General features: G+C 53.2%; 78 protein-coding genes and 5 tRNA genes. 63 read left to right on the forward strand and 20 right to left on the reverse strand.

Annotated elements, in window-relative coordinates; genetic code table 11:
- Positions 1-125 precede the first annotated feature (125 nt).
- Positions 126-201, forward strand: a tRNA-Trp gene (locus OGV52_RS01645).
- Positions 202-301: 100 nt separating this feature from the next.
- Here OGV52_RS01645 and hdfR read toward each other — a convergent pair.
- Positions 302-1147 (reverse strand): HTH-type transcriptional regulator HdfR, encoded by an 846-nt coding sequence (gene hdfR, locus OGV52_RS01650; protein ID WP_094761725.1) that lies wholly within the window; start codon positions 1145-1147, stop codon positions 302-304.
- A 106-nt stretch (positions 1148-1253) separates the two neighbouring features.
- On the opposite strand from hdfR, the gene maoP reads away from it, so the two are divergent.
- Positions 1254-1592 (forward strand): macrodomain Ori organization protein MaoP, encoded by a 339-nt coding sequence (maoP, locus tag OGV52_RS01655; protein WP_003018025.1) that lies wholly within the window; start codon positions 1254-1256, stop codon positions 1590-1592.
- A 25-nt stretch (positions 1593-1617) separates the two neighbouring features.
- Here maoP and OGV52_RS01660 read toward each other — a convergent pair whose 3' ends face one another.
- Complete coding sequence (locus OGV52_RS01660; RefSeq protein ID WP_287107980.1) at positions 1618-3138, reverse strand: YifB family Mg chelatase-like AAA ATPase; 1521 nt, start codon at positions 3136-3138, stop codon at positions 1618-1620.
- Positions 3139-3491: 353 nt separating this feature from the next.
- On the opposite strand from OGV52_RS01660, the gene ilvL reads away from it, so the two are divergent.
- From ilvL to ilvA, 6 genes are all read left to right on the forward strand, one after another.
- Positions 3492-3590, forward strand: a complete 99-nt coding sequence (ilvL, locus tag OGV52_RS01665) for an ilv operon leader peptide (protein WP_001311244.1) — start codon at positions 3492-3494, stop codon at positions 3588-3590.
- A gap of 139 nt (positions 3591-3729) precedes the next feature.
- Positions 3730-5376 (forward strand): acetolactate synthase 2 catalytic subunit, encoded by a 1647-nt coding sequence (gene ilvG / locus OGV52_RS01670; RefSeq protein WP_287107982.1) that lies wholly within the window; start codon positions 3730-3732, stop codon positions 5374-5376.
- Complete coding sequence (gene ilvM, locus OGV52_RS01675; RefSeq protein WP_003018017.1) at positions 5373-5636, forward strand: acetolactate synthase 2 small subunit; 264 nt, start codon at positions 5373-5375, stop codon at positions 5634-5636. Before ilvG ends, ilvM begins: the two co-directional genes overlap by 4 nt.
- 17 nt (positions 5637-5653) lie before the next feature.
- The gene (locus OGV52_RS01680; protein WP_003829030.1) at positions 5654-6583 is read left to right on the forward strand and encodes a branched-chain amino acid transaminase; all 930 of its coding nucleotides are present in this window, start codon (positions 5654-5656) and stop codon (positions 6581-6583) included.
- Between the two features lie 156 nt (positions 6584-6739).
- Positions 6740-8590: a dihydroxy-acid dehydratase gene (ilvD, locus tag OGV52_RS01685; protein WP_049282710.1), complete on the forward strand. Its 1851-nt coding sequence runs from the start codon at positions 6740-6742 to the stop codon at positions 8588-8590.
- A 5-nt stretch (positions 8591-8595) separates the two neighbouring features.
- Positions 8596-10140 (forward strand): threonine ammonia-lyase, biosynthetic, encoded by a 1545-nt coding sequence (gene ilvA, locus OGV52_RS01690; protein WP_016157833.1) that lies wholly within the window; start codon positions 8596-8598, stop codon positions 10138-10140.
- A gap of 63 nt (positions 10141-10203) precedes the next feature.
- On the opposite strand, the gene fabV is transcribed toward ilvA, so the two are convergent.
- Together fabV and ilvY are read right to left on the reverse strand one after the other, a co-directional pair.
- Positions 10204-11397 carry an enoyl-ACP reductase FabV gene (fabV, locus tag OGV52_RS01695; RefSeq protein ID WP_016155101.1) on the reverse strand — a complete coding sequence of 398 codons (1194 nt, stop codon included), beginning with the start codon at positions 11395-11397 and terminating at the stop codon, positions 10204-10206.
- A 175-nt stretch (positions 11398-11572) separates the two neighbouring features.
- A complete protein-coding gene (gene ilvY, locus OGV52_RS01700) occupies positions 11573-12475 on the reverse strand; it encodes an HTH-type transcriptional activator IlvY (RefSeq protein ID WP_016155102.1) in 903 nt (300 codons plus the stop codon).
- Between the two features lie 152 nt (positions 12476-12627).
- On the opposite strand from ilvY, the gene ilvC reads away from it, so the two are divergent.
- Complete coding sequence (gene ilvC, locus OGV52_RS01705; RefSeq protein WP_016157835.1) at positions 12628-14103, forward strand: ketol-acid reductoisomerase; 1476 nt, start codon at positions 12628-12630, stop codon at positions 14101-14103.
- Between the two features lie 54 nt (positions 14104-14157).
- On the opposite strand, the gene ppiC is transcribed toward ilvC, so the two are convergent.
- A complete protein-coding gene (gene ppiC / locus OGV52_RS01710; protein WP_016155104.1) occupies positions 14158-14439 on the reverse strand; it encodes a peptidylprolyl isomerase PpiC in 282 nt (93 codons plus the stop codon).
- Positions 14440-14584: 145 nt separating this feature from the next.
- Here ppiC and rep point away from each other — a divergent pair, with 145 nt between their 5' ends.
- Positions 14585-16606, forward strand: coding sequence for a DNA helicase Rep (rep, locus tag OGV52_RS01715; RefSeq protein ID WP_016157836.1), 2022 nt, complete (start codon positions 14585-14587; stop codon positions 16604-16606).
- A gap of 47 nt (positions 16607-16653) precedes the next feature.
- Here rep and gppA read toward each other — a convergent pair whose 3' ends face one another.
- Together gppA and rhlB are read right to left on the reverse strand one after the other, a co-directional pair.
- On the reverse strand, positions 16654-18138 hold the full coding sequence (gppA, locus tag OGV52_RS01720; RefSeq protein WP_181636113.1) for a guanosine-5'-triphosphate,3'-diphosphate diphosphatase: 1485 nt from the start codon (positions 18136-18138) through the stop codon (positions 16654-16656).
- An 8-nt stretch (positions 18139-18146) separates the two neighbouring features.
- Complete coding sequence (gene rhlB / locus OGV52_RS01725; protein WP_003829013.1) at positions 18147-19415, reverse strand: ATP-dependent RNA helicase RhlB; 1269 nt, start codon at positions 19413-19415, stop codon at positions 18147-18149.
- A gap of 143 nt (positions 19416-19558) precedes the next feature.
- On the opposite strand from rhlB, the gene trxA reads away from it, so the two are divergent.
- The 20 genes from trxA (at position 19559) to OGV52_RS01825 (ending at position 36729) form a co-directional block, all read left to right on the forward strand.
- Complete coding sequence (gene trxA / locus OGV52_RS01730; protein WP_001280776.1) at positions 19559-19888, forward strand: thioredoxin TrxA; 330 nt, start codon at positions 19559-19561, stop codon at positions 19886-19888.
- Between the two features lie 130 nt (positions 19889-20018).
- Positions 20019-20138 carry a rho operon leader peptide gene (locus OGV52_RS01735; RefSeq protein WP_049259789.1) on the forward strand — a complete coding sequence of 40 codons (120 nt, stop codon included), beginning with the start codon at positions 20019-20021 and terminating at the stop codon, positions 20136-20138.
- Between the two features lie 87 nt (positions 20139-20225).
- Positions 20226-21485, forward strand: a complete 1260-nt coding sequence (gene rho, locus OGV52_RS01740; protein WP_002437993.1) for a transcription termination factor Rho — start codon at positions 20226-20228, stop codon at positions 21483-21485.
- A gap of 249 nt (positions 21486-21734) precedes the next feature.
- The gene (wecA, locus tag OGV52_RS01745) at positions 21735-22838 is read left to right on the forward strand and encodes a UDP-N-acetylglucosamine--undecaprenyl-phosphate N-acetylglucosaminephosphotransferase (RefSeq protein ID WP_103767357.1); all 1104 of its coding nucleotides are present in this window, start codon (positions 21735-21737) and stop codon (positions 22836-22838) included.
- A gap of 12 nt (positions 22839-22850) precedes the next feature.
- Entirely contained in the window at positions 22851-23897 is a 1047-nt protein-coding gene (gene wzzE, locus OGV52_RS01750) for an ECA polysaccharide chain length modulation protein (protein WP_047499574.1), read from the forward strand.
- Between the two features lie 55 nt (positions 23898-23952).
- Positions 23953-25083, forward strand: a complete 1131-nt coding sequence (gene wecB, locus OGV52_RS01755; RefSeq protein WP_047499573.1) for a non-hydrolyzing UDP-N-acetylglucosamine 2-epimerase — start codon at positions 23953-23955, stop codon at positions 25081-25083.
- Entirely contained in the window at positions 25080-26342 is a 1263-nt protein-coding gene (gene wecC, locus OGV52_RS01760; protein ID WP_287107986.1) for a UDP-N-acetyl-D-mannosamine dehydrogenase, read from the forward strand. Before wecB ends, wecC begins: the two co-directional genes overlap by 4 nt.
- On the forward strand, positions 26342-27409 hold the full coding sequence (gene rffG / locus OGV52_RS01765) for a dTDP-glucose 4,6-dehydratase (RefSeq protein WP_287107988.1): 1068 nt from the start codon (positions 26342-26344) through the stop codon (positions 27407-27409). The genes wecC and rffG overlap by 1 nt, the downstream gene beginning before the upstream one ends.
- 28 nt (positions 27410-27437) lie before the next feature.
- On the forward strand, positions 27438-28319 hold the full coding sequence (rfbA, locus tag OGV52_RS01770) for a glucose-1-phosphate thymidylyltransferase RfbA (protein ID WP_075849018.1): 882 nt from the start codon (positions 27438-27440) through the stop codon (positions 28317-28319).
- Positions 28297-28974: a dTDP-4-amino-4,6-dideoxy-D-galactose acyltransferase gene (rffC, locus tag OGV52_RS01775; RefSeq protein WP_141876194.1), complete on the forward strand. Its 678-nt coding sequence runs from the start codon at positions 28297-28299 to the stop codon at positions 28972-28974. Before rfbA ends, rffC begins: the two co-directional genes overlap by 23 nt.
- Positions 28975-28978: 4 nt before the next feature.
- Positions 28979-30109, forward strand: coding sequence for a dTDP-4-amino-4,6-dideoxygalactose transaminase (gene rffA, locus OGV52_RS01780; protein ID WP_047499570.1), 1131 nt, complete (start codon positions 28979-28981; stop codon positions 30107-30109).
- Between the two features lies 1 nt (position 30110).
- Positions 30111-31361 carry a lipid III flippase WzxE gene (wzxE, locus tag OGV52_RS01785; RefSeq protein WP_287107990.1) on the forward strand — a complete coding sequence of 417 codons (1251 nt, stop codon included), beginning with the start codon at positions 30111-30113 and terminating at the stop codon, positions 31359-31361.
- A complete protein-coding gene (locus OGV52_RS01790; protein WP_287107992.1) occupies positions 31358-32437 on the forward strand; it encodes a TDP-N-acetylfucosamine:lipid II N-acetylfucosaminyltransferase in 1080 nt (359 codons plus the stop codon). The genes wzxE and OGV52_RS01790 overlap by 4 nt, the downstream gene beginning before the upstream one ends.
- Positions 32434-33789, forward strand: a complete 1356-nt coding sequence (gene wzyE, locus OGV52_RS01795) for an ECA oligosaccharide polymerase (protein WP_094761733.1) — start codon at positions 32434-32436, stop codon at positions 33787-33789. Before OGV52_RS01790 ends, wzyE begins: the two co-directional genes overlap by 4 nt.
- Positions 33789-34529: a lipopolysaccharide N-acetylmannosaminouronosyltransferase gene (gene wecG, locus OGV52_RS01800; protein WP_153689858.1), complete on the forward strand. Its 741-nt coding sequence runs from the start codon at positions 33789-33791 to the stop codon at positions 34527-34529. The genes wzyE and wecG overlap by 1 nt, the downstream gene beginning before the upstream one ends.
- A gap of 278 nt (positions 34530-34807) precedes the next feature.
- Positions 34808-36193: a bifunctional threonine/serine APC transporter ThrP gene (gene thrP / locus OGV52_RS01805; RefSeq protein ID WP_016155119.1), complete on the forward strand. Its 1386-nt coding sequence runs from the start codon at positions 34808-34810 to the stop codon at positions 36191-36193.
- 102 nt (positions 36194-36295) lie between these two features.
- A tRNA-Arg gene (locus OGV52_RS01810) sits at positions 36296-36372 on the forward strand.
- Positions 36373-36429: 57 nt separating this feature from the next.
- A tRNA-His gene (locus OGV52_RS01815) sits at positions 36430-36505 on the forward strand.
- A 20-nt stretch (positions 36506-36525) separates the two neighbouring features.
- Positions 36526-36611: transfer RNA gene (locus tag OGV52_RS01820), tRNA-Leu, on the forward strand.
- A gap of 41 nt (positions 36612-36652) precedes the next feature.
- A tRNA-Pro gene (locus OGV52_RS01825) sits at positions 36653-36729 on the forward strand.
- Positions 36730-37188: 459 nt separating this feature from the next.
- Here OGV52_RS01825 and hemY read toward each other — a convergent pair.
- Genes hemY through hemC form a run of 4 tightly spaced genes read right to left on the reverse strand, consistent with a single transcriptional unit; the run spans position 37189 to position 41266 of the window.
- Positions 37189-38388, reverse strand: a complete 1200-nt coding sequence (hemY, locus tag OGV52_RS01830) for a protoheme IX biogenesis protein HemY (RefSeq protein ID WP_047499566.1) — start codon at positions 38386-38388, stop codon at positions 37189-37191.
- A 2-nt stretch (positions 38389-38390) separates the two neighbouring features.
- Entirely contained in the window at positions 38391-39566 is a 1176-nt protein-coding gene (hemX, locus tag OGV52_RS01835; RefSeq protein WP_019078439.1) for a uroporphyrinogen-III C-methyltransferase, read from the reverse strand.
- A 21-nt stretch (positions 39567-39587) separates the two neighbouring features.
- Complete coding sequence (hemD, locus tag OGV52_RS01840; protein WP_287107993.1) at positions 39588-40328, reverse strand: uroporphyrinogen-III synthase; 741 nt, start codon at positions 40326-40328, stop codon at positions 39588-39590.
- Positions 40325-41266, reverse strand: coding sequence for a hydroxymethylbilane synthase (gene hemC / locus OGV52_RS01845; RefSeq protein ID WP_141876191.1), 942 nt, complete (start codon positions 41264-41266; stop codon positions 40325-40327). The genes hemD and hemC overlap by 4 nt, the downstream gene beginning before the upstream one ends.
- Positions 41267-41661: 395 nt before the next feature.
- On the opposite strand from hemC, the gene cyaA reads away from it, so the two are divergent.
- On the forward strand, positions 41662-44208 hold the full coding sequence (gene cyaA / locus OGV52_RS01850) for a class I adenylate cyclase (protein ID WP_200108591.1): 2547 nt from the start codon (positions 41662-41664) through the stop codon (positions 44206-44208).
- A 40-nt stretch (positions 44209-44248) separates the two neighbouring features.
- Here cyaA and cyaY read toward each other — a convergent pair whose 3' ends face one another.
- Entirely contained in the window at positions 44249-44569 is a 321-nt protein-coding gene (gene cyaY, locus OGV52_RS01855) for an iron donor protein CyaY (protein ID WP_003828967.1), read from the reverse strand.
- A 138-nt stretch (positions 44570-44707) separates the two neighbouring features.
- On the opposite strand from cyaY, the gene lptM reads away from it, so the two are divergent.
- The 8 genes from lptM to corA all read left to right on the forward strand — a co-directional run bounded on the left by lptM (position 44708) and on the right by corA (position 51781).
- Positions 44708-44911, forward strand: a complete 204-nt coding sequence (gene lptM / locus OGV52_RS01860; RefSeq protein WP_200108579.1) for an LPS translocon maturation chaperone LptM — start codon at positions 44708-44710, stop codon at positions 44909-44911.
- A gap of 48 nt (positions 44912-44959) precedes the next feature.
- Positions 44960-45784, forward strand: a complete 825-nt coding sequence (gene dapF / locus OGV52_RS01865) for a diaminopimelate epimerase (protein ID WP_016155126.1) — start codon at positions 44960-44962, stop codon at positions 45782-45784.
- Positions 45781-46488 (forward strand): DUF484 domain-containing protein, encoded by a 708-nt coding sequence (locus OGV52_RS01870; RefSeq protein ID WP_094761734.1) that lies wholly within the window; start codon positions 45781-45783, stop codon positions 46486-46488. The genes dapF and OGV52_RS01870 overlap by 4 nt, the downstream gene beginning before the upstream one ends.
- Complete coding sequence (xerC, locus tag OGV52_RS01875) at positions 46485-47387, forward strand: tyrosine recombinase XerC (protein ID WP_046274891.1); 903 nt, start codon at positions 46485-46487, stop codon at positions 47385-47387. The genes OGV52_RS01870 and xerC overlap by 4 nt, the downstream gene beginning before the upstream one ends.
- Entirely contained in the window at positions 47387-48103 is a 717-nt protein-coding gene (yigB, locus tag OGV52_RS01880) for a 5-amino-6-(5-phospho-D-ribitylamino)uracil phosphatase YigB (protein WP_016155129.1), read from the forward strand. The genes xerC and yigB overlap by 1 nt, the downstream gene beginning before the upstream one ends.
- A gap of 88 nt (positions 48104-48191) precedes the next feature.
- Entirely contained in the window at positions 48192-50354 is a 2163-nt protein-coding gene (gene uvrD, locus OGV52_RS01885; RefSeq protein WP_049281623.1) for a DNA helicase II, read from the forward strand.
- Positions 50355-50619: 265 nt separating this feature from the next.
- Positions 50620-50676, forward strand: a complete 57-nt coding sequence (ysgD, locus tag OGV52_RS01890) for a YsgD/CorL family protein (RefSeq protein WP_212723238.1) — start codon at positions 50620-50622, stop codon at positions 50674-50676.
- Positions 50677-50830: 154 nt separating this feature from the next.
- The gene (gene corA, locus OGV52_RS01895) at positions 50831-51781 is read left to right on the forward strand and encodes a magnesium/cobalt transporter CorA (RefSeq protein ID WP_003017920.1); all 951 of its coding nucleotides are present in this window, start codon (positions 50831-50833) and stop codon (positions 51779-51781) included.
- 41 nt (positions 51782-51822) lie between these two features.
- Here corA and rarD read toward each other — a convergent pair whose 3' ends face one another.
- Positions 51823-52716: an EamA family transporter RarD gene (rarD, locus tag OGV52_RS01900; RefSeq protein ID WP_016155131.1), complete on the reverse strand. Its 894-nt coding sequence runs from the start codon at positions 52714-52716 to the stop codon at positions 51823-51825.
- Positions 52717-52767: 51 nt separating this feature from the next.
- The gene (gene yigI, locus OGV52_RS01905; RefSeq protein ID WP_047499562.1) at positions 52768-53235 is read right to left on the reverse strand and encodes an acyl-CoA thioesterase YigI; all 468 of its coding nucleotides are present in this window, start codon (positions 53233-53235) and stop codon (positions 52768-52770) included.
- A 165-nt stretch (positions 53236-53400) separates the two neighbouring features.
- Here yigI and pldA point away from each other — a divergent pair, with 165 nt between their 5' ends.
- The 3 genes from pldA to rhtC all read left to right on the forward strand — a co-directional run bounded on the left by pldA (position 53401) and on the right by rhtC (position 56873).
- A complete protein-coding gene (gene pldA / locus OGV52_RS01910) occupies positions 53401-54270 on the forward strand; it encodes a phospholipase A (RefSeq protein ID WP_016157849.1) in 870 nt (289 codons plus the stop codon).
- Between the two features lie 88 nt (positions 54271-54358).
- On the forward strand, positions 54359-56188 hold the full coding sequence (gene recQ / locus OGV52_RS01915; RefSeq protein ID WP_019078429.1) for an ATP-dependent DNA helicase RecQ: 1830 nt from the start codon (positions 54359-54361) through the stop codon (positions 56186-56188).
- 64 nt (positions 56189-56252) lie between these two features.
- Positions 56253-56873: a threonine export protein RhtC gene (rhtC, locus tag OGV52_RS01920; protein WP_016155134.1), complete on the forward strand. Its 621-nt coding sequence runs from the start codon at positions 56253-56255 to the stop codon at positions 56871-56873.
- A gap of 44 nt (positions 56874-56917) precedes the next feature.
- Here the strand turns inward: rhtC and rhtB are convergent, their stop codons facing one another.
- Positions 56918-57538, reverse strand: coding sequence for a homoserine/homoserine lactone efflux protein (rhtB, locus tag OGV52_RS01925; RefSeq protein ID WP_003828938.1), 621 nt, complete (start codon positions 57536-57538; stop codon positions 56918-56920).
- A 110-nt stretch (positions 57539-57648) separates the two neighbouring features.
- Between rhtB and pldB the strand changes: the two genes are divergently transcribed.
- From pldB to OGV52_RS01940, 3 genes are all read left to right on the forward strand, one after another.
- Positions 57649-58665, forward strand: coding sequence for a lysophospholipase L2 (gene pldB / locus OGV52_RS01930; RefSeq protein ID WP_003017911.1), 1017 nt, complete (start codon positions 57649-57651; stop codon positions 58663-58665).
- Between the two features lie 15 nt (positions 58666-58680).
- The gene (gene yigL / locus OGV52_RS01935; RefSeq protein ID WP_008787091.1) at positions 58681-59481 is read left to right on the forward strand and encodes a sugar/pyridoxal phosphate phosphatase YigL; all 801 of its coding nucleotides are present in this window, start codon (positions 58681-58683) and stop codon (positions 59479-59481) included.
- A gap of 80 nt (positions 59482-59561) precedes the next feature.
- Complete coding sequence (locus tag OGV52_RS01940; RefSeq protein ID WP_279273264.1) at positions 59562-60461, forward strand: carboxylate/amino acid/amine transporter; 900 nt, start codon at positions 59562-59564, stop codon at positions 60459-60461.
- On the opposite strand, the gene metR is transcribed toward OGV52_RS01940, so the two are convergent.
- A complete protein-coding gene (gene metR / locus OGV52_RS01945) occupies positions 60349-61302 on the reverse strand; it encodes an HTH-type transcriptional regulator MetR (RefSeq protein WP_003017908.1) in 954 nt (317 codons plus the stop codon). The two genes, OGV52_RS01940 and metR, sit on opposite strands and share 113 nt — an antisense overlap.
- A gap of 234 nt (positions 61303-61536) precedes the next feature.
- Here metR and metE point away from each other — a divergent pair, with 234 nt between their 5' ends.
- A complete protein-coding gene (gene metE, locus OGV52_RS01950; RefSeq protein ID WP_047499558.1) occupies positions 61537-63798 on the forward strand; it encodes a 5-methyltetrahydropteroyltriglutamate--homocysteine S-methyltransferase in 2262 nt (753 codons plus the stop codon).
- Between the two features lie 102 nt (positions 63799-63900).
- On the opposite strand, the gene OGV52_RS01955 is transcribed toward metE, so the two are convergent.
- Positions 63901-64707, reverse strand: coding sequence for a dienelactone hydrolase family protein (locus tag OGV52_RS01955; RefSeq protein WP_016155137.1), 807 nt, complete (start codon positions 64705-64707; stop codon positions 63901-63903).
- A 265-nt stretch (positions 64708-64972) separates the two neighbouring features.
- Here OGV52_RS01955 and udp point away from each other — a divergent pair, with 265 nt between their 5' ends.
- The 9 genes from udp (at position 64973) to tatD (ending at position 72914) form a co-directional block, all read left to right on the forward strand.
- On the forward strand, positions 64973-65734 hold the full coding sequence (gene udp, locus OGV52_RS01960) for a uridine phosphorylase (protein ID WP_006686084.1): 762 nt from the start codon (positions 64973-64975) through the stop codon (positions 65732-65734).
- A gap of 140 nt (positions 65735-65874) precedes the next feature.
- Positions 65875-67305 (forward strand): DNA recombination protein RmuC, encoded by a 1431-nt coding sequence (gene rmuC / locus OGV52_RS01965; protein WP_019078423.1) that lies wholly within the window; start codon positions 65875-65877, stop codon positions 67303-67305.
- 94 nt (positions 67306-67399) lie between these two features.
- The gene (gene ubiE, locus OGV52_RS01970; protein ID WP_003017897.1) at positions 67400-68155 is read left to right on the forward strand and encodes a bifunctional demethylmenaquinone methyltransferase/2-methoxy-6-polyprenyl-1,4-benzoquinol methylase UbiE; all 756 of its coding nucleotides are present in this window, start codon (positions 67400-67402) and stop codon (positions 68153-68155) included.
- A gap of 13 nt (positions 68156-68168) precedes the next feature.
- Positions 68169-68774 carry a ubiquinone biosynthesis protein UbiJ gene (gene ubiJ, locus OGV52_RS01975; RefSeq protein ID WP_287107995.1) on the forward strand — a complete coding sequence of 202 codons (606 nt, stop codon included), beginning with the start codon at positions 68169-68171 and terminating at the stop codon, positions 68772-68774.
- A complete protein-coding gene (ubiB, locus tag OGV52_RS01980) occupies positions 68771-70411 on the forward strand; it encodes a ubiquinone biosynthesis regulatory protein kinase UbiB (protein WP_016155140.1) in 1641 nt (546 codons plus the stop codon). Before ubiJ ends, ubiB begins: the two co-directional genes overlap by 4 nt.
- 78 nt (positions 70412-70489) lie before the next feature.
- Positions 70490-70744, forward strand: a complete 255-nt coding sequence (gene tatA, locus OGV52_RS01985; RefSeq protein ID WP_003017888.1) for a Sec-independent protein translocase subunit TatA — start codon at positions 70490-70492, stop codon at positions 70742-70744.
- Between the two features lie 3 nt (positions 70745-70747).
- Positions 70748-71296 carry a Sec-independent protein translocase protein TatB gene (gene tatB, locus OGV52_RS01990; protein ID WP_287107996.1) on the forward strand — a complete coding sequence of 183 codons (549 nt, stop codon included), beginning with the start codon at positions 70748-70750 and terminating at the stop codon, positions 71294-71296.
- 2 nt (positions 71297-71298) lie between these two features.
- On the forward strand, positions 71299-72090 hold the full coding sequence (tatC, locus tag OGV52_RS01995; RefSeq protein WP_016155142.1) for a Sec-independent protein translocase subunit TatC: 792 nt from the start codon (positions 71299-71301) through the stop codon (positions 72088-72090).
- A gap of 41 nt (positions 72091-72131) precedes the next feature.
- Positions 72132-72914: a 3'-5' ssDNA/RNA exonuclease TatD gene (gene tatD / locus OGV52_RS02000; RefSeq protein ID WP_141876187.1), complete on the forward strand. Its 783-nt coding sequence runs from the start codon at positions 72132-72134 to the stop codon at positions 72912-72914.
- 5 nt (positions 72915-72919) lie between these two features.
- On the opposite strand, the gene rfaH is transcribed toward tatD, so the two are convergent.
- Positions 72920-73408: a transcription/translation regulatory transformer protein RfaH gene (gene rfaH, locus OGV52_RS02005; RefSeq protein WP_047358740.1), complete on the reverse strand. Its 489-nt coding sequence runs from the start codon at positions 73406-73408 to the stop codon at positions 72920-72922.
- Between the two features lie 204 nt (positions 73409-73612).
- On the opposite strand from rfaH, the gene ubiD reads away from it, so the two are divergent.
- From ubiD to OGV52_RS02025, 4 genes are all read left to right on the forward strand, one after another.
- On the forward strand, positions 73613-75106 hold the full coding sequence (gene ubiD, locus OGV52_RS02010) for a 4-hydroxy-3-polyprenylbenzoate decarboxylase (RefSeq protein WP_016155145.1): 1494 nt from the start codon (positions 73613-73615) through the stop codon (positions 75104-75106).
- 40 nt (positions 75107-75146) lie between these two features.
- Positions 75147-75848, forward strand: a complete 702-nt coding sequence (fre, locus tag OGV52_RS02015) for an NAD(P)H-flavin reductase (protein WP_003828903.1) — start codon at positions 75147-75149, stop codon at positions 75846-75848.
- A 232-nt stretch (positions 75849-76080) separates the two neighbouring features.
- Positions 76081-76995, forward strand: a complete 915-nt coding sequence (locus tag OGV52_RS02020) for an ROK family protein (protein ID WP_200052416.1) — start codon at positions 76081-76083, stop codon at positions 76993-76995.
- A 7-nt stretch (positions 76996-77002) separates the two neighbouring features.
- Positions 77003-77983 carry a LacI family DNA-binding transcriptional regulator gene (locus OGV52_RS02025; protein ID WP_019078421.1) on the forward strand — a complete coding sequence of 327 codons (981 nt, stop codon included), beginning with the start codon at positions 77003-77005 and terminating at the stop codon, positions 77981-77983.
- 213 nt (positions 77984-78196) lie between these two features.
- Here the strand turns inward: OGV52_RS02025 and fadA are convergent, their stop codons facing one another.
- Positions 78197-79360, reverse strand: a complete 1164-nt coding sequence (fadA, locus tag OGV52_RS02030) for an acetyl-CoA C-acyltransferase FadA (protein ID WP_016155148.1) — start codon at positions 79358-79360, stop codon at positions 78197-78199.
- A gap of 9 nt (positions 79361-79369) precedes the next feature.
- Positions 79370-81559, reverse strand: a complete 2190-nt coding sequence (gene fadB, locus OGV52_RS02035; RefSeq protein WP_200052417.1) for a fatty acid oxidation complex subunit alpha FadB — start codon at positions 81557-81559, stop codon at positions 79370-79372.
- 189 nt (positions 81560-81748) lie between these two features.
- On the opposite strand from fadB, the gene pepQ reads away from it, so the two are divergent.
- The 4 genes from pepQ to hemG are packed head-to-tail and all read left to right on the forward strand — an operon-like array spanning position 81749 to position 85741.
- Positions 81749-83080: a Xaa-Pro dipeptidase gene (pepQ, locus tag OGV52_RS02040; RefSeq protein ID WP_016155150.1), complete on the forward strand. Its 1332-nt coding sequence runs from the start codon at positions 81749-81751 to the stop codon at positions 83078-83080.
- A complete protein-coding gene (locus OGV52_RS02045) occupies positions 83080-83694 on the forward strand; it encodes an IMPACT family protein (RefSeq protein ID WP_047499555.1) in 615 nt (204 codons plus the stop codon). Before pepQ ends, OGV52_RS02045 begins: the two co-directional genes overlap by 1 nt.
- Before the next feature lie 38 nt (positions 83695-83732).
- Positions 83733-85184, forward strand: a complete 1452-nt coding sequence (trkH, locus tag OGV52_RS02050; protein WP_003017848.1) for a Trk system potassium transporter TrkH — start codon at positions 83733-83735, stop codon at positions 85182-85184.
- An 11-nt stretch (positions 85185-85195) separates the two neighbouring features.
- Positions 85196-85741 carry a menaquinone-dependent protoporphyrinogen IX dehydrogenase gene (gene hemG / locus OGV52_RS02055; protein ID WP_016155152.1) on the forward strand — a complete coding sequence of 182 codons (546 nt, stop codon included), beginning with the start codon at positions 85196-85198 and terminating at the stop codon, positions 85739-85741.
- Positions 85742-85841: the final 100 nt, after the last annotated feature.

Raw genomic sequence — 85841 nt, forward strand, 5'->3', positions numbered from 1 at the left:
CGGTAGTTCAGTTGGTTAGAATACCTGCCTGTCACGCAGGGGGTCGCGGGTTCGAGTCCCGTCCGTTCCGCCACTTATTAGAAAATTAAGCCTGCTACCAAGCAGGCTTAATGATAAGAAAATTTAGGGGCGTAGCTCAGTTGGTAGAGCACCGGTCTCCAAAACCGGGTGTCGCGAGTTCGAGTCTCTCCGCCCCTGCCAGAAATAATCCTTAGCATTTTTGCTAAGGATTTTTTTTTACCTGCAATTTGAATCGTGCCTTCCTGCTGTTTTACTCCCGGCATCCTTGCCTATATTTTCTTTAATTTTCCAGAATATTCGTTCTTAGCAGATCGCAAATTAGTCCATTTTTATCGCTGTTTTGCAGCCAAACTGCATATAAAGGACGTGAAAGCGTTGTACTGTCGGTAACCGTATGGAGATCGCTTTTGGTTTTGGCCCAGTTGACGGGAAGCCAGCTAAAGCCCTTAATCACTGAAAGTTGCTGCCTGGCCAATTCTGCCGAACTGGTGGTGAGTACCGGCACTTCATCTCCCGCTATTAGTCCCGCTTCGTGTTGTTGAAAATCGGGTCCCCATTCCAGGCGTAAATAATTCAGCTCATCTTTGGTTTGCGACGGAGAGCTGCAATAGAGCGCCAGCGTGAAATATCCCAACAGTTGGCTGCTAAATTCGTCCATTTTGGGTGTTTCGGTAGTAATCAGTAGATCAAGCTGTCGTTCATGAAGCTGTTTTACTAACGATTGGCGTTGAGCGATCCTCGCTTCAAACTGCAGGCTGGATTGTGGCTCCTGAGATTGATACAAACGCTTCAACCAGTCATTAAGCATGCATTCCCAGAGAGATGCGCTGGCACCGATAGAAAACTCGTTATGCCGCGAGGTATTCGCGACTTCCTTACGTGCTGCCTGCCACGTATTCATCAACGTTTCGGCGTAAGGCAATAATTTTTCACCTGCAGCGGTTAAACGGATATTGTTTCTGTGTCGGGTGAACAGGTTTACACCCAATTGATTTTCCAGTTGTCTGATCCGGAAACTAACCGCTGATTGGGTCAGGTAGAGTGCTTCAGCAGCCCTGCCAAAGTGGCGTGTCCGGCTAACTTCCAGGAAAGTTTTTAACAATTCCGTATCCACAACTCGCTCCATAAAATTATTTGTCGTTATGATTTAAATCTTTTGTTTGACGCTCTGTCAAGCGTAACTAATACTCCGCGCCATAAATAGCTCGGCCAAAGAATTAGGAGCGTGCAGGATGGCGGAAAGCTTTACGACGACTAATCGATATTTCGATAATAAATATTATCCCCGCGGATTCTCCCGTCATGGTGATTTCACCATTAAAGAAGCACAACTGCTTGAGCGTCACGGTTATGCTTTCAACGAGCTGGATCTGGGCAAGCGTGAGCCGGTAACTGAAGAAGAAAAACTGTTTGTTGCGGTATGCCGTGGTGAACGTGAGCCGGTTACCGAAGCTGAACGTGTGTGGTCTAAATACATGACGCGTATTAAGCGTCCAAAACGCTTCCACACCTTATCGGGTGGGAAACCTCAGGTGGAAGGCGCAGAAGACTACACCGAATCTGATGATTAATAAAAAAAGGGCGAAAGCCCTTTTTTTATGTCAGTAGTTTCTGCAGATGAATGAGTAACCTGTCTATCGCTCGGTACCCAACGGCCTCCTGTAAATGCTGGCGAGAGATGTGATCACATTGTTCGATATCCGCAATCGTTCGAGCGACCTTAATCAGGCGCAGCCAGGCGCGGATAGACAATCCGAGATGCGCGAGCGTTTCTTCAAGCCACTGTGCATCGTCGCTACGCAGTAGGCAGTATTTATGGATATCCTGACTGTCCAGATGTGCGTTTAACTTATTTTGCCGCTGATACTGACGCTCTCGCGCTGCCATAACACGTTGCTTCACCGTTGCGCTATTTTCCCCTTTCATCGCGCTCTGGCTGAGTATACCGGGCGGCGGTAAGGGAATTTCGAGGGAGAGGTCGAAGCGGTCAAGAAATGGACCTGACAATCGATTTAGGTAGCGCAGCGTCTGTTCTGGGGTACAGCGGTTATGGTTTCCCTGATAATGGCCCGTCGGGCTTGGATTCATCGCAGCTATGAGTTGAAAGCGTGCGGGATAGGTTATTTTTGCTCTGGTGCGAGATAGATGGATCTGCCCGGACTCGATGGGTTCGCGCAGTGCATCCAGCGTACGCCGCTCAAACTCGGGTAGTTCATCCAGAAACAGTATGCCGTTGTGCGCCAAAGAGATCTCTCCTGGCGCAGGAATAGAGCCTCCACCGACCATGGCGGTTAATGAAGCACTGTGATGTGGCGAGCGAAAAGGGCGTTGCTTCCACTGTTTTTGTATCGTGTCGGAATGGATCAGACTGAGTATCGCGGCACTTTCCAGCGCTTCATCGTTGCTAAGTGGAGGGAGCAGCCCTCTGAGTCGACTGGCTAGCATAGTCTTTCCCGTACCCGGCGGGCCGATGAGCAAGAGGTTGTGGCCGCCTGCTGCGGTAAGCTCCAGCCCGCGTTTACCCTGTTCCTGGCCGATAACATCGCTCAGATCATCAGCTAATGCGTTAGGCGTAAAATCTGCGGATGATGGCCTGTCTAAATCATGCTTACCTTCGAGAAATGCGCATACGGTCTGCAGGTGATCGGCGATCAGGCACCCTTCGCCGTGTATCAGTCCAACTTCAGCGGCATTCTCTTTTGCGACAATAATTCGCCTGCCTGCACGAATGGCCTCGGTTGCGCTTGATATCGCGCCGGGAACGCCGCGTAGCGCGCCTGTAAGCGCTAATTCACCTACCAGCTCGTAGGTGTCGAGATTGTTGGATGTAAGCTGCTCAGAAGCGGCCAGAAGCGCAACAGCGATAGGTAAATCATATCGCCCCCCTTCTTTCGGGAGATCGGCCGGAGCGAGGTTTATAGTTATCTTCTTTGCCGGGAATTCATAACCGCTATTAATAATCGCACTGCGTACCCGATCGCGAGCCTCTTTCACCGTCGTTTCGGGCAGCCCCACCATGGTTAAACCAGGCAGGCCGTTGCTGATATGTACCTCGATGGTAATGGCTGGCGCATTCACGCCTAGTGCGGCGCGTGTGTGAACAATCGATAGTGACATAATTCCTCCTGATAAAAGTATTATGTCGCAATACATCGCGGCAAGATTTCACATAATTACGGTTTTTAGATGCTGATTCCCGTATTTTTGCGCAACGTATAATTGCTTGCATTAAGCCTGGAATGACGCCCGCAAATGCTTTTGAATGGTGTTTGTATTGGGGATCGGGTTACTGAGGATCGCCTGAAGCGTGAAATATTTTCATTTTTGATTTTTTTGTATAAAAAACAACGGTATTTATCTAAACTGTTAACGACGTCAGAAAAACGAATAAAAAAATATCTTGTGTCATTTGCAAATTCTATGGTAACTCTTTAGGTATTCCTTCGAACAAGATGCAAGAAAATACAAAAATGACAGCCCTTCTACGAGTGATTAGCCTGGTCGTGATTAGCGTGGTGGTGATTATTATCCCACCGTGCGGGGCTGCACTTGGACGAGGAAAGGCTTAGAAAACAAGCCTTAACGAACTAAGACCCCCGCACCGAAAGGTCCGGGGGTTTTTTTTGACCTTAAAAACATACACGAGGAGCAGAAAGTGAACGGTAGCATAAAATTCTGTTTCTCAAGATTTACGGCGGGGATGTAACTATGAATGGGGCACAGTGGGTGGTACATGCGTTGCGTGCACAAGGGGTTCAAACCGTCTTTGGTTATCCTGGTGGCGCAATTATGCCGGTTTACGATGCGTTGTATGACGGCGGCGTAGAGCACCTGTTGTGCCGACACGAGCAGGGTGCGGCAATGGCGGCGATTGGCTATGCCCGTGCGACCGGTAAAACCGGCGTTTGTATCGCTACCTCCGGCCCTGGCGCAACCAACCTGATCACGGGCCTTGCCGATGCGCTGTTAGATTCTGTTCCAGTGGTGGCGATCACCGGTCAGGTGGCATCACCTTTCATCGGAACGGATGCGTTCCAGGAAGTGGACGTGCTGGGGATGTCTCTGTCCTGCACCAAACACAGCTTCCTGGTACAGTCACTCGAAGAGCTGCCGCGTATCATGGCTGAGGCTTTCGCCGTGGCGAATTCCGGTCGTCCGGGTCCGGTTCTGGTTGATATCCCGAAAGACATCCAATTAGCCAGCGGTACGCTGGAGCCATATTTTACGACCGTCGAAAACGTAGAGACGTTTCCGCACGCTGACGTTGAGCAGGCTCGTAAAATGCTGGCGCAGGCGCAAAAGCCCATCCTGTACGTAGGTGGTGGCGTAGGTATGGCGCAGGCTGTCCCGGCCCTGCGTGAATTTATCGCGATAACCCAAATGCCGGTCGTCTGCACGCTGAAAGGTCTGGGCGCAGTAGATGCTGACTACCCGTACTATTTGGGCATGTTGGGAATGCACGGTACTAAAGCCGCGAATTTCGCGGTGCAAGAGTGCGATTTACTGATTGCGGTTGGCGCACGTTTTGATGACCGGGTGACTGGAAAGCTGAATACCTTCGCACCGAACGCCAGCGTAATCCACATGGATATCGACCCGGCGGAAATGAACAAACTGCGCCAGGCACACGTAGCGCTGCAGGGGGATTTAAATTCTCTTCTGCCAGCATTACAGCAATTGATGAAGATTGACGAATGGCGTCAGCACAGCGCTGAACTGCGCGCAGAACATACCTGGCGCTACGACCATCCGGGGGAAGCTATCTATGCGCCACTGTTGTTAAAGCAGTTATCCGATCGCAAACCTGCGGATAGCGTAGTGACAACGGATGTGGGCCAGCATCAGATGTGGTCGGCACAGCATATGACCTACACTCGCCCTGAAAATTTCATCACGTCGAGCGGTCTGGGGACGATGGGCTTTGGCCTGCCAGCAGCGGTTGGCGCGCAGGTTGCTCGCCCGAATGATACGGTAATCTGTATCTCCGGTGACGGTTCCTTCATGATGAATGTACAGGAATTGGGCACCGTAAAACGCAAGCAGTTGCCGCTGAAGATAGTTTTACTCGACAACCAGCGGTTAGGCATGGTGCGACAATGGCAGCAGCTGTTTTTCCAGGAACGTTATAGCGAAACCACCCTTACCGATAACCCCGATTTCCTCATGTTGGCCAGAGCCTTCGGCATTCCTGGTCAACACATCACCCGTAAAGACCAGGTTGAAGCGGCACTCGACACCATGCTGAACAGCGAGGGGCCATACTTGCTTCATGTCTCAATCGACGAACTTGAGAATGTCTGGCCTCTGGTGCCACCTGGCGCCAGTAACTCAGAAATGCTGGAGAAATTATCATGATGCAACATCAGGTCGCCGTTGAGGCTCGTTTCAATCCGGAAACGTTAGAACGTGTTTTACGCGTGGTACGCCATCGTGGTTTTCAGGTGTGCTCCATGAATATGGAAGCCGCCAGCGATGCGCAGAATATAAATATCGAATTGACCGTTGCCAGCCCCCGGTCGGTCGACTTACTGTTTAGTCAGTTAAGTAAACTGGTAGATGTTGCACATGTTGCTATCTGCCAGAGCACAACCACATCACAACAAATCCGCGCCTGAGCGCAAAAGGAAGAAAAATGACGACGAAAAAAGCTGATTACATTTGGTCTAATGGCGAGATGATTCGTTGGGAAGACGCGAAGGTCCACGTGATGTCCCACGCGCTGCACTACGGTACTTCTGTATTTGAAGGGATCCGTTGCTACGATTCTCACAAAGGGCCGGTAGTGTTCCGTCATCGCGAACATATGCAGCGTCTGCGTGATTCAGCCAAGATCTATCGTTTTCCCGTTTCTCAGAGCGTTGATGAGCTGATGGAAGCTTGCCGTGAGGTGATTCGTAAAAACAACCTGACCAGCGCCTATATCCGTCCGCTGGTGTTTGTTGGCGACGTAGGGATGGGCGTTAACCCGCCTGCGGGATACACCACTGATGTGATAATCGCCGCGTTCCCATGGGGGGCTTACCTCGGTGCTGAAGCGCTGGAGCAGGGGATCGACGCGATGGTTTCTTCCTGGAACCGCGTTGCGCCAAACACGATTCCTACCGCTGCTAAAGCAGGTGGTAACTATCTGTCTTCGCTGCTGGTGGGTAGTGAAGCGCGTCGTCATGGCTACCAGGAAGGCATTGCGCTGGATGTGAATGGCTACATCTCCGAAGGCGCGGGCGAAAACCTGTTTGAAGTAAAAGACGGCATTCTGTTTACCCCGCCGTTTACCTCTTCCGCGCTGCCGGGTATCACCCGTGACGCGATCATTAAGCTGGCGAAAGATCTCGATATCGAAGTGCGTGAGCAGGTGTTGTCTCGTGAATCGCTGTACCTGGCCGACGAAGTATTCATGTCCGGTACCGCGGCCGAAATCACCCCAGTACGCAGCGTCGATGGTATTCAGGTGGGCGAAGGCCGCTGCGGTCCGGTCACCAAACGCATCCAGCAGGCCTTCTTTGGCCTCTTCACCGGTGAAACGGAAGATAAATACGGCTGGTTGGATTCAGTAAACCAATAACAAAATTAATATTTCCCCAAAATAGTTCACGTTGCAGGAAGACGGCAACGCAGCGAGCCCCAGGAGCTTACTTTAGTAGGTGACTGGGGGGAGCGAGGCAGCCCTCAGCTGCGGCGTGAAATATGCAGGGGAAAGACAGACGGGAGTTAATCAAGCATGCCTAAGTATCGTTCTGCTACCACCACCCACGGCCGCAATATGGCGGGTGCCCGCGCACTGTGGCGCGCCACCGGGATGACCGATGATGACTTCGGTAAACCGATTATCGCTGTGGTGAACTCCTTTACCCAGTTTGTGCCGGGCCACGTCCACCTGCGCGATCTCGGTAAGCTGGTTGCCGAACAAATCGAAGCCTCAGGCGGCGTGGCGAAAGAGTTCAACACCATCGCCGTGGATGATGGTATCGCCATGGGTCATGGCGGCATGCTTTATTCACTGCCGTCGCGTGAGCTGATCGCCGATTCAGTGGAATATATGGTTAACGCCCACTGCGCCGATGCGATGGTCTGCATCTCTAACTGCGATAAAATCACCCCCGGGATGTTAATGGCCTCTCTGCGGCTGAATATTCCGGTGATCTTTGTTTCCGGCGGCCCAATGGAAGCCGGGAAAACCAAGCTCTCTGACCAAATCATCAAGCTTGATCTGGTTGATGCGATGATTCAGGGCGCAGACCCGAAAGTCTCCGACTCGCAGAGCGAGCAGGTTGAACGTTCGGCCTGTCCGACCTGCGGCTCATGCTCCGGGATGTTCACCGCCAACTCGATGAACTGCCTGACCGAAGCGCTGGGTCTGTCGCAGCCGGGTAACGGTTCGCTGTTGGCGACTCACGCCGACCGTAAAGAGCTGTTCCTCAACGCAGGTAAACGCATCGTTGAGCTGACCAAACGCTACTACGAGCAGGATGACGCTTCAGCCCTGCCGCGCAACATTGCCAGCAAGGCGGCGTTTGAGAACGCCATGACGCTGGATATCGCGATGGGCGGTTCCACCAACACCGTTCTGCACTTGCTGGCGGCTGCGCAGGAAGCGGAAATCGACTTCACCATGAGTGATATTGATAAGTTGTCCCGCAAAGTCCCGCAACTGTGTAAAGTTGCGCCGAGTACGCAGAAATACCATATGGAAGACGTGCACCGCGCGGGCGGCGTACTGGGCATTTTAGGCGAGCTGGATCGCGCCGGGCTTCTGAACCGCGACGTGAAAAACGTGCTGGGACTGACTCTGCCGCAAACGCTCGATAGTTATGACGTTATGCTGACCAAAGACGACGCGGTGAAAAAAATGTTCCGCGCAGGTCCGGCTGGCATCCGTACCACCCAGGCGTTCTCACAGGATTGTCGTTGGGACACCCTGGATGATGACCGCGCAGAAGGTTGCATTCGCTCGTTGGAACATGCTTACAGCAAAGACGGCGGCCTGGCAGTCTTGTACGGTAACTTCGCGGAAAATGGCTGTATCGTAAAAACCGCTGGTGTGGATGACAGCATCCTGAAATTCACCGGCCCGGCAAAAGTGTATGAAAGCCAGGACGATGCGGTTGAAGCTATCCTCGGCGGTAAAGTGGTTGCCGGCGACGTGGTGGTGATTCGCTACGAAGGGCCGAAGGGCGGGCCAGGCATGCAGGAAATGCTCTACCCAACCACCTTCCTGAAATCGATGGGTCTCGGTAAGGCCTGCGCGCTGATTACCGACGGTCGTTTCTCTGGCGGTACTTCGGGGCTTTCCATTGGTCACGTTTCTCCTGAAGCGGCCAGCGGCGGTAATATCGCAATTATCGAAGATGGCGACTTGATTGCTATCGATATCCCGAATCGTGGCATTCAACTGCAACTGAGCGATGCGGAAATCGCTGCGCGCCGTGAAGCGCAAGAAGCTCGTGGTGACAAAGCCTGGACGCCAAAAGATCGTCAGCGTCAGGTCTCCTTTGCGCTGCGCGCTTACGCCAGCCTGGCAACCAGCGCCGACAAAGGTGCGGTGCGCGATAAGTCGAAACTAGGGGGATAATGACCATGGCGGATTCTCAACCCCTCTCCGGCGCTCCAGAAGGCGCCGAGTATCTCAGAGCAGTGCTGCGTGCGCCGGTATACGAAGCGGCGCAGGTCACACCGCTACAAAAAATGGAAAAACTCTCTTCGCGCCTCGACAACGTGATCCTGGTGAAGCGCGAAGACCGTCAACCCGTTCACAGCTTCAAGCTGCGCGGTGCCTATGCCATGATGGCCGGTCTGACCGAAGAGCAAAAAGCGCATGGCGTAATCACCGCATCGGCAGGTAATCATGCTCAGGGTGTAGCTTTCTCTTCTGCGCGATTAGGCGTGAAGGCACTGATTGTCATGCCTACGGCTACCGCCGATATCAAAGTCGATGCCGTTCGCGGTTTCGGTGGTGAAGTACTGCTACACGGCGCGAATTTTGATGAAGCCAAAGCCAAAGCGATTGAGCTGTCGCAGCAGCAGGGTTTTACCTGGGTTCCTCCGTTCGACCATCCGATGGTGATTGCCGGGCAGGGCACGCTGGCACTGGAGTTATTGCAGCAGGATGCCCACCTTGATCGTGTATTCGTGCCGGTGGGCGGTGGCGGATTAGCGGCAGGCGTGGCGGTGCTGATCAAGCAGTTGATGCCGCAGATCAAAGTGATTGCCGTTGAAGCTGAAGACTCAGCCTGCCTGAAAGCGGCGCTGGATGCCGGTCAACCGGTCGATCTTCCGCGTGTTGGCCTCTTTGCTGAAGGCGTGGCGGTGAAACGTATCGGCGACGAAACCTTCCGTTTGTGCCAGGAGTATCTCGACGACATCATCACTGTCGATAGCGACGCTATCTGCGCGGCAATGAAAGATCTGTTCGAGGATGTGCGCGCGGTGGCTGAACCATCCGGTGCGCTGGCGCTGGCGGGGATGAAAAAGTACATTGCCCAGCACAATATTCGCGGCGAACGTCTGGCGCATATCCTTTCCGGCGCTAACGTTAACTTCCATGGCCTGCGCTACGTTTCCGAACGTTGCGAGCTGGGCGAACAGCGCGAAGCGTTGCTGGCAGTAACTATTCCGGAAGAAAAGGGTAGCTTCCTGAAGTTTTGCCAGCTGTTGGGAGGACGCTCGGTTACCGAGTTTAACTACCGATTTGCTGATGCGAAAGACGCCTGTATTTTTGTTGGCGTCCGTCTGAGCCGTGGGCTGGAAGAGCGTAAGGAAATCCTCCAGTTGCTTAATGAGGGCGGCTACAGCGTAGTGGATTTGTCCGACGACGAAATGGCGAAGCTGCACGTGCGCTACATGGTCGGTGGGCGCCCGTCGAAACCCTTGCAGGAGCGGCTGTACAGCTTCGAATTCCCGGAATCTCCGGGGGCGTTGCTCAAATTCCTGCATACCCTGGGGACGCACTGGAATATTTCGTTGTTCCACTATCGTAGTCACGGAACCGATTATGGTCGCGTACTGGCGGCGTTTGAGTTGGGTGAGCACGAGCCTGATTTCGAAACGCGACTGAACGAACTGGGTTATGACTGTCATGATGAAACGCATAACCCGGCGTTCAGGTTCTTCCTGGCGGGTTAGCGGTAGCCATTAAAAAAGGGTTCATGTAAAAACATGAACCCTTTTTGCAACTGTATCAGCAGATTACAGCGTGATGACTTCGAATTCGACTTCGGTGTTTACATCCGCATCGTAATCCACTTCGTCGAGACCAAAACCGAACAGATTCAGGAATTCCTGCTTGTATCCTGCATAGTCCGTTTTTTGCGCCAGGTTTTCGGTGGTGATCAGCGGCCACAGATCGCGGCATGCCTGCTGAATGTCTTCACGCAGTTCCCAGTCATCCATACGGATACGCTGGTTGTCATCAAGCGCCACTTTATCGCCGTACAGGCTGGTGGTCATCAGACGGTTGATCTGCTCGATGCAGCCTTCATGAATGCCCTGTTCTTTCATCAGCTTGAAGACCATGGAGATGTACAGCGGCATCACCGGAATCGCAGAAGAGGCCTGCGTGATAACGGATTTCAGTACAGCAACGTTAGCGGAACCGTTCAGCGGAGCCAGTTGATTACGCAGCGCGCCTGCCGCGCGGTCGAGATCTTCTTTTGCTTTGCCCAGCGCGCCGTGCCAGTAGATTGGCCAGGTAAGGTCAGTACCGATGTAGGAGTAGGCAACGGTTTTCACGCCGTCAGCCAGCACGCCTGCTTCGCTCAGCGCGCCCATCCACAGTTCCCAGTCTTCGCCGCCCATAACGGTGACGGTGTTCTGAACTTCTTCTTCGGTTGCCGGCTCAATGCTGGCGGTTATGATCTGATCTTTGTTGGTATCGATCGCTTTAGAGGTATAAACCTCACCGATTGGCTTCAGCGCAGAACGGACGATTTCACCGGTTTTCGGCATTTTACGTACCGGAGATGCCAGTGAGTAAACCACCAGGTCAATCTGACCCAGGTCTTCTTTGATCAGTTTGATAACTTCGTCGCGACACTCGTCGGAGAACGCGTCGCCGTTGATGCTTTTGGAATACAGACCTTCACGTTTTGCGGCCTCATCGAAGGCTGCAGAGTTATACCAGCCCGCGGAACCTGGCTTGGTTTCCGTGCCCGGTTTTTCGAAAAATACGCCGATAGTGGCGGCTCCGCTGCCAAACGCGGCGGAAATTCTGGAAGCAAGGCCGTAACCGGTGGAAGCACCGATGACCAGCACGCGGGAAGGACCGTTAGCGATTTTCCCGTTTTTCTTCACATAATCGATCTGTTTTTCCACATTGACTTTGCAGCCAGTCGGATGGGTCGTTGTACAGATGAATCCACGAATTTTTGGTTTGATTATCATAATGATGGCTAATTAAGTTTGTATTTTCGCTGTCAAGTGCGCAATGACACCGTCTGTTCTGGCTTGCTAAACGTGATGGTTAACAAGCCCCCCACATCTATTATGGCACGGGACATTATACAGAAAAGGAGCGCCAATACTGAATCTACCACTGATTTTAGGCCTGACGCTGGTACTACTCGGCGGATTTGCGCTCCAGAACAATCTTCCAGAACGCGTCTATGAGCGGCTCATGCAGCCGTTTTTTCGGCGCGCAGACGCCCAGCTCGAACGGTGTTTTTTCGTCGCTGCGTTCTAAAATCATCACGCGATTCCGTACCGGCTCCGGGCTGTTTTCCAGTACCACTTCCGGCAGCAGCGCCACACCGCAGCCCAGCGCCACCATCGAGACCATCGCTTCGTGCCCCCCCACGGTGGCGTAAATCGATGGGTTGCTGATTTTGTGACGGCGGAACCACAGCTCGATGCGGCGGCGTACCGGCCCCTGGTCGGCCATGATAAACGGCACCGTCGACCAGTCCGGCTTATCGACCGAAACCTGATTCCGTACCGGGCAAGGCAATGCTGGTGCGATCAACACTACCGTTAAATTTTCCAGCATCGAGAATGCTACTGCGCCGGGCAGCGTCTCCGGCTTACCCGCTATTGCCAGATCGGCCTCTCCGGTGACCACTTTGTCCATTGCGTCAGCGGCATCGCCGGTGGTGAGCTTAATTTCAACCGAGGGGTGCTCGGCGCGAAAGCGGTCGAGAATTGGCGGCAGGTGGCTGTAGGCGGCGGTAACCGAGCAGAAGATATGCAGCTCACCCGACAGCGACGGTCCCTGCTGATCGAGGGTGTGGCGCAATTGTTGATACTGCAACAGCGTCTGCTGGGCAAACACTCGCAGCTCTTCGCCTGCTTCGGTCAGCGTGACCGTACGGTTATCGCGCACAAACAGCGCCTGGCCGAGATCTTCTTCCAGCCGTTGGATCTGGCGTGAGAGTGTGGAGGGGCTGACGTGCATTGCCCGCGCACTGCGGCCAAAGTGGCGGCTTTCCGCCAGATGCAGGAACATTTTCAGATCGCGTAAATCCACGGACGAGCCTCCGATTTTCTACGTTGCAGATATTGCAATGTGATGTTGTGAATATATCAATTTCCGCAATAAATTTCCTGTTGTAATGTGGGTTCATTCTCGCTGAAACGCGAACCGAACAATAAGACAGTACAACATCACGAGGTATCACCATGGCTAACTACTTTAATACACTGAACCTGCGCCAGCAGCTGGCGCAGCTGGGCAAATGTCGCTTTATGGGGCGCGACGAATTCGCCGATGGCGCAAGCTACCTTCAGGGTAAAAAAGTGGTCATCGTCGGGTGCGGTGCTCAGGGGCTGAACCAAGGCCTGAACATGCGCGACTCCGGTCTGGATATCTCCTACGCCCTGCGTAAAGAAGCGATTGCTGAGAAGCGCGCTTCCTGGCGCAAAGCGACCGAAAATGGCTTCAAAGTAGGTACCTACGAAGAGCTGATCCCGCAGGCTGATCTGGTGGTTAACCTGACCCCGGACAAACAGCACTCCGACGTTGTACGTTCCGTACAGCCGCTGATGAAAGACGGCGCGGCGCTGGGCTACTCCCACGGTTTCAACATCGTCGAAGTGGGCGAGCAGATCCGTAAAGATATCACTGTGGTGATGGTTGCGCCGAAGTGTCCGGGTACCGAAGTGCGTGAAGAGTACAAACGTGGTTTTGGTGTTCCAACCCTGATCGCCGTTCACCCGGAAAACGATCCGAAAGGCGAAGGCATGGCGATTGCCAAAGCATGGGCTGCGGCCACTGGCGGTCACCGTGCAGGCGTGCTGGAATCGTCCTTCGTTGCGGAAGTGAAATCTGACCTGATGGGCGAGCAGACAATCCTGTGCGGTATGCTGCAGGCTGGCTCTCTGCTGTGCTTCGACAAGCTGGTGGAAGAGGGTACTGACCCGGCTTACGCCGAAAAACTGATTCAGTTCGGCTGGGAAACCATCACCGAAGCGCTGAAGCAGGGCGGTATCACCCTGATGATGGATCGTCTGTCTAACCCAGCGAAACTGCGTGCTTATGCGCTGTCCGAACAGCTGAAAGAGATCATGGCGCCGCTGTTCCAGAAACACATGGATGACATCATCTCCGGCGAATTCTCTTCAGGCATGATGGCTGACTGGGCCAACGACGATAAGAAACTGCTGACCTGGCGTGAAGAGACCGGCAAAACCGCGTTCGAAACTGCGCCGCAGTTTGAAGGTAAAATTGGCGAGCAGGAGTACTTCGATAAAGGCGTGCTGATGATCGCGATGGTGAAGGCTGGCGTTGAGCTGGCGTTTGAAACCATGGTGGATTCCGGCATCATCGAAGAGTCTGCTTACTACGAATCACTGCACGAACTGCCGCTGATCGCGAACACCATCGCCCGTAAGCGCTTGTACGAAATGAACGTAGTCATTTCCGATACTGCAGAATACGGTAACTACCTGTTCTCTTACGCGTGCGTACCGCTGCTGAAAGAGTTCATGACCACCCTGCAAACCGGAGATCTGGGCAAAGCGATTGCCGAAGGTGCGGTAGACAACGCGCAGCTGCGCGACGTAAACGATGCTATTCGCGGCCATGCTATCGAGAAAGTGGGCCAGAAACTGCGTGGCTATATGACGGATATGAAACGTATTGCTGTAGCTGGCTAAGAGGCTGCAATTCGGCAAAAAAAAGCCCGGTGGTTGAACACACCGGGCTTTTTATTAGTTACGGTACAGCACTTTGATGATGTGATAACCGAACTGAGTGTGCAGTGGGCCGGTTGGCTCCAGCACCGGGCAGGAGAACACCACTTTATCAAACGCCGGAACCATCTGGCCCTGACGGAATTCGCCTAAATCGCCGCCGCGTTTGCCCGACGGGCAGATAGAGTGTTTCTTCGCCAGTTTACCAAAATCGGCGCCATTTTTGATTTGTTCCAGAAGATCGAGAGCCAGTTTCTCTTCTTTAACAAGGATATGCACTGCTGATGCTGTTTTTGCCATGGTTTGTGCTCTGAGTTGAGTGATAAATCAGGGCGCAATAGTAGCATGTAATCCGTGGTCTTCGGCGATGGGCTATGACCGATCCCCCTGGCGTCACTTTCTGCTACAATCCACATCCCCGTGTTTACAGATTGAGCAATCCTCTATGCGTTTGAACCCCGGACAACAACAAGCCGTCGAATTCGTCACCGGACCTTGCCTGGTGCTGGCGGGAGCGGGTTCCGGTAAGACGCGTGTTATCACAAACAAAATCGCACATCTGATCCGTGAATGTGGCTATCAGGCACGACATATTGCGGCAGTAACCTTTACCAATAAGGCTGCGCGTGAGATGAAAGAGCGTGTGGCGCAAACGTTGGGTCGTAAAGAAGCGCGCGGGTTGATGATCTCTACTTTCCACACTCTGGGACTGGATGTCATTAAGCGTGAATACGCCGCGCTAGGGATGAAGTCGAACTTCTCGTTGTTTGATGATACTGACCAGGTGGCCCTGCTTAAGGAATTGACCGAAGGGCTAATTGAAGACGATAAGCTTATCCTTCAACAATTGATTTCAACGATCTCCAACTGGAAAAACGATCTGATGACCCCAGCGCAGGCGGCAGCCAGTGCAAAGGGTGAACGCGATCGTATTTTTGCCCACTGCTATGGTCTGTATGACGCGCATATGAAGGCGTGTAACGTCCTCGATTTTGACGATCTGATCCTGCTCCCCACGCTGCTGTTGCAGCGCAATGAAGAAGTACGTGAGCGTTGGCAAAACCGAATCCGCTACCTGCTGGTGGATGAATATCAGGATACCAACACCAGCCAGTACGAGTTGGTGAAGTTGCTGGTGGGGAAACGCGCGCGCTTTACCGTCGTGGGTGATGACGATCAGTCGATCTACTCCTGGCGCGGGGCACGTCCGCAGAACCTGGTACTGTTAAGCAAAGATTTTCCGGCGCTGCAGGTGGTGAAGCTGGAGCAAAACTATCGCTCATCAGGGCGTATCCTGAAGGCGGCGAACATCCTTATTGCTAACAACCCACACGTCTTTGAAAAACGGCTCTTTTCTGAGCTGGGCTACGGCGCTGAGCTGAAGGTGTTGAGTGCGAATAATGAAGAGCACGAAGCAGAACGCGTGACCGGGGAACTGATTGCCCATCACTTTGTGAACAAGACGCAGTATAAAGACTACGCCATCCTGTACCGCGGTAATCATCAGTCGCGAGTGTTCGAAAAGTTTCTGATGCAGAACCGCATCCCATACAAAATTTCCGGCGGGACGTCGTTCTTCTCGCGTCCGGAGATTAAAGATCTGCTGGCCTATCTGCGCGTGCTCAGCAACCCGGATGATGACAGTGCATTTTTGCGCATCGTAAATACGCCAAAGCGTGAAATCGGTCCGGCCACGCTGCAAAAGCTGGGGGAATGGGCGATGACGCGTAATAAAAGCCTGTTTACCGCTAGCTTTGATATGGGACTTAGCCAGACGCTAACCGGGCGCGGATATGATTCTCTGACCCGCTTTACGCACTGGCTGGGTGAAATTCAACGTCTGGCGGAGCGCGAGCCGGTTGCCGCCGTACGCGATCTGATCCACGGCATTGATTACGAATCCTGGCTGTATGAAACCTCGCCGAGCCCGAAAGCGGCCGAAATGCGTATGAAAAACGTCAACACGCTGTTCAGCTGGATGACGGAGATGCTGGAAGGTAGTGAGCTGGAAGAGCCAATGACCCTGACTCAGGTCGTTACCCGCTTTACCCTGCGCGACATGATGGAGCGCGGAGAGAGCGAAGAAGAGTTGGATCAGGTGCAGTTGATGACGCTGCATGCTTCAAAAGGACTGGAGTTCCCGTACGTATTTATGGTGGGAATGGAAGAAGGATTTTTGCCACACCAGAGCAGCATCGATGAAGACAACATCGACGAAGAGCGTCGTCTGGCTTACGTCGGGATTACGCGTGCGCAGAAAGAACTTATCTTCACGCTGTGTAAAGAGCGCCGCCAGTACGGTGAACTGGTTCGACCGGAACCGAGCCGTTTCCTGTTGGAACTACCACAAGATGACGTTATCTGGGAACAGGAGCGTAAAGTGGTGAGTGCCGAGGAGCGGATGCAAAAAGGGCAGGCCAGCATTGCTAACATTCGGGCAATGATGGCGAAAGCCAAAGAGAAATAGGTATTTTGGAGGCCGGATAAGCGTAAGCGCTATCCGGCAGCCAGCATCTAATGCACTTCCAGTGGCCAGTGGACATAGCTTTGCCACTGTATTTCCTGATCGATTAACTCGGTACCTAATGGATGATGTTCCAGCCAGCCTTCCGGTAGCGTTAACGTCAGATTCTCATCCTGAGCTTGCAGGGTGATATGTGGCACTAAATCGTCGCGACGGCGAGCGGCGAAAATGATCGCCAGGCGTAGCAAACGGCAAAGGTGCTCCGCAATGCGTGGTGGCACAGCGTTTTGCTGGTGGAGTGAAGAGAGATCGACCGGATTAGTTTGGTTGAGCAACAGCGTGGCTAACAGTTTTTTCTGCGCGGGAGTAAAGCCCGGGAGATCGAGATTACGTACCAGCCAGGCGGCATGCAGTGGCGCCTGCTTATATTCTACGCTCAGTCCTATTTCATGCAACTGACAGGCACTTTGCAGCAGTTCACGACAAATGGCTTCAAGATGCCACTCATCTTTCACCTGTTCGAGTAAATGTACAGCCAATTGCGTGACGCGATTCGCCTGATCGGTGTCGACCATAAATCGACGCTGAATATTACGCAGCGTACGGCTGCGAATGTCCTGATCAACCGGCAAGTGCAGCATGCCGTAGACCAGACCTTCGCGTAGTGCGCCGCCGGCCAGAGTCATGCATTGAATATTCAGTTCGGTGAAAATGGCGATCAGAATGGCCAGTCCGCTGGGAAAAACCAGTGCGCGTTCCAGCGTTAACCCTTCTATTTCCAGCTCTTCCAGACGACCACAATGAATGGCGCGTTGTTTAAGCTGCTGAAGCTTGGCCAACGTAATGCGCTCATCCATGCCTTGCGCCATCATGATTTCCTGTAACGCCTGGACGGTGCCAGAGGCACCAACGCAAACTTTCCAGCCATGAAAACGCAGTTTGTCGGCGACCGGGCGCAGAACTTCGCGAGCCGCTTTCTCTGCTTCGTCAAAGTTTTCCTGTGCCAGATTACGATTGGTGAAATACCTTTCGAGCCAGGTGACGCAGCCCATTGACAGGCTGAACAGAGAGGTGGTTTGCGCGCCGGAGCCGGTAACCAGTTCAGTGCTGGCACCGCCAATATCAACAACAAGACGCTGATCGGCACCGCCGGTGGTGTGGGCAACACCTTGATAAATCAGCCGCGCTTCTTCTTCGCCGCTGATGACCTGGACAGGGCAGCCGAGGATCTCTTGCGCTTTGGCGATAAACTCATCGGCGTTTACCGCGATGCGTAATGTTGCCGTGGCGACCACACGGATTTGCGGCTGAGGGATATCCTGCAGACGTTCAGCAAACAGGCGCAGGCATTGCCAGCCGCGCTCCATAGCTTCAGCGGAAAGAACGTTGTCGCTGTTGAGGCCAGCGGCCAGACGCACCTTGCGTTTAATACGCGTGAGTGTCTGAATGCTTCCCGCCACCTCGCGTACAACCAGCATATGAAAACTATTCGAGCCTAAATCAATTGCGGCGTACAGCGAAGTGGTTGTGAGCATATATAACGTTAACCTGAACGACGACGATTACGCGGAGCACCACCGGTACGGCGTGGGCCATTGCCTGTGCGCGGACGCGTTAAGCGTAACGGCTTCGGCAGATCGGTCATCAGCGCATCCGGGTTGTACTTGCTGACCGGGATCGAGTGACCGATATAGGTCTCGATTGCTGGTAAATTCAGCGCGTATTCTTCACAGGCCAGGCTGATAGAGTGACCGCTTGCACCGGCGCGACCGGTACGACCGATACGATGAACGTAATCTTCACAGTCATCCGGCAGGTCATAGTTAAATACGTGCGTTACGGCTGGGATATGCAGACCACGCGCGGCGACATCCGTCGCAACGAGAATGTCGAGATCGCCACGGGTGAACTCATCAAGGATACGCAGACGTTTTTTCTGCGCCACGTCACCGGTCAACAGACCGACGCGATGACCGTCAGCGGCAAGGCTACCCCAGATATCTTCACAACGATGCTTGGTGTTAGCAAAGACGATGGCGCGATCTGGCCACTCTTCTTCAATCAGCGTTTGCAGTAAACGCATTTTCTCTTCGTTGGAAGGATAGAAGAGCTCTTCTTTAATACGGTGACCTGTCTTCTGTTCCGGTTCGACTTCAACGTACTCGGCGTTATTCATCTGTTCGAACGCCAGTTCGCGAACGCGGTAAGAGAGGGTTGCAGAAAACAGCATGTTCAGACGTTGGGTGGTTGGCGGCATACGACGGAACAGCCAACGGATATCTTTGATAAAGCCCAGATCGTACATACGATCGGCTTCATCCAGCACCACGACCTGAATCGCGCCCAGGTTAATGTGGTTCTGTTTTGCATAGTCGATGAGACGACCGGTCGTGCCGATAAGAATATCGACGCCGCTTTCCAGCACTTTCAGCTGTTTGTCGTAACCGTCGCCGCCATAAGCCAGGCCTAATTTCAAACCGGTGGTCTGTGCCAGCGGCTCGGCGTCAGCGTGGATCTGCACGGCTAACTCACGCGTTGGCGCCATAATTAACGCACGCGGTTGGTTCACCTTGCGATCGGCAATCGCGGGATGAGAGAGAAGATAATGAAACGTTGACGTCAGGAACGCCATCGTTTTTCCGGTACCGGTTTGCGCCTGCCCTGCAACATCACGACCTGCCAGCGTTAGCGGCAGCGCGAGGGCCTGAATGGGCGTGCAGTTATGAAAGCCTTTATTTTCAAGGGCTTCTATCACCTTTGGGTGCAGGGCGAAGTCGGAAAACTTCTGTTCTGTTAAATGTGTTTTGCTCATAGTGTGGTAGAATATCAGCTTACTATTGCTTTACGAAAGCGTATCCGGTGAAATAAAGTCAACCTTTAGTTGGTTAATGCTACATCAACACGTCGTTGATTAAGAGTACACCAACGCACCAGGCTTATTCCTGTGGAGTTAATATGAGCGATAAAATTATTCACCTGACTGACGACAGTTTTGACACGGATGTACTCAAAGCGGACGGAGCTATCCTCGTTGATTTCTGGGCAGAGTGGTGCGGTCCGTGCAAAATGATCGCTCCAATTCTGGATGAAATCGCTGACGAATATCAGGGCAAATTGACGGTTGCTAAACTGAACATTGACCAAAACCCAGGCACCGCGCCGAAGTATGGTATCCGTGGCATCCCGACCCTGCTGCTGTTTAAAAACGGCGAAGTTGCGGCGACTAAAGTCGGCGCGCTATCCAAAGGTCAGTTGAAAGAATTCCTCGACGCTAATTTAGCGTAAGGAAGTCTCATGATCGGGCGACCATACTTCGAAATGATTCGGATGACTGGACGCCCGACTTGAGTCGTGCTAAGTTAGTGTTGACTTCGTATTAAACATACCTTATTAAGTTTGAATCTAGTTATATCCAATACTTCCCGTTGTTTCTCGCGCGAGAAGTGGACAGATTCCTGGCTTGTCACTCAATCCGTCTTGTCGTTTCAGTTCTGCGTACTTTCCTGTGACCAGACAGCGAACAGACATGAGTTGATGGCCGTAAACAGGCATGGATGACCCTGCCATACCATTCACAACATTAAGTTCGAGATTTACCCCAAGTTTAAGAACTCACACCATTATGAATCTTACCGAATTAAAGAATACGCCGGTTTCTGAGCTGATCACTCTCGGCGAAAATATGGGCCTTGAAAACCTGGCTCGTATGCGCAAGCAGGACATTATTTTTGCCATCCTGAAGCAGCACGCAAAGAGTGGCGAAGATATCTTTGGTGACGGTGTGCTGGAGATATTGCAGGATGGATTTGGTTTCCTCCGCTCTGCAGACAGCTCCTACCTCGCCGGTCCTGATGACATCTACGTTTCTCCCAGCCAAATCCGCCGTTTCAACCTCCGCACTGGTGATACCATCTCTGGTAAGATTCGCCCGCCGAAAGAAGGTGAACGCTACTTTGCGCTGTTGAAAGTTAACGAAGTTAACTACGACAAACCAGAAAACGCCCGTAACAAAATCCTCTTTGAGAACTTAACACCGCTGCACGCAAACTCTCGTCTGCGTATGGAACGTGGTAACGGTTCTACTGAAGACTTAACGGCGCGTGTACTGGATCTGGCATCACCGATCGGTCGTGGCCAACGTGGTCTGATTGTTGCTCCGCCGAAAGCAGGTAAAACCATGCTGCTGCAGAACATCGCGCAGAGCATTGCTTACAACCATCCGGACTGCGTGCTGATGGTGCTGCTGATTGACGAACGTCCGGAAGAAGTTACCGAGATGCAGCGTCTGGTGAAAGGTGAAGTGGTTGCGTCTACCTTTGACGAACCAGCCTCCCGCCACGTTCAGGTTGCGGAAATGGTTATCGAGAAGGCGAAACGTCTGGTTGAACACAAGAAAGACGTTATCATTCTGCTCGATTCCATCACTCGTTTGGCGCGTGCTTACAACACCGTGGTTCCGGCTTCCGGTAAAGTTTTGACCGGTGGTGTTGATGCCAACGCCTTGCATCGTCCGAAGCGTTTCTTCGGTGCGGCGCGTAACGTGGAAGAGGGCGGTAGCCTGACCATCATCGCGACTGCGCTGATCGATACCGGCTCTAAAATGGATGAGGTTATCTACGAAGAGTTTAAAGGTACCGGCAACATGGAACTGCATCTCTCTCGTAAGATTGCTGAAAAACGCGTCTTCCCGGCTATCGACTACAACCGTTCCGGTACCCGTAAAGAAGAGCTGCTCACCACCCAGGAAGAGCTGCAGAAAATGTGGATCCTGCGCAAAATCATCCATCCGATGGGTGAAATTGATGCCATGGAATTCCTCATTAACAAGCTGGCGATGACCAAGACTAATGACGACTTCTTCGACATGATGAAGCGTTCGTAATTCAGGTCTCATCCGAAAACGCCACGTTTTTACGTGGCGTTTTGCTTTTGTGGCTGTAATCTTAACGACACAATAACGATAATACGGTATGACATACCGCATGGCGAAGAAGGGTTGTAATTCGTATTTTGTGGTTGCTAATCATACAGAACTACCTGATATGGAGCTGATATTGAGTCGGGTTTCTCTTCTGAATAATTGGCGGGATGGTTATACTTCGTATATTGATTTTCTCTGAGAGCATGTATAGTGAATTTATTGACAGCAAGTACTGATCTCATCAGTATTTTTTTATTCACAACGCTGTTTCTTTTCTTTGCCCGCAAGGTCGCGAAAAAGATTGGATTGGTGGATAAACCCAACTTCCGCAAACGTCATCAGGGACTGATTCCGCTGGTTGGGGGGATTTCAGTTTACGCAGGCATTTGCTTTACGTTTCTTATCGCCGATTATTATATCCCACATGCTACTCTCTACCTGGGTTGTGCTGGTGTACTGGTGTTTATCGGTGCCCTGGACGATCGTTTTGATATCAGTGTAAAAATCCGCGCAACCATCCAGGCCCTTATCGGCATCATTATGATGACGGTGGGTAAACTCTATCTGCTAAGTCTTGGCTATATTTTCGGCCCTTGGGAGATGGTGCTCGGTCCTTTTGGATATTTCCTTACCCTGTTTGCCGTCTGGGCGGCAATAAACGCCTTCAATATGGTGGATGGGATTGATGGTCTGTTGGGTGGATTATCTAGCGTGTCATTCGCCGCTATGGGGCTTATCCTGTGGTTCGATGGTCAAACAAGCCTGGCCATCTGGTGTTTTGCTATGATCGCCGCCATTCTGCCTTACATCCTGCTGAACCTGGGTATTCTCGGACGCCGCTATAAAGTTTTTATGGGGGATGCGGGCAGTACGCTGATTGGCTTCACGGTGATTTGGATCCTGCTGGAGACTACCCAGGGGCCAACGCATCCTATCAGCCCGGTCACCGCTTTGTGGATTATTGCCATTCCGTTAATGGATATGGTGGCAATTATGTATCGTCGCTTACGCAAGGGCATGAGCCCTTTCTCTCCGGATCGCCAACATATTCACCATTTAATCATGCGCGCCGGGTTTACCTCCCGACAGGCTTTTGTCCTGATTACCCTGGCTGCAGCTATTCTGGCATCTATTGGCGTGCTGGCTGAATATTCTCGCATTGTCCCGGAGTGGGTGATGTTAGTGCTCTTTTTACTGGCGTTTGTCTTGTACGACATCTGTATTAAACGAGCCTGGAAGGTAGCGAGATTTATCAAACGTTGGAAGCGTAAGCTGCGTAGAAACCGTGAAAGTAAACCAGACTTAACCAAATAAATTGAGGATGCGATGAGACAACCATTACCGGGGGAAGATGCCGTGAGCGCTGAAAATGAACTGGATATCCGTGGGTTGTTTCGTACCTTGTGGTCAGGGAAGGTGTGGATCGTCGGTATGGCTCTCGCCTTCGCGATAGCGGCCCTCGCCTATACGTTTTTTGCGCGTCAGGAGTGGAGCGCCACGGCGATTACTGACAGGCCAACGGTCAATATGTTGGGTGGCTTTTACTCTCAACAACAGTTTTTACGCAACCTGGATATTAAGGCCAGTCTCGCGTCCACGGACCAACCGTCAGTAATGGATGAGGCCTATAAAGAATTCATTATGCAGCTTGCCTCCTGGGATACACGCCGAGAATTCTGGCAGCAGACTGATTACTTTAAGCAGCGTATGGTCGGTAATAGTAAAGCCGATGCGGCGATGCTGGATGAACTGATCAATAACATTCAGTTTTTGCCTGGCGATACGCTGCGTAATACCAATGACAGCGTGAAGCTGATTGCCGAGACGGCTCCTGATGCCAACAATTTGCTGCGCCAGTACGTCGCGTTTGCCAGCCAACGCGCGGCACGTCATCTGAACGATGAGTTAAAAGGCGCATGGGCTGCACGCACTGTGCAGATGAAAGCGCAGGTCAAACGTCAGGAAGAAGTGGCAAAATCCATTTTCTCTCGCCGCGTCCACAGCATTGAACAAGCGCTTAAAATTGCTGAGCAGCATAATATTTCGCGTACTTCCACAGATGTTCCAGCTGATGAATTGCCGGATTCAGAATTGTTCTTACTCGGACGTCCAATGTTGCAGGCGCGACTCGAGAATCTGCAGTCAATTGGTCCGGATTTCGATATGGACTATTTCCAGAACAGGGCCATGCTGAACACCCTGAACGTTGGGCCAACTTTAGATCCGCGTTTTCAGACCTATCGTTATTTGAGAACGCCGGAAGAGCCGGTAAAACGTGACAGCCCTCGTCGCGCCTTCCTGATGATTATGTGGGGTATCGTTGGGGCTCTGATCGGTGCTGGTGTCGCGTTAACCCGTCGCCGTACGATTTAGCAATGCCGTTGCAGTGAGGGGCTGGGCTCTCACTGCCAATCCGAAGAGAATCGATGTGAAAGTACTGACTGTATTTGGTACGCGACCGGAGGCCATTAAGATGGCTCCTCTGGTTCATGCGCTGGAAAAAGATCCTGATTTTGAGGCGAAAGTTTGCGTTACGGCGCAGCATCGGGAGATGCTAGATCAGGTGTTGAATCTTTTTTCCATTGTACCTGACTACGATCTCAATATTATGCAGCCAGGTCAGGGACTAACAGAAATAACCTGCCGCATCCTGGAAGGGTTAAAGCCTATTTTGGCTGAATTCAAACCCGATGTGGTGTTGGTTCATGGTGATACCACAACCACGATTGCTACCAGTCTGGCCGCGTTCTATCAGCGCATCCCGGTGGGGCATGTAGAGGCTGGTTTACGTACAGGCGATCTCTATTCACCATGGCCGGAAGAGGCTAATCGTACGCTGACCGGGCGTCTGGCAATGTATCATTTTGCCCCAACAGAAAACTCGCGCCAAAATCTGTTACGAGAAGCTATCCCTGATGATCGTATTTTCGTCACGGGTAATACGGTTATTGACGCGTTGATCTGGGTTCGCGACCGCGTACTGGCGAGCGATGCATTGCGTGCTGAACTGGCAGAACATTATCCTTTCCTGAGCTCTGATAAAAAGATGATCCTGGTGACCGGTCATCGTCGGGAAAGCTTCGGTCGCGGTTTTGAGCAAATCTGTCATGCCCTGGCGGAAATAGCCGCGTCTAACCAAAATGTGCAGATTGTCTATCCGGTACACCTGAACCCTAACGTCAGTGAGCCGGTCAATCGCATCCTGGGTCACGTTGAAAACGTGGTGTTGATTGAACCGCAGGACTACCTGCCATTCGTATGGCTGATGAATCACGCCTGGCTGATCCTTACTGATTCCGGCGGGATTCAGGAAGAAGCGCCGTCTCTGGGGAAACCTGTGCTGGTGATGCGCGAAACAACGGAGCGCCCGGAAGCTATTACCGCAGGGACTGTACGCCTGGTAGGTACAGACCCACAGCGGATTGTTGAAGAAGTCACGCGTTTACTGCATGACGACAATGAATATCAGATCATGAGCCGCGCCCATAATCCGTATGGAGACGGGCTGGCATGTGACCGCATTTTAGATGCATTAAAAAATAATCGGATATCGCTATGAGTTTTACGACCATTTCTGTCATTGGGCTGGGTTATATCGGACTGCCAACGGCGGCTGCCTTTGCTTCCCGTCAAAAACACGTAATTGGCGTAGATATAAATCAACATGCGGTGGATACCATTAATCGCGGTGAAATTCACATCGTTGAGCCCGATCTGGGTGCGGTGGTGAAAACGGCGGTCGAAAATGGGTTTTTACGTGCGAGCGCGACACCCGTAGATGCTGATGCGTATCTGATTGCGGTGCCTACCCCGTTCAAGGGAGATCATGAACCCGATATGGTCTACGTAGAAGCCGCGGCGAAATCTATTGCGCCAGTTTTGAAAAAAGGCGCATTGGTTATTCTGGAATCCACTTCACCTGTCGGGGCAACTGAACAGATGGCCGCATGGCTTGCAGAAATGCGGGCTGACCTGACTTTCCCGCAGCAGGTCGGTGAACAGGCGGACGTTAACATTGCTTATTGCCCAGAGCGCGTACTGCCGGGTCAGGTAATGGTCGAACTGATTAAAAACGATCGGGTGATTGGAGGAATGACCTCCGTCTGTTCCGCGCGCGCCAGCGAGCTGTACAACATCTTTCTCGAAGGCGAATGTGTGGTGACCAACGCCCGCACCGCAGAAATGTGTAAGCTGACGGAAAATAGCTTTCGCGATGTCAATATCGCCTTCGCCAATGAACTGTCGCTGATTTGCGCCGATCAGGGGATCAACGTCTGGGAACTGATTCGCCTGGCAAACCGGCATCCACGCGTGAATATTTTGCAGCCCGGCCCTGGCGTAGGTGGACACTGTATCGCGGTCGATCCGTGGTTTATCGTGGCGCAGAACCCGCAGCAGGCGAAATTGATCCGCACCGCGCGTGAGGTAAACGATGGTAAACCGCATTGGGTGGTCGATCGGGTAAAGGCTGCCGTAGCCGACTGTCTGGCGGATACCAACAAACGGGCTAGCGAAGTGAAAATTGCCTGTTTTGGTCTGGCATTCAAACCCAATATTGACGATTTGCGTGAAAGCCCGGCGATGGGAATTGCGCAGAATATTGCGCAATGGCACAAAGGCGAAATGCTGGTGGTGGAACCGAACATCCATCAACTGCCGAAAAAACTGAATGGTATTTGCCAACTGGCGACGCTGGACGATGCTCTGGCACGTGCTGATGTGTTGGTCATGTTGGTTGACCATAATGAATTTAAAGGCATCAAAGGCGATGCGGTTCAACAGCAGTACATCGTTGATACCAAAGGGGTCTGGCGCTAATGAAACGAATTCTGGTTACCGGTGGAGCGGGATTTATCGGCTCGGCGGTTGTGCGACACATCATTCATGATACCGAGGATGCGGTGGTTGTGGTCGATAAGCTGACCTACGCCGGAAACCTGATGTCGCTGGAGCCGGTTGCGCAGAATTCCCGTTTTGCCTTTGAGAAAGTGGATATTTGCGATCGGGCATCGCTCGACAGGGTGTTTCAACAATATCAGCCGAACTGCGTGATGCATCTGGCTGCAGAAAGCCATGTCGATCGTTCAATTGATGGTCCCGCCGCCTTTATCAAAACCAACATTGTGGGAACCTACACGCTGTTGGAAGCGGCGCGCGCTTACTGGAGTACATTAGCCAGCGAGGAAAAATTGGCGTTTCGTTTCCACCATATCTCGACTGACGAGGTGTATGGCGATCTCCATTCCACAGATGATTTCTTCACCGAAACCACGCCGTATGCGCCGAGCAGCCCTTATTCCGCGTCGAAAGCCAGCAGCGATCATCTGGTTCGCGCCTGGCTGCGTACCTACGGTCTACCAACGCTGATTACCAACTGTTCCAATAACTATGGTCCGTACCATTTCCCGGAAAAACTGATTCCGCTGATGATCCTCAACGCACTGGCGGGCAAACCGTTGCCGGTATATGGCAATGGTCAACAGATCCGTGACTGGTTGTATGTAGAAGATCACGCCAGGGCGCTTTATTGCGTGGCGACGACGGGCGCGGTTGGGGAAACCTATAATATTGGTGGCCATAACGAGCGTAAAAACCTGGATGTTGTCGAAACGGTTTGCAGCCTGTTGGAAGAGCTGGCTCCGCATAAACCGCAGGGCATCGCGCAGTACCGCGACTTGATCGCTTTTGTGGACGATCGCCCAGGCCATGATTTGCGTTACGCCATTGACGCTTCAAAAATTGCGCGTGAACTCGGGTGGATGCCGCAGGAAACGTTTGAAAGTGGAATGCGCAAAACCGTGCAGTGGTATCTGGATAATCAGGCATGGTGGAAACCCGTGCAGGACGGCAGTTACCAGGGCGAACGTTTAGGTCTGAAGGGCTAACAGCCTGGTTTTGCGGAGGAGACAACGCATGAAAGGTATCATTCTGGCGGGTGGCTCAGGTACTCGCCTGTATCCCATTACGCGGGGCGTATCGAAGCAACTATTGCCCATTTACGATAAGCCGATGATTTACTACCCGCTATCGGTACTGATGCTGGCGGGAATTCGCGAAATCCTGATTATCACCACTCCGGAAGATAAAGGCTATTTCCAGCGTTTGCTGGGCGATGGATCTGAGTTCGGCATTGAACTGCACTATGCTGAGCAACCGAGCCCGGATGGATTAGCGCAGGCTTTTATTATCGGTGAAACGTTTCTTAACGGTGAACCATCGTGCCTGGTGTTAGGGGACAACATCTTCTTTGGTCAAGGATTCAGTCCAAAACTGCGTCATGTAGCCGCCAGAACGCAAGGCGCGACGGTGTTTGGCTATCAGGTCATGGACCCTGAACGTTTTGGTGTTGTTGAGTTTGATGACAATTTTCGCGCAGTCTCTCTGGAAGAGAAGCCGAAAGCGCCGAAATCTAATTGGGCGGTGACAGGGCTCTATTTTTATGACAGCAAAGTGGTGGATTACGCGAAACGCGTGAAACCTTCTGAGCGTGGGGAGCTGGAGATTACGTCTATCAACCAGATGTATCTTGATGACGGACATCTGACGGTTGAATTGCTTGGGCGTGGCTTTGCCTGGCTGGATACCGGTACGCATGACAGTTTGATTGAAGCGAGCACTTTTGTGCAGACGGTGGAGAAACGCCAGGGCTTTAAAATAGCCTGTCTGGAAGAAATCGCCTGGCGTAACGGCTGGCTGGATGACGAAGGCGTGAAGCGTGCCGCCAGTTCACTGGCCAAAACGGGTTATGGTCAATACCTGCTGGAGCTGCTCCGTGCTCGTCCGCGCCAGTATTGAGCCGCTTAGCTGGGAAAATACGTTCTTTGGCGTGAATAGCGCCATTGTCCGTTTTGACCAACGCGCGCCGGTTCTAACCGCGGATGCGTTGCTGCCCTGGTCGCGTGTACAAGCAAAAATACTTGCCGCAAATAGCCATGAATTGGATGCTCTTCAGCATTTGGGTTTCTCACTGGTAGAAGGTGAAGTCGATTTTGTACTGCCGGTGACGTGTGCCTGCGGCGACCCCGGTGCGCAGGTCGCGCAACCTACGGATATCCCGGTATTACGCCATCTGGCAGGACAGGCATTTGCGCAAAGTCGTTTTCGCGCCCCGTGGTATGCCGAAGATGCCAGCGCGCGTTTTTACGCACAGTGGATTGAAAACGCGGTGCTGGGGACGTTTGATCACCAATGCCTCGTTTTTCGTAAACCGACTGGTGAGATTCGTGGCTATGTCTCGCTGCGTGAACTGAATGCGACCGAGGCGCGAATTGGCCTGCTGGCCGGGCGTGGTGCGGGTGCAGAACTGATGCAGGCCGCGCTTTGCTGGGCACAGGCCCGCGGTAAAACCACATTGCGTGTGGCGACCCAAATGGGTAACACCGCCGCGCTTAAACGTTATATACACAGTGGTGCGAATGTGGAAAGCACCGCGTATTGGTTATACAGGTGACACGATGATTCCATTTAATGCACCGCCGGTGGTGGGAACTGAACTCGATTACATGCAGTCTGCGATGAATAGCGGCAAACTGTGTGGTGACGGTGGCTTTACCCGTCGCTGTCAGCAGTGGCTGGAGCAGCATTTTGGCAGCGAGAAAGTGCTGTTGACGCCCTCCTGCACCGCATCGCTTGAGATGGCGGCATTGCTGCTGGATATCCAGCCTGGCGATGAAGTCATTATGCCGAGCTACACGTTTGTCTCTACGGCCAATGCCTTCGTGTTGCGCGGCGCGAAAATCGTCTTTGTTGATATTCGCCCGGATACCATGAACATTGACGAAACGCTGATTGAAGCGGCGATCACCGATAAAACCCGCGCTATTGTGCCGGTACATTACGCGGGCGTGGCCTGCGAAATGGATACCATCATGGGGCTGGCCACTAAACATAACCTGTATGTGGTGGAAGATGCCGCCCAGGGCGTCATGTCGACCTACAAGGGGCGTGCGCTGGGTACGATTGGTCACATCGGCTGCTTTAGCTTCCATGAGACCAAAAACTATACCGCAGGCGGGGAAGGTGGAGCGACGCTGATTAATGATAAAAAATTAGTCGAGCGCGCAGAGATCATCCGTGAAAAAGGGACGAACCGTAGTCAGTTTTTCCGCGGCCAGGTAGACAAGTATACCTGGCGTGATATCGGTTCCAGCTATTTGATGTCCGATCTGCAGGCGGCTTATCTGTGGGCGCAGTTGGAAGCGGCTGATCGTATTAACCAGCAGCGTCTGGCGCTGTGGCAAAAGTATTACGATGCCCTGGAACCGCTGGCGCGTGCCGGGCGTATTGAGCTGCCTTCGATACCGGAGGGTTGCGTACAGAATGCCCATATGTTTTACATCAAACTGCGCGATATCGACGATCGCACGGCGTTGATTAACTTCCTGAAAGAAGCTGAAATTATGGCGGTGTTCCACTATATCCCGCTGCATGATTGCCCGGCTGGCGATAAATTCGGCGTGTTTACCGGTGTTGATCGTTACACCACCAAAGAGAGCGAACGCCTGCTGCGTTTACCGCTGTTCTACAATCTGTCGCCGGTGAACCAGCGAACAGTCATTACGACCTTACTCAACTACTTCGCCTGATATGTCGCTTGCAAAAGCGTCCTTATGGACGGCGGCCAGTACGCTGGTAAAAATTGGTGCAGGTTTGCTGGTTGTGAAGTTGCTGGCGGTGTCGTTTGGACCGGCAGGCGTGGGGCAGGCGGGTAACTTCCGCCAGATGGTCACCGTGCTTGGCGTGTTGGCGGGGGCCGGCATTTTCAATGGCGTCACGAAATACGTTGCGCAGCATCATGACGATCCGGCCCGGCTCCGTAAGGTGGTTGGTACATCTTCCGCGATGGTGCTGGGATTCTCTACGCTGATGGCGGTGATTTTTTTGCTGGCGGCCGCACCTATCAGTCAGGGATTATTTGGTCATACTCATTATCAGGGGCTGGTTCGACTGGTTGCGCTGGTGCAGATGGGCATTGCCTGGGCGAACCTGCTGCTGGCGCTGATGAAGGGCTTCCGCGATGCGGCGGGTAACGCGCTGTCGTTGATTGTGGGGAGCCTGGTGGGTGTAGCGGCTTATTATGGCTGTTATCGCCTGGGAGGGTATGAAGGCGCCTTGCTGGGCCTGGCGCTGGTACCTGCGCTGGTCGTAATCCCTGCCGCTATAATGCTGATTAAGCGTGGGACTATCCCCCTGCATTACCTGAAACCCTCGTGGGATAACGGTCTGGCAGGGCAGTTAAGCAAGTTTACGCTGATGGCGCTGATTACCTCCGTAACGCTGCCAGTGGCATACGTGATGATGCGAAACCTGTTGGCGGCGCAGTACGGCTGGGATGATGTGGGGATCTGGCAGGGGGTGAGCAGTATCTCCGATGCTTATCTGCAATTTATCACCGCCTCATTCAGCGTTTACTTGCTGCCGACGTTGTCGCGTTTGACTGAAAAGCGCGACATTACACGCGAAGTGATCAAGTCGTTGAAATTCGTGCTGCCGGCGGTTGCTGCCGCAAGCTTTACCGTCTGGCTACTGCGCGATTTTGCTATCTGGCTGCTTTTCTCCGCTAAATTCACCGCCATGCGCGACCTGTTCGCCTGGCAACTGGTCGGTGATGTGCTGAAAGTCGGCGCCTATGTTTTCGGTTATCTGGTGATCGCGAAAGCGTCGCTGCGGTTTTATATCTTGGCAGAAATTAGCCAGTTCATGTTATTGACGGCGTTTGCACATTGGCTGATCCCTGCACATGGTGCGCTGGGCGCGGCACAGGCTTACATGGCAACGTACATTGTCTATTTCTCTCTTTGTTGTGGCGTGTTTTTACTCTGGCGTAGGCGGGTATGACTGTACTGATTCACGTTCTGGGATCGGATATCCCTCACCATAACCAAACCGTGCTGCGGTTTTTCAACGACTCGCTGGCCGCGACGAGCGAGCACGCACGCACGTTTATGGTTGCAGGTCAGGATGCCGGATTCAGTGAGAACTGCCCGGCGTTATCGCTAAGCTTCTATGGTGGGAAAAAGGCGCTGGCTGAAGCGGTTATCGCGAAAGCAAAAGCGGATCGCCAACAGCGTTTTTTCTTCCACGGTCAGTTCAACACCAGCCTGTGGTTAGCGCTGCTGAGCGGGGGAATTAAACCGGATCAGTTTTACTGGCATATCTGGGGCGCGGATTTATATGAAGTCTCCAGTGGACTGAAATTTCGCCTGTTTTACCCCATTCGCCGTATGGCGCAGAATCGCGTGGGCTGCGTATTTGCCACGCGGGGTGATTTGAGCTATTTCGCCGAACAGCATCCGCGCGTGCGTGGCGAGTTGCTCTATTTCCCAACGCGGATGGATCCCTCGCTCAATAATATGAGCAACGCGTGTCAGCGCAGCGGCAAGATGACGGTGCTGGTTGGCAACTCTGGCGATCGCAGCAATGAGCATATTGCCGCGCTACGCGCCGTCCATCAGCAGTTCGGCGACACGGTGAATGTGATTGTACCGATGGGGTACCCCGCCAATAATGCGGCTTATATCGACGAGGTTCGTCAGGCCGGCCTGGCATTGTTTAGCGCTGAGAATCTGCAAATTTTAAGTGAAAAGCTGGAATTTGATGCCTATCTGACATTATTACGTCAGTGTGATTTGGGTTACTTTATTTTTGCCCGTCAGCAGGGGATCGGTACCCTGTGTTTACTGATTCAGGCCGGTATCCCGTGCGTGCTCAACCGTGAAAATCCCTTCTGGCAGGATATGGTGGAACAGAATCTCCCGGTGTTATTTACCACTGATGAGCTCAATGAAGGCGTCGTACGCGAAGCGCAGCGCCAGTTGGCATCGGTAGATAAAAATACAATAACCTTCTTTAGCCCGAATTATCTGCAGCCGTGGCACAACGCGCTGCGCATTGCTTCAGGAGAAACTGTATGAGCCTGATGCAATTTTGCGGTCTGCTGGTGGTATGGCTGCTCTCCACCTTGTTTATCGCCACGCTGACCTGGTTTGAATTCCGCCGCGTGCGTTTTAACTTCAATGTTTTCTTCTCACTGCTGTTTTTGCTGACGTTCTTCTTCGGGTTCCCGTTGACCAGCATACTGGTGTTCCGTTTTGATGTGGCAGTTGCTCCGCCGGAGATCCTGCTGCAGGCCTTGCTGTCAGCCGCCTGTTTCTATGCCGTCTACTACGTGACGTATAAAACACGCCTTCGCAAGCGAGTCGAGGATAAGCCACGCAGGCCGCTATTTACCATCAATCGCGTTGAAGCGCATTTGACCTGGGTTATCCTGATGGCGATTGCATTGGTGAGCGTGGGCGTCTTCTTTATGCACAACGGATTCCTGCTGTTCAGACTGCAATCCTACAGCCAAATTTTTTCCAGCGAAGTCTCTGGGGTCGCTCTGAAGCGTTTCTTCTACTTCTTCATTCCGGCAATGTTGGTGGTCTATTTCCTGCGTCAGGACAGCAAAGCGTGGTTATTCTTCCTGGTGAGTACCGTCGCGTTTGGTTTGCTGACCTATATGATTGTTGGCGGGACGCGCGCCAATATCATCATTGCGTTTGCCATCTTCTTGTTTATCGGCATCATTCGCGGCTGGATTTCGCTGTGGATGCTGGCCGCCGCGGGCGTGCTGGGTATCGTCGGGATGTTCTGGCTGGCGCTGAAGCGCTATGGGATGAACGTTAGCGGCGACGAGGCGTTTTATACCTTCCTGTACCTCACGCGCGACACCTTCTCGCCGTGGGAGAATCTGGCGCTGTTGCTGCAAAATTACCACAATATTGAGTTTCAGGGGCTGGCGCCGATTGTCCGTGACTTCTACGTCTTTATCCCCTCCTGGCTGTGGCCTGGGCGGCCGAGTATTGTCCTCAACTCAGCGAACTACTTTACCTGGGAAGTGTTGAACAACCACTCAGGTCTGGCGATTTCGCCGACGTTAATTGGTTCACTGGTGGTGATGGGCGGGGCGCTGTTTATCCCGTTAGGCGCGATTGTCGTTGGACTCATCATCAAGTGGTTTGACTGGCTGTATGAGTTAGGCAACCGCGAAACCAATCGCTACAAGGCGGCGATTCTGCACAGTTTCTGTTTTGGCGCTATTTTCAATATGATCGTGTTGGCACGTGAAGGGCTGGATTCGTTTGTCTCGCGAGTGGTCTTTTTCCTCGTGATTTTCGGCGTTTGTCTGCTGGTGGCAAAACTGCTGTTTTGGCTATTCGATAGTGCGGGACTCATCCATAAACGAATCAAATCGCTGCCCCGGACACAGATTGAAGGATCGTAATGACAGATAACACAACTGCGCCACTCTACTCGCTGCGCGGGTTACAATTGATTGGCTGGCGCGATATGCAGCATGCGCTAAATTACCTGTTTGCCGAGGGACATCTCAGGTCAGGAACGCTGGTGGCAATCAACGCGGAGAAGATGCTGACGGCAGAAGATAACCCTGAAGTGCGGGATCTGATCAACGCTGCTGAGTTCAAATATGCGGATGGGATTAGCGTGGTGCGCTCAGTGCGCAAAAAATTCCCGCAGGCGCAGGTTTCACGCGTGGCAGGGGCTGATCTTTGGGAAGCGCTTATGGCGCGAGCCGGGCAGGAAGGAACGCCTGTCTTCCTGATTGGTGGCAAGCCTGAAGTTCTGGCGCAAACGGAAGCCAAACTGCGTGCCCAGTGGCGCGTGAACATTGTAGGCAGTCAGGACGGTTATTTTACCCCGGACCAGCGCCAGGCGTTGTTTGAACGTATCCACGCCAGCGGTGCGCAGATTGTGACGGTGGCGATGGGCTCGCCGAAACAAGAGATCTTTATGCGTGACTGCCGGAAGACTCACCCTGAAGCGCTGTATATGGGCGTCGGTGGTACCTACGACGTCTTTACCGGTCACGTTAAGCGTGCGCCGCGAATCTGGCAGAGTCTGGGGCTGGAGTGGCTGTATCGCTTATTGTCGCAGCCAAGCCGTATCACTCGTCAAATTCGCTTATTACGCTATCTCCGCTGGCACTATACCGGCAACCTCTGACGCCCTCTCTCCTCTGATAAGTAGCGTGATCTGCTAATTACGCTACTTATTCACAACATAATCGCTGCTTTCTCGCACAATCTATTTATTTTTTGAATGCTTTAATTGCCATTTAAGCGATTTTAGGAAACCATTCGCAACAATCATTGCAGTGCCGTGGTGTTTTTGACGCCAACCGTTAAGCGGTCGGTGCCGTATGGCCTGTTATGGCATAACAAGATGTACCCATAACGAGAACCGGTAATACCGGACAGTATGCAAACACAACAAGAGGATTTATGGCCGAGAACAAACCTGAGCTACAGCGTGGGCTGGAGGCTCGTCACATCGAATTAATTGCCCTTGGGGGGACTATTGGCGTCGGGCTATTTATGGGGGCCGCCAGTACCCTGAAATGGGCGGGACCTTCGGTTCTGCTGGCATACATCGTCGCCGGGCTGTTCGTCTTTTTCATTATGCGTTCTATGGGGGAGATGTTATTCCTCGAGCCGGTTGCCGGTTCATTTGCTGTTTACGCCCATCGTTACATGAGCCCCTTCTTTGGTTATCTCACTGCCTGGTCATACTGGTTTATGTGGATGGCGGTGGGGATATCAGAGATTACCGCCATCGGGGTGTACGTCCAGTTCTGGTTCCCGGAAATGGCACAATGGATACCCGCACTGATTGCTGTCGGACTGGTTGCGTTGGCAAATCTCGCCGCGGTTCGCCTGTATGGTGAAATTGAGTTCTGGTTTGCCATGATTAAAGTGACCACCATCATTGTGATGATCGTCATTGGATTAGGGGTGATTTTCTTCGGTTTTGGCAATGGCGGTCAGGCGATCGGCTTTGGCAACCTGACCGAGCACGGCGGCTTCTTTGCTGGTGGTTGGAAGGGCTTCCTGACGGCATTGTGTATTGTCGTGGCTTCTTACCAGGGCGTGGAGCTGATCGGCATTACTGCGGGTGAAGCGAAGAATCCGCAGGTCACGCTGCGGAGTGCAGTAGGGAAAGTGCTGTGGCGTATTCTGATTTTCTACGTCGGTGCGATTTTTGTTATCGTCACTATTTTCCCGTGGAATGAGATTGGCAGTAACGGTAGCCCGTTTGTTCTCACCTTTGCCAAGATTGGTATTACCGCCGCGGCAGGGATTATTAACTTTGTGGTCCTGACGGCGGCGCTGTCGGGCTGTAACAGTGGGATGTACAGCTGTGGGCGTATGCTTTACGCGCTGGCAAAGAATCGCCAGCTACCTGCCGCCGTTGGAAAAGTTTCGCGCCAGGGCGTGCCGGTTGCCGGCGTGGCTATTTCTATCGCGATCCTGCTGGTTGGTTCGTGCCTGAACTACATCATTCCCAACCCGCAGCGTGTGTTCGTTTATGTCTATAGCGCCAGCGTGCTGCCGGGGATGGTGCCGTGGTTTGTGATCCTGATAAGCCAGATACGTTTCCGTCAGGCGCATAAAGCGGCGATCGCCAGTCATCCCTTCCGCTCGATTCTGTTCCCGTGGGCGAACTATTTGACGATGGCGTTCCTGATTTGCGTATTAATCGGCATGTACTTTAATGAAGATACCCGAATGTCGCTGTTTGTTGGCATTATCTTCTTACTGGCCGTGACGCTCATTTATAAGGTTTTTGGCCTGAATCGTCATGGCACAGCCCAAAAATTGCAGGAATAAGCGACAAAACGCACAAACCATGACCAAACGATAATTTATTTTAAAAAAGCACTAGACAGCAGACCGAGACCTCCGTAATATCCAGCCCCGCAACGGCGCTAAGCGCCCGTAGCTCAGCTGGATAGAGCGCTGCCCTCCGGAGGCAGAGGTCTCAGGTTCGAATCCTGTCGGGCGCACCATTTAGTAATGGTGCCGGAGCTGCGGTGGTTTTAATACCGCGTAAAAGATTTGCAGTGGTGGCTATAGCTCAGTTGGTAGAGCCCTGGATTGTGATTCCAGTTGTCGTGGGTTCGAATCCCATTAGCCACCCCATTAATTTAAAGTTGTGAAATGCGAAGGTGGCGGAATTGGTAGACGCGCTAGCTTCAGGTGTTAGTGTCCTTAGGATGTGGGGGTTCGAGTCCCCCCCCTCGCACCACGACTTAAAGAATTGAACTAAAAATTCAAAAAGCAGTAAAACGGCGAGTAGCGCAGCTTGGTAGCGCAACTGGTTTGGGACCAGTGGGTCGGAGGTTCGAATCCTCTCTCGCCGACCAATTTTGAACCCCGCTTCGGCGGGGTTTTTTGTTTTCTGATTTTCCCTTCTCAGCCTTTATTTCCCCGAATTTCCTGATGTCTTAAAAAGTCCGGTTCCATTGTTTTTGCAGTGCAATCGTGGCATGCCTTGTGCAATAATATACGGGTAGATGCTCATTCCATCTCTTATGTTCGCCATCTGGCCTCATAAACTCAGGAATGATGCAGAGCCGTTTACGGTGCTTATCGTCCACAGACAGATGTCGCTCTGGCCTCATCAAACACCATGGACATAACGTTGAGTGAAGCACCCATTTATGTTGTCATACAGACCTGTTTAACGCCTGCTCCAAAAGAGCGGGCGTTTTTTTATGCATATACACCTCATCCTTCAAGTCGCCTCGAAGCATCTCGAATGATTTGGTGTATATGAAATAACGGTAGGCCCGGTAAGCGAAGCGTCACCGGGCAAGAAGGAATTACTGTGGGGGATTGTTGTTCTGCAGCGTCAACATCAGGCCATCACGACGCATGGTGGCGGCTTCTTCCGGCTGATGCAGTCTGTCCAGCGCGTCAGCAAGCCAGGCGTAGTCATAGGCATCTGGACGCTGTTTGAGAGCGGCACGGAAGGCGAACGTGGCTTCCTGCCATTCGCCGTGCTTCATTAGCGACTGGCCCAGCGTGCTCCACAGTAATGGGCGATCGCCGACGGCTTTAATCTGCTGGCGCAACACTTTTTCTATCTGTTCCGGGTTGTTGGTTTTCAGACGCGGGATCGGCAGCACCAGGCGGTCGTCATACTGGCGTTTAAGACCATCAATGATGACCTGCTGTGCCGTATCGTGATCGTCACACTCAATCAGATGTTCAGCCATTGCCACCTGCAGGGCAACCTGGTGACGGGTTTTACGGTTCTGGTTTTTCCACCATGCACGTAGCCCCTCGCTGCCCTGATCGGCGCGAACCTGATCCATCAGACCAACCCATGCCTGCTGTTCCAGCATCGCGCGGTGCTCGTCATCACCCACGTGCGCTTTTGCCATGGATGGAATGATATCCAGTAACGAACTCCATGCACCGGTACGAATGTAGGCCTGTTCAGCCAGACGCAGCACTTCCGGATGACGTGGCGTCACTTCCAGCAGTTTATCTACGCTGTGGCGCGCGGCGTGATTTTCATTACGCGCCAACTGCAGGCGAACGCGAGTGATTTCTACCGGGATCGTATCATTTCCGGCCAGTTCGGTAGCACGCTCAAGGTGTTGGTTGGCACGTGCTTCGTCACCGCGCTGTTGAGCCGCTTCTGCCGCCAGCAGGTAATTCACTACCGGCTGTTCTGCATGATCGGCGTTTTTCGACATCAGCTTTTCAACCTGCTGATAATCGCCTTCTGCCAGCTTGAGCAGCGCCTGCTCCGTCTGCTTACGGGCGCGACGACGCTTCCGACCGACAAACCATCCGCGGGTATGCGCGCCAGTGCGGAAAATTCGGCGCAGCAGCCATTCAATCGCAAACAAGACGACCATTGCGACGATCAGAATGATCACCAGACCCGTCACGCTGGTTTCGATATTGTAATTATCCGTCTGGATCAGTACGTAGCCCTGATGACCGGCAATCATTGGACCGACAACGATCCCGGCGATCAACAGCACAAAGAGCAATAATACTTTTAGCATCATTATTCTCCTTGCGGCGCAGTTGCCGGAGTTTCAGCTGAAGGCGCAGGAGCTGCTGCAACCGGCGCTGTGGCAGGCTGTGCCAGTAAATTACGTACGCGGGTCTGCATGAGCTTGTCGAGAAGCGCCTGGCTCTGCAGCGTTTCCGGTACGTCCATGCTGATGCTTTGTTGGCTCAGTTGGTCTACCTCTTCAAGGAAAGCTTTGGTGGCTGCATCGTCGGTGTCGTAGTAGGCGCGCACCCAGGTGGAGACGTTTTCCAGCGCCTGGCGATATGTTTCCTCCTGATGACGCGGCACGGCCTGGGCGGCCACTAACAGGCGAGAACGGATATTTTCACGTAAGTAAACGTCCTGGTTCGGTGCCAGCAGTGGGACGGCGGTTTCATCACGACGGCGAACGGTGATAAAGCTGTCCATAAAGTTCTGCCAGCTTTTTTGCAGATTGACGCGCCATTCGCTGATCGAGCTGGAAAGCTCGCTGCTGTCGGAATCCATCGGCGAATCGTCGGTGTCGTTGTCGGCCAGACGCAGATTATCAATCTGGTTAGAGAGCTGATTCACTTTCAGGATAATGCCGTCATAGTCGACCTGAGTCACCGCAGAGAGGCTCGCGATATCGTCGGTAATCGCGCGACGGGCGGTTATCAGGCTTGGGTCATTCATATCCGCCAGGCTGGCGTCAGCGCTTTTCAGCAGCGCCGCGGCGGTAGTAACGTCCTGATCGCTCCATAATTTGCGACCGGCCAGTTTCACCAAGAAATCAGCCTGCGCCAGCAGCCATGTCCCGGCATCGCTGCCGGAGATAGTAGCGACTTTTTGCTGGACTTCGTCAAGCTGTTTGACCAGCGCGGCCTGCTGGCGAGCGGCTTCATCCAACTGCGTTGCCTGCTGCTTAATAATGCCTTCCAGCTCAGCTTTTTGGCTTTCTTGCGCTTTTTGCAACGCTGTAAGCTGGTTCGCCAGCGCATCGCTGGTTGCTGTCTGCGTTGTTGCCTGCTGTTTCCCCCAACCGTACAGCCCAACGCCTGCAGCCAGCGCAATAGCAATCGCCACAGCGCTCAGAATCAGCGCCGTGCTGTTCTTACTCTTTTTTTCAGTATTGACTGGCTGTGACGTGGTTTCCACGGCTTCCCTGGTCTCTTCAACCACGGCGGAGGATTTTTCTTGTTCCGTCATTATGGCATCCCATTATGAGAGTTATTGTAATGCGCGTAGTAGCGCATCGTTGTCGGCGTTATCAGCGACCTTAATATCTTGCCAGCCCAGTTCCCGGGCGAGGTGCGCCAGACGCTCACTGACGACCAGCAGCCGACAGCGTAGTAACCAGTGCTCACGAAACCACTGCGGAATGAGCGACCAGAGCTGTTGTAGCATCTCTCCGCTGGTGACAACCACCGTGGTCACACCACGAGATTGCCAGCGCATCGCTTCTTCTGCACCATCGTAATATTTTGCACTGCGTTGATAACATTCACAAAAATCGACATCAGCTCCGCGTGCTGTTAGGGTTTCACCTATCAGCTCACGGCCACCATTGCCGCGTAATATCAGCGCGCGTTTTCCCGCAATATTTTGTAATTCAGGTAATTGTAGCAAGACTTCGCTAATTTCCCGATCCAGAGGGTAGTGAATATTGAAACCGCTAACGGTATGCAGCGCCAGCGCCGTTGTGCGACCAATGGCAAAATAACGCGGAAGGGAGGGCCAGCTTTTCCCTTGTTGCTGAAGCTCGGCATCTGCAAAGGTGACGGCGTGCTGCGAGAGGGCGAAGACCAGATCGTTTTCCGTTAGCGCCGACAGCCGGGAAGCAAGCGTTGCCAGCTCCCGACCGGGCGAAAACTCGATGAGCGGAAAGCTCCAGGCCACCTGCCCCAGTGTGCGCAGACGGCTCACTAACTCTTCCCCTGCGGGAGACGGGCGGGTGACCAGAATACTCATGCGGGGGCTTCTCCGTTGTAAACTTCAGCCAGAATGGTGCGCGCGCCGTTCTCCAGCAGCTCTTCAGCCAGAGAGATGCCCATCTGTTCAGCATCCTGCGCAGCGCCGCGACGTTCTCCGCATACCATCTGCGAACCGTCAGGCGCGCCGACCAGCGCCCGCAGCCAAATCTCACCGTTAATGAGTTCTGCATAACTGCCGATAGGGACCTGACATCCCCCTTCCAGGCGGGTATTCATGGCGCGTTCGGCTTTGACGCGTAGCGCCGTCTCTTCATGGTTGAGCGGCGCTAACAGCGCCTGAGTGCGCATATCATCCAGTCGACATTCTATGCCAACTGCGCCTTGCCCGACAGCGGGTAGGGAGACTTCCGGCGGCAGAGCGGTGCGGACTCGCGACTCAAGACCTAAACGTTTTAATCCGGCGACCGCCAGAATAATGGCGTCATAATCGCCGTTATCCAGTTTGCTCAGACGCGTACCTACGTTGCCGCGCAGCGAACGGATGACGAGATCCGGGCGACGCTTTGCCAACTGGCACTGGCGACGCAAACTGGATGTCCCGACGATACTGCCTGCCGGGAGTTCATCCAGCGTGTTGTACTTATTTGAGACGAAAGCATCACGCGGATCCTCTCGCTCGCAAATGGTGACCAGTCCAAGACCGTCAGGGAACTCAACCGGCACATCCTTCATGGAATGCACGGCGATATCGGCGCGTTTTTCCAGCAGCGCGACTTCCAGCTCTTTAACAAACAACCCTTTCCCCCCGACTTTCGCCAGCGGGGTATCAAGGATCACATCGCCACGGGTTACCATCGGAACCAGTTCCACGATCAGACCGGGGTGGTTTGCCATTAAGGCGTCTTTGACATAATGTGCCTGCCAGAGCGCAAGGGGGCTTTGGCGTGTGGCAATTCTCAAAACATTGTCTAACATGCTTGTTACCGTCATTATCAATCATTGACCATCCTAACATCCTTATCAAAGGGATGTCAGCGTTACGCTCAAACGTGAGTGAGAGGAAAAGGCGCTGCATCATCACTGGCAGTGAATAATGACGAGAAACCTCCCGACCGTATGAAGGAATTTACACGTAACGAACGGTGCTACACTTGTATGTAGCGCATCTTTCTTTACGGTCAATGAGCAAGGTGTTAAATTGATCACGTTTTAGACCATTTTTTCGGCTGTACAGCATAAAAAAATATGGGCGAAAAAACAGGTAACGGTTATTTTTGACATACGGTTTATCCGAATTGATGACGATTATTGTGAGCGCTTGTGCCGCAGCAATCGACAACATGACGGATAGCAACATCAGGCGATACGTCTTGTACCTCTATATTGAGACTCTGAAACAGAGACTGGATGCCATAAATCAACTGCGTGTGGATCGCGCGCTTGCTGCCATGGGACCTGCCTTCCAGCAGGTATACAGTCTGCTGCCGACATTATTGCACTACCACCATCCGCTGATGCCGGGTTACCTTGATGGTAACGTTCCCAAAGGCATATGCCTTTACACGCCTGATGAAACCCAACGCCACTACCTGAACGAACTGGAACTGTACCGCGGTATGTCAACGCAGGATCCTCCCAAGGGCGAACTGCCTATCACCGGCGTTTACTCAATGGGCAGCACCTCTTCGGTAGGGCAAAGCTGTTCCTCTGACCTTGATATTTGGGTCTGCCATCAATCCTGGCTGGATAGCGAAGAGCGCCAGCTGCTGCAGCGTAAATGTAGCCTGCTGGAAAGCTGGGCCGCCTCGCTGGGCGTGGAAGTCAGCTTCTTCCTGATTGATGAAAACCGTTTCCGCCACAATGAAAGCGGCAGTTTGGGTGGTGAAGACTGTGGCTCGACGCAGCATATCCTGTTGCTTGATGAATTCTATCGCACCGCTGTGCGTCTCGCGGGTAAACGTATTCTGTGGAATATGGTGCCGGGCGACGAAGAAGAGCATTACGACGATTACGTCATGACGCTTTACGCACAGGGGGTGTTAACGCCAAACGAATGGCTGGATCTCGGCGGACTCAGTTCGCTCTCCGCCGAAGAGTACTTTGGCGCCAGCCTCTGGCAGCTGTACAAGAGTATCGACTCCCCGTACAAAGCGGTATTGAAAACGCTGCTGCTGGAAGCTTATTCCTGGGAATACCCCAATCCACGCCTGTTGGCGAAAGATATTAAACAGCGCCTGCACGATGGTGAGATCGTCTCTTTTGGTCTCGACCCTTACTGCATGATGCTGGAGCGCGTTACCGAGTACCTCACGGCGATCGAAGACCCGACTCGTCTGGATTTAGTGCGTCGATGTTTCTACTTAAAAGTGTGTGAGAAACTGAGCCGCGAGCGCGCCTGCGTGGGCTGGCGTCGTGAAGTATTAAGTCAGTTAGTGAAAGAGTGGGGCTGGGATGACGCCCGTCTGACTATGCTGGATAACCGCGCTAACTGGAAGATTGACCAGGTACGCGAAGCGCATAACGAACTGCTCGATGCGATGATGCAGAGCTATCGTAACCTGATCCGTTTTGCCCGCCGAAATAACCTCAGCGTGAGCGCCAGCCCGCAGGATATCGGCGTGCTGACCCGTAAGCTGTATGCCGCGTTTGAAGCATTACCAGGTAAAGTAACGCTGGTGAACCCGCAGATATCTCCGGATCTCTCGGAACCGAATCTGACCTTTATCCATGTGCCGCCGGGCCGTGCCAACCGTTCGGGTTGGTATCTCTATAACCGCGCGCCTAACATGGACTCGATCATCAGCCATCAGCCGCTGGAATATAACCGCTACCTCAATAAACTGGTGGCGTGGGCCTGGTTCAACGGCCTGCTGACCTCGCGTACGCATTTATTTATTAAGGGCAACGGCATTGTTGATTTGCCGAAGCTGCAAGAAATGGTCGCCGACGTGTCGCACCACTTCCCGCTGCGACTGCCAGCGCCAACGCCGAAAGCGCTCTATAGCCCATGCGAGATTCGCCACCTGGCGATTATCGTTAACCTTGAATATGACCCGACGGCAGCATTTCGCAATCAGGTGGTACATTTTGATTTCCGTAAGCTGGACGTCTTCAGCTTTGGTGAAGAACAAAATTGCCTGGTGGGTAGCGTCGACCTGCTGTACCGCAACTCGTGGAACGAAGTGCGTACGCTGCACTTCAACGGTGAGCAGGCGATGATTGAAGCGTTAAAAACGATTCTCGGCAAAATGCACCAGGATGCCGCGCCGCCGGATAGCGTCGAGGTTTTCTGCTATAGCCAGCATCTGCGCGGTTTAATTCGCACCCGCGTGCAGCAACTGGTGTCTGAGTGCATCGAGTTGCGCCTCTCCAGCACCCGTCAGGAAACCGGACGCTTCAAAGCGCTGCGCGTTTCTGGTCAGACGTGGGGTCTGTTCTTCGAGCGCCTGAACGTTTCGGTACAGAAGCTGGAAAACGCGATTGAATTTTATGGCGCGATTTCACATAACAAACTGCACGGGCTTTCCGTTCAGGTTGAGACCAATCATGTGAAACTCCCGTCAGTGGTTGACGGTTTTGCCAGCGAAGGGATCATTCAGTTCTTTTTCGAAGAAACGGGTGATGAGCAGGGCTTTAATATCTACATTCTGGATGAGAGTAATCGGGCTGAGGTGTATCACCACTGCGAAGGTAGCAAAGAGGAGTTGGTACGCGATGTCAGCCGTTTCTACTCGTCGTCGCACGATCGCTTTACCTACGGCTCCAGCTTCATCAACTTTAACCTGCCGCAGTTCTATCAGATTGTGAAAACCGACGGGCGCGCGCAGGTGATCCCGTTCCGTACCCAGCCGATTAGCGCCGTGCCGCCCGTCAGTCAGGAAAACGACACTCCGCTGTTGCAGCAGTATTTCTCGTGAGCATGATGCCGGACGCGCGAAGCGTATCCGGCAATAAAACTTAACGGAAGCTCACCTCTTCACCCGCCTGCTGTGTCGCCGCCTGTTCTAGCAGATCCCAGAACGTTTCGCCGCTACGATCGCAGATCCACTCGTCGCCTTTCAGGTCAAAGTGGTAGCCGCCCTGTTTGGTCGCCAGCCACACCTGATGCAGCGGCTCCTGACGGTTAATAATAATTTTGCTGCCGTTTTCGAAGCTGATGGTCAGCACGCCGCCGTTGATCTCACAATCGATATCGCTGTCGCCGTCCCAGTCATCCAGACGCTCTTCAATGGTCATCCACAGGGTGTCAGCAAGGCGATGAAATTCACTGTCGTTCATTTTCTTATCCTGTTTTTCGTGATGACGGCAGTATAACCTGAAACAAAACGCGTTGCAGATTACAGGCTAACTCTTGCTTTTACGCCTTCTCCTGCGATGATAGAAAACAGAAAGCATGAACTTTACAGGCAATCGATAATGAAAAACGTGTTAAAGCCACTCGCTGTCATTTTTACTCTGTTCAGCCTGACGGGCTGTGGGCTAAAAGGCCCGCTCTATTTCCCGCCAGCAGATAAAACCGCGCCGCCTCCGACCAAGAGCGTTCTGCCGCAATCACAATCCACCACGCCAGAGAAAAACGATCGTGGGATTAGTGACGGGCCTTCTCAGGTGAATTACTGACGGCAGGAATAGATGTATATTTCTGTACCCGCGTGAACGGAGTGAATGATGCAATTCTCTAAAATGCATGGCCTTGGCAACGATTTTATGGTCGTCGACGCGGTAACGCAGAATGTCTTTTTCTCACCAGAGCTGATCCGCCGCTTGTCCGACAGGCATCTCGGCGTTGGATTTGATCAACTGCTGGTGGTTGAACCTCCGTATGATCCGGAGCTGGATTTCCACTACCGTATTTTTAATGCCGACGGTAGTGAAGTGTCACAGTGTGGCAATGGCGCCCGCTGTTTTGCCCGCTTTGTTCGCCTGAAAGGGCTGACCAATAAGCGTGATATTCGCGTCAGTACCGCCAATGGTCGTATGGTATTAACCGTAACCGACGACGAGCTGGTACGGGTGAATATGGGTGAACCCAATTTTGAACCCGCGCAGGTTCCGTTTCGCGCCAACAAAGCAGAGAAGACCTATATTATGCGCGTGGCTGAACAGACAGTATTGTGCGGCGTGGTTTCAATGGGGAACCCGCACTGCGTAATTCAGGTTGATGATGTTGATACGGCCACGGTAGAAACGTTGGGGCCGGTTCTGGAAAGTCACGAACGCTTTCCTGAACGCGCCAATATCGGATTTATGCAGGTGGTAAAGCGCGAGCATATCCGGCTGCGCGTCTATGAGCGAGGCGCTGGTGAAACGCAGGCCTGCGGCAGCGGTGCGTGCGCCGCTGTTGCGGTTGGTATCCAGCAGGGCCTGCTGGCAGAAGAAGTGAGGGTGGAATTACCGGGCGGTCGACTTGATATCGCCTGGAAAGGTCCGGGTCATCCGCTGTATATGACTGGCCCGGCGGCACATGTCTACGACGGATTTATTCACTTATGAAGCAACCAGGGGAAGAACTACAGGAAACGCTCATGGAGCTGGACGACCGGGCGGTCGTCGATTACCTGCAACGTAATCCTGAGTTTTTTATCCGTAATGCCCAGGCAGTTGAAGCGATGCGTGTTCCACACCCGGTGCGGGGCACGGTCTCTTTAGTGGAATGGCATATGGCGCGGGCACGTAATCATATTAACGTGCTGGAAGAGAATATGGCGTTGTTGATGGACCAAGCCAACGCCAATGAAAGCCTGTTCTATCGTCTGTTAAATCTGCAAGCACGGCTGGTATCGGCCAGCAGTCTTGACGACATGCTGATGCGATTTCATCGCTGGGCGCGTGAGTTAGGGCTGGCTGGGGCGACGGTTCGTCTGTTCCCGGATCGCTGGCGACTTGGTGCGCCATCAAAATTCACTCATCTGGCATTAAGCCGTCAGGCTTTTGAACCGCTGCGTATTCAGCGTCTGGGCCAGTCACATCACTATCTTGGGCCGCTCAATGGCCCGGAACTTCTGGTCATGATGCCCGAAGCGAAAGCGATAGGCTCGGTGGCGATGTCGATGTTGGGGCAAGATGGATCCCTGGGCGTGATGCTGTTCAGCAGTCGCGATGTTAATCATTACCAGCAGGGGCAAGGTACGCAATTACTGCAGGAAATCTCGCTGATGTTGCCGGAGCTGCTGGAGCGCTGGATTGAACGCGTATGACCGATTCACCCCTTTCTCAGGATGTGGCGCGCTTTTTACGCTATCTGGGCGTTGAGCGGCAGCTTAGCCCGATCACATTGCTGAATTATCAGCGTCAGCTTGATGCCATCATTGCGTTAGCCGGAGAGACCGGTCTGCAAAGCTGGCAACAATGTGACGCTTCGATGGTACGCAGTTTTGCCGTGCGCAGCCGTCGTAAAGGGCTGGGGCCGGCGAGCCTGGCGCTGCGTCTCTCCGCATTGCGCAGTTTCTTTGACTGGCTGGTTAATCAGGGCGAGCTGAAAGCCAATCCCGCAAAAAGTGTTTCCGCGCCGAAAGCACCGCGTCATCTACCTAAAAATATCGATGTCGACGACGTTAATCGTCTGCTGGATATCGACCTCAACGATCCCCTCGCCGTGCGCGACCGGGCAATGTTAGAAGTGATGTACGGCGCAGGGCTGCGTTTGTCTGAACTGGTTGGGCTGGATATTAAACATCTCGATCTCGACACCGGCGAAGTATGGGTGATGGGGAAGGGCAGTAAAGAACGTCGCCTGCCAATTGGCCGCAATGCAGTGGCGTGGATTGAGCACTGGCTGGACCTGCGGGGGCTATTTGGCAGCGATGACGATGCGTTATTCCTGTCAAAACTGGGCAAACGCATTTCTGCGCGTAATGTGCAAAAACGCTTTGCGGAATGGGGGATCAAACAGGGGCTGAACAGCCACGTACATCCCCACAAATTGCGCCACTCTTTTGCGACGCATATGCTGGAGTCGAGCGGCGATCTGCGCGGGGTACAGGAGTTATTGGGGCATGCTAATCTCTCCACTACCCAAATCTATACCCATCTTGATTTTCAACACCTGGCTTCAGTGTACGATGCGGCGCATCCGCGCGCCAAACGGGGGAAATAATGCGTTTTTACCGGCCTTTGGGGCGCATTTCTGCGCTCACCTTTGACCTTGATGACACCCTTTACGATAACCGTCCCGTTATCACACGCACCGAGCAGGAAGCGCTCGCGTTTGTACAGAATTACCATCCGGCGTTGAATTCGCTGCAAAATAGCGACCTACAGCGCTTACGTCAGGCCGTTCGCGACGCTGAGCCGGAAATCTACCACGACGTTACCCAATGGCGTCACCGCGCCGTAGAGCGCGCTATGCTGGAGGCGGGATTGTCAGAAGCAGAAGCCAGAATGGGGGCAAATGCGGCGATGATGAATTTCGCCAAATGGCGTAGCCGCATTGACGTCCCGCAGGCGACGCATGACACGCTGAAGGCGCTGGCCCGCAAATGGCCGCTGGTGGCGATCACCAACGGTAACGCGCAGCCAGAACTGTTCGGCCTGGGCGATTACTTTGAGTTTGTGCTGCGCGCCGGTCCCGACGGGCGATCAAAACCGTTCAGCGACATGTATGCGCTGGCGGCGGATAAACTGAAAATGCCTGTGGCTGAGATTCTGCATGTGGGCGATGACCTGACGACAGACGTGGCGGGGGCCATCCGTTGCGGTATGCAGGCCTGCTGGATCAAACCGGAAAATGCCGACCTGATGCAAACCGCAGACAGCCGTTTGCTGCCGCATATCGAAATTTCACAGTTGGCATCTCTGACCTCGCTGATATAATCACCAGCAGAACTCTGTATATATACCCAGCTTTTTGGCGGATGGCGCTACGCTTATCCGCCTTACCTACTTTTACGCGGCGGTGCCAATGGACGTTTCTTACCTGCTCGACAGCCTTAATGATAAACAGCGTGAAGCGGTGGCCGCGCCACGCAGCAACATGCTGGTTTTGGCCGGCGCGGGGAGTGGTAAAACTCGCGTGCTGGTGCACCGTATCGCCTGGTTACTGACGGTAGATAACAACTCGCCATACTCCATTATGGCGGTGACCTTTACCAACAAAGCGGCGGCGGAAATGCGCCACCGTATTGGCCAGATCATGGGAACCAGCCAGGGCGGTATGTGGGTGGGTACATTCCACGGCCTGGCGCACCGTCTGCTGCGCGCGCACCATATGGATGCGAACCTGCCGCAGGATTTCCAGATCCTCGACAGCGAAGACCAATTGCGTTTGCTCAAGCGTTTGATCAAGGCGATGAATCTTGATGAGAAGCAGTGGCCGCCGCGTCAGGCGATGTGGTTTATCAATAGCCAGAAAGACGAAGGGCTGCGCCCGCACCATCTGCAGAGCTATGGCAACCCGGTTGAGCAAACCTGGCAAAAGGTGTATCAGGCCTATCAGGAAGCGTGTGATCGCGCGGGGCTGGTGGATTTCGCCGAGCTGTTGCTGCGCGCCCATGAACTGTGGCTCAACAAGCCGCATATCCTGCAGCACTACCGCGAACGCTTTACCAATATCCTGGTGGACGAATTCCAGGATACCAACAACATTCAGTACGCCTGGATCCGCCTGCTGGCGGGCGATACCGGCAAAGTGATGATCGTTGGCGATGATGACCAGTCGATCTACGGCTGGCGTGGGGCGCAGGTGGAAAACATCCAGCGCTTCCTCACGGATTTCCCGGGCGCAGAAACTATTCGCCTGGAGCAGAACTACCGCTCGACCAACAACATCCTCAGCGCGGCCAACGCCCTGATTGAAAACAACAACGGGCGTTTGGGTAAAAAGCTGTGGACCGATGGCGTCGACGGCGAGCCAATTTCACTGTACTGCGCGTTCAACGAACTCGATGAAGCGCGTTTTGTGGTCAATCGTATCAAAACCTGGCAGGACAACGGCGGTGCGCTGGAACAGTGCGCCATTCTTTATCGCAGCAACGCCCAGTCGCGCGTGCTGGAAGAGGCGTTGTTACAAGCCAGCATGCCGTACCGTATCTATGGTGGGATGCGCTTCTTCGAACGCCAGGAAATCAAAGATGCGCTCTCCTACCTGCGCCTGATCGCTAACCGCAATGACGACGCTGCATTCGAACGCGTGGTGAATACGCCAACCCGCGGGATTGGCGATCGTACATTAGATGTCGTGCGTCAGACCTCCCGTGACCGCCAGCTTACGTTGTGGCAGGCCTGTCGTGAGCTGTTGCAGGAAAAAGCCCTCGCGGGTCGCGCCGCCAGCGCCTTACAGCGTTTTATGGAGCTGATCGATGCGCTGGCGCAGGAGACCGCCGATATGCCGCTGCACGTGCAGACTGACCGGGTGATTAAAGACTCCGGCCTGCGCATGATGTACGAGCAGGAAAAAGGCGAGAAGGGTCAGACGCGTATCGAAAACTTAGACGAACTGGTGACGGCAACGCGCCAGTTCAGCTACAACGAAGAAGACGAAGACTTAATGCCGCTACAGGCGTTCCTGTCACACGCCGCGCTGGAAGCAGGCGAAGGGCAGGCGGATACCTGGCAGGATGCGGTACAACTGATGACGCTGCACTCGGCGAAAGGTCTGGAGTTCCCCCAGGTATTTATCGTGGGTATGGAAGAAGGCATGTTCCCCAGCCAGATGTCGCTGGACGAAGGTGGGCGCCTCGAAGAAGAGCGCCGCCTGGCTTACGTAGGCGTGACCCGGGCGATGCAAAAGCTGACGCTGACCTACGCCGAAACGCGTCGTCTGTACGGCAAAGAGGTTTACCACCGTCCGTCGCGCTTTATCGGCGAACTGCCGGAAGCGTGCGTTGAAGAGGTTCGCCTGCGCGCCACGGTTAGCCGCCCGGTGAGCCATCAGCGGATGGGCACGCCAATGGCGGAAAATGATACCGGCTACAAGCTCGGCCAGCGCGTGCGCCACGCTAAGTTTGGTGAGGGCACCATCGTCAATCTGGAAGGAAGCGGTGAGCACAGTCGTTTGCAGGTCGCGTTCCAGGGGCAAGGGATCAAATGGCTGGTGGCAGCCTACGCCAGACTGGAAACGGTTTGATCGGTTTGGCTTTGCCGGATGGCGACGCTGGCGCGTCTTATCCGGCCTACAGACCGGGTAACATTTTGATTTCCAGGCCGGACAAGGCGAAGCCGCCATCCCGCTATCTGTCGGTTAATATTCTGAAATCATAGATAAATAATTCCCCTCTGCTAACCTTTTTGTATAAGGGGAAATTATTACTTTTTCGCCATCTGTTGCGTGTTGACGTCAAAATTTTGCTGGCGTAACATGCGCGCACGATTACGCTAAGAGGACATTCGCCTTGGACACACCCAGTAGATACTGGCTCATTATCCTGTCATCCAGGATCAACTCCTAAGGCTATCCCTTTTTGCTGATAGCCTTCGCGGTTGTCAGCGACCTTCTGTTTTTTCCCGTCGCGCTGAGTCAGGCTGTTTAATGGTCTGAAACCCAATTTGTTTCTGTGTGCCCTCCGAACTGTCCGATAATTTTTTGCATTGGGAGTCCCGGTCATGCTGAGCGCATTTCAACTGGAAAACAATCGTTTAACTCGCCTTGAGGCAGACGAGATCGAGCACCTGGCCAGTTCGGTTTGGGTCGATTTAGTCGAGCCGGATGACGAAGAACGAAACCGTGTGCAAAAGGACTTGGGCCAGAATCTGGCTACGCGCCCTGAACTGGAAGACATCGAAGCATCTGCGCGTTTTTTTGAAGACGAAGACGGTCTGCACATTCACTCCTTCTTCTTCTATGAAGATGCCGACGATCACGCGGGTAACTCAACCGTCGCATTTACCATTCGCGAAGGTCGCCTGTTTACTCTGCGCGAGCGCGAGCTGCCGGCATTTCGCCTGTACCGCATGCGTGCGCGTAATCAGGCGATGGTGGATGGCAATGCCTACGAGCTGCTGCTCGACCTGTTTGAAACTAAAATTGAACAGTTGGCGGATGAGATCGAAAACATCTACAGCGACCTGGAAAAACTCAGCCGTGTGATCATGGAAGGGCGTCAGGGCGATGAATATGACGAAGCGCTTTCGACGCTGGCGGAACTGGAAGATATCGGCTGGAAGGTCCGCCTGTGTCTGATGGATACCCAGCGCGCACTGAACTTCCTGGTGCGTAAAGCGCGTTTGCCGGGGAGTCAGCTGGAACAGGCGCGCGAGATTCTGCGCGATATCGAATCCCTGCTGCCGCACAACGAATCACTGTTCCAGAAGGTTAACTTCCTGATGCAGGCGGCGATGGGCTTTATCAATATCGAGCAGAACCGCATCATCAAGATCTTCTCGGTGGTCTCTGTGGTGTTCCTGCCGCCGACGCTGGTGGCTTCCAGCTACGGGATGAACTTTGAGTTCATGCCGGAACTGCACTGGAGCTTCGGTTACCCAGGGGCGATTGTCTTTATGATGCTCGCGGGTCTGGCACCGTATCTGTACTTTAAGCGCAAGAACTGGCTGTAATGGCTGTGCCGGATGGCGGTTACGCCTTATCCGGCACTTCTTCAGCTCCGACGTACCCGTCGTTGCGTATAAATCGCATCCATCACGAAAACTGCCAGCGCCACCCAGATAAACGCAAACGTGACCATTTTATCCGCTCCCGGAACTTCACCGTAGAAAGTGACGGCCAGCAGGAACATTAGCGTGGGTCCGATATACTGGAAGAAACCCAGCGTGGACAGACGCAGACGGGTCGCCGCGCCGGTAAAGCACAGCAGCGGAATGGTGGTCACGACACCTGCAGCAATCAGCAGCAGATTGAGCGACATGGGGTTTTGCCCCATATGGCTGGTTGGGCTGTCCGCAATGCCAAACAGATAGATGGCCGCAACGGGTAAAAGCCACAGGGTTTCGATCAGCATGCCGGTTTGTGCTTCGACGGCAATCTTCTTGCGTACCAGACCATAGAAAGCAAAACTGAACGCCAGGCCCAACGCGATGATTGGCAGCGATCCGAAGGTCCACAGCTGTACCAGTACGCCGCAGGCGGCTAACAGTACCGCCAGCCACTGCATGCGACGAAAGCGCTCGCCGAGGAAAAGCATTCCCAGCACAATATTCACCAGCGGGTTAATAAAATAGCCCAGGCTGGCTTCCAGCATATGATGATTATTGACCGCCCAAATGAACAGCAGCCAGTTTCCACCGATGAGCACTGCAGAGAGCGCCAGCAGGAAGATCTTCTTTGGCGTTTGTAGCAGCGTTTTGATGCCCGACCACTGGCGGCTGATGCTCATCAGTACCACCATAAAGAAAAATGACCAGATGACGCGATGCGTCAGGATCTCATCCGCCGGGACATAGTAAATCAGCTTGAAGTAGGCAGGAGCGATACCCCAAATAAAATAAGCAGCAAGAGCGAGTAACACGCCCTGCCGCGTTTGTTTAGCATCCATCGGGAAAACTCATTTCAGAAATGTAACAGCAGTTTACCTTTTTTTGAGCACTTACCCCACCATATAAGTGGCGGTTGCGCTGGCAATATAAAGCTGTTCTTCGTTATGCAGTTCCACGCGCGCAACGGCGACTTTATTCCCCGCCCGCAGCAGGCTGCTGGTGGCGGTAAAGCGATTTCCTCTCCCCGGGCGCAGGTAATCGACGCGCAAATCGATTGTTCCCATACGTGACATTCGCTGACGCAGTTCGTCCTCGCTGATCGTCTCATGTCGGGTCAGCGTACTGCCAACGCACACCAGCCCGGCGGCAACGTCCAGCGCCGACGCGATCACGCCGCCATGCAGAATGCTTTGCGCCCAGTTGCCGACCATCATCGGTTGATTATTAAAGGCTAATTGAGCAAATTCTTTCTCATAGCGTTCAAGCTCCAGACCCAGCGCCCGGTTAAACGGCATATGATAGACAAACATTTCACCCACTAACGTCAGCGCTTCCTCAGCAGTAAGTACGGCAGACATACGATCCCTACATCTCAATGGTTAATTAAATGTTGATATTATGCTTATTATTTGTTGTTTTCTACTTTAGGACGGGATAACTAACGAGGAACTCGCTAAGTATGTAGAATACTTGCCAGATAATTATACAATTCATCAATATTTTGGTTCAGGAGAACATTACCGATGCGGGCGATTCTGGGATGGTTACTACCAGCAGTCATGCTGCCGTTGACCGCGTATGCGCAGGAAGCGACAGTGAAAGAGATTCATGATGCACCGGCGGTTCGCGGCAGTATTATCGCCAACATGCTGCAGGAGCATGACAACCCTTTCACGCTTTATCCTTATGAGACCAACTATCTCATCTACACCAATACCAGCGACATGAACAAAGAGGCGATCAGCAGCTATAGCTGGTCCGAAAATGCGCGCAAAGATGAGGTTAAGTTTCAGCTAAGCCTGGCGTTTCCGCTCTGGCGCGGAATATTAGGCCCGAACTCGGTACTCGGCGGTTCCTATACCCAGAAGTCCTGGTGGCAGCTTTCGAACAGTGAAGAGTCTGCGCCGTTTCGCGAAACCAACTATGAACCGCAATTGTTCCTCGGTTTCGCCACCGACTATCGCTTTGCCGGTTGGACGCTCCGCGATGTCGAAATGGGCTATAACCATGACTCCAATGGTCGATCCGACCCCACCTCACGTAGCTGGAACCGCCTTTACACCCGGCTGATGGCTGAAAACGGTAACTGGCTGGTGGAAGTTAAGCCGTGGTACGTTATCGGCAGCACTGACGATAACCCTGATATCACCAAATATATGGGCTACTATCAGTTGAAAATGGGTTATCACCTGGGTGACGCGGTGATCAGTGTGAAAGGCCAGTACAACTGGAATACCGGCTACGGCGGCGCAGAGCTTGGGGCCAGTTATCCCATTACCAAGCATGTGCGTCTTTATACCCAGGTCTACAGCGGCTACGGCGAATCACTGATTGACTACAACTTCAATCAGACCCGTGTTGGCGTGGGTGTAATGCTTAACGATATCTTCTGACAGGTATTGAGAGTATTTTAATCATTGCAGTTTCTCTCTCAGGCGCTGAAAATAGCGCCTGTTTTTATTTCAGGCTAATGGGGTTAATGTGGCGCAGGCGGAAGTGTTGAATCTGGAAATGGGCGCTAAACAGGTTTTGCAGGAAACCTTTGGCTACCAACAGTTTCGCCCTGGTCAGGAAGAAATCATTGATACCGTGATCGCTGGTCGCGACTGCCTGGTCGTTATGCCGACCGGTGGCGGAAAATCCCTGTGCTATCAAATTCCCGCATTATTGCTTAACGGCCTCACCGTTGTTGTTTCTCCGCTGATTTCTCTGATGAAAGATCAGGTCGATCAACTGCTTGCCAACGGCGTGGCGGCCGCGTGTCTGAACTCCACCCAAAGCCGTGAGCAGCAGCTTGAGGTGATGGCAGGCTGTCGTAGCGGGCAGATTCGCTTACTGTACATTGCGCCCGAACGCCTGATGCTGGATAACTTCCTTGAAAATCTGGCGCACTGGAACCCGGTGCTGCTGGCGGTTGATGAAGCGCACTGTATTTCGCAGTGGGGGCATGATTTCCGCCCGGAATACGCCGCGCTGGGGCAGTTGCGTCAGCGTTTCCCAACTCTGCCGTTTGTCGCGCTGACCGCGACCGCGGACGAGACAACCCGGCTGGATATTGTGCGTCTGCTGGGGCTCAACGACCCGTTAATTCAGATCAGCAGCTTTGATCGCCCGAATATTCGCTACATGTTGATGGAGAAGTTTAAGCCGCTCGATCAACTGATGCGCTACGTGCAAGAGCAGCGCGGTAAGTCCGGTATTATCTACTGTAACAGTCGCGCTAAAGTAGAAGACACCGCCGCGCGTCTGCAAAGCCGAGGCATTAGCGCCGGGGCTTATCATGCCGGGCTGGAAAACGCTGTACGTGCAGAAGTGCAGGAGAAATTCCAGCGTGATGACCTGCAAATCGTCGTAGCGACCGTGGCGTTTGGCATGGGAATCAACAAACCCAACGTACGCTTCGTGGTGCATTTCGATATTCCGCGCAACATCGAGTCCTATTATCAGGAAACCGGCCGCGCCGGGCGTGACGGCCTGCCTGCGGAAGCAATGCTGTTTTACGATCCGGCTGATATGGCATGGCTGCGCCGTTGCCTCGAAGAGAAACCCGCCGGGCAACTGCTGGATATCGAACGGCATAAGCTCAATGCGATGGGGGCGTTTGCCGAGGCGCAAACCTGTCGTCGTCTGGTGCTGTTGAACTATTTTGGCGAGGGGCGTCAGGAGCCGTGTGGTAACTGCGACATCTGTCTCGACCCGCCAAAACAGTACGACGGACTCATGGATGCGCGCAAAGCGCTGTCGACTATCTACCGTGTTAATCAACGCTTTGGTATGGGTTATGTCGTGGAGGTTCTGCGCGGAGCGAATAACCAGCGAATTCGCGAGCTGGCCCATGATAAGCTGCCTGTCTATGGCATTGGTCGTGAGCAAAGCCACGAACATTGGGTAAGCGTTATCCGCCAGCTTATTCATCTTGGGCTGGTGACGCAGAATATTGCTCATCACTCCGCGTTACAGCTAACCGAAGCCGCGCGTCCGGTACTGCGTGGTGATGTTGCGCTACAGCTTGCGGTACCGCGAATTGTGGCGCTGAAACCGCGAGCGATGCAGAAATCCTTCGGTGGCAATTACGATCGCAAACTGTTCGCCAAATTGCGGAAGCTGCGTAAAGCCATTGCTGATGAAGAAAATATCCCGCCGTATGTAGTGTTCAACGATGCCACGCTGATTGAAATGGCTGAGCAGATGCCGGTTTCACCGAGCGAAATGCTGAGCGTTAATGGCGTGGGGATGCGTAAACTTGAGCGTTTTGGCAAAGAGTTTATGGCGCTTATTCGCGCGCACGTTGATGGTGACGACGAAGAGTAGTCAGCCAGGCAAAAAAGTGCCAGGATGGTGACTCACTGAACTATTTCCCCCGCGAGTCATTTTTATGTTAACGCTATTTTTCACCGTTGCGTTGGTGCATATCGTTGCGCTGATGAGCCCTGGTCCCGACTTTTTCTTTGTTTCTCAAACAGCGGTTAGCCGTTCGCGCAAAGAAGCCATGATGGGCGTGCTGGGTATTACCTGTGGCGTCATGGTCTGGGCTGGCGTAGCGCTGCTCGGCCTACATCTGATTATCGAAAAAATGGCCTGGCTGCACACCATTATTATGGTGGGCGGGGGGCTGTATCTGTGCTGGATGGGTTATCAGATGCTACGCGGCGCGTTTAAAAAACAGGATGTTGCGACTCCCACTCCGCAGGTTGAGCTGGCGCAGAGCGGACGCAGCTTTTTGAAGGGGCTGCTGACCAACCTGGCGAACCCTAAAGCCATTATCTATTTTGGCTCCGTGTTCTCATTGTTCGTTGGCGATAACGTGGGAACGGGCGCACGCTGGGGGATCTTTGCCCTGATCATCGTGGAAACGTTGGCGTGGTTTACCGTAGTCGCCAGCCTATTTGCACTGCCGAAAATGCGTCGTGGCTATCAGCGTCTGGCGAAGTGGATTGATGGTTTTGCCGGTGCGCTGTTTGCGGGCTTCGGTATCCACCTGATTATTTCGCGTTAAGTTTCTTCCGGGCCGGATAAGCGCAAGCGCCTCCGGCACCTTCATCAGGCATGCCGTGCCGAAGCTAACAAGGCGCCTATCAGCATAAACAGCGAGCCAAACACTTTGTTTAACGCTTTCATTTGCTTTGGCCCTTTAATCCAGCCAGCAATGCGCGTGGCCAGCGTCGCGTAACCGATCATCACAATGATATCGACCACGATGGTCGTGACGCCAAGCACCACGTACTGCATTAACTGCGGTTCCTGTGGCAGGATAAACTGCGGGAACAGGGCGGCAAGGAAAACAATGCTCTTGGGGTTGGTCAGATTAACAAAGACTGCGCGTTTGAACAGGCGGCTGCGCGATTGCGTATTCGCCATGGTGTTCAGATCGATAGCACCTGCCGCCCGCCATTGCTGAATACCCAGCCAAATCAGATAGGCCGCCCCTGCCCACTTCAGCACCTCAAATGCGATCACCGAACGTGAAAATAGCGTTCCCAGTCCTACGCCAACCAGAACGATATGAATGCCAAGTCCGGTCTGTAAACCAGCAATCGACGCGCTGGCGCCGCGATAACCGTGACTGATGGCGGTGGTCATGGTGTTGATTGCGCCAGAGCCTGGAGACAAGCTCAAAATAATAGAGGTCAACAGGTAGGCGAACCACCATTCAAAGGTCATGAGAAACTCCCGGATTGTCTATTTTTATGCCACAATACGCTACTGCCGTTAGGTTGTGTCAGCGACGGCGAAAAAAACGATTTTACTTGGTCAACGAGGCTGGATACCCGATGTTTCAGCAGCAAAAAGACTGGGAAACAAGAGAAAACGCGTTTGCTGCTTTTTCCATGGGGCCACTGACAGATTTCTGGCGTCAGCGGGAAGAAGCGGAATTTACGGGCGTGGATGATATCCCCGTCCATTTTGTGCGTTTTCACGCAGAAAAAAACGATCGCGTTATCGTCGTCTGTCCTGGACGCATTGAAAGCTACGTGAAATACGCTGAACTGGCGTATGACCTGTTTCATTCTGGTTTTGACGTCCTCATTATCGATCACCGTGGCCAGGGGCGTTCCGGGCGTATGCTTTCGGACCCGCATCGCGGTCATGTCGATAACTTTAATGACTATGTCGACGATTTAACCGCCTTCTGGCAGCAGGAAGTGCTACCCGGTCCGTGGAGAAAGCGCTATATACTGGCGCATTCAATGGGCGGTGCGATAGCCACGTTATTCTTGCAGCGCCACCCGAATCAGTGTGATGCCATCGCGCTTTGCGCGCCGATGTTTGGTATTGTGATGCGCTTTCCCGACTGGATGGTACGCCACATTCTGGACTGGGCTGAAGGGCATCCGCGGATCCGCGAAGGTTATGCGATGGGTACCGGGCGCTGGCGGGCGCTGCCATTCGGTATGAATGCGTTAACCCATAGTCGACAGCGCTATCGGCGCAATCTACGCTTCTATGCGGATGAGCCACGGCTGCGCGTTGGCGGCCCCACCTACCACTGGGTACGTGAAGGTATTCTGGCAGGCGAACAGGTTCTGGCTGGAGCAGGAGACGACGCGACGCCGACGCTGCTGATTCAGGCCGAAGAAGAGCGTGTGGTAGATAACCGCATGCACGATCGTTTTTGTGAACTCCGCGCCGCAGCGGGCCATCCCGTAGAAGGGGGGCAGCCGCTGGTCATCAAAGGCGCGTACCATGAGATCCTTTTTGAAAAGGACGCAATGCGCTCAGTCGCGCTTAACGCTATTGTCGAATTTTTCGACAAGCATAACTCATCCAGCGGAACCCGCTTTGCCTAGAGGTTGAATTTTCTTATGTATCAGGTTGTTGCGTCTGATTTAGACGGTACGCTGCTTTCTCCCGACCATACTCTGTCCCCTTATGCCAAAGAGACGCTGAAGTTATTGACCGCTCGTGGCGTTAACTTCGTGTTTGCGACTGGCCGTCATCATGTTGATGTGGGGCAAATTCGCGATAACCTCGGCATTAAAACCTACATGATCACGTCCAACGGCGCGCGTGTGCATGATTCTGACGGGAATCTGGTGTTTTCGCATAACCTGGATCGCGACATTGCCAGCGACCTGTTTGGCGTAGTGAATGCAAACCCGGACATCGTGACCAACGTTTATCGTGATGATGAGTGGTTTATGAACCGCCATCGCCCGGACGAAATGCGCTTCTTCAAAGAAGCAGTGTTTAACTATTCACTGTTTGAACCTGCGCTACTGGAGCCGGAAGGCGTGAGTAAGGTGTTTTTCACCACCGATTCTCACGAAAGGCTGCTGCCGCTGGAACAGGCGATTAACGCTCGATGGGGCGACCGCGTCAACGTCAGTTTCTCTACGCTTACCTGCCTTGAAGTCATGGCTGGCGGCGTATCGAAAGGTCATGCGCTTGAAGCGGTAGCGAAAGCGATGGGCTACAGCCTGAAAGATTGCATCGCTTTTGGCGACGGAATGAACGATGCGGAAATGCTCTCCATGGCAGGGAAAGGCTGCATTATGGGCAACGCTCACCAGCGCCTGAAGGATCTGCATCCGGAACTGGAAGTCATTGGTCTTAATGCCGACGATGCCGTGCCGCATTATCTGCGTGAGCTGTTTTTGCAGTAATGTTATTGTTCGTTAGTTGACCAGATGTCAACTTAAAACTTCGCTACAATGGGCGTACCTTTTGTTAAGAGACATCCATTGTGGCGTTACTCATCATTACCACAATTCTGTGGGCCTTTTCCTTTAGCCTGTTTGGCGAGTACCTTGCCGGTCATGTCGATAGCTATTTTGCGGTGCTGGTGCGCGTTGGGCTGGCGGCGCTGGTGTTCCTGCCGTTTTTACGTACCCGTGGGCATAGCGTAAAAACCATCGCGCTGTATATGCTGGTGGGCGCCATGCAGCTTGGCATTATGTATATGCTGAGTTTTCACGCCTATCTGTACCTGACGGTATCAGAACTGCTGCTCTTTACCGTGCTGACGCCGCTCTACATTACGCTGATTTATGACCTGATGAGCGGACGTCGTCTGCGCTGGAGCTACGCCTTCAGTGCGTTGCTGGCGGTGATTGGTGCGGGGATCATTCGTTACGATCAGGTGACCAGCCACTTCTGGACCGGCCTGCTGCTGGTGCAGTTGTCCAATATCAGCTTTGCCATTGGCATGGTGGGCTACAAGCGTCTGATGGAAACGCGGCCAATGCCGCAGCACAACGCCTTTGCCTGGTTTTATATGGGGGCCTTTATGGTGGCGGTCGTGGCCTGGTTCATACTGGGGAATGCGCAGAAAATGCCTGCAACCACGCTACAGTGGGGAATTCTGGTCTTTCTTGGCGTGGCAGCGTCCGGCATTGGTTACTTTATGTGGAACTACGGCGCGACCCAGGTGGATGCGGGGACGCTGGGCATCATGAACAATATGCATGTGCCGGCCGGGCTGCTGGTTAACCTGGCTATCTGGCATCAACAGCCTCACTGGCCAAGCTTCATCATTGGTGCGGCTGTGATAGTGGCTTCACTGTGGGTACATCGAAAGTGGGTCGTTCCGCACTCCGTACAAACGGCAGGTGATCGCAGGCGTGATTCCGCGCTGAGCGAATAAACGCTTCCGTGACCGGCTGTCGCTGCTCGCCATCGCGCACGGCGGCGTACAGCCGGCTCCACAATCCATCACCCAGGGTTTTGGTCACCACCAGGCCCTGGCGTTCAAAACTCTCCACCACCCAGTGCGGTAAAGCTGCAATACCCATTCTGGCTGCAACCATCTGAATCAGCAGCAGGGTGTTATCTACGCTCTTCAGCGACGGACTAACGCCCGCAGGCTGCAAGAAATGCCGCCAGACATCCAGTCGACTCCGTTGCACCGGGTAAATAAGCAGCGTCTCACTGGCTAAATCCTCCGGCGTGATCTGCGTCTTGCTGGCCAGCGGATGGTCCGGCGCCAGTACAAGGCGGACTTCAAAATCGAACATCGGCGAGTAGTGCAGTCCGCTACGCGGCAGAATGTCGGATGTCAGCACCAGATCCAGCTCATCCTGTTGTAGCGCTGGTTGCGGATCGAACGTCACGCCGGATTTAAAGTCCATCTCCACTTGCGGCCAGTTGGCACGAAAATTCTCCAGCGCGGGCGTCAGCCATTGAATACAGCTATGGCATTCAATAGCGATCCGCAGCCGGGTTTGCTGCGGTTCGTTGCAGGCCTGCAGCGCACGACCAATTTGCGGCAACACCTGATTTGCTAACTGCAGCAAAATTTCGCCTTGCGGCGTAAAGCGCAGAGGCTGGCTTTTACGGATAAAAAGTCGAAAGCCAAGGCGCTGTTCCAGATCGCTGAACTGGTGAGAGAGGGCGGATTGGGTCTGATGCAACGTCGCCGCTGCGGCCGCCAGCGAACCACTATTCCGCAACGCCTGGAGCGTTTTCAGGTGTTTAATCTCGATCATGAAAGTCCTTCACTTCGGCATGAACAAATTGCGCTTGAGGAATATACAGTAACTGTCAATTATGGATGTGTAAACATCTGGATGGCTAAAATCCTTCGTCTTTTAAATTTATGGTGCGTTGGCTGTATTTTTCCACCCCGGTCACTTACTTCAGTAAGCTCCTGGGATGAATAAACTTGCCACCTTCCCTAAATTAAAAATCAATAGGATTTACATATAATTAGAGGAAGAAAAATGACAATACTTAATCACACCCTCGGTTTCCCTCGCGTTGGCCTGCGTCGCGAGCTGAAAAAAGCGCAAGAAAGCTACTGGGCGGGAAATTCTTCCCGTGAAGATTTGCTAACCGTTGGCCGCGAGCTGCGTGCCCGTCACTGGGATCAGCAGAAGCAGGCGGGCGTTGACCTGCTGCCGGTGGGCGATTTTGCCTGGTACGATCACGTGCTGACCACCAGCCTGCTGCTCGGCAACGTTCCGGCTCGTCATCAAAATAAAGACGGCTCGGTCGATATCGATACCTTATTCCGCATTGGCCGTGGCCGCGCACCAACCGGGGAGCCCGCGGCGGCGGCAGAAATGACCAAATGGTTTAACACCAACTATCACTACATGGTGCCAGAGTTCACCAAAGGTCAGCAGTTCAAACTGACCTGGACCCAACTGTTGGATGAAGTGGATGAAGCGTTGGCGCTCGGTCACAAGGTGAAACCTGTGCTGCTGGGACCGGTAACTTATCTGTGGCTGGGGAAAGTAAAAGGCGAACAGTTTGACCGCCTGAGCCTGTTGAACGATATTCTGCCGGTTTACCAGCAGGTGCTGGCTGAGCTGGCGAAACGCGGTATTGAGTGGGTGCAGATTGATGAACCGGCTCTGGTGCTGGAGCTGCCTCAGGTTTGGCTGAACGCCTTCAAACCGGCTTATGACGCGCTGACGGGTCAGGTAAAGCTGCTGCTGACCACCTACTTCGAAGGCGTAACGCCAAACCTGGATACCATTACCGCGCTGCCGGTGCAGGGGCTGCACGTTGACTTCGTGCACGGTAAAGATGATGTGGCCGAGCTGCACAAGCGTCTGCCTGCTGACTGGTTGCTGTCAGCGGGGCTGGTGAACGGTCGCAACGTCTGGCGTGCCGATCTCAGCGAAAAATACGCGCAAATTAAAGATATCGTCGGTAAACGTGACCTGTGGGTAGCTTCTTCCTGCTCCTTGCTGCACAGCCCAATCGATCTCAGCGTGGAAACCCGCCTTGATGCAGAAGTGAAGAGCTGGTTTGCCTTCGCCCTACAAAAATGCGGCGAGCTGGCGCTGCTGCGTGATGCGTTGAACAGCGGTGATACGGCGGCAATTGTGGCGTGGAGCGCACCGATCCAGGCTCGTCGTCACTCTACCCGCGTACACAACGCCGCAGTGGAAAAACGTCTGGCGGCGATCACCGCCCAGGACAGCCAACGTGCCAACGCTTACCCGGTTCGCGCCGAAGCGCAGCGTGCCCGCTTTAATCTGCCGGCATGGCCGACCACCACTATCGGCTCATTCCCGCAAACCACGGAAATTCGCGGCCTGCGTCTGGACTTCAAAAAGGGCAACCTGGATGCCGGTAACTACCGCACCGGTATCGCGGAACATATCAAACAGGCGATTGTTGAACAGGAACGTCTGGGGCTTGACGTGCTGGTGCACGGTGAAGCCGAACGTAACGACATGGTGGAATATTTTGGCGAGCACCTGGACGGTTTCGTCTTTACCCAGAATGGTTGGGTGCAGAGCTACGGCTCTCGCTGCGTGAAGCCGCCGGTGGTTATTGGCGATGTCAGCCGCCCGGAAGCGATCACCGTGGAGTGGGCGAAGTATGCCCAGTCGCTGACCGACAAACCGGTAAAAGGCATGTTGACCGGTCCGGTGACCATTCTCTGCTGGTCATTCCCGCGTGAAGACGTGACGCGTGAAACCATTGCTAAGCAGATTGCGCTGGCGCTGCGTGATGAGGTAGCGGATCTGGAAGCGGCGGGTATTGGCATCATCCAGATTGACGAACCGGCACTGCGCGAAGGTCTGCCGCTGCGCCGCAGCGACTGGGCGGCGTATCTGGAGTGGGGCGTGGAAGCCTTCCGCATTAACGCGGCGGTGGCGAAGGATGAAACCCAGATCCACACCCACATGTGTTACTGCGAGTTCAACGACATCATGGACTCCATTGCGGCGCTGGACGCGGACGTGATCACCATTGAGACTTCACGCTCTGATATGGAGTTGCTGGAATCGTTTGAAGAGTTCGACTATCCGAACGAAATCGGGCCGGGCGTATACGATATTCACTCGCCGAACGTCCCGAGCGTGGAGTGGATTGAAGCCCTGCTGAAGAAAGCCGAGCAGCGTATTCCGGCCGAGCGTCTGTGGGTCAACCCGGACTGCGGCCTGAAAACGCGCGGCTGGCCGGAAACCCGCGCCGCGCTGGCGAACATGGTCAAAGCCGCGCAGAACCTGCGTCAGGCGTAATTCCGTGCCGGTGGCCGGGAAGCGCAAGCGCTTACCCGGCTTACAGGAAATAGCAAGAGTTGTAGGCCCGGTAAGGTGTAGTCGCCGCCGGGCAATTAACGTTTATTTCTTCCCGCCGTATTGTGTGAACCACTCCAGCATTCTCAGCCAGCCATCTTTCGCGGACTCTTCGTGATAGCTCGGACGATAATCGGCGTTAAAGGCATGTCCGGCATCCGGATAGACCACGATTTCCGCTTTTGCATTGGCGGCGCGCAGCGCCTGACGCATTGTTTCAACGGTATCTTGCGGAATACTGGTGTCCTGGCCGCCATAAAGTCCCAGAACGGGGGCGTTAAGATCGGTCGCGATATCAACAGGATGTTTCGGTGAGTTGAGGGTTTTATCGCCCACCAGTTTGCCATACCACGCTACCGCCGCTTTTAACTGCGGATTATGAGCTGCATATAGCCAGGTGATGCGTCCACCCCAGCAAAATCCGGTGATCATCAACTGGTGGGCATCTCCTCCGTTACGAGAAGCCCAACTGGCGACGTGATCCAGATCGGCCAATACCTGAGAGTCAGGCACTTTGGCGACAAGGCTGCTGAGCAACGTAGGTATATCGGCAAAGTCATTGGGATCGCCTTCACGAAAATAGAGCTCTGGTGCGATAGCCAGATACCCTTCCAGAGCCAGACGGCGGCAAACGTCACGAATGTGTTCATGAATGCCAAAAATCTCCTGCACGACAATGACCACAGGCAGCGGGCCATCGGACTGTTTTGGTCGTGCGTGATACGCTGGCATATCATCGCCTTGTGAAGGTATGGACGTTACACCGGCGATAATGGCGTTATCCGGAGTGTGAACCGTGGTAGACGTCGGTGGAGATACAGCAGGTGCAAAGCCAGATTGTCGTGTTGTCATGGTATTCTCCGTACCCTTAAATATTCAGCCAAAAAGCGCATTGTTAACTATAGACACATGCAACGAACCACATTGCCTTAAACGGTCTATCTTTTGTGCAGGGCTTCCTTACATCGCATCATTTATGTGATTCAAGTCACTATTTTGTGGTAATGGAATGCAATTGATTTACATCATAGTGATGACTGTCACGAAAATATGTTCATGCCTTCGGTAAAGTGTGTTTTTGCTTCTTCTGACAAAACCGATTCACAGAGGAGTTTTTATGTCTAAGTCTGATGTTTTTCATCTCGGCCTCACTAAGAATGATTTACAAGGGGCTCAGCTCGCTATCGTCCCTGGCGACCCGGAGCGTGTGGAAAAGATCGCCGCGCTGATGGATAAGCCGGTTAAGCTGGCATCTCATCGCGAGTTCACTACCTGGCGTGCTGAGCTGGATGGTAAAGCCGTGATCGTGTGCTCTACCGGTATCGGCGGTCCGTCAACCTCTATTGCCGTAGAAGAACTGGCACAGCTGGGCATTCGTACCTTCCTGCGTATCGGTACGACTGGCGCCATTCAGCCACATATCAACGTAGGTGATGTACTGGTCACCACAGCATCTGTCCGTCTGGACGGTGCAAGCCTGCACTTCGCGCCAATGGAATTCCCGGCCGTCGCGGACTTCGAGTGCACCACCGCGCTGGTGGAAGCGGCGAAATCTATCGGCGCCACCACCCACGTAGGCGTTACCGCGTCTTCTGATACCTTCTATCCGGGCCAGGAGCGTTATGACACCTTCTCTGGTCGCGTAGTGAGCCGTTTCAAAGGCTCAATGGAAGAGTGGCAGTCTATGGGTGTCATGAACTACGAAATGGAATCTGCTACGCTGCTCACCATGTGCGCAAGCCAGGGTCTGCGTGCTGGTATGGTCGCGGGGGTTATCGTGAACCGTACTCAGCAAGAGATCCCTAATGCGGAAACTATGAAACAAACAGAAAGCCACGCGGTGAAAATCGTGGTGGAAGCTGCGCGTCGTTTACTGTAATTCTCCCGTCTATTCAAAAAGGCCGACGCGTTCGGCCTTTTTATTTTGCGTAGTGCCTCGCAGGAAATTCCTTTTAAACTGGACGTTTATACAGCACAATTCTATTTTGTGCGGGTAAGTCGTTGCTGTAAGGGGGCGTTGTGGATATTTCAATTATGATGAGTGCCGTGCTGGCGTTAGCCGCAGGGCTGCTGGTGGGGTGGCTAGCAACAAAAGCGCACGCCGATCGGATCCGTGCCGACCTCATCGAAGAACGACGCGAACTGGATATTGCGCTAAGCGCCGCCCGCCAGCAGCTCTCACAGGAAGCCCACTGGCGCGATGAGTGCGAACTACTCAATAACGAATTGCGCAGTCTGCACAGCATCAACACCTCTCTGGAAGCCGATCTTCGAGAAGTCACTACCCGACTGGAAGCGACGCAGCAGCATGCGGAAGATAAAATCCGCCAGATGATCAACAGCGAACAGCGTCTGAGCGAACAATTTGAAAATCTGGCGAACCGTATTTTCGAGCACAGCAACCGTCGTGTAGATGAGCAAAATCGCCAAAGCCTGAACAGTCTGCTTACACCGCTTCGCGAACAACTGGACGGTTTTCGACGCCAGGTTCAGGATAGCTTTGGTAAAGAGGCGCAAGAACGCCATACTCTGGCGCACGAAATTCGTAATCTGCAGCAACTGAACGCGCAGATGGCGCAGGAAGCGGTAAACCTGACGCGGGCATTAAAAGGCGATAACAAAACGCAGGGCAACTGGGGCGAGGTCGTACTCACCCGGGTGCTTGAGGCTTCCGGTTTGCGCGAAGGCTATGAATACGAAACCCAGGTCAGCATTGAGAACGATGCCCGTTCGCGGATGCAGCCAGATGTTATCGTCCGGTTACCGCAGGGCAAAGATGTGGTGATCGACGCGAAAATGACGCTGGTCGCCTATGAACGCTATTTTAATGCTGAAGATGAATACACCCGCGAGAGCGCGTTGCAGGAGCACATCGCCTCGGTACGAAACCATATCCGTCTGCTGGGGCGCAAAGACTATCAGCAGCTTCCTGGGCTGCGCACACTTGACTATGTGCTGATGTTTATCCCCGTTGAGCCTGCTTTTTTACTGGCGCTCGATAGACAGCCTGAACTGATTACCGAAGCCCTTAAAAATAACATTATGCTGGTTAGCCCTACCACGTTGTTGGTGGCATTGCGCACGATTGCCAACTTGTGGCGCTACGAGCATCAGAGTCGTAATGCGCAACAGATTGCCGATCGGGCCAGCAAACTTTATGACAAGATGCGGTTGTTTGTGGATGATATGTCGGCAATTGGCCAAAGCCTGGATAAAGCTCAGGATAACTACCGACAGGCGATGAAAAAACTCTCTTCAGGCCGTGGAAACGTCCTGTCACAGGCAGAAGCGTTTCGCAGTTTAGGCGTGGAAATTAAGCGCGAGATTAATCCTGAACTGGCTGAACAAGCCACTACGCAGGATGAAGAGTACCGCTTGCGTTCGGTCCCTGAAACGCAGCAGGATGAACCTTACCCTGATGATGAAGCGGTAAACCAGCAATCAAACTAGTCCGTTTGGGGTAGTTGAACCGGGCAGAAGGGTAGGGCAAATTGGCCCAATCTGTTACACTTCTTGAACATTTTTTGGATGAGCAGGCACTGAGATGGTGGATAATTCACAAGAAACGACGCACTTTGGCTTTCAGACCGTCGCTAAAGAGCAGAAAGCTGACATGGTGGCCCACGTTTTTCATTCTGTGGCGTCTAAATATGACGTTATGAATGACTTAATGTCATTTGGCATTCATCGTTTGTGGAAGCGCTTCACCATTGACTGCAGTGGCGTGCGTCGCGGGCAAACCGTTCTCGATTTGGCGGGCGGTACGGGCGATCTGACGGCGAAATTCTCTCGCATGGTAGGCGAAACTGGCAAAGTTGTGCTGGCGGATATCAACGACTCAATGCTCAAAATGGGTCGCGAAAAGCTGCGTAATATCGGCGTCGTGGGTAACGTTGAGTACGTTCAGGCGAATGCGGAAGCATTACCTTTCCCAGACAACACGTTTGACTGCATCACCATCTCTTTCGGTCTGCGCAACGTAACGGATAAAGACAAAGCATTACGATCTATGTATCGCGTGTTGAAGCCGGGCGGACGTCTACTGGTGCTGGAGTTCTCCAAGCCGATTATCGAACCGCTGAGTAAAGCCTACGACGCATACTCTTTCCACGTTTTGCCGCGCATTGGTTCTATGGTGGCAAGCGATGCAGACAGTTATCGCTATTTGGCGGAGTCCATCCGCATGCATCCCGATCAGGACACCTTAAAAGCAATGATGCAAGATGCCGGGTTCGAAAGCGTTGATTACTACAACCTGACGGCAGGTGTCGTTGCGCTGCATCGTGGTTACAAGTTCTGACAGGAGATTGGGGATGCCTTTAAAACCCTTAGTGACCGCCGGCGTTGAAAATTTGCTTAACACCTTTCTGTATCGTTCTCCTGCGCTCAAGTCAGCCAGAACGCGTTTACAGGGCAAAGTGCTGCGTGTTGAGCTCAAAGGATTTTCAACACCGTTAGTGCTGGTGTTTAGTGAGTGCCAGGTCGATGTGCTGGGGGCATGGGAAGGCGAAGCCGATTGCACCGTAATCACACATGCCAGCGTGTTACCGAAATTACGCGACCGGCAGCAACTCACCACGCTTATCCGCAGTGGTGAGCTGGAGGTTCAGGGCGATATCCAGGTGGTACAGAATTTTGTCGCGTTGGCCGATCTGGCGGAGTTTGATCCCGCAGAACTGTTAGCACCTTATACCGGCGATATCGTCGCGGAAGGGGTCAGCAAAGTTTTGCGTGGTGGAGCGAAGTTCCTGTGCCACAACATTCAACGCCAGCAGCGCTATGTTGCCGAAGCGATCACCGAAGAGTGGCGTATGGCTCCTGGTCCGCTTGAGGTTGCATGGTTTGCAGAAGAAACGGCAGCCGTTGAGCGTGCGGTCGAATCTCTGGCCAAACGGCTGGAAAAACTGGAGGCCAAATGACGCCAGGTGAAGTACGGCGCCTTTATTTCATCATTCGCACTTTTTTAAGCTACGGTCTTGATGAACTCATCCCCAAAATGCGTATCACGCTGCCGCTCCGGTTGTGGCGTTACACGCTGTTCTGGATGCCCAACCGACATAAAGACAAACCGCTGGGAGAACGGCTGAGACTGGCTTTACAGGAGCTCGGCCCGGTGTGGATCAAGTTCGGGCAAATGCTCTCTACCCGCCGTGATCTTTTCCCGCCGCACATCGCCGATCAGCTAGCGCTATTGCAGGATCGGGTAGCCCCATTCGATGGGCAAAGAGCGAAAGAACAAATCGAAGAGGCGATGGGTGGGCTGCCCGTCGAGGAATGGTTTGATGATTTTGAGATCACACCGCTGGCATCTGCGTCTATTGCTCAGGTTCACACCGCGCGACTGAAATCGAATGGGAAAGAGGTGGTGATCAAAGTTATCCGCCCGGACATACTGCCGGTAATTAAAGCGGATTTAAAACTGATCTACCGCCTTGCTCGTTGGGTACCTCGCCTGATGCCAGACGGTCGCCGCCTGCGACCAACAGAAGTGGTCCGTGAATATGAAAAAACGTTGATTGATGAGCTGAATCTGCTGCGCGAGTCGGCGAACGCGATTCAGCTGCGACGTAATTTTGAAGACAGCCCAATGCTGTACATCCCGGAAGTGTACTCTGACTATTGCAGTCAGAACATGATGGTGATGGAGCGCATTTACGGTATTCCCGTTTCAGATGTCACCTCGCTTGAGAAGAACGGCACCAATATGAAGCTGCTGGCTGAACGCGGTGTTCAGGTCTTCTTTACTCAGGTATTCCGCGACAGCTTTTTCCATGCGGATATGCACCCTGGGAACATTTTCGTGAGTTATGAGCATCCTGAAAACCCGAAATACATTGGTATTGATTGTGGGATTGTGGGTTCTTTAAACAAAGAAGATAAGCGTTATCTGGCTGAAAACTTCATCGCGTTTTTTAACCGCGACTACCGCAAAGTTGCTGAACTGCATGTGGATTCTGGCTGGGTTCCGCCGGATACCAACGTAGAAGAGTTTGAATTTGCCATTCGTACCGTGTGCGAGCCGATTTTCGAAAAACCGCTGGCGGAGATTTCCTTTGGCCATGTGCTGTTAAATCTGTTCAACACAGCGCGCCGATTCAATATGGAAGTTCAGCCTCAACTGGTATTGCTACAGAAGACGCTGCTGTACGTTGAAGGTGTCGGACGACAGCTCTACCCGCAGTTAGATTTGTGGAAAACGGCCAAGCCTTTCCTCGAATCCTGGATCAAAGATCAGGTCGGTATTCCGGCGCTTGTTAGAGCATTTAAAGAAAAAGCACCGTTCTGGGTCGAAAAAATGCCAGAAATACCTGAACTGGTGTATGACAGTTTGCGCCAGGGCAAATATTTACAGCACAGTGTTGATAAGATTGCCCGCGAGCTTCATGCGAATCATGTACGTCAGGGACAATCCCGTTATTTATTGGGCATTGGTGCAACATTGTTGCTCAGTGGAACATTCCTGCTGGTAAGCCGTCCTGAGTGGGGGCTTATGCCGGGCTGGTTAATGGCCGGCGGCGTCTTAGCCTGGTTGATCGGCTGGCGCAAAATGCGCTGAATTTTTCATCGCCCTAGGCAGGTCGTGTAACGTATACTACGGCCTTATTAATTCATCATCTATGACAGAGGAACATGTATGGGTGGTATCAGTATTTGGCAGTTGTTGATCATTGCCGTCATCGTTGTACTGCTATTTGGCACCAAGAAACTCGGCTCCATCGGTTCCGATCTTGGCGCGTCGATTAAAGGCTTCAAAAAAGCAATGGGTGATGATGAGCCAAAGCAAGATAAAACCAGCCAGGATGCTGATTTTACTGCTAAATCCATTACCGATAAGCAGGGCGAAGTGAAAAAAGAAGACGCCAAAAGCCAAGATAAAGAGCAGGTATAATCCGTGTTTGATATCGGTTTTAGCGAACTGTTATTGGTGTTCGTGATCGGCCTCATCGTCCTGGGGCCGCAACGATTACCTGTAGCGGTAAAAACGGTTGCTGGCTGGGTTCGTGCTTTGCGTTCCCTGGCAACTACTGTTCAGAATGAACTGACCCAGGAGCTTAAGCTTCAGGAGTTTCAGGACAGCCTGAAGAAAGTAGAGAAAGCGAGCCTGACAAATCTGACCCCGGAGTTGAAAGCCTCAATGGATGAGCTGCGTGAAGCGGCAGAGTCGATGAAGCGTTCTTACAGTGTGCACGATCCTGAGAAAGAGAGCGATGAAGCGCACACTATCCATAATCCGGTGGTGAAAGAAGCTGAAGTGCAGCGAGAAGGGGTCACCCCTGCTGCCGCTGAAAACCAGGCCAGTTCGCCGGAGCAAAAACCGGAATCCACGGGTGCTAAAACGCCAGAACCAACGGAAAACACTTCCGCTACGTTAATGGATGCAGAAAAGAAAGCTGTCGCACCTGTTGCCGAATCCTCCCCCTCGTCGAGTGATAAACCGTAAACATGGCTGTAGAAGATACCCAACCGCTCATCACGCATCTTATTGAGCTGCGTAAGCGACTCCTGAACTGCATCATTGCGGTAATCGTGATCTTTCTGGCGTTGGTTTACTTTGCCAACGACATTTACCATATGGTCGCGGCGCCGTTGATTAAACAGATGCCGCAGGGTGCAACGATGATCGCCACCGATGTGGCTTCGCCGTTCTTTACCCCAATCAAGTTGACCTTCATGGTATCGCTGATCCTGTCAGCGCCAGTGATCCTCTACCAGGTGTGGGCATTTATTGCGCCAGCGTTGTATAAACATGAACGCCGTCTGGTTGTTCCGCTGCTGGTTTCCAGTTCGTTGTTGTTCTACATCGGCATGGCATTCGCCTATTTTGTTGTCTTCCCGTTAGCGTTTGGTTTTCTGGCCAACACGGCTCCGCAAGGCGTGCAGGTATCAACGGACATTGCCAGCTATCTCAGCTTTGTAATGGCGCTATTTATGGCTTTCGGTGTCTCTTTTGAGGTGCCTGTCGCCATCGTGCTGCTATGCTGGATGGGCATTACGACGCCAGATGATTTACGCAAAAAGCGTCCTTATGTTGTGGTGGGGGCTTTTGTCGTCGGGATGCTACTGACTCCGCCAGATGTCTTCTCGCAAACGTTGTTGGCAATACCGATGTACTGCCTGTTCGAGGTGGGTGTTTTCTTCTCTCGTTTCTATGTCGGTAAGCGACGTACGAGAGATGAGGACAACGAGGCTGAAGAAGCAAAAGAAGCCGAAGCCACCGAGAAAACTGAAGAATAAATTCAACCGCCCGTCAGGGCGGTTGTCATATGGGAGGAAGCATGTTTGATATTGGCGTTAATTTAACCAGTTCACAATTTGCGAAAGACCGGGATGAGGTCGTGGCGCGCGCCTTTGCTGCGGGCGTAAACGGTATGCTTCTGACCGGAACAAACCTTCACGAAAGCCAGCAGGCGTTAAAGCTGGCGCAGCATTATCCGCATTGCTGGTCCACGGCTGGTGTGCACCCGCATGACAGCAGCCAATGGCAATCCTCAACGGAAGACGAGATCATCGCGCTGGCAAACCAGTCGAAGGTAGTCGCTATTGGTGAGTGCGGCCTGGATTTCAATCGCAATTTCTCCACGCCGCAGGAGCAGGAACGTGCTTTTGAAGCGCAACTGCGCATTGCTGCTGAACTGCAGATGCCGATTTTCATGCATTGTCGGGATGCGCATGAGCGTTTTCTGACGTTGCTGGAGCCGTGGCTGGACAGCCTCCCTGGCGCGGTGCTGCACTGTTTCACCGGTTCGCGCCAGGAGATGCAGGACTGCGTGGACCGAGGGCTTTATATCGGTATCACCGGGTGGGTCTGTGATGAACGCCGGGGGATGGAACTGCGGGAGCTGCTGCCGTTTATTCCGGTGGAAAGACTGCTGATAGAAACCGATGCACCTTACCTGCTCCCTCGCGACTTAACGCCTAAACCGGCGTCACGTCGCAATGAACCGGCGCACCTGCCGCATATTCTTGAGCGAATTGCTCACTGGCGTGGGGAAGACCCTCAATGGCTGTCAGCAACCATTGATGCCAACGTCAGAACGCTGTTCGAAGTGACCTTCTAAACGACTTATATTTTTCGAAAACCGGTATTTTTAACGCTCTGCTTAATCTCTTTATTCAAGAGGTTAAGCAGCAGCATGGAACGCGCTTCGCCATCCGGTTCAGTGAAGATCGCTTTCAGTCCCTCAAACGCCCCTTCAGTAATAATCACGCTGTCCCCTGGCTGAGGGGTTTGCGGGTCAACAATACCTTCAGGCTTGTAGATAGAAAGCTGGTGAATAACGGGGGATGGGACGGTCGCAGGGGTCGCTCCAAAACGAACGAAATGGCTGACACCACGCGTGGCGTTGATCGTGGTGGTGTGGATCACTTCCGGGTCGAACTCGACAAACATGTAATTAGGGAATAGTGGTTCACTGACTGTGGTACGTTTACCGCGCACCATTTTTTCCAGGGTGATCATAGGCGTCAGGCAGTTCACCGCCTGTCTTTCCAGGTGTTCCTGGGCTCGCTGAAGTTGCCCACGTTTGCAGTACAGTAAATACCAGGATTGCATAATAACTCTTATTCGCTTGTTCTGAGCGCTAGCATAGCAAAAGCCATGAGTTAAGTTAATTATACCCGCCTCAAAGCAGGCTGAAACCCAACGGGTATATACTCCCAGGGCTTATATGTATCGCCAGAGTTCACGCTAATTTAACAAAAATACAGCATCACAATGATGAACGCCGTATAATGAAGCGCTTACGAAGAGGCCACAATGGACGCCATGAAATATCACGATTTACGCGACTTCCTGACGCTGCTTGAACAGCAGGGCGAGCTCAAACGCATTTCGCTTGAGGTGGATCCCCACCTGGAAATTACTGAAATTGCCGATCGCACCCTACGTGCTGGCGGGCCTGCGTTACTGTTTGAGAATCCTAAAGGCTATTCAATGCCGGTGCTGTGTAACCTGTTTGGCACACCGAAGCGTGTTGCGATGGGGATGGGGCAGGAAGATGTCTCGGCACTACGGGAAGTCGGTAAACTGTTGGCGTTTTTGAAAGAGCCGGAGCCACCGAAAGGATTCCGCGATCTGTTTGATAAGCTGCCGCAGTTTAAGCAGGTGCTGAACATGCCGACTAAGCGGTTGCGCGGTGCGCCTTGTCAGCAAAAAATCTACTCCGGTGATGACGTCGATTTAAACCGTATTCCGATTATGACCTGTTGGCCGGAAGATGCCGCACCGCTGATTACCTGGGGGCTAACCGTAACGCGTGGCCCACATAAAGAGCGGCAGAATCTGGGTATTTATCGCCAGCAGCTGATTGGCAAAAACAAGCTCATTATGCGCTGGCTGTCCCACCGCGGCGGCGCACTCGATTACCAGGAGTGGTGTGCGGCGCATCCTGGCGAACGCTTCCCGGTTTCGGTGGCGTTGGGGGCAGATCCTGCGACCATTCTGGGGGCCGTGACGCCCGTCCCTGATACATTATCCGAGTACGCATTTGCCGGGCTGTTACGTGGCACCAAGACCGAAGTGGTCAAATGTATTTCCAACGATCTGGAAGTGCCCGCCAGTGCTGAAATCGTGCTGGAAGGGTATATCGAACCGGGTGAGCTGGCCCCGGAAGGACCGTATGGCGATCATACGGGCTACTACAACGAAGTAGATAGCTTTCCGGTCTTTACCGTCACGCACATTACCCAGCGTGAAGAGGCGATTTATCACTCTACTTATACCGGACGTCCGCCTGATGAGCCCGCGGTGCTTGGCGTGGCGCTGAACGAAGTTTTCGTTCCTATTCTGCAAAAGCAGTTCCCGGAAATCGTCGATTTTTACCTGCCTCCGGAAGGCTGTTCATATCGTCTGGCCGTGGTGACGATGAAAAAACAGTACGCTGGTCATGCCAAACGCGTCATGATGGGTGTTTGGTCGTTTTTGCGCCAGTTTATGTACACCAAATTTGTTATTGTCTGCGATGATGATGTCAATGCACGCGACTGGAATGATGTGATTTGGGCAATTACTACCCGTATGGACCCGGCTCGGGATACGGTACTGGTAGAGAATACGCCAATTGATTACCTGGACTTTGCCTCGCCGGTTTCCGGCCTGGGTTCAAAAATGGGGCTGGATGCCACAAATAAATGGCCGGGCGAAACCCAACGCGAATGGGGACGCCCGATTAAAAAAGATCCTGAAGTAACTGCGCGTATTGACGCAATTTGGGATGAACTGGCCATCTTTAATGACGGCAAAAGCGCCTGAGGCGCGATCGTTTTGCCTATTGATCCGACAGAGAGAGCGCATGACAACCTTAAGCTGTAAAGTGACCTCGGTAGAAGCTATCACTGATACCGTATATCGCGTTCGTTTAGTGCCAGACGCGGCGTTTTCCTTTCGTGCTGGCCAGTATTTAATGGTCGTGATGGACGAAAGGGATAAGCGTCCGTTCTCCATGGCATCCACGCCGGACGAGCAAGGATTCATTGAGCTGCACGTTGGCGCCTCTGAGCTAAATCTTTATGCCATGGCTGTGATGGACCGCATTCTGAAAGACCGGGAAATCAAGGTCGACATTCCGCATGGCGAAGCCTGGCTGCGTGATGAAGACGAGCGCCCGCTGATCCTGATTGCCGGTGGTACAGGGTTCTCTTACGTGCGTTCCATTCTGCTTACTGCGCTGGCGCGTAATCCAAACCGCGATATCACCATTTACTGGGGTGGGCGCGAAGAGAAGCATCTCTACGATCTCTCCGAACTGGAAGCATTGTCTGTTAATCACCCGAATCTGCGCGTTGAGCCAGTGGTGGAACAGCCAGAAGACGGCTGGCGTGGTCGTACGGGAACCGTGTTAACGGCGGTATTGCAGGATTACGGTACCCTGGCTGAGCACGATATCTACATTGCCGGTCGTTTTGAAATGGCCAAAATCGCGCGCGATCTGTTCTGTAATGAACGCAGTGCGCGTGAAGATCGCCTGTTTGGCGACGCTTTCGCGTTTATTTAAGCGCTGTGCGCCGGAGCCCTCCGGCGCATCCATCAATTATCTGTCTTCCAACTAGCAGGGCGCAGGCCCGGCGTCATTGCCTCTCTTTCTCATCATAATTATTTTTTAGTAAACATCATATGTCCGTCACTCAAACATAAATTGAGTTTTTGTGACAGATCTCCATTTGTTTAGTAAACAAAATAGGCAAGCTAAACCGCATCACATTGTGAGATGCAAATGAGGAAAAACCATGAGGCTCGGACTGGATATCGGCGGGACTAAAATCGAAGCGGTGGTGATTGATAACGCGGGTGAAATTGTTTACCGCGAACGATGCGCGACACCAAAGCAGCGTTACGGTGATTTTTTCCAGGCCGTGACGGAGATGATAGCCAGGGCTATGCAGGCCATTAATCAGCCTTTATCGGTTGGCGTCGGGGTGCCAGGTGCGGTGGATAGCGAAGGTTTGATTAAGAATTCCAACATTCTGGTGCTGAATCAGCAGGCCTTTGCGCAAGATCTCGAGCGTGCATTAGGAATGCCAGTGCCCGTTACTAATGATGCCAACTGCTTTACCCTGTCAGAAGCGATGGACGGTAGTGGGCGTGGGCATAGCGTGGTATTTGGCGTGATCCTCGGTACCGGATGCGGCGGTGGTCTATGCATCGAGAACCGGTTGATCTCCGGCCCTAACGCCTGTGCCGGAGAGTGGGGGCATAATGCCTTGCCGCGCTACCACGGATCTCGGGACGGGGCTGAAGTGACATGCTATTGCGGACAGTTGAACTGTATTGAGAGCTTTATTTCGGGTAGTGGCCTGGAGCGCCAGTATATGAATCACACCGCGCAACATATGGGTGTGCCACAAATTATGCAACGGGTAGCATCGGGTGATGCAGACGCCTGTTTGTTATGGGAACGCTATTGCGATCAACTGGCTCGCGCGTTGGCGAGTGTGGTAAATATGCTCGATCCCGATGTTATCGTGCTGGGGGGCGGGGTATCCAATATCGATTTACTGTACTCAGGCTTACAGGCGCGAGTGGCGAAGTACGTGTTTGGTAAACAGTGCCGCACACCGATCGTTCAGGCCCGCCACGGCGACAGCAGCGGCGTACGCGGCGCAGCATGGCTGGGGGCGCAACAAGCCACAGTAAATCCATGAGACTGAAATGACGAAACCTGTACGTATCAGAGACATTGCCGACGCTTGTGGCGTCTCGGTTGGCGCTGTTTCCCGCGCGCTAAAAGGGCAACCGGGGCTGCGTGAAGAGACCCGGCAGCGCATTATTTCAGTGGCGCAGCAGCAGGGTTATGATTTTTCTCGCCTGCGCGCAGACAAAATCAAACGTGTCCTGTTTTTACTGCATCGCCAGCACAATATCAGCCGGGCTTTACCGTTTTACTCTCAACTGCTGCTGGGGATAGAAGATCTGTGTCGCGAAAAGGGGGTTGCGCTGAGCTTTCTCTCTATTGGTCCAGGCGATGCAGTGAGTGAGCAGGTGATGCTGCACCAGCCTGATGCGCTGATCTGCGCGGGATTTTTTGAACCTGAGTTGCTTGGGCTGCTACAACAGATGAAATTGCCGCTGGTGCTGGTGGATCTCTGGGCGCCAGGACTGCCTTGCGTGAATCCTGACAATACCCTGGGCGGCTATCTGGCCACGCAACATCTGATTGCGCAAGGCCGCAGCCGCATTGCTTTTCTTGCCAGTACGCTCGCGCACTACAGCATCCGTCAGCGTGAAAAGGGCTACCGTCAGGCATTGTATGAAGCCCGTTTGCTAATGCCGCCAGAGTATGACGTCGTTGCGCCGCCGCTGCTGGATACCGAGCAATCTCTGGTGGATGCGGTTAATGAGCTACTCAGACTGCCAGAGCCGCCCGATGCCATTTTTGCCTATAACGACGCGGCAGCGATGGTTGTTCAGCAGGTGTGTGCGCAGCAGGGTATACGTATCCCGGAAGATCTTGCGCTGGTGGGATTTGATGATATCGATGCTGCGGCCTGGTCACATCCGCCGCTGACTACCGTTGCGGTTGATAAAAAACAGCTGGGGCGTGAAGCGCTGCGTTTACTGCTGGAAGAAAATCAGGAAGAGAATCTGCTGCTGCCGGTGCAGTTAGTGGTGCGTGGTAGTTCAGGGAAATAAAAAACCCGCCCCTGACAGGCGGGAAGAACGGCAACTAAACTTTCTCTCTTCGCCATTGGCACCATAACTGTGTTGGCTTCGCTCACTCACCCGAATCACTTACTATACGTAAGCTCATCGGGATTCATTCGCTTGCCGCCTTGTTCTGGCACCAATGGCTTTGAGATAACATTTCGTAGGCCGGGCAAGCGAAGCGCCCCCGGCATGCTTTGATTAAACTCGCTCAAATACCGTTGCGATACCCTGACCTAACCCGATACACATCGTCGCCAGACCAAACTGCACGTCTTTGCGTTCCATCAGGTTGAGCAGGGTGGTGCTGATACGCGCCCCAGAACAGCCCAGCGGGTGACCCAAGGCGATCGCCCCGCCGTTGAGGTTGATCTTCTCATCGATCTGCTCCATTAGCCCCAGATCTTTAATACACGGCAGGATCTGAGCGGCAAAGGCTTCGTTCATCTCAAACAAGCCGATGTCGCTGGTGGAGAGTCCCGCTTTTTTCAGCGCCAGCTTTGAGGCCGGAACCGGGCCGTAACCCATGATTGACGGATCGCAACCGACAACAGCCATCGAACGAATACGGGCACGCGGCGTCAGACCCAGTTGACGGGCGCGGCTTTCGCTCATTACCAGCATCGCTGCTGCGCCGTCGGAGAGCGCAGAAGAGGTACCGGCAGTCACCGTTCCGTTAACCGGATCGAACGCCGGGCGCAGGGTGGAGAGCGCTTCAACGGTCGTTTCCGGACGGATCACTTCATCGTAGTTAAACTGCTTCAGCACGCCGTCGGCATCATGACCGCCGGTCGGGATGATTTCGTTTTTAAAAGCGCCAGACTGTGTTGCAGCCCAGGCGCGAGCGTGTGAACGTGCGGCGAAAGCGTCCTGCATTTCACGGCTGATGCCGTGCATGCGGGAGAGCATTTCCGCGGTCAGGCCCATCATCCCGGCGGCTTTCGCCACGTTGCGGCTCATACCCGGGTGGAAATCAACGCCGTGGCTCATTGGCACATGGCCCATATGCTCAACGCCGCCAATCAGGCATGCCTGAGCATCACCAGTCATGATCATGCGTGCCGCATCGTGCAGCGCCTGCATGGACGAACCGCACAGGCGATTGACCGTGACGGCCGGAACGGAGTGCGGAACTTCCGCCAACAGCGCGGCATTACGGGCGATATTGAAACCCTGCTCCAGCGTTTGTTGCACACAGCCCCAGTAAATGTCATCAAGCGCGGTTGGCTCCAGCGCCGGATTACGCGCCAGCAGGCTACGCATTAAATGTGCAGAGAGATCTTCTGCCCGCACGTTCCGAAACGCGCCCCCTTTCGAACGGCCCATTGGGGTACGGATCGCATCAACAATTACAACCTGTTCCATTGTGACTCCTTAAGCCGTTTTCAGGCTGCCAACCGGGCGGGCTGGCTCAACCTGGGGATAATACGGTTCGTTATGGCGCGCTTTATCACGCAGACCGGCCGGAACTTCATACAGCGGACCAAGGTGCTGATACTGCTGAGCCATATCAAGATACTTCGCGCTGCCGAGCGTATCCAGCCAGCGGAACGCACCGCCGTGGAACGGAGGGAAGCCCAGGCCATACACCAGCGCCATATCGGCTTCTGCCGGGCTGGCGATAATGCCTTCTTCCTGGCAACGCACTACTTCGTTGACCATAGGGATCATCATGCGGGCGATAATCTCTTCATCACTGAAGTCGCGTTTCGGCTGGCTGACCTCTGCCAGCAGATCGTCAACGATGGCATCTTCTTCTTTCTTCGGCTTGCCCTTGTTGTCTTCTTTATAACGCCAGAATCCGAGACCGTTTTTCTGCCCGAAACGGTTAGCATCAAACAGGGCGTCTATCGCATCGCGATAATCTTTCTGCATACGCTGAGGGAAGCCTGCGGACATCACCGCCTGCGCGTGGTGCGCGGTATCAATACCTACCACGTCCAGCAGATAAGCCGGGCCCATCGGCCAACCAAACTGTTTTTCCATCACTTTGTCGACTTTGCGGAAATCCGCCCCGTCGCGCAGTAACTGACTGAAACCGGCAAAATAGGGGAACAGCACGCGGTTAACGAAGAAACCAGGGCAGTCATTAACCACAATCGGCGTTTTGCCCATCTGGCTTGCCCAGGCGACAACCTTAGCGATGGTTTCATCCGAGCTTTTCTCGCCGCGAATGATCTCAACCAGCGGCATACGGTGCACCGGGTTAAAGAAGTGCATCCCACAGAAGTTTTCCGGACGCTTAAGCGCGCTGGCCAGTTCGTTGATTGGGATGGTGGAAGTATTCGAAGCCAGTACGGTGTCTGGGCGAACCTGATCTTCGGTTTCTGCCAGTACCGCTTTTTTCACTTTTGGGTTTTCTACGACCGCTTCAACTACCACGTCCACGCGTTCGAAACCGCTATAGTCGAGGGTGGGATGAATGGTGGAAATAACGCCCGCCATTTTCAGACCGTCAATTTTGCCGCGCTCAAGCTGTTTGTTCAGTAGCTTGGCCGCTTCGGTCATGCCCAGCGTTAATGATTTGTCGTTGATATCTTTCATGACAACCGGCACGCCTTTCCAGGCCGACTGGTAAGCGATGCCGCCGCCCATAATGCCTGCGCCCAGCACTGCCGCTTGCTTTGGCGCTTCAACATTTTTGGTGAGCTTTTTGGCTTTGGCTTTCACGAACTGATCGTTAAGGAAAATTCCAACCAGTGCGCGGGCTTCATTGGTGTGCGCCAGTGGAACAAAGCTTTTATTTTCCAGATTCAGCGCTTCTTCACGACCAAAACGGGCCGCTGCTTCAATGGTTTTTACCGCGGTAATCGGTGCGGGATAATGCTTACCTGCCGTCTGCGCCACCATACCTTTGGCGATGGTAAAGCTCATTGCCGCTTCAATTTTACTGAGTTTCAACGGCTCCAGCTTCGGCTGACGTTTGGCTTTCCAGTCGAGGTCGCCGTTAATCGCCTGACGTAATACCGCGATCGCGCCATCAAGCAGTTTGTCTTGCTTCACTACGCCATCGACCAGACCGATTTTTAGCGCCTGCTCAGCACCCACATCTTTACCCGCAGCAATAATTTCCAGCGCGCTGTCCGCACCCAGCATACGTGGCATACGTACGGAGCCGCCAAAGCCTGGCATAATGCCCAGCTTGGTTTCCGGCAGGCCGATGCGCAGGTCCGGCGTAGCCAGACGATAATCGGTCGCCAGGACACACTCACAGCCGCCGCCCAGCGCATAGCCGTTAACCGCTGAGAGAGTCGGAACAGGCAGATCTTCCAGGCGATTAAACACGCTGTTGGCAAAATGCAGCCACTGGCTCAGTTGCTCTTCAGGCACGAGGAACAGTGAAAGGAATTCGGTGATGTCGGCACCAACAATAAAGGCTGCTTTGTTAGAACGCAGCAGCAGCCCTTTTAAATTCGGTTGTTTTTCCAGCACGTCAAGCGCATGGCCCAGGCTGGCAACGGTGGCCGTGTCGAGTTTATTGACTGAGCCTGGGGCATCGAACACCAGTTCGGCGATGCCATCTTCCAGCCAGTCGAGGTACAGGGTGTCGCCTTTGTAAAGCATGTCAGTCTCCTGAATCCGCAAGGTGATCTGGTCATACCAGATGAACCGAAGTGTGTGTTTTATGTTAATAAAATGCAAATGAATGATTAAAGAAATGACGATTTGATCACGCTCGGCAGAAATCACGCACTCACAAACCGATGTGCTAAGATGCGGACACTTGAGGTCAAAAAAACAGAAGGATAGAAAATGGAATCACTGGCCGCACTCTATAAAAATCATATCGTTACCCTACAAGAACGGACGCGCGACGCGCTGGAGCGCTTCAAGCTGGATGCGTTACTTATTCACTCAGGAGAACTTGTTAACGTCTTTCTCGACGATCATCCCTACCCGTTTAAGGTCAATCCGCAATTCAAAGCCTGGGTGCCTGTAACGCAGGTTCCTAACTGCTGGTTGCTGGTGGATGGCGTGAATAAGCCGAAATTGTGGTTCTACCTGCCGGTCGATTACTGGCACAACGTTGAGCCGCTGCCGACCTCCTTCTGGACGGAAGAAATTGAGATCATCGCGCTGCCAAAAGCTGATGGTATCGGTAGCCAACTGCCTGCTGCTCGCGGCAATATCGGTTACATCGGTCCGGTTCCGGAACGCGCGCTGCAGCTGGACATCGCGGCCAGCAATATCAACCCGAAAGGGGTTATCGACTACCTGCATTATTATCGTGCTTACAAAACAGATTACGAACTGGCCTGTATGCGCGAAGCACAGAAAATGGCGGTGAATGGACACCGTGCCGCGGAAGAAGCGTTCCGTTCCGGGATGAGCGAGTTTGACATCAACCTCGCTTACCTGACTGCTACCGGTCATCGCGACACCGACGTGCCGTACAGCAACATCGTGGCGCTTAACGAGCATGCTTCGGTTCTGCATTACACCAGACTGGATCATCAGGCTCCGTCTGAAATCCGCAGTTTCCTGCTGGACGCCGGTGCGGAATACAACGGCTATGCAGCAGACCTGACGCGTACGTGGTCGGCGAAAAGCGACAACGACTATGCGCATCTGGTGAAGGATGTGAATGACGAGCAACTGGCGCTGATTGCCACTATGAAAGCGGGCACCAGCTACGTGGATTATCACATTCAGTTCCATCAGCGCATCGCGAAGCTGCTGCGTAAGCATCAAATCATCACCGATATGAGTGAAGAGGCGATGGTGGAAAACGATCTTACCGGGCCGTTTATGCCGCATGGCATTGGTCACCCGCTGGGCCTGCAGGTACACGATGTCGCTGGCTTCATGCAAGATGACAGCGGTACTCATCTGGCCGCGCCGTCGAAGTATCCTTACCTGCGTTGCACCCGCGTGCTGCAACCGGGCATGGTCCTGACCATCGAACCGGGCATCTACTTCATTGAATCGCTGTTGGCGCCGTGGCGTGAAGGGCAGTTCAGCAAACACTTCAACTGGCAGAAAATTGAAGCCCTGAAACCGTTCGGCGGTATTCGTATTGAAGATAACGTGGTGGTCCACGAGAACAATATCGAAAACATGACACGGGATTTAAAACTGGCGTAATGGACAGTTGGCTAATCCCTGCGGCGCCGGTAAGCGTCGTTGAAGAGATCAAAAAAAGCCGCTTCATTACGCTGCTCGCCCATACGGACGGCGTAGAAGCGGCGAAAGCGTTTGTTGAGTCAGTCAAAATGGAACACCCGGACGCCCGCCACCATTGTGTGGCGTGGGTGGCGGGCGCGCCCAATGACTCGCAGCAGCTGGGATTTTCAGACGATGGCGAACCGGCAGGTACGGCAGGCAAACCGATGCTCGCGCAGCTGATGGGGAGTGGCATCGGTGAGATTACCGCGGTGGTGGTGCGCTACTACGGCGGTATCCTTCTGGGTACGGGTGGGCTAGTGAAAGCCTACGGTGGCGGCGTGAATCAGGCGTTGCGTCAGTTAACGACGCAGCGCAAGACGCCATTAACCGAATATACTTTGCAGTGTGAGTACGGTCAGCTGGCAGGCATTGAAGCTTTGCTGGGGCAGTTTGACGGTAAAGTTGTTGCCAGTGATTACCAGGCTTTTGTTCGGCTCAGGGTGGCGCTTCCTTATGCCAAAGTGGATGAATTTTCGGCAAAACTGGCGGATTTTAGTCGTGGTTCATTGCAATTGTTAGCGATTGAAGAATAATCCCCACCTCATTTTAAAGAACTAAGGAAGCGGCAGAGATGCATTTTCGCGCCATCACCCGAATCGTTGGACTACTGGTCATCTTATTCTCGGGGACAATGATTATCCCCGGACTGGTAGCGCTCATCTACCGCGATGGGGCAGGGCGTGCGTTTACCCAAACTTTCTTCGTTGCTCTGGCGATCGGCTCCATGCTGTGGTGGCCAAACCGTAAAGAGAAGGGCGAGCTGAAATCGCGCGAAGGGTTTCTGATTGTCGTTTTGTTCTGGACCGTGCTGGGTAGCGTGGGTGCGCTACCGTTCATCTTTGCGGAAAGCCCTAACCTCACGATAACTGACGCTTTTTTTGAATCCTTCTCCGGATTAACCACCACGGGGGCGACAACGCTGGTGGGGCTGGATTCATTGCCACATGCTATCCTCTTTTATCGACAGATGCTGCAATGGTTCGGCGGGATGGGGATCATCGTGCTGGCGGTGGCTATTCTGCCTATTCTTGGCGTCGGTGGGATGCAGCTCTACCGGGCAGAAATGCCGGGCCCGCTGAAAGATAACAAAATGCGTCCGCGTATTGCCGAAACGGCGAAAACGCTGTGGCTTATCTATGTATTACTGACGGTGGCGTGTGCGCTGGCGCTATGGTTTGCCGGGATGCCCGCGTTTGACGCTATTGGGCACAGTTTTGCTACGATAGCCATCGGCGGCTTTTCCACACACGATGCCAGCGTGGGGTATTTCGACAGTCCCACGATTAACACCATTATTGCTATCTTCTTGCTGATCTCCGGTTGTAACTATGGTCTGCACTTCTCTTTACTCAGCGGTCGCAGCCTGAAGGTCTACTGGCGCGATCCAGAATTCCGCATGTTCATTGGGGTGCAGCTGACGCTGGTGGCTGTCTGTACGCTGGTGCTGTGGATACACAATACCTACGGTTCGGCACTCACGACCATCAACCAGGCTTTTTTTCAGGTGGTATCGATGGCGACGACCGCCGGATTTACTACGGACAGTATTGCCCGCTGGCCGCTGTTCCTGCCGGTGCTGTTGCTATGTTCTGCTTTTATTGGCGGCTGTGCCGGGTCGACGGGCGGTGGCTTGAAGGTGATTCGAATCCTGTTGCTGTTTAAGCAGGGTAACCGCGAATTGAAACGACTGGTCCACCCGAATGCGGTTTACAGTATCAAGCTGGGTAACCGTGCTTTGCCGGAGCGAATCCTTGAAGCTGTGTGGGGATTCTTCTCTGCCTATGCGCTGGTCTTTATTATCAGTATGCTGGCGATTATTGCGACCGGTGTTGATGACTTCTCCGCGTTTGCCTCTGTTGTGGCGACGCTGAATAACCTGGGGCCAGGGCTGGGGGTTGTTGCCGACAACTTTGCCAGTATGAACCCCGTGGCGAAGTGGATCCTGATTGCCAATATGCTGTTTGGTCGTCTGGAGGTCTTTACCCTGCTGGTACTCTTTACCCCTACTTTCTGGCGTGAATAATGGAGTAACACGTGAAAACACTGATTCTTTTTTCTTCCCGGGACGGACAAACGCGTGAAATCGCCGAGTATCTGGCTTCTGAACTCAAAGAGCTGGGCGTTTGGGCGGATGTCGTTAATTTGCATCGTACCGCGGAGCCTGACTGGCAAAATTATGACAGCGTGGTGATTGGCGCCTCGATTCGCTATGGTCATTACCATGCAGCTTTTCAGGAGTTTGTGAAAAAGCATGCCACGCGGCTGAACGCGATGCCGAGTGCCTTCTACTCCGTAAACCTGGTTGCCCGTAAACCGGAGAAACGCACGCCGCAAACTAACAGTTATGCGCGTAAGTTCCTGATGAGTTCGCCGTGGCGGCCTGATCGCAGTGCGGTTATTGCTGGCGCTTTGCTGTATCCACGCTATCGCTGGTATGACCGCGTTATGATCCAACTGATAATGAAGATGTCAGGCGGTGAAACAGATACCAATAAAGAAGTGGTGTATACCGATTGGGAACAGGTCGCGGATTTCGCGCGGGAAATCGCCCAATTAACCCACAAAACGTTGTCAAAATAAGCACAAAGAATAAAAAATACGCACTCGGAAGATTATTTTAAATTTCCCCTTGTCAGCCTGAAATAACTCCCTATAATGCGCCTCCACTGACACGGAACAA

Origin of the sequence: Citrobacter sp. Cb041 (genome assembly GCF_030336655.1) — a bacterium.
Lineage (GTDB): Bacteria > Pseudomonadota > Gammaproteobacteria > Enterobacterales > Enterobacteriaceae > Citrobacter > Citrobacter braakii.

What these genes read in the sequence shown, in the direction of transcription:
- hdfR (WP_094761725.1), bottom strand. Translation starts at nt 1,147, where the DNA reads ATGGAGCGAGTTGTGGATACGGAATTGTTAAAAACTTTCCTGGAAGTT.
- maoP (WP_003018025.1), top strand. Translation starts at nt 1,254, where the DNA reads ATGGCGGAAAGCTTTACGACGACTAATCGATATTTCGATAATAAATAT.
- OGV52_RS01660 (WP_287107980.1), bottom strand. Translation starts at nt 3,138, where the DNA reads ATGTCACTATCGATTGTTCACACACGCGCCGCACTAGGCGTGAATGCG.
- ilvL (WP_001311244.1), top strand. Translation starts at nt 3,492, where the DNA reads ATGACAGCCCTTCTACGAGTGATTAGCCTGGTCGTGATTAGCGTGGTG.
- ilvG (WP_287107982.1), top strand. Translation starts at nt 3,730, where the DNA reads ATGAATGGGGCACAGTGGGTGGTACATGCGTTGCGTGCACAAGGGGTT.
- ilvM (WP_003018017.1), top strand. Translation starts at nt 5,373, where the DNA reads ATGATGCAACATCAGGTCGCCGTTGAGGCTCGTTTCAATCCGGAAACG.
- OGV52_RS01680 (WP_003829030.1), top strand. Translation starts at nt 5,654, where the DNA reads ATGACGACGAAAAAAGCTGATTACATTTGGTCTAATGGCGAGATGATT.
- ilvD (WP_049282710.1), top strand. Translation starts at nt 6,740, where the DNA reads ATGCCTAAGTATCGTTCTGCTACCACCACCCACGGCCGCAATATGGCG.
- ilvA (WP_016157833.1), top strand. Translation starts at nt 8,596, where the DNA reads ATGGCGGATTCTCAACCCCTCTCCGGCGCTCCAGAAGGCGCCGAGTAT.
- fabV (WP_016155101.1), bottom strand. Translation starts at nt 11,397, where the DNA reads ATGATAATCAAACCAAAAATTCGTGGATTCATCTGTACAACGACCCAT.
- ilvC (WP_016157835.1), top strand. Translation starts at nt 12,628, where the DNA reads ATGGCTAACTACTTTAATACACTGAACCTGCGCCAGCAGCTGGCGCAG.
- ppiC (WP_016155104.1), bottom strand. Translation starts at nt 14,439, where the DNA reads ATGGCAAAAACAGCATCAGCAGTGCATATCCTTGTTAAAGAAGAGAAA.
- rep (WP_016157836.1), top strand. Translation starts at nt 14,585, where the DNA reads ATGCGTTTGAACCCCGGACAACAACAAGCCGTCGAATTCGTCACCGGA.
- gppA (WP_181636113.1), bottom strand. Translation starts at nt 18,138, where the DNA reads ATGCTCACAACCACTTCGCTGTACGCCGCAATTGATTTAGGCTCGAAT.
- rhlB (WP_003829013.1), bottom strand. Translation starts at nt 19,415, where the DNA reads ATGAGCAAAACACATTTAACAGAACAGAAGTTTTCCGACTTCGCCCTG.
- trxA (WP_001280776.1), top strand. Translation starts at nt 19,559, where the DNA reads ATGAGCGATAAAATTATTCACCTGACTGACGACAGTTTTGACACGGAT.
- rho (WP_002437993.1), top strand. Translation starts at nt 20,226, where the DNA reads ATGAATCTTACCGAATTAAAGAATACGCCGGTTTCTGAGCTGATCACT.
- wzzE (WP_047499574.1), top strand. Translation starts at nt 22,851, where the DNA reads ATGAGACAACCATTACCGGGGGAAGATGCCGTGAGCGCTGAAAATGAA.
- wecC (WP_287107986.1), top strand. Translation starts at nt 25,080, where the DNA reads ATGAGTTTTACGACCATTTCTGTCATTGGGCTGGGTTATATCGGACTG.
- rffG (WP_287107988.1), top strand. Translation starts at nt 26,342, where the DNA reads ATGAAACGAATTCTGGTTACCGGTGGAGCGGGATTTATCGGCTCGGCG.
- rfbA (WP_075849018.1), top strand. Translation starts at nt 27,438, where the DNA reads ATGAAAGGTATCATTCTGGCGGGTGGCTCAGGTACTCGCCTGTATCCC.
- rffA (WP_047499570.1), top strand. Translation starts at nt 28,979, where the DNA reads ATGATTCCATTTAATGCACCGCCGGTGGTGGGAACTGAACTCGATTAC.
- wzxE (WP_287107990.1), top strand. Translation starts at nt 30,111, where the DNA reads ATGTCGCTTGCAAAAGCGTCCTTATGGACGGCGGCCAGTACGCTGGTA.
- OGV52_RS01790 (WP_287107992.1), top strand. Translation starts at nt 31,358, where the DNA reads ATGACTGTACTGATTCACGTTCTGGGATCGGATATCCCTCACCATAAC.
- wzyE (WP_094761733.1), top strand. Translation starts at nt 32,434, where the DNA reads ATGAGCCTGATGCAATTTTGCGGTCTGCTGGTGGTATGGCTGCTCTCC.
- wecG (WP_153689858.1), top strand. Translation starts at nt 33,789, where the DNA reads ATGACAGATAACACAACTGCGCCACTCTACTCGCTGCGCGGGTTACAA.
- thrP (WP_016155119.1), top strand. Translation starts at nt 34,808, where the DNA reads ATGGCCGAGAACAAACCTGAGCTACAGCGTGGGCTGGAGGCTCGTCAC.
- hemY (WP_047499566.1), bottom strand. Translation starts at nt 38,388, where the DNA reads ATGCTAAAAGTATTATTGCTCTTTGTGCTGTTGATCGCCGGGATCGTT.
- hemX (WP_019078439.1), bottom strand. Translation starts at nt 39,566, where the DNA reads ATGACGGAACAAGAAAAATCCTCCGCCGTGGTTGAAGAGACCAGGGAA.
- hemD (WP_287107993.1), bottom strand. Translation starts at nt 40,328, where the DNA reads ATGAGTATTCTGGTCACCCGCCCGTCTCCCGCAGGGGAAGAGTTAGTG.
- hemC (WP_141876191.1), bottom strand. Translation starts at nt 41,266, where the DNA reads ATGTTAGACAATGTTTTGAGAATTGCCACACGCCAAAGCCCCCTTGCG.
- cyaY (WP_003828967.1), bottom strand. Translation starts at nt 44,569, where the DNA reads ATGAACGACAGTGAATTTCATCGCCTTGCTGACACCCTGTGGATGACC.
- lptM (WP_200108579.1), top strand. Translation starts at nt 44,708, where the DNA reads ATGAAAAACGTGTTAAAGCCACTCGCTGTCATTTTTACTCTGTTCAGC.
- dapF (WP_016155126.1), top strand. Translation starts at nt 44,960, where the DNA reads ATGCAATTCTCTAAAATGCATGGCCTTGGCAACGATTTTATGGTCGTC.
- OGV52_RS01870 (WP_094761734.1), top strand. Translation starts at nt 45,781, where the DNA reads ATGAAGCAACCAGGGGAAGAACTACAGGAAACGCTCATGGAGCTGGAC.
- xerC (WP_046274891.1), top strand. Translation starts at nt 46,485, where the DNA reads ATGACCGATTCACCCCTTTCTCAGGATGTGGCGCGCTTTTTACGCTAT.
- yigB (WP_016155129.1), top strand. Translation starts at nt 47,387, where the DNA reads ATGCGTTTTTACCGGCCTTTGGGGCGCATTTCTGCGCTCACCTTTGAC.
- uvrD (WP_049281623.1), top strand. Translation starts at nt 48,192, where the DNA reads ATGGACGTTTCTTACCTGCTCGACAGCCTTAATGATAAACAGCGTGAA.
- corA (WP_003017920.1), top strand. Translation starts at nt 50,831, where the DNA reads ATGCTGAGCGCATTTCAACTGGAAAACAATCGTTTAACTCGCCTTGAG.
- rarD (WP_016155131.1), bottom strand. Translation starts at nt 52,716, where the DNA reads ATGGATGCTAAACAAACGCGGCAGGGCGTGTTACTCGCTCTTGCTGCT.
- yigI (WP_047499562.1), bottom strand. Translation starts at nt 53,235, where the DNA reads ATGTCTGCCGTACTTACTGCTGAGGAAGCGCTGACGTTAGTGGGTGAA.
- pldA (WP_016157849.1), top strand. Translation starts at nt 53,401, where the DNA reads ATGCGGGCGATTCTGGGATGGTTACTACCAGCAGTCATGCTGCCGTTG.
- rhtC (WP_016155134.1), top strand. Translation starts at nt 56,253, where the DNA reads ATGTTAACGCTATTTTTCACCGTTGCGTTGGTGCATATCGTTGCGCTG.
- rhtB (WP_003828938.1), bottom strand. Translation starts at nt 57,538, where the DNA reads ATGACCTTTGAATGGTGGTTCGCCTACCTGTTGACCTCTATTATTTTG.
- pldB (WP_003017911.1), top strand. Translation starts at nt 57,649, where the DNA reads ATGTTTCAGCAGCAAAAAGACTGGGAAACAAGAGAAAACGCGTTTGCT.
- yigL (WP_008787091.1), top strand. Translation starts at nt 58,681, where the DNA reads ATGTATCAGGTTGTTGCGTCTGATTTAGACGGTACGCTGCTTTCTCCC.
- metR (WP_003017908.1), bottom strand. Translation starts at nt 61,302, where the DNA reads ATGATCGAGATTAAACACCTGAAAACGCTCCAGGCGTTGCGGAATAGT.
- metE (WP_047499558.1), top strand. Translation starts at nt 61,537, where the DNA reads ATGACAATACTTAATCACACCCTCGGTTTCCCTCGCGTTGGCCTGCGT.
- OGV52_RS01955 (WP_016155137.1), bottom strand. Translation starts at nt 64,707, where the DNA reads ATGACAACACGACAATCTGGCTTTGCACCTGCTGTATCTCCACCGACG.
- udp (WP_006686084.1), top strand. Translation starts at nt 64,973, where the DNA reads ATGTCTAAGTCTGATGTTTTTCATCTCGGCCTCACTAAGAATGATTTA.
- ubiE (WP_003017897.1), top strand. Translation starts at nt 67,400, where the DNA reads ATGGTGGATAATTCACAAGAAACGACGCACTTTGGCTTTCAGACCGTC.
- ubiJ (WP_287107995.1), top strand. Translation starts at nt 68,169, where the DNA reads ATGCCTTTAAAACCCTTAGTGACCGCCGGCGTTGAAAATTTGCTTAAC.
- ubiB (WP_016155140.1), top strand. Translation starts at nt 68,771, where the DNA reads ATGACGCCAGGTGAAGTACGGCGCCTTTATTTCATCATTCGCACTTTT.
- tatA (WP_003017888.1), top strand. Translation starts at nt 70,490, where the DNA reads ATGGGTGGTATCAGTATTTGGCAGTTGTTGATCATTGCCGTCATCGTT.
- tatC (WP_016155142.1), top strand. Translation starts at nt 71,299, where the DNA reads ATGGCTGTAGAAGATACCCAACCGCTCATCACGCATCTTATTGAGCTG.
- tatD (WP_141876187.1), top strand. Translation starts at nt 72,132, where the DNA reads ATGTTTGATATTGGCGTTAATTTAACCAGTTCACAATTTGCGAAAGAC.
- rfaH (WP_047358740.1), bottom strand. Translation starts at nt 73,408, where the DNA reads ATGCAATCCTGGTATTTACTGTACTGCAAACGTGGGCAACTTCAGCGA.
- ubiD (WP_016155145.1), top strand. Translation starts at nt 73,613, where the DNA reads ATGGACGCCATGAAATATCACGATTTACGCGACTTCCTGACGCTGCTT.
- fre (WP_003828903.1), top strand. Translation starts at nt 75,147, where the DNA reads ATGACAACCTTAAGCTGTAAAGTGACCTCGGTAGAAGCTATCACTGAT.
- OGV52_RS02020 (WP_200052416.1), top strand. Translation starts at nt 76,081, where the DNA reads ATGAGGCTCGGACTGGATATCGGCGGGACTAAAATCGAAGCGGTGGTG.
- OGV52_RS02025 (WP_019078421.1), top strand. Translation starts at nt 77,003, where the DNA reads ATGACGAAACCTGTACGTATCAGAGACATTGCCGACGCTTGTGGCGTC.
- fadA (WP_016155148.1), bottom strand. Translation starts at nt 79,360, where the DNA reads ATGGAACAGGTTGTAATTGTTGATGCGATCCGTACCCCAATGGGCCGT.
- fadB (WP_200052417.1), bottom strand. Translation starts at nt 81,559, where the DNA reads ATGCTTTACAAAGGCGACACCCTGTACCTCGACTGGCTGGAAGATGGC.
- pepQ (WP_016155150.1), top strand. Translation starts at nt 81,749, where the DNA reads ATGGAATCACTGGCCGCACTCTATAAAAATCATATCGTTACCCTACAA.
- OGV52_RS02045 (WP_047499555.1), top strand. Translation starts at nt 83,080, where the DNA reads ATGGACAGTTGGCTAATCCCTGCGGCGCCGGTAAGCGTCGTTGAAGAG.
- trkH (WP_003017848.1), top strand. Translation starts at nt 83,733, where the DNA reads ATGCATTTTCGCGCCATCACCCGAATCGTTGGACTACTGGTCATCTTA.